87 protein-coding genes, 8 tRNA genes, 1 rRNA gene, 2 pseudogenes and 1 other annotated feature are annotated in these 87,483 nt (G+C 48.2%); of the genes and pseudogenes, 19 read left to right on the forward strand and 79 right to left on the reverse strand.

The genetic code is table 11. From position 1 onward, the window contains the following. The 23 genes from DIJ65_RS10090 to acpS form a co-directional block, all read right to left on the reverse strand. Window positions 1-202: ribosomal RNA gene (locus DIJ65_RS10090) — 16S ribosomal RNA — on the reverse strand; the annotation flags it as partial. A 232-nt stretch (window positions 203-434) separates the two neighbouring features. Continuing rightward, window positions 435-508: transfer RNA gene (locus DIJ65_RS10095), tRNA-Gly, on the reverse strand. Window positions 509-538: 30 nt separating this feature from the next. Next, window positions 539-615 (reverse strand) — tRNA-Arg (locus DIJ65_RS10100). Between the two features lie 15 nt (window positions 616-630). Beyond that, a tRNA-Leu gene (locus DIJ65_RS10105) sits at window positions 631-716 on the reverse strand. A 115-nt stretch (window positions 717-831) separates the two neighbouring features. After that, window positions 832-906, reverse strand: a tRNA-Gln gene (locus DIJ65_RS10110). A gap of 8 nt (window positions 907-914) precedes the next feature. Beyond that, window positions 915-990, reverse strand: a tRNA-Asp gene (locus tag DIJ65_RS10115). 3 nt (window positions 991-993) lie between these two features. After that, a tRNA-Met gene (locus tag DIJ65_RS10120) sits at window positions 994-1,070 on the reverse strand. Between the two features lie 340 nt (window positions 1,071-1,410). Further along, window positions 1,411-1,485 (reverse strand) — tRNA-Glu (locus DIJ65_RS10125). A 4-nt stretch (window positions 1,486-1,489) separates the two neighbouring features. After that, window positions 1,490-1,564 (reverse strand) — tRNA-Asn (locus tag DIJ65_RS10130). A 241-nt stretch (window positions 1,565-1,805) separates the two neighbouring features. Further along, entirely contained in the window at window positions 1,806-2,258 is a 453-nt protein-coding gene (locus DIJ65_RS10135; RefSeq protein ID WP_117301875.1) for a SprT family protein, read from the reverse strand. Window positions 2,259-2,321: 63 nt separating this feature from the next. Continuing rightward, complete coding sequence (locus tag DIJ65_RS10140) at window positions 2,322-4,478, reverse strand: Tex family protein (RefSeq protein ID WP_117301877.1); 2,157 nt, start codon at window positions 4,476-4,478, stop codon at window positions 2,322-2,324. 190 nt (window positions 4,479-4,668) lie between these two features. Continuing rightward, window positions 4,669-5,268, reverse strand: a complete 600-nt coding sequence (locus tag DIJ65_RS10145) for a PP2C family serine/threonine-protein phosphatase (RefSeq protein ID WP_071152222.1) — start codon at window positions 5,266-5,268, stop codon at window positions 4,669-4,671. Further along, window positions 5,268-6,050: an RNA polymerase sigma factor SigB gene (gene sigB / locus DIJ65_RS10150; protein ID WP_084243024.1), complete on the reverse strand. Its 783-nt coding sequence runs from the start codon at window positions 6,048-6,050 to the stop codon at window positions 5,268-5,270. The genes DIJ65_RS10145 and sigB overlap by 1 nt, the downstream gene beginning before the upstream one ends. Further along, window positions 6,028-6,498, reverse strand: a complete 471-nt coding sequence (gene rsbW, locus DIJ65_RS10155) for an anti-sigma B factor RsbW (RefSeq protein WP_071152221.1) — start codon at window positions 6,496-6,498, stop codon at window positions 6,028-6,030. Before rsbW ends, sigB begins: the two co-directional genes overlap by 23 nt. A gap of 1 nt (window position 6,499) precedes the next feature. Next, window positions 6,500-6,829: an anti-sigma factor antagonist gene (locus DIJ65_RS10160; protein ID WP_071152220.1), complete on the reverse strand. Its 330-nt coding sequence runs from the start codon at window positions 6,827-6,829 to the stop codon at window positions 6,500-6,502. A gap of 91 nt (window positions 6,830-6,920) precedes the next feature. Further along, the gene (locus tag DIJ65_RS10165) at window positions 6,921-7,922 is read right to left on the reverse strand and encodes a PP2C family protein-serine/threonine phosphatase (RefSeq protein WP_071152219.1); all 1,002 of its coding nucleotides are present in this window, start codon (window positions 7,920-7,922) and stop codon (window positions 6,921-6,923) included. A 12-nt stretch (window positions 7,923-7,934) separates the two neighbouring features. Then, window positions 7,935-8,336, reverse strand: coding sequence for an anti-sigma regulatory factor (locus DIJ65_RS10170; RefSeq protein ID WP_071152218.1), 402 nt, complete (start codon window positions 8,334-8,336; stop codon window positions 7,935-7,937). 2 nt (window positions 8,337-8,338) lie between these two features. Continuing rightward, the gene (locus tag DIJ65_RS10175) at window positions 8,339-8,701 is read right to left on the reverse strand and encodes an STAS domain-containing protein (protein WP_071152217.1); all 363 of its coding nucleotides are present in this window, start codon (window positions 8,699-8,701) and stop codon (window positions 8,339-8,341) included. Then, a complete protein-coding gene (locus DIJ65_RS10180) occupies window positions 8,698-9,528 on the reverse strand; it encodes an RsbT co-antagonist protein RsbRA (protein ID WP_071152216.1) in 831 nt (276 codons plus the stop codon). Before DIJ65_RS10180 ends, DIJ65_RS10175 begins: the two co-directional genes overlap by 4 nt. 207 nt (window positions 9,529-9,735) lie before the next feature. Continuing rightward, window positions 9,736-10,086, reverse strand: coding sequence for a type II toxin-antitoxin system PemK/MazF family toxin (locus DIJ65_RS10185; protein WP_033543552.1), 351 nt, complete (start codon window positions 10,084-10,086; stop codon window positions 9,736-9,738). A gap of 4 nt (window positions 10,087-10,090) precedes the next feature. Beyond that, entirely contained in the window at window positions 10,091-10,375 is a 285-nt protein-coding gene (locus DIJ65_RS10190; protein WP_071152215.1) for a transcriptional regulator, read from the reverse strand. A gap of 101 nt (window positions 10,376-10,476) precedes the next feature. After that, window positions 10,477-11,586 carry an alanine racemase gene (gene alr / locus DIJ65_RS10195; protein WP_071152214.1) on the reverse strand — a complete coding sequence of 370 codons (1,110 nt, stop codon included), beginning with the start codon at window positions 11,584-11,586 and terminating at the stop codon, window positions 10,477-10,479. Beyond that, window positions 11,549-11,956, reverse strand: coding sequence for a holo-ACP synthase (gene acpS / locus DIJ65_RS10200; RefSeq protein ID WP_071152213.1), 408 nt, complete (start codon window positions 11,954-11,956; stop codon window positions 11,549-11,551). Before acpS ends, alr begins: the two co-directional genes overlap by 38 nt. A 68-nt stretch (window positions 11,957-12,024) precedes the next feature. Here acpS and DIJ65_RS10205 point away from each other — a divergent pair, with 68 nt between their 5' ends. Then, entirely contained in the window at window positions 12,025-12,633 is a 609-nt protein-coding gene (locus DIJ65_RS10205) for a rhomboid family intramembrane serine protease (RefSeq protein ID WP_071152212.1), read from the forward strand. A 19-nt stretch (window positions 12,634-12,652) separates the two neighbouring features. Here the strand turns inward: DIJ65_RS10205 and DIJ65_RS10210 are convergent, their stop codons facing one another. The 7 genes from DIJ65_RS10210 to DIJ65_RS10240 form a co-directional block, all read right to left on the reverse strand. Beyond that, window positions 12,653-14,185, reverse strand: coding sequence for a PH domain-containing protein (locus DIJ65_RS10210; protein ID WP_071152211.1), 1,533 nt, complete (start codon window positions 14,183-14,185; stop codon window positions 12,653-12,655). Then, window positions 14,178-14,657, reverse strand: a complete 480-nt coding sequence (locus DIJ65_RS10215; protein ID WP_071152210.1) for a PH domain-containing protein — start codon at window positions 14,655-14,657, stop codon at window positions 14,178-14,180. The genes DIJ65_RS10210 and DIJ65_RS10215 overlap by 8 nt, the downstream gene beginning before the upstream one ends. Before the next feature lie 190 nt (window positions 14,658-14,847). Beyond that, window positions 14,848-16,371 carry a degradosome RNA helicase CshA gene (locus tag DIJ65_RS10220; protein ID WP_117301879.1) on the reverse strand — a complete coding sequence of 508 codons (1,524 nt, stop codon included), beginning with the start codon at window positions 16,369-16,371 and terminating at the stop codon, window positions 14,848-14,850. Between the two features lie 333 nt (window positions 16,372-16,704). Then, window positions 16,705-17,403, reverse strand: a complete 699-nt coding sequence (locus DIJ65_RS10225; protein ID WP_071152209.1) for an alpha/beta hydrolase — start codon at window positions 17,401-17,403, stop codon at window positions 16,705-16,707. 18 nt (window positions 17,404-17,421) lie between these two features. Further along, the gene (locus tag DIJ65_RS10230) at window positions 17,422-18,780 is read right to left on the reverse strand and encodes a UDP-N-acetylmuramoyl-tripeptide--D-alanyl-D-alanine ligase (RefSeq protein WP_117301881.1); all 1,359 of its coding nucleotides are present in this window, start codon (window positions 18,778-18,780) and stop codon (window positions 17,422-17,424) included. A gap of 13 nt (window positions 18,781-18,793) precedes the next feature. Then, a complete protein-coding gene (locus tag DIJ65_RS10235) occupies window positions 18,794-19,864 on the reverse strand; it encodes a D-alanine--D-alanine ligase (protein WP_117301883.1) in 1,071 nt (356 codons plus the stop codon). A 158-nt stretch (window positions 19,865-20,022) separates the two neighbouring features. Next, window positions 20,023-20,793 (reverse strand): hypothetical protein, encoded by a 771-nt coding sequence (locus tag DIJ65_RS10240; RefSeq protein WP_117301884.1) that lies wholly within the window; start codon window positions 20,791-20,793, stop codon window positions 20,023-20,025. A 158-nt stretch (window positions 20,794-20,951) separates the two neighbouring features. Here DIJ65_RS10240 and DIJ65_RS10245 point away from each other — a divergent pair, with 158 nt between their 5' ends. After that, the gene (locus DIJ65_RS10245) at window positions 20,952-22,139 is read left to right on the forward strand and encodes an FtsW/RodA/SpoVE family cell cycle protein (RefSeq protein WP_117301886.1); all 1,188 of its coding nucleotides are present in this window, start codon (window positions 20,952-20,954) and stop codon (window positions 22,137-22,139) included. A gap of 132 nt (window positions 22,140-22,271) precedes the next feature. On the opposite strand, the gene DIJ65_RS16565 is transcribed toward DIJ65_RS10245, so the two are convergent. Then, a complete protein-coding gene (locus DIJ65_RS16565; protein WP_260678696.1) occupies window positions 22,272-22,406 on the reverse strand; it encodes an Lmo0850 family protein in 135 nt (44 codons plus the stop codon). Between the two features lie 228 nt (window positions 22,407-22,634). On the opposite strand from DIJ65_RS16565, the gene DIJ65_RS10250 reads away from it, so the two are divergent. From DIJ65_RS10250 to DIJ65_RS10265, 4 genes are all read left to right on the forward strand, one after another. Then, window positions 22,635-22,958: a metal-sensitive transcriptional regulator gene (locus DIJ65_RS10250; protein ID WP_117301888.1), complete on the forward strand. Its 324-nt coding sequence runs from the start codon at window positions 22,635-22,637 to the stop codon at window positions 22,956-22,958. Between the two features lie 16 nt (window positions 22,959-22,974). Beyond that, on the forward strand, window positions 22,975-23,196 hold the full coding sequence (gene copZ / locus DIJ65_RS10255; protein ID WP_117301890.1) for a copper chaperone CopZ: 222 nt from the start codon (window positions 22,975-22,977) through the stop codon (window positions 23,194-23,196). A 66-nt stretch (window positions 23,197-23,262) separates the two neighbouring features. Next, on the forward strand, window positions 23,263-25,650 hold the full coding sequence (locus DIJ65_RS10260; protein WP_117301892.1) for a heavy metal translocating P-type ATPase: 2,388 nt from the start codon (window positions 23,263-23,265) through the stop codon (window positions 25,648-25,650). 230 nt (window positions 25,651-25,880) lie between these two features. Then, window positions 25,881-27,062 carry an MFS transporter gene (locus DIJ65_RS10265; protein WP_117301894.1) on the forward strand — a complete coding sequence of 394 codons (1,182 nt, stop codon included), beginning with the start codon at window positions 25,881-25,883 and terminating at the stop codon, window positions 27,060-27,062. 21 nt (window positions 27,063-27,083) lie between these two features. Here DIJ65_RS10265 and DIJ65_RS10270 read toward each other — a convergent pair whose 3' ends face one another. Both DIJ65_RS10270 and DIJ65_RS10275 read right to left on the reverse strand, forming a co-directional pair. After that, window positions 27,084-27,941: an SDR family oxidoreductase gene (locus tag DIJ65_RS10270; RefSeq protein WP_117301896.1), complete on the reverse strand. Its 858-nt coding sequence runs from the start codon at window positions 27,939-27,941 to the stop codon at window positions 27,084-27,086. A 99-nt stretch (window positions 27,942-28,040) separates the two neighbouring features. After that, complete coding sequence (locus DIJ65_RS10275) at window positions 28,041-29,339, reverse strand: MFS transporter (RefSeq protein ID WP_117301898.1); 1,299 nt, start codon at window positions 29,337-29,339, stop codon at window positions 28,041-28,043. A 119-nt stretch (window positions 29,340-29,458) separates the two neighbouring features. Here DIJ65_RS10275 and DIJ65_RS10280 point away from each other — a divergent pair, with 119 nt between their 5' ends. Next, the gene (locus tag DIJ65_RS10280) at window positions 29,459-30,685 is read left to right on the forward strand and encodes a helix-turn-helix domain-containing protein (protein ID WP_117301900.1); all 1,227 of its coding nucleotides are present in this window, start codon (window positions 29,459-29,461) and stop codon (window positions 30,683-30,685) included. A gap of 121 nt (window positions 30,686-30,806) precedes the next feature. On the opposite strand, the gene DIJ65_RS10285 is transcribed toward DIJ65_RS10280, so the two are convergent. Continuing rightward, window positions 30,807-31,925, reverse strand: a complete 1,119-nt coding sequence (locus DIJ65_RS10285) for an NAD(P)/FAD-dependent oxidoreductase (RefSeq protein ID WP_117301902.1) — start codon at window positions 31,923-31,925, stop codon at window positions 30,807-30,809. Between the two features lie 151 nt (window positions 31,926-32,076). Here DIJ65_RS10285 and DIJ65_RS10290 point away from each other — a divergent pair, with 151 nt between their 5' ends. The 5 genes from DIJ65_RS10290 (at window position 32,077) to cls (ending at window position 37,693) form a co-directional block, all read left to right on the forward strand. Next, window positions 32,077-32,916, forward strand: coding sequence for an MBL fold metallo-hydrolase (locus DIJ65_RS10290; RefSeq protein ID WP_117301904.1), 840 nt, complete (start codon window positions 32,077-32,079; stop codon window positions 32,914-32,916). A gap of 232 nt (window positions 32,917-33,148) precedes the next feature. Next, a complete protein-coding gene (locus DIJ65_RS10295; RefSeq protein WP_117301906.1) occupies window positions 33,149-34,411 on the forward strand; it encodes a glycosyltransferase in 1,263 nt (420 codons plus the stop codon). Beyond that, on the forward strand, window positions 34,356-35,075 hold the full coding sequence (locus DIJ65_RS10300) for an HAD-IIB family hydrolase (protein WP_117301908.1): 720 nt from the start codon (window positions 34,356-34,358) through the stop codon (window positions 35,073-35,075). The genes DIJ65_RS10295 and DIJ65_RS10300 overlap by 56 nt, the downstream gene beginning before the upstream one ends. A gap of 193 nt (window positions 35,076-35,268) precedes the next feature. Then, window positions 35,269-36,099 carry a squalene/phytoene synthase family protein gene (locus DIJ65_RS10305; RefSeq protein WP_117301910.1) on the forward strand — a complete coding sequence of 277 codons (831 nt, stop codon included), beginning with the start codon at window positions 35,269-35,271 and terminating at the stop codon, window positions 36,097-36,099. A gap of 139 nt (window positions 36,100-36,238) precedes the next feature. Continuing rightward, window positions 36,239-37,693, forward strand: a complete 1,455-nt coding sequence (gene cls, locus DIJ65_RS10310) for a cardiolipin synthase (RefSeq protein WP_117301912.1) — start codon at window positions 36,239-36,241, stop codon at window positions 37,691-37,693. A 277-nt stretch (window positions 37,694-37,970) separates the two neighbouring features. On the opposite strand, the gene DIJ65_RS10315 is transcribed toward cls, so the two are convergent. Beyond that, window positions 37,971-38,810 carry a M15 family metallopeptidase gene (locus DIJ65_RS10315; protein WP_117301914.1) on the reverse strand — a complete coding sequence of 280 codons (840 nt, stop codon included), beginning with the start codon at window positions 38,808-38,810 and terminating at the stop codon, window positions 37,971-37,973. Window positions 38,811-38,931: 121 nt separating this feature from the next. Here DIJ65_RS10315 and DIJ65_RS10320 point away from each other — a divergent pair, with 121 nt between their 5' ends. Then, window positions 38,932-40,083: a 3-phenylpropionate MFS transporter gene (locus DIJ65_RS10320; RefSeq protein ID WP_117301916.1), complete on the forward strand. Its 1,152-nt coding sequence runs from the start codon at window positions 38,932-38,934 to the stop codon at window positions 40,081-40,083. A gap of 279 nt (window positions 40,084-40,362) precedes the next feature. On the opposite strand, the gene DIJ65_RS10325 is transcribed toward DIJ65_RS10320, so the two are convergent. From DIJ65_RS10325 to DIJ65_RS10340, 4 genes are all read right to left on the reverse strand, one after another. Next, a complete protein-coding gene (locus DIJ65_RS10325; RefSeq protein ID WP_071152464.1) occupies window positions 40,363-40,608 on the reverse strand; it encodes a hypothetical protein in 246 nt (81 codons plus the stop codon). 53 nt (window positions 40,609-40,661) lie between these two features. Beyond that, window positions 40,662-41,489, reverse strand: a complete 828-nt coding sequence (gene yidC / locus DIJ65_RS10330) for a membrane protein insertase YidC (protein WP_117301918.1) — start codon at window positions 41,487-41,489, stop codon at window positions 40,662-40,664. Window positions 41,490-41,910: 421 nt separating this feature from the next. Then, window positions 41,911-42,696: a helix-turn-helix domain-containing protein gene (locus DIJ65_RS10335; protein ID WP_071152463.1), complete on the reverse strand. Its 786-nt coding sequence runs from the start codon at window positions 42,694-42,696 to the stop codon at window positions 41,911-41,913. Between the two features lie 283 nt (window positions 42,697-42,979). Continuing rightward, on the reverse strand, window positions 42,980-43,885 hold the full coding sequence (locus tag DIJ65_RS10340; protein ID WP_071152462.1) for a diacylglycerol/lipid kinase family protein: 906 nt from the start codon (window positions 43,883-43,885) through the stop codon (window positions 42,980-42,982). Between the two features lie 189 nt (window positions 43,886-44,074). On the opposite strand from DIJ65_RS10340, the gene DIJ65_RS10345 reads away from it, so the two are divergent. Continuing rightward, window positions 44,075-45,202: an MFS transporter gene (locus DIJ65_RS10345; RefSeq protein WP_117301920.1), complete on the forward strand. Its 1,128-nt coding sequence runs from the start codon at window positions 44,075-44,077 to the stop codon at window positions 45,200-45,202. Window positions 45,203-45,237: 35 nt separating this feature from the next. Here DIJ65_RS10345 and DIJ65_RS10350 read toward each other — a convergent pair whose 3' ends face one another. Both DIJ65_RS10350 and DIJ65_RS10355 read right to left on the reverse strand, forming a co-directional pair. Further along, entirely contained in the window at window positions 45,238-45,639 is a 402-nt protein-coding gene (locus DIJ65_RS10350) for a hypothetical protein (RefSeq protein WP_117301922.1), read from the reverse strand. Window positions 45,640-45,725: 86 nt separating this feature from the next. After that, on the reverse strand, window positions 45,726-46,172 hold the full coding sequence (locus DIJ65_RS10355; protein WP_117301924.1) for a GNAT family N-acetyltransferase: 447 nt from the start codon (window positions 46,170-46,172) through the stop codon (window positions 45,726-45,728). A 94-nt stretch (window positions 46,173-46,266) separates the two neighbouring features. On the opposite strand from DIJ65_RS10355, the gene DIJ65_RS10360 reads away from it, so the two are divergent. Beyond that, window positions 46,267-46,758, forward strand: coding sequence for a GNAT family N-acetyltransferase (locus DIJ65_RS10360; protein WP_117301926.1), 492 nt, complete (start codon window positions 46,267-46,269; stop codon window positions 46,756-46,758). A gap of 262 nt (window positions 46,759-47,020) precedes the next feature. Here the strand turns inward: DIJ65_RS10360 and DIJ65_RS10365 are convergent, their stop codons facing one another. From DIJ65_RS10365 to mntR, 6 genes are all read right to left on the reverse strand, one after another. After that, a complete protein-coding gene (locus DIJ65_RS10365; protein WP_185959540.1) occupies window positions 47,021-47,659 on the reverse strand; it encodes a DUF4064 domain-containing protein in 639 nt (212 codons plus the stop codon). Between the two features lie 494 nt (window positions 47,660-48,153). Then, the gene (locus DIJ65_RS10370; protein ID WP_117301930.1) at window positions 48,154-48,435 is read right to left on the reverse strand and encodes a GNAT family N-acetyltransferase; all 282 of its coding nucleotides are present in this window, start codon (window positions 48,433-48,435) and stop codon (window positions 48,154-48,156) included. 16 nt (window positions 48,436-48,451) lie between these two features. Beyond that, window positions 48,452-49,423 (reverse strand): ring-cleaving dioxygenase, encoded by a 972-nt coding sequence (locus DIJ65_RS10375; protein WP_117301932.1) that lies wholly within the window; start codon window positions 49,421-49,423, stop codon window positions 48,452-48,454. A gap of 172 nt (window positions 49,424-49,595) precedes the next feature. Further along, window positions 49,596-50,480 (reverse strand): DUF1002 domain-containing protein, encoded by an 885-nt coding sequence (locus DIJ65_RS10380; RefSeq protein ID WP_117301934.1) that lies wholly within the window; start codon window positions 50,478-50,480, stop codon window positions 49,596-49,598. Window positions 50,481-50,533: 53 nt separating this feature from the next. Further along, window positions 50,534-51,397 carry a CvfB family protein gene (locus DIJ65_RS10385; protein WP_117301936.1) on the reverse strand — a complete coding sequence of 288 codons (864 nt, stop codon included), beginning with the start codon at window positions 51,395-51,397 and terminating at the stop codon, window positions 50,534-50,536. Window positions 51,398-51,417: 20 nt separating this feature from the next. Beyond that, window positions 51,418-51,840 carry a transcriptional regulator MntR gene (mntR, locus tag DIJ65_RS10390; protein WP_117301938.1) on the reverse strand — a complete coding sequence of 141 codons (423 nt, stop codon included), beginning with the start codon at window positions 51,838-51,840 and terminating at the stop codon, window positions 51,418-51,420. Between the two features lie 164 nt (window positions 51,841-52,004). Between mntR and DIJ65_RS10395 the strand changes: the two genes are divergently transcribed. Next, window positions 52,005-52,160, forward strand: coding sequence for a lmo0937 family membrane protein (locus DIJ65_RS10395; RefSeq protein WP_117301940.1), 156 nt, complete (start codon window positions 52,005-52,007; stop codon window positions 52,158-52,160). 90 nt (window positions 52,161-52,250) lie between these two features. Here DIJ65_RS10395 and DIJ65_RS10400 read toward each other — a convergent pair whose 3' ends face one another. Genes DIJ65_RS10400 through DIJ65_RS10410 form a run of 3 tightly spaced genes read right to left on the reverse strand, consistent with a single transcriptional unit; the run spans window position 52,251 to window position 55,813 of the window. Beyond that, entirely contained in the window at window positions 52,251-53,369 is a 1,119-nt protein-coding gene (locus tag DIJ65_RS10400; protein ID WP_117301942.1) for a GNAT family N-acetyltransferase, read from the reverse strand. 25 nt (window positions 53,370-53,394) lie between these two features. Next, window positions 53,395-55,485 (reverse strand): heavy metal translocating P-type ATPase, encoded by a 2,091-nt coding sequence (locus DIJ65_RS10405; protein WP_117301944.1) that lies wholly within the window; start codon window positions 55,483-55,485, stop codon window positions 53,395-53,397. Continuing rightward, window positions 55,457-55,813: an ArsR/SmtB family transcription factor gene (locus DIJ65_RS10410; RefSeq protein WP_117301946.1), complete on the reverse strand. Its 357-nt coding sequence runs from the start codon at window positions 55,811-55,813 to the stop codon at window positions 55,457-55,459. Before DIJ65_RS10410 ends, DIJ65_RS10405 begins: the two co-directional genes overlap by 29 nt. A gap of 176 nt (window positions 55,814-55,989) precedes the next feature. Here DIJ65_RS10410 and DIJ65_RS10415 point away from each other — a divergent pair, with 176 nt between their 5' ends. After that, window positions 55,990-56,409, forward strand: coding sequence for a universal stress protein (locus tag DIJ65_RS10415; protein WP_117301948.1), 420 nt, complete (start codon window positions 55,990-55,992; stop codon window positions 56,407-56,409). 48 nt (window positions 56,410-56,457) lie between these two features. Here the strand turns inward: DIJ65_RS10415 and DIJ65_RS10420 are convergent, their stop codons facing one another. The 5 genes from DIJ65_RS10420 to murB form a co-directional block, all read right to left on the reverse strand. Further along, complete coding sequence (locus DIJ65_RS10420; protein ID WP_230321378.1) at window positions 56,458-56,793, reverse strand: fluoride efflux transporter FluC; 336 nt, start codon at window positions 56,791-56,793, stop codon at window positions 56,458-56,460. Then, entirely contained in the window at window positions 56,790-57,134 is a 345-nt protein-coding gene (locus DIJ65_RS10425; protein ID WP_230321382.1) for a fluoride efflux transporter FluC, read from the reverse strand. The genes DIJ65_RS10420 and DIJ65_RS10425 overlap by 4 nt, the downstream gene beginning before the upstream one ends. A gap of 123 nt (window positions 57,135-57,257) precedes the next feature. Further along, window positions 57,258-59,624, reverse strand: a complete 2,367-nt coding sequence (locus DIJ65_RS10430) for a penicillin acylase family protein (RefSeq protein WP_117301952.1) — start codon at window positions 59,622-59,624, stop codon at window positions 57,258-57,260. A gap of 176 nt (window positions 59,625-59,800) precedes the next feature. Further along, complete coding sequence (locus DIJ65_RS10435) at window positions 59,801-61,279, reverse strand: potassium/proton antiporter (RefSeq protein WP_117301954.1); 1,479 nt, start codon at window positions 61,277-61,279, stop codon at window positions 59,801-59,803. Between the two features lie 92 nt (window positions 61,280-61,371). Beyond that, window positions 61,372-62,289, reverse strand: a complete 918-nt coding sequence (murB, locus tag DIJ65_RS10440) for a UDP-N-acetylmuramate dehydrogenase (RefSeq protein WP_071151856.1) — start codon at window positions 62,287-62,289, stop codon at window positions 61,372-61,374. Window positions 62,290-62,494: 205 nt separating this feature from the next. Between murB and DIJ65_RS10445 the strand changes: the two genes are divergently transcribed. After that, a complete protein-coding gene (locus DIJ65_RS10445) occupies window positions 62,495-63,019 on the forward strand; it encodes a YceI family protein (RefSeq protein ID WP_071151857.1) in 525 nt (174 codons plus the stop codon). Window positions 63,020-63,133: 114 nt separating this feature from the next. On the opposite strand, the gene DIJ65_RS10450 is transcribed toward DIJ65_RS10445, so the two are convergent. From DIJ65_RS10450 to DIJ65_RS10465, 4 genes are all read right to left on the reverse strand, one after another. Next, complete coding sequence (locus DIJ65_RS10450; RefSeq protein WP_313903017.1) at window positions 63,134-64,681, reverse strand: FAD-dependent oxidoreductase; 1,548 nt, start codon at window positions 64,679-64,681, stop codon at window positions 63,134-63,136. A 112-nt stretch (window positions 64,682-64,793) separates the two neighbouring features. Further along, a complete protein-coding gene (locus tag DIJ65_RS10455) occupies window positions 64,794-65,423 on the reverse strand; it encodes an FMN-dependent NADH-azoreductase (protein WP_071151858.1) in 630 nt (209 codons plus the stop codon). 103 nt (window positions 65,424-65,526) lie between these two features. Next, a complete protein-coding gene (locus DIJ65_RS10460; RefSeq protein ID WP_071151859.1) occupies window positions 65,527-66,240 on the reverse strand; it encodes a DsbA family oxidoreductase in 714 nt (237 codons plus the stop codon). A gap of 372 nt (window positions 66,241-66,612) precedes the next feature. Further along, entirely contained in the window at window positions 66,613-67,539 is a 927-nt protein-coding gene (locus DIJ65_RS10465; protein ID WP_071151860.1) for a manganese-dependent inorganic pyrophosphatase, read from the reverse strand. Between the two features lie 366 nt (window positions 67,540-67,905). On the opposite strand from DIJ65_RS10465, the gene DIJ65_RS10470 reads away from it, so the two are divergent. Then, a complete protein-coding gene (locus DIJ65_RS10470) occupies window positions 67,906-68,718 on the forward strand; it encodes a GNAT family N-acetyltransferase (protein WP_230321379.1) in 813 nt (270 codons plus the stop codon). Window positions 68,719-68,871: 153 nt separating this feature from the next. Here the strand turns inward: DIJ65_RS10470 and DIJ65_RS10475 are convergent, their stop codons facing one another. From DIJ65_RS10475 to DIJ65_RS10565, 20 genes and pseudogenes are all read right to left on the reverse strand, one after another. After that, on the reverse strand, window positions 68,872-70,167 hold the full coding sequence (locus tag DIJ65_RS10475) for an arsenic transporter (protein WP_117301958.1): 1,296 nt from the start codon (window positions 70,165-70,167) through the stop codon (window positions 68,872-68,874). 15 nt (window positions 70,168-70,182) lie between these two features. Further along, window positions 70,183-70,512, reverse strand: a complete 330-nt coding sequence (locus tag DIJ65_RS10480; RefSeq protein ID WP_117301960.1) for an ArsR/SmtB family transcription factor — start codon at window positions 70,510-70,512, stop codon at window positions 70,183-70,185. 141 nt (window positions 70,513-70,653) lie between these two features. Continuing rightward, a complete protein-coding gene (locus tag DIJ65_RS10485; RefSeq protein WP_117301962.1) occupies window positions 70,654-71,181 on the reverse strand; it encodes a type 1 glutamine amidotransferase domain-containing protein in 528 nt (175 codons plus the stop codon). A gap of 69 nt (window positions 71,182-71,250) precedes the next feature. After that, window positions 71,251-71,841, reverse strand: a complete 591-nt coding sequence (locus tag DIJ65_RS10490) for a DNA-3-methyladenine glycosylase (protein ID WP_117301964.1) — start codon at window positions 71,839-71,841, stop codon at window positions 71,251-71,253. A 21-nt stretch (window positions 71,842-71,862) separates the two neighbouring features. Beyond that, entirely contained in the window at window positions 71,863-72,633 is a 771-nt protein-coding gene (gene trpA, locus DIJ65_RS10495; protein ID WP_117301966.1) for a tryptophan synthase subunit alpha, read from the reverse strand. After that, window positions 72,630-73,832, reverse strand: coding sequence for a tryptophan synthase subunit beta (trpB, locus tag DIJ65_RS10500; protein WP_230321384.1), 1,203 nt, complete (start codon window positions 73,830-73,832; stop codon window positions 72,630-72,632). The genes trpA and trpB overlap by 4 nt, the downstream gene beginning before the upstream one ends. A 30-nt stretch (window positions 73,833-73,862) precedes the next feature. Beyond that, window positions 73,863-74,435 (reverse strand): annotated as a pseudogene (locus DIJ65_RS16570) (phosphoribosylanthranilate isomerase); the annotation flags it as partial. Beyond that, window positions 74,432-75,208, reverse strand: coding sequence for an indole-3-glycerol phosphate synthase TrpC (gene trpC / locus DIJ65_RS10505; RefSeq protein WP_117301970.1), 777 nt, complete (start codon window positions 75,206-75,208; stop codon window positions 74,432-74,434). The gene trpC and the pseudogene DIJ65_RS16570, both read right to left, overlap by 4 nt. After that, entirely contained in the window at window positions 75,205-76,197 is a 993-nt protein-coding gene (gene trpD / locus DIJ65_RS10510; RefSeq protein ID WP_117301972.1) for an anthranilate phosphoribosyltransferase, read from the reverse strand. Before trpD ends, trpC begins: the two co-directional genes overlap by 4 nt. A 61-nt stretch (window positions 76,198-76,258) precedes the next feature. Continuing rightward, window positions 76,259-76,493 (reverse strand) — a binding site (T-box leader). A 111-nt stretch (window positions 76,494-76,604) separates the two neighbouring features. Next, window positions 76,605-77,753 carry an acyl-CoA dehydrogenase family protein gene (locus DIJ65_RS10515; RefSeq protein WP_117301974.1) on the reverse strand — a complete coding sequence of 383 codons (1,149 nt, stop codon included), beginning with the start codon at window positions 77,751-77,753 and terminating at the stop codon, window positions 76,605-76,607. Window positions 77,754-77,819: 66 nt separating this feature from the next. Then, window positions 77,820-78,590 (reverse strand): 3-hydroxyacyl-CoA dehydrogenase, encoded by a 771-nt coding sequence (locus DIJ65_RS10520; RefSeq protein ID WP_117301976.1) that lies wholly within the window; start codon window positions 78,588-78,590, stop codon window positions 77,820-77,822. Window positions 78,591-78,609: 19 nt separating this feature from the next. Beyond that, a complete protein-coding gene (locus DIJ65_RS10525) occupies window positions 78,610-79,758 on the reverse strand; it encodes a thiolase family protein (RefSeq protein ID WP_117301977.1) in 1,149 nt (382 codons plus the stop codon). 182 nt (window positions 79,759-79,940) lie between these two features. Beyond that, the gene (locus tag DIJ65_RS10530) at window positions 79,941-80,849 is read right to left on the reverse strand and encodes a glycine betaine ABC transporter substrate-binding protein (protein WP_117301978.1); all 909 of its coding nucleotides are present in this window, start codon (window positions 80,847-80,849) and stop codon (window positions 79,941-79,943) included. A gap of 14 nt (window positions 80,850-80,863) precedes the next feature. Further along, window positions 80,864-81,502, reverse strand: a complete 639-nt coding sequence (locus tag DIJ65_RS10535; RefSeq protein ID WP_117301980.1) for an ABC transporter permease — start codon at window positions 81,500-81,502, stop codon at window positions 80,864-80,866. Continuing rightward, a complete protein-coding gene (locus tag DIJ65_RS10540) occupies window positions 81,499-82,467 on the reverse strand; it encodes an ABC transporter ATP-binding protein (protein WP_117301982.1) in 969 nt (322 codons plus the stop codon). Before DIJ65_RS10540 ends, DIJ65_RS10535 begins: the two co-directional genes overlap by 4 nt. 221 nt (window positions 82,468-82,688) lie before the next feature. Beyond that, window positions 82,689-83,528, reverse strand: a complete 840-nt coding sequence (locus DIJ65_RS10545) for a GNAT family N-acetyltransferase (RefSeq protein WP_117301983.1) — start codon at window positions 83,526-83,528, stop codon at window positions 82,689-82,691. 170 nt (window positions 83,529-83,698) lie between these two features. Next, on the reverse strand, window positions 83,699-84,928 hold the full coding sequence (locus tag DIJ65_RS10550) for an MFS transporter (protein WP_117301985.1): 1,230 nt from the start codon (window positions 84,926-84,928) through the stop codon (window positions 83,699-83,701). 175 nt (window positions 84,929-85,103) lie between these two features. Further along, complete coding sequence (zupT, locus tag DIJ65_RS10555) at window positions 85,104-85,913, reverse strand: zinc transporter ZupT (protein WP_117301987.1); 810 nt, start codon at window positions 85,911-85,913, stop codon at window positions 85,104-85,106. A gap of 450 nt (window positions 85,914-86,363) precedes the next feature. Beyond that, window positions 86,364-87,017 carry a uracil-DNA glycosylase gene (locus tag DIJ65_RS10560; RefSeq protein WP_117301989.1) on the reverse strand — a complete coding sequence of 218 codons (654 nt, stop codon included), beginning with the start codon at window positions 87,015-87,017 and terminating at the stop codon, window positions 86,364-86,366. A 282-nt stretch (window positions 87,018-87,299) separates the two neighbouring features. Further along, a pseudogene (locus tag DIJ65_RS10565) lies at window positions 87,300-87,483 on the reverse strand (IS110 family transposase); the annotation flags it as partial.

The raw sequence follows: 87,483 nt of genomic DNA on the forward strand, positions 1-87,483 counted from the left end.
GCAGCCTCAGGAGAGGCCGCAAACTATTCGGTATTAGCACCGGTTTCCCGGAGTTATCCCGATCTGCAGGGCAGGTTGCCCACGTGTTACTCACCCGTCCGCCGCTGAACCAGTGGAGCAAGCTCCAAAGGTTCCGCTCGACTTGCATGTATTAGGCATGCCGCCAGCGTTCGTCCTGAGCCAGGATCAAACTCTCCATTATAGAGTAGTGTTGATTGCTCAATACTGCTGGCGCATCGCCGTCCGAAGACAAGCGATTCGCTTTGATCTGCACGAATGCTGATCAGTAAGTTAAGTCACGAACCCAAGAAGTTCGAAGGCGGTGCTCCGATCGCCCGAAGGCGACCATCGCAAAAGCCGTTCTCGCGCCAAGGCGCTCGTGACGTCTTTCGTTGACGTTTTGCTGTTCAGTTTTCAAGGTTCAAAATAAATTATGGAGCGGGTGGGGGGAATCGAACCCCCATCATCAGCTTGGAAGGCTGAGGTTTTACCACTAAACTACACCCGCATTAAAATGTATATTATATAGAAGAAATTATGGCGCGCCCGAGAGGACTCGAACCTCTAACCGCTTGATTCGTAGTCAAGTACTCTATCCAATTGAGCTACGGGCGCAATCGGAATACGTTATGGTGCGGCCGAGAAGAGTCGAACTTCCACGGGATTTCTCCCACTAGGCCCTCAACCTAGCGCGTCTGCCATTCCGCCACGACCGCATTGTTTTATTTTAGGGACAAGATATATTATAACCTTTTGCTTTCTGTAAGTCAATGACATTAACTAACTTAATTTCAGCTGTTTAATTAACAATCTGTTCCATCGGGATTAAAATGGCTGGGGTACCTGGATTCGAACCAGGGCATGACGGGATCAAAACCCGTTGCCTTACCGCTTGGCTATACCCCAATAAAAAATGGCGGTCCCGACCGGGATCGAACCGGCGATCTCCTGCGTGACAGGCAGGCATGTTAACCGCTACACCACGGGACCATTTGGTTGCGGGGGCAGGATTTGAACCTGCGACCTCCGGGTTATGAGCCCGACGAGCTACCGAACTGCTCTACCCCGCGATAATAATATATACGAAGATTTTTTATACTCATTGCTTATCGCTGATGACACCTGCATCGCCTTCGGCTGCTTCGGTGTTACTTCGCCGTCTTCGTACGGCTCGTTGCTCTACCCCGCGACAATAATATTTAAAAAATTTTCTTTTAAAGCCCGCATCTGCTTCGGCTTCGCCTGTATCGATGCTACTTCGCCATCTTCGTATGGCTCGTTGCTTCGGTGTTACTTCGCACGCTTCTTACGGCGTCTAACCAGTATAACACTGTCTTCTGCTTAATGCTTGAAGAAATTAAAAATATTATTCAAAGATAGTAAGTTATGTAAAAACAATTTCAAAAATGATGGTGACCCCTACGGGATTCGAACCCGTGTTACCGCCGTGAAAGGGCGGTGTCTTAACCGCTTGACCAAGGGGCCGATATGGCTCCGAAGGTAGGACTCGAACCTACGACCATCGCATTAACAGTGCGGTGCTCTACCACTGAGCTACTTCGGAATAGTACTTCAAGTACTTGTCGACTTTTTCTATTATAAAGAGCTGCCGAAGAATCGTCAACTACTTTTTGATAAATACTTCTTTATTTCATTCTCCGGAAATTTTTAGTCTTAGAACCCAAAAAAGGAGCCTCAAAATTGAGGCTCCTCTCTGCGATCCACGATTATTGTTCAGCGAATATTTTTCGGCAGTTTCCAGATAGCCGCACCCCGAAAATTATTCACGCAGGAGTGACGGGCATTTATTTTATGGCGAGTTTGCCGGCACATCTTCCGCAACGATATTTCTCTGTGTTCATCCGGATCTTTCGAATGTAGTCGGTTTGGCAGGAAACGCATTGATAAATATACCGCTTTGCCGTCTGGCGGTTTTTCTTCGGCTCAATGAGTGAACAGAAGCGCGGGGAATTTGTTTCCTTTAAAAGGTTTCGGAAATCTGCATCGCGATGTTTATACCCTTTGCCTTCCAAATGAAGGTGGTAGTGGCAGAGTTCGTGCTTAATGATGCCTTCTAATTCCTGATAGCCGAATTTTTGGTATGAACCGGGATTGATTTCAATATTATGCGAGCGCAGCATATATCGTCCTCCGGTGGTCCGCAGCCGGGAATTGAAAAGACCTTTATGTTTGAACGGGTTTTTGAATATCGTTTCAGAGATTTCCTTTATTAGTTCCGTCAGTTCGTAATCTGTCATACGGATTCTCCTGTTTCATTATGATAGAAAATGGCCGTCCCGAATTGCAGAACGGCCATTAAGTTAAATCTGTTCTTTCGGCTGAAGCATCGTCAACGCGATCCGCCCTTTGTCTTTTTCCACTTTCTCGACCCAGGCCGTCACGATATCTCCGACAGCCACTACTTCAAGGGGGTGTTTCACAAACCCTTTTTTCAGTTTGGAAATATGGACCAGACCGTCCTGTTTGACGCCAATGTCGACGAACGCACCGAAATCGACGACGTTTCGGACGGTTCCTTGCAGTTCCATCCCCGGCAACAAGTCTTCCATTTTCAAAATGTCACTTTTCAATAAAGGCTGTGGAAACTCATCTCGCGGGTCACGGGAAGGTTTTTTCAACGCATCCAGAATATCCTGCAATGTGATTTCACCGACTTCCAGCTGGCCAGCAAGTTCTTTGATATTCAGAGCGTCGAGTTTTTCGGCTGTTTCCGGCTTTCCGACATCCTTCTTATCTGCACCGACCATATCCAGCAATTTCTCGGCTACTGCGTAGCTTTCCGGGTGAATGCCGGTGGCGTCCAATGGATTCTTTCCTTCCGGAATGCGCAGGAAGCCAATCGCCTGTTCATAGGTTTTCGCGCCTAAGCGCGGAATTTTCTTCAATTGAACCCGTGAAGTGAAACGCCCGTTTTCATCGCGTACTTTGATGACATTTTCAGCTACCGTCTTACTCAGACCTGCAACATACTGCAGCAAGGAAGACGAAGCGGAATTGACATTGACACCCACCTGGTTGACCGCTGTTTCCACAACGAATGTAAGCTGATCTGCCAGTTTTTTCTGGGAGACGTCGTGCTGGTACTGTCCCACCCCAACTGCTTTTGGATCGATTTTCACCAATTCCGAAAGTGGATCCTGCAGGCGACGGGCAATTGATGCTGCACTCCGTTCTTCTACCATAAGGTCGGGAAATTCCGCTCTCGCGACATCCGAGGCTGAGTAAACACTGGCGCCGGCCTCGTTGACAATGACATAGGAGACTCCCTGGGCACTTTCAGAGATGAAATCCGCCACAAATTGTTCCGTTTCGCGTGAAGCGGTTCCGTTGCCGATTGCCATGATTTCAATCGGGTATTTATCAGTCAGGCGTTTCATCGTCTTTTTCGAGCCTGCCTGGTCATTTTTCGGTGCATGGGGATAAATCACGGCAACTTCAAGCAGCTTACCGGTTTCGTCAATGACGGCCAGTTTGCAGCCGGTGCGGTAAGCCGGATCCACACCCAACACCATTTTGTTTTTCATTGGTGGCTGCAGCAAAAGGTTTCGCAGGTTTTCGGAAAAAATATGGATTGCCTGCGTTTCGCCTTTTTCACTGAGTTCGTTTCTGATTTCCCGCTCCACGGAAGGCTGAATCAGGCGCTTGTAGCTGTCTTCGATCGCATTTTCCAAATACGGATTTGAACCACCTGAAGCAGTGATCCATTTTCTTTTCATCAAGGTGATGATGCGGTCGCCAGGTGGAATGATCGTGACTTTCAGAACATTTTCCTTTTCTCCCCGGTTAATGGCCAAAATGCGGTGTGGCACAATTTTTTGTATCGCTTCTTCATATTCATAGTACATTTCGAAAACTTGTTTATCGTCGTCATGGCCTTTTTTCACAGAAGTGGCAATAATGCCGTCTTTCCTTGTCATATATCGGATTTTTTCACGAATGTCGGCATCGTCGGCAAAGGTCTCAGCCAGTATATCCTGTGCACCCTGCAACGCTTCTTCGGCATCGGCCACATTTTCGCTTATGAATTCCGATGCCTTTTTCATCACATCGCTGCTATTACCTTCATACAGCCAATCGGCTAAAGGCTGCAGTCCTTTTTCTTTCGCAATAATGGCTTTCGTGCGGCGCTTCTGTTTGAAGGGCCGGTATAGGTCTTCGATTCGCTGAAGCACAGTGGCTCCCTGAATTTCCTTTTCCAGTTCCGGAGTCAATTTTTCCTGCTCGTTAATTGAGCGGATGATTTCTATTTTACGTTGTTCGAGATTCTGGATATAAGCATAACGGTCATCAATCGATTTGATTTGCACTTCATCAAGAGACCCCGTCGCTTCTTTGCGGTAACGCGCGATAAACGGCACTGTATTGCCATCTTCGATTAAGGCTATGACCTGTGCCACCTGATTTGGGCGCACCCCTGTCTCTTTTGCGATCAGGCTTTGGATTTGCTGTGATTCCATCAAAACACTCTCCTTTAGTTCCAATCCATTTTACCACATTCAGAAAAGCGACGGCGAAAGATGGCCTATGCATTTGAGTCCATCTTTTGCGACGAAGCAGCGCAGCGATACACGGACAGGGACAGAGCAGCCCTTCCCCCGCACAGCCTATAATAGCTATACTTTTTTAACCATAAAAAAAGAAGCCATCTCATTTGAGAAGGCTTCCAGTTATGAATGTCGCATCATCACCTGTTTGAATGGTAGTGAGGATATCATAATATAGTTGTTCAGGCACTCCCGAGCGCCGCATGAGCGCTTTCGGATTGCGCAACTCTACACCATCCGAGTGGATGAGGAATAGATCATCTTCCACATAAGTATAGAGTTGGGTATGCAATTTCTGAGGCCGGCCGGACAGATAGCCCATTACCGGCAGCGGGTAGATCATTTCATCGCTCGCTTTTCGGTAAAGGTAAAATCTTATGTTTCCGACACAGCTGTATTCAAGAGTTTTGCTCCTGAAATCCACTTTGAAGATGGCAACTGCCGCGCCTCTCTTCTGTACCATCAAACCATTGAAACGATTCATCAGACTGTCTATCGATTCGTGATGATGTTCTCTTAAAATTTGCGGAATGACCTGTGACGATTCTCTTGCCACAGGCCCACTTCCGAGACCATCGGCTACCGAGCAAATAAAGTAATCATCCGTCAACACTGTGTGATAACTGTCTCCGGATTCGAAATTGCCTTTTTTTGCTTCGTTGAAGATACAAGCGTCGATATATTGGTGACGGATTTTTTCCACTACGAAACTCCACCCGCCGCTAATATGGCTTCCTGCAACTTTTTGATGGCCTTACGCTGAAGGCGGGATACGTGCATTTGGGAAATACCCAGTTTGTCTCCCGTTTCTTTTTGGCTCAGCTGCTCTATGTAAGTGTATTGGATGATCTGCTTTTCACGTTCGGAAAGCACATTCATCGCATTTGCCACCAACATGCGCTGATCCGCTTTTTCATAACCGTCGTCCTCTTGTCCAACTACGTCAAATAAAGTCACGGTGCTTCCGTCTGAATCGGCCTCCAAAGAATGATCCATGGACAGGGCCTGATAGCTCTTGCCCATCTCCATTGCTTCAAGTACATCGTCCTCTTCTACATCAAGGTATTCAGCGATTTCCCAGACTTGTGGAGAACGCTGGAGCTCGCTCGTCAAAACTTCTACCGTCGCTTTGATCCGCGGTCCCAATTCCTTGATTCGGCGAGGCACATGGATGGCCCAGGTCTTATCACGCAGGAACCGTTTGATTTCACCGATGATTGTCGGCACAGCAAACGCCTCAAAACTGCGTCCAAATGAAGGGTCATAACGTCTGATGGCACCCAACAGCCCAAGCATGCCCACCTGTGCAATGTCTTCGTGGTAAGATTTGCCGTTGGAATACTTCCGGGCAATGGACTCCACGAGACGTTTGTAATTATTTACCAGATGTGTTTGGGCTTCTTCATCTTCATTTTTTTGATAAGCCTCAATCCATTCCAATACCTGCTCTTTGGTAGGCTGATTAGGATGAGATCGTTTCGACATCCTCTTCCACCTGCTCTCCTCCAACATACTTTGTCATGAAGACCGTTACGCCTTCCTGATGATGGACTTTTACTTCATCCATTAATGTTTCGATCAAATAGAGGCCAAGTCCTCCTTCACGAAGAAATTCTCCTTCAGCCTGATCATGGTATGGACCCACTTTCGCCTTCGTTTCTTCAAAATTGAAGCTTTGTCCATGGTCAGCAACCATTATTTCAATTTTATCACCATAAAGAGCGCAGCCGATTACGACTTCGCCGTCTTCCTGATCGCTGTAAGCATGCTGAACTGCATTGGTTACAGCTTCACTGGAAGCAATTTTCAAGTCTTCGATATCGTCATAAGTAAAACCGATTCGGCTTGCCAATCCGGATATTGTCAGGCGTGCAACGCCGACGTATTGGGATTTGGCAGGGACACGCATTTCCACATAATCAAAAGGGCGCATGTTAACTACCACCTTTTCCAGCTGATTCGATATCCATGATATCACCAAGACCAGTAATATCGAACAGTCGTTTTAAACGGGCAGACAGACCACTCAATTTCAAATGCCCACCCTGGGAATTAACTGATTTATAAAAAGCAACAAATACACCAAGCCCGGTACTGTCCATATAATTCACTTCAGAAAGATCGAGCTCAGCATTCAAAGATTCTATGTTTTGATAAGGTTCCAATTTCTCCCGAAGAACCGGCGCAGTATGTGCATCAATTTCCCCGCCAACTTGTCCTTTAAGGACTCCATCCGATTCTTGTAAATCAACTTGAATATTCATCTTTTGACACCCCGTTTTTCTATAATTAGCATAAATTAAAAAAGCCACTGTACGCTTGTTTACCACAACACAATGGCAGCTAAACATACAATCAGACTTTTTTGTAAATCACCAATGTAAAGTCATCGCTCAACTCTGCATTCTGCATACGGACCAATTCATCGTAGACATACTGGACAATCACCTGGGCCGGTTCACCTTTTTTCCGCAGGATTAATTCATTGATTACTTCGCGGTCAATGAAGCCATCCGCGGTACGACCTTCCGTAACTCCGTCCGTCATCATAACGACCATATCATCTTTTTCCAATTTCACTTCTTTTTCTTCATAAGTTGCCATCGGGGAAACTCCAAGAAGCAGCCCTTTTACAGTGAGCTCTTCAAATTCTCCGGTTTCCGCGCGATACAGCATCGCCGGTTCATGGCCAGCGGAGCCATAAGTAAGAATACTGGTTTCAGCTTCATATCTCCCGTAGAACATCGAAACAAACATCGAATCATCGACGCTTTTTTCGACGATCCGGTTGATGGTGTTTAATACTTCCCGCGGGAAAGCCATCGAATCGTTCATACTGTCCATTCCGAATTTAACCATGGACATGCACAGGGCCGCCGGGAGACCTTTGCCGATTACATCGGCTACGGCTATTCCAGCGTGTCCTTTTTTGTCACTGATGAAATAGATATAGTCCCCGTTCATTTTGCGCAAGGGCACAGAAAGCAGGCCGATATCCAATCCGTCGAGTGTCGGCAACGTTGTCTTCAATAAAGTCTCCTGCACATTTGCCGCCAGATCCATTTCCATCCGCAGTTCTTCCTGGCGCTGCAATAAACTTTGACGTTCCTGCAAAGCCAGGCCATAGTTGATCATCATTTCAATCAGGAAGTCGAAAGAATGCCAGACCGTTTCCGGCATGTCTTCATATAATTCCTGCATTGCCGCTTTATGCATGCTGATGACATCTTCCGGGGAAGTATTTTCAGAAATAAGCTGGCGGCTGAAATTTTGGCCGACATACAGATTCTGTTCCGATTGCCGCTGCATGTACTGGTTCAGTATTTCTTTATACTGACTTCCGATTTTTTGAACCATAAAGAATTCCCCCTATCGAAGCCACTTGGTAGCTCTAATGTCTGTCCCTTCACCTAGGGTGGTTTCTATCTTAAAGTCATCCATCAATCTTTTGACTCCGGGCAGGCCTGCGCCAAGTCCGCCAGAAGTGGAGAAGCCATCTTCCATAACTTTTCGGACATCCGGAATTCCAGGACCATTGTCTGCGGCGATTATTAATATGCCATTGATGCCATTCTCTGTCAGACGCTGAATCTCAATCTTTCCCTGTCCAGCATATAAATAGATATTGCGGGCAAGCTCGCTGATTGCCGTCGTAATACGAGCCTGGTCTACTGTACCGAAACCCAATTCTTTTGCCACATTACGGCCTAATTGTCTGGCGGCTACAATATCCCATTCTGTCTGAATTTCCACTGAGGATTGGTTGCTCATTTTTAAGCCTCCAATTCCAATTGAAGTTTATCCAAACCATTTTCCAAATCCAATGCTGTCATGACGTCTTCGAGTCGAATCCCTAATTCGATCAAAGTGATAGCAACGGCCGGTTGAATACCCGTAATAACAACTCGTGCTCCCATTAGGCTTGACATGCTGATGACGTCTCCCAGAACTTTTGCGATGAAAGAATCGATAAAATCAATTGACGTTAAATCGATTACTACGCCCCGGGCACTTGTTTCATGCAATTTAGTCAATAAATCTTCCTGGAACTGTATGGCAGTCTGATCATCCAATTCCCATTGGATGGAAACAATCAATGTATCTCTAAGTTTTAATATCGGTATACGCACATTCATTCTTCATCAACCTCCACAATTTTTCGATTTGTCCAAGCAAGTGCCTGTTCAACGCCGCGCTGCAAGGTGCTCGTTGTGGTGAACTCATTCAGATTAATGCCCAAAGTAACGATGGTTTGGGCAATTTCCGGCCGGATGCCGACAAGCATGCATTTCGCTCCAACCAACCGGACAGCATCTGCAGCCTGAATAATGTGATGGGCGACCATTGTGTCGACCACTGGAACACCGGTGATATCGAGCAATACGACTTCTGCGCGATGTTTTACTACACCCTCCAGAAGATTTTCCATGATTAGACGTGCCCGCTCGGTATCAATGGTTCCTACAAGCGGCATAACCGAAACTTTATCAAAAACCGGAATCAATGAAGCGGAAAGTTCCTGCAATGCAATTTTTTGCAGGCTTACAGTGCGTTCCCAAATTTTCGAGTATGTATCGATGGTGGTGTCGCGGATGGGTGTGATCCATTTATTGAATTCTTCAGCAAAAGCACGCAGATTTTCCTGATTGATCACTTCATCTCTTTCCATGCCGTTAAAGACGATTTCGCCAAAATGATTTATCGCTTTCGTGACAAATGTAATTGACCAGCCATAGCGCACAACTTTTTCGGAAAAATCATTCAGGCGGCTTTCATAAGCCTCGTGGCTTTCCAATAAGTTCGAGGTCATCAATTCCGCGAACTCTTTACTTGTCTGATCCAGCAATTCCGCAGGCATAACTTCAAAAGAACGTTCACCCTTCTCGTTACGCATCTTCTCTTGCCAATTGGTAATAATTTCTGTCATATTTTCTTGAATATATCTGACCATTTGCTTATTCATTACTTAAAGAATCCTCCTTGGGCTCTTACAACTCTCTTTTATCTTCCCTGTTGCAGCTTGAAGTGACTATTTAAAGTACCATATCTTTTATTGTATCGGAAATATGCATTTTGCACATCTTTTTTGTGTCTCGTCCCTTTTTTTGGAAGTTATATTGCAAAAACATCCGAAGAAAGGCTTCTTCGGATGTTTCAGGTGTATGTATACTTAGAACTTTACGAGTCCGACGCTGATTTCGAGAGCCTCATCCACTTTTTCCATTAGAGCTTCATCAAGTTGGGTGATTTTATCCGTCAGCCGGGATTTATCAATCGTCCGCAATTGTTCCAGCAAGATAACCGAGTCCCGTTCAAAGCCATATTTTTTGGCGTCGATTTCGACATGGGTCGGAAGCTTGGCTTTCTGGATTTGAGCCGTAATTGCCGCAATGATGACAGTTGGACTGAACCGGTTTCCTATATCATTTTGAATTACCAGCACCGGTCGGGTTCCACCTTGCTCAGACCCGACCACTGGTGATAACTCCGCAAAAAAAACGTCACCGCGTTTTACAATCAAGTTGTCACCCTCCGCTTACGAGTCGCACGGTCATATGCTCCGCTTCGTACTCAGCATGAGAACATTCACAGGAAATCGACAGATTGATCTGTGACATCTCCACGTAGCCCTTGATCATTGCTTCCCGAATATGATTTGAGTCATACATGTTTTTCATGACACGCTGAGTGGAGACGTAAATATATTCTCCGTCTTCCTGAACCCGTTCATCTGAATGTGTAGTAAGTTCTGAAATCAATTGTTTCGGCAGCTTGACAACTACCTCTTTCGTCTTGGCTCTCTCGTACACAGCTGACACCTCCGGAATACCGTTGTTCTCTCTGTTGTTTTTTCTATATCTTCAATCTTAACATTCTGGATGACGTATGGAAAGACAATTCTCGAAGTTCCTCACCCGCCGGTGTATTCTTTCGGAACACGATTCGTCAGAATACAGGGGATTTCATACGGAATTGTCCCCAGCTTTTCCGCCCAGTCTTCTATCAGGATGGTGTCGCCTTTTTGTGAACCAAGCAATTGCACTTTTTCTCCCACAGGAAACCTTTCCGTCAGCCGGATCATGCACTGGTCCATGCATATACGGCCAACAATCGGCATCCGCTCGCCCTGCACCAGCACTTCCTGTCCCTGAAGGCCGCGAATCAGACCATCCGCATAGCCGATCGGCAAAGTCGCAATCCACTCATCTTTTTCGCACATATACGTCGCGCCGTAACTTAACGTTTCGCCTTTCTTCACTTTCTTGACATGGACGATTTCCGTTTCCAGGCTCATGGCCTGCTGCAATTTGAATGGCATTTCTTTTTTCACATAAGCTGAAGGCGTTATTCCATAAATCGAGATACCGGTTCGCACTGCGTCAAAAGACAATTCCGGGTGGAGAATCGCAGCCGCACTGTTTGATACATGGAAAAGCAAATCCTTGCCCCGCCATTTTTTTCTGATTGTATTGATCTCTTTGACCTGCTTCAGGAATAGAGGGTTTTCCGCTTCATCAGCGGTAGCAAAATGGGTGTAAAGGCCTTCGACCGAAAATGGATGCTGTCCGACAAATCCGAACACCGCTTCAGCTTCTTCCGGCTGAAAACCAATCCGCCGCATGCCGGTATCGAACTTCATATGGATTTTCAAAGAACCCACTTCTCTTTCCAACTCTTCAGCAGCCGCTTCCAACCATTCCATCGAGTAGGCAGTCAGGTTGATATTGTGTTTGATCGCCACTTCAATAAACCGCACCGGTGATGCTCCCATAACCAAAAGTTCGGCCTCAACACCATTTTCCCGCAGATGGATTGCTTCATCCGGCGTCGCCACGGCCAACATCGATGCGCCACTCCTCAGTGCCTGGCGTACAATTTGCAGCACCCCATGACCATAGGCATCTGCTTTCACCACTGCAATCAGCTTTGCGCCTTCCACCCTTTTCTTTAAAAGTTTTATGTTATGGTCAATTGCCGATAAATCAACAATCGCCTTTGTCGGTCTGTAATTTGTCTCCATCGTCCTCCACCGCCTGCATCTTTGATTGTAAAAGGATCTGTGCCGCAGCATATTCCTTAGTGTGTGTTATGGAGATCAGTCCATCTTCTGTCCCCCGGAAAAATACGGAAGGTTTGCCGTTTAGATCTTTTCTGATTTCAATATCATGAAATGCGCACATTTTCCCGATTCCAGTTCCTTTCGCTTTGCCAAAAGCTTCTTTTGCAGCAAAACGGCCAGCAAGGAACTCTGTTTTTCTGTTGGCGGATAAAAGCTCATATTCCACCAATTCGTTGTCGGTCAATACACGTTCGCGAAATTTCGCGGACCTGCCGTCAAGCCGCCGGATCCGGCCAAGCTCAACAATGTCCAAGCCGATTCCCGTAATCATAGAGGTTTCTCCTTTCAATCATAAACAGGAAAAAGGTATAATAGTCAGTATGAAACAGAGGTGACGAAATGTTTATTCGCAGAGAAAGTTTTTCCGAGTATTTACGCTTATATCCTGTCGTATCCACATTGATCGCTATTAATGTTTTGATACATATTTTATCATGGATTCCATTGCTCGGCGCGTATATCTTCAATTATGGCGTCGGCTACAATTTACTGATTGCCGAAGGCGAGTGGTGGCGTTTCATTACGCCGATGTTCCTGCATGCCGGCATCATGCACCTGTTGTTCAATATGTTCTCCTTGTTCCTGTTCGGGCCCGAACTTGAACGTTTGGTCGGCAAAGTGCGCTTTATCACAGTTTATGCATTGGCCGGAATATTTGCGACCATCGCAACTTATTTCCTTCAGCCGCTGGATTACCTGCATGTCGGTGCCAGTGGGGCAATCTTCGGTGTGTTCGGTGCTTACGGTGCATTATTGTATTACGGCGGGCGCGCATTGCCGCAATTAAAACAGATCATTCTACCAATACTCGCCATCAGCGTCGTCTTAACTTTCCTGACGCCGAACATCAACGTTACGGCGCATATCGCAGGGCTGATCACCGGCTTCCTGGTCGGACTCGGCTTCTTTCACCCGAAACGCATTGTCAGCTGGAAAAACAGAAGATAAGGAAAAAGGTCAGCCGGATTTACTCCGGCTGACCTTTTTGTTTGGCTGTAACTGGTGCTGGGTGATACCAGTCGAGAATGCGGCTGGCATCTTCTTTTTCCATATAATTGATGCGGGCAGAGTATCCGAGCATACCTGATTTAATCGTTGCCTCTATTGAGGCCAGATCTCTTCGCCGCTGGAAATAAGTCTGCAGCACATTAACTGCCTGCACGCGTTTTTTCCAGACGTAGAAAGTATGCTTGCTGAACCCTCTGAATTCCATGGTCAGCTGACGTCCGATGAGCGCATAGCCCGTGGTCCGGTGCTGCCAGACACCTATCGCGATAACCGGCGGCACAATCAGCAGTGACAACAGTCCATAAGGAAAGAAGTAATAACTCAGGACACCGATCAACGGCAGCATCCAAAGGAAGTCAAGGCGGTAGTAAAAATGGACGCTTCTTTTCGGAGCTTTTACCAGTTCCGGCTGAAATTCCATTTCCGGGAACAATTCCTCCAGAACCGGAAGCATGCGATCGTTCTTGACCAATGGAAACAAGCGGATTTTCTCATCTTTCCCACCCATCGAACCGCCTGCGCTTTCAACTGTCACTACGCCGTAGCCGAATAATTCCCGCAGCGGATTCCGGGAAACTTTCACTCCCTGGATCCGTTTGAATGGTACCGAGACTTTTTTCTTCTCGAGGAGCCCTCTGGTGATGTAAATATGGTCTTTATCCACCTGGATGGTGAACTGGTAATTCGCAAGGAGCGTCAAGATCACAGAAATAATCCATGCAATCAGAAGACCGGCGAACACCGCGAGCGCAACAATGAGATAACCGAAACGCAGGAACAGTATGACTTCTTCGTAGATGGTTTCATAGGGGATCAGATCGCTGAACTGGGATAAGAAAACAGCCACAGCCGATATGACGACACCTATCCCGCCCGAAGTCGTCGCCAGGATCAACAATTCCTTCATCGACATGCGGTACAGTGTTTTCAGTTCCTTTTTCTCAGGAACTGCATTTTCATCAACTTGCTCATGTTGGACTTCCAACGGTCCCATGACCGGTATCGCACGGTGTTTCGCGTTTTCTATTTCGGTCTCGATGCGGTCTGCGTCCACTCTTTTGATCGCCGTCAATTCCGCTTCCGCTTCACCGGCTTTGCCGGAGCCGGCAGTTTCAACGCGCACCTTTACAAGGTTGAGCGGACGGTGGAAAATTCCTTCAGTGTAATTAAGACTTTGAATTCGCTCAAAAGGTATGTATCTCTTCTTTTTTATAAAAAGACCATACTCAATGCGCAACTCGCCGTCTTCAAACCAGTAGACAAACCTTTTCCACTTGATGATCCCGACAACCAATGAAAACAACACTACGACCAGACCGATCAGTAAGGGCAAAAGGCCGGTCCACCCTTGGCTGAACATAGCGCCGACGCCGCCGTCCCTGAAAATATTGACACCGAAAATCACGATAAACGGAATGATCAACTCTTTCAGGCTTTTCATGAAATTTATAAAAGCGGATACGGGATGCAGTTTATAGCGCATATCAGACATCGTCTTCCGCCACCCTTGCCAATGCCGAAATCATGCCTCTCAGTTCATCTGCTTCAGAAGTGATTAATGCAGGTATGGTATGAGTGGTCGCTGCAGTCGATATGGAAATTTCAGCCAGGTCATAACGACGTAAAATCGGTCCCTGTTCCGTATCGACGTGCTGCACCCGGACCATGGGAACCAATGTACGGGTCACAATAAAGAGGCCGTACTGCAGCTCGATTTCCTGTTCTCTTACCTCATAGCGCCAGCGCTGCCAACGAATTTTCGGAAACAGGTAAATCAGTAAAAATGCGAATAACAAGAGCGCCCCCGCATAGACGGCATACAGCCATACGGGCCATCCAAAGAAATAGGTGAGTGCAGCTACGCCCCCCACCAGCAAAGTGAGGACAAAAGTTTCAATCATTCCGTAGAGCCTCCATACTGTTAACCCTTTTCTTGAGATTTTGTTTTTCGGCTGATCATTCATATCCGTCTCCCCATTCCGTTGTTCTTACTCTCAGTGTTTCATATTCTACTATACGATTCAATAGCCGGAATGTTCCGGCAGCCCAGTATTTTATAAAGAAAAGCAGATAGTCGGGGTAGCCCATATTTACTCCCATAAAAAAATAGCCCGCCGGCAGTTTCCTGCCGGCGGGCTATTTGGTCAAGTCTTATTAAGATTCGTGACGGCGAGTGCGTCCTGGACGCCCTCCACCGCTTGCTCCGCTGCCGCTTTCGCGACGACGGGTTGCGCCTGAGCTTGCACCCTTGCTTGCTGGACGGCCTGAGCCTGAAGAACGGTTGCCTTTATAACCGCCGCCTCCACTGCTGCGTCCGCCGCTTCCGCCTTTACCTTTATATCCGCCGCCTCCGCGTGATGGCAATGGACGCTCTTCGGAAATTGAGACTGGAACGTCTTCCGGTTCTTTCGTCATCGTTTTAAGAGCTGCTGCAATCAAATCGACCGCATCATGCTGATCAAGCATTTGCGCCGCGAATTCGCGATAGTCGCCAAGATTGTTTTTCTCTGTCATTTCAAGCAATTGTTCCATTGCGACACGTTTTTGGCCAAGTACGGCTTCATCAGCAGTCGGTGGAGTCAGTGCTTCCATTTTTTTCTTTGTAGTACGTTCAACGATAGCCAAGTAGCTCATTTCACGTGGTGTTACAAACGTGACTGCGACTCCTTTTTTACCTGCGCGGCCAGTACGGCCGATGCGGTGAACATAGCTTTCCGGATCCTGAGGAATATCAAAGTTGTAAACATGTGATACGCCTGAGATATCAAGACCACGAGCAGCTACATCTGTTGCAACCAAAATATCGACTTTGCCTGCTTTAAATTGCTTCAAAACTGACATACGTTTTGCCTGGCTCAAGTCACCATGAATTCCTTCAGCTACATAGCCGCGGATATTCAAAGCTTTCGCCAATTCGTCAACCCGGCGTTTTGTGCGTCCGAAAATGATTGCCAGTTCCGGCTGCTGCACATTCAAAAGACGTGAAAGAACATCGAATTTTTCGCGTTCAACAGACTTAACATAGAATTGCTCAATGTTTTCAACAGTCATTTCTTTTGATTTGATTTTAACGATTTCAGGAGTCTTCATGAATTTCTCTGCAATTTTGCGGATAGCATCCGGCATAGTTGCTGAGAACAACAATGTCTGGCGAGTATCTGGTACGCTCGACATAATTGTCTGGATGTCTTCGATGAAGCCCATGTTCAACATTTCGTCGGCTTCGTCAAGGATCAACGTGTTGACGTTGTCCAATTTAAGCGTACGGCGGTTGATATGATCCAAAAGACGTCCTGGTGTTCCAACGATGATTTGTGGGCGGTTTTTAAGCGCACGGATTTGACGGCTGATTTCCTGGCCTCCGTAAACTGAAAGAATGCGCACATTTTTATCCTGGCCCAGTCTGTACAATTCTTCTGAAACCTGAATTGCCAATTCGCGGGTTGGCGCGATGATCAATCCTTGTACGTTGCCGTCTTTAGTGTCGATTTTTTCAATCAACGGAATACCGAATGCAGTTGTTTTACCAGTTCCCGTTTGGGCTTGTCCGATAATGTCCTTGCCTTCCATACCTAGACGGATTGTACCTTCTTGAATCGGTGTTGCTTCTTCAAACCCCATACGTTTTACGGACTTTAAAGTTGTTTCGCTGATATTTAACTCTGAAAATTTTACCAAATTTTTTCAATCTCCTTTTGTCTTCATCTTATTTACAAATGGTGTACATTTTAGATGAAATAGCGACAAGGTCGAGCCTTTATGAGGAAGTTTCACGTCGAAAATCATACTCTGTAGTTTTAAGTTCAGAGGGATGTGTGAACAGAAAAAGCTCGGGCGTTGCCGAGCGGTCTGATCGGCGGGTTTTGATGCCCTATAAGTAGAACAAACCGTTTTGCTCAAAAAAATACTCTTCACAGGGAAGAGTGCTTCAAAAATGTATCCATTGCTCTAGATAGAATAACATGCTTCAGAACTACTTGCAATCAATACGCAAAGGTTCCATTAATCAGTTTATTCATCTCCATCAGCCATAAAAGCCAGGACATGCGTGAACCAATCATCACAGTCATCGCTGTAGCAGATCAGATGCGGACCGTTGTCGGAATGATAAATTTCCTTTTCTATCGAACCGAGTTGATTGTAAATATGGTCTGCGGCCGTGACCGGCACAATGCTGTCTTTTTTCCCCTGAACAATGTAGACAGGGAGCGTCAACTTATCATAATAAGGTTCGACCATTTTGACCACACGCAAAAATTCAATAGCCGAACTGATTGGTGTATTTAATAATTTGTATTCGTACAAATGGAACAGAGGATTTTGCGCAAGCCGCCTCTTTACTGCATCCGTCGCGGCATTCCGGACTTCCTCCAGCATCTGCCCGGCGCTGATGTATTTGACGGCAGCGCTCAACAGCACCAATTTCTCGATTTTATAACGCATCGCCAGATACATGGCAATCAGGCCGCCCATGGAAAAGCCGACGATGATTACACGGTCCACCTGCTTTTTCAATTCCTTCAATGCAAGCTCGGCGGCCATCATCCACGACTCCGCGGACTTGTTCTTCAAGTCCAGGCTTTCGCCGTGACCTGGCAGCGTAGGGATTTTGACCAGCCAATCCGTTTTTTCTTCTATATAATCCGCAAACGGCTGCACTTCGAAAGGACCTCCGGTAAAGCCGTGGATCATTAAAACTCCAGTTTTCAAAGTGCTACCTTCTTTCAATCAGTTCTCGATAAAAGGTTCGATGATGTTCTCAAGCGCCATTCCGCGGGAACCCTTCACCAGAATGACGGATTTTGCAGAAATCGATGTCTCAAGAAAATCAATGATCGGACGATAATCATCTCTGCTCCAGATCAGTTTCCCTTCATACGTTTCCTGAAGTTTTGTATAAAGCCATTCCATTTTTGGACCATACAGGCAAACACCGTTGATCTCCGAATTGATGGATTGTGCGATTTCCTCATGATAAGCGCGTTCCTGTTCGCCAAGTTCCAGCATGTCACCAAGAACAACCCATTTATCTTCTTTCATCGTTGTCTCACGGATAAAGTTCAAAGCTGCCTTCATGGAAGAAGGTGCCGCATTATAGGCATCGTTGATGAACATTGCCCCACCTTTTGCATGGACCATCTGCATCCGCATGTCAGTCAGGGCAGCTTCTTTCAAAGATTTCCGGATTTCTTCCTCCGTCAACCCGGCTTCAAGTGCAATCAATATTGCCGGCAGGGTATTTTTCACCTGGTGGTCACCGAGCACAGGAATCGTGAACGTCGCATCTATGATGCCGCTGACCATGAATGTGCTGCCATTCTCCGTGGCGCGGATATCGGTCACGGTCATTTCGTTATTATCGTCGAAACCGAAAGAAACCGCCTGCGGGAAGTCTTCGACATAAGGTTTCAGCAACGGCTCGTCGCCGTCATAGAACAATTTCCCGTAGGTTTCAAGGCCCGCGGTAATTTCGAACTTCGCCCGGGCAATCCCTTCACGGGAGCCGAGGTCCTGCATGTGCGCTTCACCGATATTGGTGATGACTGCATAATCCGGACGTGCCAATTCCGACAGAAATTCGATTTGGCCATATCCGCTCATGCCCATTTCCAGCACAGCAAATTTCGTATCTTCATCCAGGGAAAGAATAGTCAGCGGCATGCCCAATTCATTGTTGAAATTGCCCTGTGTTTTTTGCACCTTGAAATAAGGCTTCAAGACACTGGCCACCAGATCTTTGGTGGAAGTCTTGCCATTTGAACCTGTAATGCCGATAACCGTTGTCGCCAGTTCATCACGGTATGCGCGCGCCATTTGCTGCAGCGCCTTTTGGCAATCGTCCACCATCAGAATCGGCAGGTCATCCGGAGGCGATGGCTCATCCCGCTGCCACAAGGCGGCCGCCGCTCCCGCTTCGATCGCGTGGCGAACGTACAAATGGCCATTAACTTTTTCACCTCGGAAAGGCACAAAAAGGTCACCCTTCTGAAGCGTGCGGGTATTGATGGAAACTCCAGTGATTTCAATATCTTTTAAATTCGTTTTTACATTCAGCCATTTGGCTACTTGCTCAATCGTTTTTTTCATCCCTTTTCTCCACTCAATCCATTTTTACTTGCAATAATTGTTTATCCTCGTAGCGTTCAGTGGCAAGGTCAATCAGTTTTTCAATCAGTTCCGGATAAGCCACCCCTGTATTTTCCCATAATAACGGAAACATGCTGTAAGGTGTGAAACCAGGCAGCGTATTCACTTCATTGATCAGGATTTCGTTGTCCGCCGTTACAAAAAAGTCGGCGCGGACCAATCCGGAGCAATCGAGAACTTTAAACGCTTTTTTCGCTGATTCCACCAGCTCCGCATAAACTGTGTCCGTCAGTTCAGCCGGAATAATCATAGCCGTATTGCCATCTTTATACTTCGCCTGATAATCGTAGAATGCTTTCAAGGGTTTGATCTCGCCTGCCACCGAACATTCCGGCGAGTCATTGCCGAGCACGCCGATTTCAATTTCACGGGCATTGACTCCTTGCTCGACCACGATTTTGCGGTCAAATTTCAAAGCCTCATTCACTGCGGCGATCAGTTCATCTTCGTTTTCAGCCTTATTGATGCCGACGCTGGACCCCAGGTTTGCGGGTTTGACGAATACCGGCCATTGTAACTCGGAGGCGATTTTGCGCACCAATTCCGACTGCCGGTTCTTCCAATCTCTTCTTATAAAATACACATAAGGTGTTTGGTTCAATCCGGCAATCTTAAATAATTGCTTCATGACGACTTTGTCCATACCGGCCGACGAAGCCAATACACCATTCCCGACATACGGAAGGTTCATGACTTCCAGCAATCCCTGTACAGTGCCATCTTCCCCGTTCGGTCCGTGAAGCAACGGAATGATGACATCGAGGCCATTTTCCTGCTCTGCAGGAAGAAAACCGGAAATATCATTGGGTGCGGAGTTTCCTTGTCCAAGCTGCAATTGTTCAATGCTGCCGGCAGGGCCCTCAAGAGACGCGCCTTTCCGCCATTCCCCCTCCTGGGTGATATAAACCGGATATACTTCATATTTATCAAAATTCAAGGCTTTCGTAACTGCCTGTGCTGTTGAAAGGGAAACTTCATGCTCTGCGGATTTCCCGCCATATAACAAACCGATTCTTTTTTTCATCCCAATAACCTCATTTCGTTTTCCAATATGCTTTAGTTTATCACGAACCCGATTAGACGAAAAATCTTTTCCTGCAGGGAAAGGTAAATCACTCCTTATTCCAATTGAAAAAGCTGCCGGTTTTTCCGGCAGCCCGAGAGCGTTAAGCCTTATTCTCTTCATTTCCACTGCTTTAGTTTGCGGTCATAGATTATCTTCCGCACCACTTCCTGTTTGGTGTATTCCTCTACGCCTGACCCAAAATCGTCCATAAAGGTGATTTCTTCGACCTGGCGGATATGCAATTCAATGGTATTCTTCGTCTTTTCCGGATCGGCAAGTGAAATGAGGATGCCTTCCCGATAATAATCCTTCATTGATTTCAGGATTTCATCCGGCAGCTCGGGTATCATATCCTTCGCTTTGCGGCGCCAAAAATTCTGCCCATTGTCCACCCGGCGGATCTGCTGGACAAAATAATTCCCGACCAGTTCGTTCAGCCGCTCCAGCTTACGAAAATATATCTTGGTTGTCTGCTCATCTCCGCTCGACAAATAGACAAACTCATTCAACAGGGTTGAATAGAAAGGAAACTTCACCGTCTCTTTCTTATGACCTATGTACAATAATTCCGCCTGTTCCTGCGGAGTCAGGGAATTCACTTGTTTTTCACTGCGAAAATCGATCCAGCAGAATTCTTCTTCCTTTGCGGCACGCGATTTGCGCAGCTCCGGAAATTCCTCCTGTGAAGCGAATTCCATCTGGGTATGCATATTATAGGAAGCATCTTCATAGGAATGCTTCAGCAGCAACAGATTCTTGGGCATCTTCATAGCATCCATAAACTGGGCGAAGGTCAGGCCGCTGAACAAGGCGAATTGATCAGCATCATTCAAATAGATGTATAAATGCTGAACATAATGTTCCGGGGTATTCACTTTCTTCACCATTTCCTTCACTCCATTCTTTCCCTATTATACGGGCTTCAATATTAAATACGAAACATCCGCTCTCATTTGGCGTCATTACTTTAGTAACACGCATAAAATTCGCGAATACGTTATAATGTAAACCGACTCTCAATAATAAAAAGTACAGGTGAACGCACATGCAGACAAATAAAAGCTTTGCCGACCGGATTGACTGGTCGCTCGCTTTCATATTATTCCTCTTTTTCATCGTCAGTCTGATTGCGATTTCTTCCGCGCAGACTTCCGGCCAATACAATGTCAATTTCGTGCCGAGACAAGGCCTGTTCTACATCGTTTCCATCGGCATGATCGGTGTGTTGATGTATTTCGATCCGGAACAATACAAGAAAATGGCCTATTATCTGTATGGTTTCGGGATACTCACCCTGATCCTTCTGATGATTGCACCTGCAGGCCCCGGCCAGATCGGTGAACCTGTCAACGGCGCGAAGGCCTGGTTCCATACGCCGGTGGTCAATATTCAGCCTGCTGAGTTTATGAAAACCTTCTATATATTGGCACTCGCGAAAATGATTTCATCCCATCACGAAAAATTTGCATTAAAAACGGTGAAGACCGATTTGGTGCTTCTGGGGAAAATCGGCTTTTTGCTGTTCATCCCGTTGATGTTCATCCTCCAACAGCCGGATTTGGGAACCGCTCTCGTATTTATCGCCATTACGCTGGCAATCATCGTCGTTTCCGGAATCTCGTGGAAAATAATTCTTCCGAGTTTCGGCAGTGTGGCAGTCATCGGCGCCACGCTTCTATGGATGACAATCAATATGCAGGAATTCCTGACCAACACATTCGGCATCCAGCGTTATGCATTCGCCCGTATCTACACCTGGCTTGATCCTTATTCCTATGCAGACGGCGATGGCTATAACCTGATTGCCGCGATGAATGCCATCGGTTCCGGCGAAGTTTTCGGCAAAGGCTATCAGGGCCGCGAAGTGTACGTGCCCGAAAATCATACAGATTTCATCTTCACCGTCATTTCTGAGGATTTCGGATTTATCGGAGCCAGCGTGGTCATCATTCTTTTCTTCATGCTGATTTACCATTTGACGAAAATCACGCTGCAGTTAAAAGACACATTCAGCACTTATGTTTGCGCAGGCATTATCGCCATGGTGACATTCCACGTATTCCAGAACATCGGGATGACGATCCAGCTCCTGCCGATCACCGGCATTCCGCTGCCGTTCATCAGTTACGGCGGAAGTTCACTGATCGGGAATATGCTGGCAATCGGCATCGTCTTCAGTATGAAGTTCCATCACAAAACGTATATGTTCGGCAACGATAAAGAAGACCAATAAAAACTCCGACGCAGATGGCGTCGGAGTTTTTATATTAGATAAGACAATAGAACTTTTTGAATCGGAATAACTGTTTCCTTGCCCAGCCCTCCGGGACGCTTCGGTGCTGAAGAGGCGTTTACGTTTTTAAAATTACGATTGTGTTTGAGGGTGCTGCGGCAATGCGAGTGCTTTCAATAGTTCTGTCCGAGATTTTGTGATTTTTGCCTGGATTCCCAGTTTCGATAAATTTGAAACGATGTTACGAACTTCTACTTCCTTCGCCATCCATATCACCTCTCCATATTCCTTCATTTATAGTAACGTATGTAAATCCTAAATGGATTCATCAAATTAGCTAAATAGTTGACATTTCTGTGTCTATGCATATAATACCATCTTTTCAAGCTTTTAAACTTTTCATTTTCATTACAAAGTTGCAATATTGTTAATCCCTTGACTCGCATACCCAGCAGGGGTATATTGAGAATATCAAAAGACATGGAGGATTAATCTATGAGCGAATTATTGAATGATGCTCCCGTTACCGGCCCAGCCTGCAGAAAAAGCCATCACCCCCCTATAGTTAAACGCGATCTTACGAATCGTCTGAGCCGGGTGGAGGGCCAAATCCGCGGCATCAAAGGGATGGTGGAAAAAGATGTCTATTGTGATGATATCATCACGCAGCTGGCTGCTACCCAGTCTGCGCTGAATGGCGTTACAAAATTATTGCTCGAAGGCCATCTGAAAGGCTGTGTCGTAGAGCGGCTGTCAGATGGCGACGAAGAAATTCTCGATGAATTGCTTGTCACGATCCAAAAAATGATGCGAAAATAATAAGGAGGAATTTAACATGACAAAAACGATTAACCTGCAAGTTAGCGGCATGAGCTGCCAGCATTGCGTAAAAGCTGTAACTGAAAGTGTAATGGAACTGGATGGCGTGGAAAAAGTCGATGTATCCCTTGAAAATGGTTCTGTCGATGTTTCCTACTCGAATCCATCACTTGAAGCCGGTAAAATTGCGGAAACGATTGAAGACCAGGGCTACGATGTAGTATCCACAAATTCATAACTGCGGAAACGCAGTTATTTTTTTAAGGGGATATATACCCCTATACGGTATAAGGAGTGACTCGCAATGCCCGTTAAACAAACCGAATTGGCCATAACAGGAATGACCTGTGCCGCTTGTGCAAACCGTGTCGAAAAAGGACTGAAAAAAATGCCCGGGGTCACCGAAGCAACGGTCAATTTCGCCACCGAAAAAGCTTCCGTCGTTTATGACGGGGAACAGGCTTCCCTGAAAGAAATGGAACACAAAGTCGAACAGCTCGGTTACGGTGTGCGTCAGGAGGAAGTGGACTTTTCCATCCAAGGAATGACTTGCGCCAACTGCTCTGCCCGCATCGAGAAAGTATTGAACAAAATGGAAGGCGTCAACACCGCCAATATCAATCTGGCCATGGAAACAGGCCATGTCGAATACAACCCCAACACATTATCTCCCGAAGATTTTGTCAAAAAGATTCAATCAATGGGCTATGATGCCGTACTCAATCAGGAAAACGATGAGGCAGAGGATCATAAGTCACAGGAAATCCGCAAAAAAACACGGTTGTTCTGGATTTCAGCCGCGCTTTCGCTGCCTTTGCTGTGGACGATGGTCAGCCATTTTTCCTTCACTTCCTGGATGTATGTGCCGGAATTTCTGATGAATCCCTTTGTGCAATGGGCGCTGGCTACACCGGTTCAATTCTGGATCGGGGCCACCTTTTATAAAGGTGCTTATTTCGCATTAAAGAATAAGAGCGCCAATATGGATGTTCTGGTGGCACTCGGAACTTCAGCTGCCTATTTCTACAGCGTTTACCTTGTCTTTGCACATCTCGGCAGCCCCCATGCCATGGGACTGTATTTTGAGACAAGTGCTATTTTGATCACATTGATCCTGCTCGGCAAGGTTTTCGAAGCTCGCGCCAAAGGACGTTCTTCCGATGCCATCAAGAAATTGATGAAACTGCAGCCAGAGACAGCTTTGGTGGAACGCAGCGGTGAAGCCGTCGTAACACCCATTTCGGAAGTTCGTACCGGAGATATCCTGTTGATCAAACCCGGCGCTTCGATTCCGGTCGATGCGGCCGTCATCTCCGGCAACTCGGCAGTCGACGAATCAATGCTCACGGGCGAAAGCCTGCCGGTCGACAAAGAATCCGGCGACCCGGTTTATGCAGCTACCGTCAACTCCAATGGATCTTTGCGCGTTAAAGCTGAAAAAGTCGGCAAAGATACGGTATTATCGAATATCATCCGGGTTGTGGAACAGGCACAAGGTTCGAAAGCGCCGATCCAGCGGCTGGCCGATCAGATTTCCGGCATTTTCGTGCCGATTGTAGTCGGAATTGCGATCATCACTTTCATCGCCTGGTATTTCCTTGTGTCCCCCGGTGACTTTGCCGCTGCTCTCGAAAGCACCATCGCTGTCCTTGTTATTGCCTGCCCATGTGCCTTGGGGCTGGCGACACCGACTTCGATTATGGCCGGTTCGGGACGCTCAGCTGAACAGGGAGTCCTGTTCAAAACAGCCGAATCACTTGAAAACACGAAACATATTGATACCATTGTTCTCGATAAAACAGGGACCATCACAAACGGCCGTCCTGTCGTCACCGATTTTATCGGCGCGGAAGGTTTTGATATAGAAGAACTGAAAAACCTGGCCGCAAGCGCCGAGAGTCAGTCCGAGCACCCGGTGGCCCAGGCAATCGCCCAGTACGGCATCAATAATGGAACGGTCAGCCGCTTTGAAGCGGTTCCGGGCCACGGCATACGGGCTGAAGTCGATGGACGGGAAATTTTGATGGGCAACCGCAGACTGATGGATGTCCTCGAAATCGATGATACCCTGGCAGAACCCCTTGAAAGCGATGGCAAGACGGTCATGTATATGGCAGTCGACGGCAAATTCGCCGGTTTGATTGCGGTAGCTGACACCATCAAGGACAACGCCGCCGAAGCTGTAGCGGAAATGAAGAAGCTCGGCTTACACGTGGTGATGCTGACGGGTGACCAGGAGCGAACTGCCCAGGCAATCGCACGCCAGGTGGGTATCGATGATGTTGTTTCCGGAGTGCTTCCCGCAGGAAAAGCCGATGTTGTCGCGAACCTTCAAAAAGAAGGACGGAAAGTCGCGATGGCTGGAGATGGCCTGAACGACGCTCCCGCTCTTGCCACGGCCGACATCGGTATGGCAATGGGTACAGGCACAGCTATCGCCATGGAAGCATCAGACATCACGCTGATGCAGGGCGATCTGATGCGCGTGGTCGATGCCGTGCGCATGAGCCGCCTGACGGTGAAAAACATCAAGCAAAATCTTTTCTGGGCACTTGCCTATAATTCCCTCGGCATCCCGATCGCCGCTGCCGGATTGCTGGCACCGTGGCTTGCGGGCGCCGCGATGGCATTCAGTTCTGTTTCCGTCGTCATGAACTCGCTGCGGCTGCAAAGAGTTAAATTGGAGAAATAACAATCTGCCCGCTCCCATTTATTTTGAGGAGCGGGTTTTTTGTCCGGTTTTTTAGGGGTGAGGTGCGGAAATGTCCGGTTGAGGTGCGGGTTGTCTTTTTGCAACTGAAGAAACTCTGAAATCTCTTTTCCTTTACGAAAAACCTTCATCTTCATTCCTTCCATTTACCTTCGCCACGAACAGATGTAAACTGAAAGCACATATATTTTTAGAAAGCAGGAATTCATCTTATGAAGAAAACTATTTTATTGCTGATGTCGGTTCAGTTTTTCGTGTACCTGGGGTTCGGCATTATCATACCCATCCTTCCGGAAGTCATCCTGGATCAGGGATACAGCGAAATCCATGTCGGCGGACTCATTACGATATATGCTCTGTCTTCCTTTTTCACCGCTCCGCTATGGGGGAAACTTTCAGACCGCACCGGCAGGAAGAAACTGATTTTGACCGGACTGGCGGGATTCAGCCTGAGCTTTTTCCTGTTCTCGCTGTTTCTTGACAACCTGGCGCTCCTTTATATGTCGCGCATTATCGGCGGTCTTTTTTCCGGGGCCCTCTATACCGCGGTAACAGGATACGTTGCTGATATTACGACAGACGAGGAGCGCAATAAATACATGGCCTTTCTCGGGATGTCGATCGGCCTTGGCTTTATCTTCGGTCCGGCGATCGGCGGCTTGCTTGGAGCCATTTCACTGTCATTGCCGTTTACCGCATCCGCGGTCCTGACATTGTTGCTGATGGTATACGCCAGTTTTGTATTGAAAGAACCGGTAAGACAGGGTGAAGCGACGAAGCGCGCACTGCTGCCAAAAGGCGCCAGCACGCTTTGGAGTTTCCGGATCCGCTACTTGTTCCTGATGTCCTTCATGGTGACGTTTCTGCTGGCCGGCCTGGAATCGACTTTTCAGTTGTTCCAGATTGACCAGATCCAAATCACTCCGCTGCAACTCGGTTATTTGTTCATGGCCAGCGGGTTTGTGGACGCAGCGATCCAAGGCGGCGTGGTGCGCCGAATAAAAGACGGGGCTGAAACAAAATGGATCATCGGCGCCCAAATTGTCACCGCAGCCGGCTTGTTGCTGCTGCCGTTCACTTCGAGCCTGGTATTCGCCGGCGTGGCGTTGAGCATTTTCACAGCCGGCAACGCTCTTTCCCGCACTGCTCTAGTGTCCTTGACTTCGAAGGAATCCGGCGGCAAATATGGAACGGCGGCCGGGATGACCTATTCGATGGATAACATGGGACGCATCATCGGCCCGCTGTTCTTCACGTGGCTGTTGACCATGCAAGCGGGCTCGATCTATTTCCTGTCCGGCGCATTGGCAATCGCCAGCATCCTGTTGATCGTCCTTTACCGCGGATCACCGAAAACCTTACAGGAACCAAAAAAAGCAAGCACTCCGGCATGACCGGGTGCTTGCTTTTCACGTTTAATAAGGTGTTCCGCCGTTAACATGAATTACCTGCCCCGTTACATAGGATGAGTCGTCGGACGCGAGGTAAACAAAAGCAGGTGCGAGTTCATCCGGCTGGCCCGGTCGGCCGAGTGGCGTCGAACTGCCGAAACCTTCGACAACGTCTGCCGGGAATGATGCCGGGATGAGCGGCGTCCAGATTGGTCCCGGGGCGACGCCGTTGACACGGATCCCTTCCTTTGCCACTGAACCGGATAAGGCACGTGTAAATGCCAGAATGGCCCCTTTGGTCGAGGAGTAATCGATCAACGTCGGTTCACCGCGGAAAGCGGTGATGGATGTTGTGTTGATAATGGAAGCGCCGCGCTTCAGATGTTCCAGCGCAGCTTTCGTCAAATAGAACATGCCAAAAACGTTGGTCCGGAACGTCCGCTCCAGCTGTTCTGCGCTGATGTCCTTCAGCGACGTCTGCATATGCTGCTCTGCTGCATTGTTTACAAGGATATCCAATCCACCGAATTCATCCACCACTTTTTGAAGGCTTTCTTTGCAGAAGGTTTCGTCTCCGATATCACCGGCAATCAGCAGGCATTTACCACCTTCCCGCTCGATGAGACCCTTCGTTTCTTCCGCATCTTCGTGTTCATCCAAATACATGACGGCAACATCTGCGCCTTCTTTGGCGTATGCCAGCGCAACGGCGCGTCCGATGCCGCTGTCTCCCCCGGTGATCAGTGCTTTTTTGCCGGGAAGGCGCTGCGCCTTTCCGGCCAGATTTTTATCATAGCTCGGCGCGGGTTCCATTTCTTTCTCGAATCCCGGCTGGCGCTCCTGTTCCTGCCCGGGAACGATTTTCGGTCTGTCCTTATCCATTCGGAATCATCCTTTCCAGATTGTTACGTCTCTGTGGATTTTCCCTTTCTGGATATTCATAAACCTGAACAGACGCAGTAAAAGAATTGGGTCCATCTTTTACTCCTGAAGTTCCGCTTTCACTGGAAATGCATCCCTATCCAGTTCGGGATGCGCCTGTTTCAGAACGGAAGGCCGCATCGTATAGCCGGTCAACGCAATCAGGCAGATGCTGCTGCCGATGACGACATATTCGGCCGGCACCACATCATACAGCAGCCCGAATATCAAATAGCCGAGCGGCATCATTGCCATTGCCATCGATTCCAGAATGCCGAAGACACGCCCCCGGTACTCTTCTTCCACATCTTTTTGCATCATGACCCCAATCGGCGTGTTGACGAATATGTTCGTGATTCCGAACCCGAGCATCAGAACAAGGAAGTAAACGACCGCTGCCGCGTACGTAAAGTCGAACAACAGCGGCAAACCCATACCCGCTAACAGGACCGACATCGCGAGAATACCCCGTTTCGCAAATTGCAACGGGAACTTCACTTCTTTCCGCACGGAAAAGTAGACGGACGCAATCAGCATGCCCACGGCAATCATCGCTTCGATAAACCCGAAATGGGTGGCCTCGATTTTCAATTCCTGGATCGCGATAAACGGCAAACCGATCATCAGGGCAGAGAAGAAGAAGTTGATGCCAACCGCAACTGTGACAATCACCATCACTACACGGTTTGTTTTTAAATAAGCGACCCCCTCCTTCATCCCTGCTGTCATGGATTGTTTCGCTTCTCCGGCAGCTTGAGGGATCCGGTTCGTAAACAGCCTGAAATCCATTGTCGATTCAAGGATCACCGCCAGTAAATACGCAGCCACCTGGATAATAAGAAAGATGTTCATGGAAACAAAACCGAACAGGATGCCACCGACGACAGGCCCGCCGATTGCGGCGATGGCGATGGCGGACTGGTTAAAGCCCATCGCTTTCTGGATGCGTTCCGAATCAATCAGGTTCGCGATGGACGAAGAAAACGTGACGCTTGCGAACATCGAGCTGATCGAGATGAGTGCGGTTGTCGTGTAAATCGCCGGCAGTGACAAGCCGACAGCGATACTGTAGACGAGCAAACCCGCCACCGCTAACGCACTGGCAAGCTGGGCCAGAATGACAATCGCTTTCTTCGAGTAATTGTCGGCCATGAAGCCCGCAAAAGGCGCCAGCAAAGTTCGTGGCAGAATGCTGCAAATCAGGTTGATGGCAAAACTGGCAGCCGATCCGGTAAGGGCCAACACGTATAAACTGATGCCAAAGGTGTAAACTGAACTGCCGAATGTTGACACTAACTTGCTGATGGTAAACGTATACAGATGGTAAGTTGCCCGGCTGATTTTCGCTGCTCCACTCATTCCTTGTCACTCTCCACTCCGAAAAGTTTAATTTAATTAAACAAAATATATCACACTCATGCTGGCAATGCAAACTAAAGTTTAATATAATTAAACTATACTGAAAAGCAGGTGAAGTTATGGAGACGTTTGGTGAGCGTATAAAAAAATTGCGGAAAGAAAAAGGCATGACTCTGCAGGCACTTGCCGGTGAAAAACTTACAAAAGGCATGTTGAGTTTAATAGAAAACAATAAGGCTAACCCCTCTATGGAAAGCCTTGCTTATATAGCCGAGCGGCTGGGTGTCGATAAAAACGAATTATTGGAGGCGGTATCGGCAACCGAGCTCCGCGAATTATTGGAAAAAGTGGAAAAGCTTTATAAAGTGGAAATAGCGAGTAGAGAACTTTTCGAAGAGTACAGGAGAATTGTAGAAATGATTGATCCTTATTTGGAAAAACTACCATTTCGTTATGAATCGGCAAGGCTCCTTGAAATCTACAGCCGCTGCGGCTATCATTCGCAAACCGGAGATTGGCCGAGCGCACTGGCTAAAGCTGAAGAAATCTATGACGGTTTGCACATGATCAATCAAAGTGCAGAACTTCATATCCTGAAAGCCATGATGGAATTTAATGAACACCGATACCCCCAGGCTTTGGCAATGATTCAATCATCGCGAAAGATTTTTGAAGAAAGAACAGGCGTCTTGGATCCCCTGAAAAAACTGGACTTTGATTATTACGAGTCCGTCTGCTACTCCGCGGTGGGAGACTATTCAAATTCAACCAGGATCATGGAAACAGCCATCACTTATTCCAAAGAACAGCAAATTTTTTACCGCGTAAGTGATTTATACCGGTTGGCTGGATTCCAGGCAGTTTTAAATGAAGATATCGACAGCAAAAATTATTATATCGGCAAGCTCAGGTTGTTTGCCGACTTTTCAGATGATGAAGAAATCGGAGCGTTTGCAGATGCCGTGGAAGTCCACTATTTAAATACATTTGCACATGAATATGAAAAAGCCAATGCAATCATTGACCGGAACTTGAAAAAGAATGAAGAGACGACCACTTTCCTCTTCACTCTCGAAAAAGGGAAAGCCCTCTATGGTTTAGGCCAGTGGGAAGCATCCATCATGTGGCTGGAAAAGCATAAAATTTGGGAGTTCCTCCACCACCCTTACGATTTATCAATGCATTATGAAAAAGATTCCTATTTGGCGCTTGCTTACGAGAAACTTGGAAAACATGAACTCGCCATTGAGCATGCAGAAATTGCCAAAAACAATATCGAATCGATGCCGGATCTGCCTTACAAAAAATTCATCGTGGAGGTCTACAACCAAATAACTGCACAATAAAAACCCGCCAATCGGCGGGTTTTATTGTGGCATCTGGTATTCGAAATACTTCGTATAAAATTTCAGCAGCGCCGGCTTCCGTGCGTGCGATTTTACACCAATACACAATCTTTCCCTCTTCCTATAATTTCCGGAAAACCTGTTCAATGTCATAATCGCTCAGTTCGATGTCTGCCGCGCTTCCGATCGAAAGTTTAGCCAGTTGCGCTCCCAGAAACGGCCCGGCTGTCAGACCCGAAGAACCAAGCGCGTTGGCCGCGAACAGATTCGGGTATCCCGGAACGGCTCCGATGAACGGCAATGCGCTCAGCGTCGACGGCCGAAACCCGGTACTGGCGCCTGTCAACTCAGCAGAAGCCAAGCCTGGCACCACATCGAGCACTTTATCAAGGATGTGGTGAATGCCACCTGCTGTCAGTTTGGTGTCAAAACCGGCGTCGTTTTCATGGGTTGCTCCAGCAATGATACGCCCGCCTCCGAACGGCACGATGTACTGGCCGAACGGCACCATCGCCACCGGCCAGTCGCCTGTTCCTGTTCCTTCAAGCTGCAGTTCGAGAATCTGCGCTTTTTGCGGGACCACGTCCATTTCAAGACCCAGCGGCTGAAACAGTTCGGGTGCCCACGCCCCTCCCGCTGATACGATGCTGTCCGCGTAAAATTCCTGTTGCTCCGTTCCAACTCCGATTACTTTGTTGTCCTCAACAAGAAGCCTTGCATTTCCTGCAACAATTTCTGCACCCAATTTGCGGGCAGCACTGATCAGCGCATCCCGCACGGAACGGCCGTCCACCCGGGCGGCACCACTGACATACAGCGAGCCGTATCGGGTTCCCGCATGTGGAAACAAAGCTTTGGTTTGTTCAGCGTCCAGCCTTTCGATGGTCCCCATCTCAGGTGCATCCTCGTTCCGCTCCCGAGCCTTTGCCTCCATTTTATCCAGTTTGCTGTCTTCATGAATGCTGACGATGCCCACCTGTTTATAGCCTGTTTCGGTCTCCCCTAGATTTTCCAATTCCTTAATCAGATCCGGATAGTATTTCGCGCCGCTTTTTGCAAGGTGATACCACGCTTTATTGCGCCGCTGGGAAATCCATGGACAGACGATTCCCGCCGCTGCTCCTGTAGCCTGGCCTGCGTCTGCCCGGTCGATCAGGACAACGCGTGCTCCCGCCTTTGCCGCTTCGTAAGCAGTTGCTGCTCCGAGTATCCCTCCACCGATTATGATTAACGATTTCATCTCTTCACCTTTTCTCTGTTCTGTTTGGTTTTCATTTTATAGTACAACTGCAGGAGACTCAACTTCATTCGGCAGCGGCTTACCTGATTCAATTTCCGGGTATGCGGGTAAAGCATAAATAGCAATGATATGAAGACAGGAGGAATTTGAAATGGAAAAAAGTAAAAGCACGGAAGCCATCCTGCCGATGACTTCCCTTAAAAGCGGTGCCGGGGTTGAGGTTGCACCGGATGTATATTGCTACACGAACCAGATTGTCAATCTTTTGTTCATCGGAGACCCGACAGTAAGCAATGACTATATTCTTGTCGACGCCGGCATGCCGCATTCCGCCAAAAAGATTCTGCAGGAAGCCGAGAACCGCTTTGGCCCGGACCATAATTTGAAGGCTATCATTCTGACACACGGCCATTTTGATCACGTTGGCAGCATAGTGGAAATCCTCGAGAAATATCCGGTGCCTGTTTATGCGCATCCTTTGGAATTTTCTTATTTAAAAGGCATCACCGATTACCCGCAAGCCGATTCTTCGGTCGAAGGTGGACTGGTCGCCAAAATTTCCAAAGCATTTCCCGTGGAATCCATCGATATTTCACAACACCTCAAAGAGCTGCCGGCTGACGGTTCGGTTCCGGGCATGCCTGGCTGGCAGTGGATCCATACACCCGGCCATTCGGACGGACATGTTTCGTTGTTCAGAAAAGCCGGGAAACTGCTGATTGCCGGAGACGCGTTTGTAACCGTTAAACAGGACTCTCTCTATAAAGTCCTTACCCAGAAAAAAGAAGTATGCGGACCTCCCGTCTACCTGACCACTGACTGGCGCGCAGCCTGGGAATCTGTAGTGAAATTGGCTGCCCTGCAGCCGTCAATCGCTGTGACCGGCCACGGAAAACCAATCTACGGCTCGGAATTAGCGGAAGGACTCATCGATCTGGCGAAAAATTTCCAGGAAAAAGCCGTTCCTTCCCACGGGAAATTTTTGGAATAAACAAGCCGCAGCTCCACTTGAAGAAAGCACCCAAAACGTCTTCACCTTTTTATATGCACAACTTTCAAACGCCAGCACCCACTGGCGTTTTTCTTGCTGGCTCTCCTAAGTATTTGCAAATATATTAATTTTCAGATTAAATGTTTATAGTCTCAAATGTTGGGGTATACAATTTACATAGTCCCAAATTTTTTAATAATCGTTTTATGAAAATAGAATGGAGATGAACTCGATGATTAAGAAAGTGCTGTTTGTTTCGGATCATGGAGATCCCTTGGCAAAGTTGGGCGGCAAGCAAGCCGGTGGCCAGAATAATTATGTAAAACAATTGGCACTTGCTCTGGAAAACAAAGGGGTGCAGGTCGATGTCGTCACTCACTGGTGCGAAGATTCTGCCCCGCAGATCGAAACCTTCGGCAAAGCCTGCCGTGTTATCCGGATCGAAGCCGGATACAAAGGATTCGTTTCAAAAAATGAAATGCATTCGATGCTTTCCGCTTTTTATAAAGAGATGAAAGAGAAATTGCCGCTTCACACCTATGACATTGTCCATACGCATTATTGGCTGTCGGGATTAATCGGCATGAAGCTGAAAGAAGAGTTCAATCTGCCTTTCGTTCATACCTCACATTCTCTTGGATGGGCAAAAGAAGAAGCAACAGGAATTGAAGATGACACGCGTACGCAAGCTGAAACAGCGATTCTGCAAAAAGCCGATCAGGTGTTGGCCACAACCAACAGCGAAAAGTATTTGATCAGGCAGCAAGTCGACTCTCCTTCTCCCATCAATGTAATCCCCATCGGTGTTGACGAGGCATTTAAAGTGCGCGGCAGCCGGACCCATATTCGCAAAAAGCTCGGCTATTCCAGCCCACTATTCGTCTTCGCCGGAAGACTGGAAGAAACCAAAGGCATTTTCACATTGCTCAATGCTTTTAAATTGCTTTCCGAAAAAACGACAGAGACATACCGGCCGCGATTGGTGCTTGCCGGCGGTGAACCGGATGCAATCGACCCGGTGACCAATCTGCCAAAAAACCATAAAATACGAAAAGCCTTGCGCGGCATTGAAGAACACGTGGATTTTCTCGGACCTAAATCACAGGAAGAATTGGCGCTTCTTTTCAATTCTGCGACTGCGACAATCGTACCCAGTTTCTATGAATCATTCGGCATGGTTGCAGCAGAAGCCCAGGCCTGCGGAAGCCCTGTCATTGCATCCAATGTCGGCGGGCTTAAAAATGTCGTACAGGACGGCGTAACCGGACTGCTGGTGGAAACGAAGAATGCTGTGGATCTTGCGGTGGCGATGGAAGTAATCTCGATCAACTCGCTTCTCGCCCAACGCCTCAGCCGCCAGGCCGTGGAATTGGCCAAGAAAGATTTCCATTGGCCTTCGATTTCTGAAAAAGTATTGAAAATGTATGAGGTGGTAAACAATGAACGAAGCAACCCATTTGTTGGCAACCGATTTGGATGGAACGCTGGTCGGTGACAGAAAAGGATTGGACAGGCTTCTCGGGTTTTACGAGAGCCAGGAATATGACGTCTCCCTGATCTATATCACCGGTCGCCATCACCAGTCAGCTATGTCATTGATCGAACAGGAGAACCTCCCGATTCCAGAAGTATTGATTACAGATGTGGGCACAGAAATCCACCTTGGTCCTGCGCTCGAAAAAGACAGCGCCTGGGAACACAGGATGCTGAAGCATTGGCAGCCCGAGGCGATTGACAAACTTGCCGCTTCTTTTAAAGGATTGAAAAAGCAGGATCTTCCCGTCAGCAACCGCTGCTCTTTTTACGCGGAAGACAGCGATACAGTCCTTGCATTTGAGCAGCGGCTGGCTTCAGCCGGCATTCCGCATAAGCTGATTTTCAGCGGCGGACGTGATCTCGACATCCTCCCTGCAGAAAGCGGCAAGGGAGCGGCACTCCAGTACATCCTGGATAAATTCAACGCTCATGAAGCAAAGATGCTCGTGGCGGGGGATTCAGGAAACGACAAGGAAATGCTGACACTGGGTTTCCCTTCTGTAATAGTTGGAAATGCTCAACCCGAATTGCTCCAAAGTCCTGAAAGCCCGATGATTTTCAGAGCTTCGAAAGTTTGCGCGGGAGGCATCCAGGAAGCCTGGAACTATTTCCATCCGGAATAAGCATCCCTCTCCAAACTTGAATTTTGGAGAGGGATTTTTGTATTCCCTTTTGCCGCAATCGTATTATCGTTTGTTTTTTCGCTCAGATGGTTTATATTTAATGGGACGGCAATTTCATTCAAGTGTATGGACTGCGCCAGGAAAATATACATAAACGCGCCGGATATATCCATTTAATAAGGAGGAATTTGAGATGAGTAAAGTTGCGAATCTGCAAAAAGAGTCAATGGTCATGCTGAAAGAAACGAGCCGCACTTTTTTCATTCCCATCAGCTTTTTGGAACCTGTCCTAAAAAAGACTGTAGGCTCAGCTTATCTTTGCATGCGCGCAATTGACGAACTCGAAGATCATCCTGAATTGGAGGATGAAGTGAAAAGCCGGTTGTTAAGAGAAACCAGCAGAATGCTTCATCTGCCGTTCGACCGGGAAGCCTATGAAGCGATGCTCAAACCATACGAGCAGATGCTTCCCGAAGTAAGTCTTCGACTTGCTGACTGGATCAGCGTCTGCCCTCCTGAAATCGCACCGAAAGTTCTGGAATCCACAGCGGAAATGGCTGAAGGGATGGCAAAGTGGGTAGACCGTAAATTCGTCATCCGGACCCGTGAGGACCTCGATGACTATACGTATTATGTTGCGGGACTTGTCGGAACAATGCTGTCGGATTTATGGAAATGGCATGACAATACCGACACAGACCCTGAACTGGCCATCGGTTTCGGACGTGGACTGCAGGCCGTTAATATGCTCCGAAACCTGGACGAGGATCGTGAACGGGGAGTCAGTTTCGTGCCCGACGGCTGGACCCGTGACGACATGTTCAATTACGCCACCGAAAACCTGGCGCAGGCCGATTTATATGTGAAATCGATCCACAACAAGAGAATTCTCATGTTCTGCAAAGTCCCTCTTGCGCTCGCCCACAGCACATTAAAAGCGCTGAAATCGGGCAGGGAAAAAATGAGCCGTACTGAAGTGGAAGGCATTGTGGAGCAATTGAAGAAACAGGAACAAGTCAATTAAGCCGGTAAGCCCGTTTCTTTTGAAGCGGGCTTTTACTTAATGCATTTTAGCCGGCTTGTTTCTTCCAGTTTCTTCTTTTAAAGAATAAATAAGTTTATACTGTAAATAACATCTGTATTTACATAAAAGGGGAAGTAAAATGACCTTAACCATCATCAGTTTTTTAGCCGTCGCAACTTTCATACTCAATATCTTTTTGGCTGCAGCACTGGTTTTTCTTGAACGCCGTGACGCTTCTTCGACCTGGGCCTGGCTTTTGGTCCTGTTTTTCATCCCAATTGCAGGATTCTTCATCTATCTGCTGCTCGGCAGAAAGCTCAGAAAAAAAACCCTCTTTAAATGGGAAGGCCGCACACGGGTCGGAATCGAAAAACTGATTGCCCATCAGATGAATGAATTGCATGATGATACGTTTTATTACCGAAATGACAATACGAAGGAGTACAAAGACCTGATCTATCTTCACCTTCGGAACAATGGTGCGGTCCTGACACAAAATAATGATGTAAAAATTTTTAATGATGGCCGCGATAAGTTCGAAGCCTTATTGGAGGATATCAAAGGCGCCAAACACCATATCCACGTCCAATATTACATTTTCCGGCTTGACCAGCTGGGGACACGGCTTATGGACGCCCTGCTTGAAAAAGCGAAACAGGGTGTAAAAGTAAGGCTTCTTTACGACGATATGGGATCCCGAACTTTGAGCAAAAGGCATTTCAAAGAGTTTAACAGGCACGGCGGCGAGGTTGAAACGTTCTTCCCGTCCAAACTGCCGCTCATAAATCCGCGGCTGAATTACCGCAACCACAGAAAAATCGTCGTCATTGATGGCTGCATCGGCTACCTCGGTGGCTTTAACGTCGGAGATGAGTATATCGGACTCAGCAGGAAATTCGGTTATTGGCGCGACACCCATCTCCGTCTTGAAGGCGGTGCGCTGCATCCGCTGCAAACCCGCTTCATCCGTGACTGGAATCAGGCCTCCACCCGGCAGGATATCGAGTATGATGAGATTTATTTCCCAGCCATGGCGGAAAAAGGCACAACTTCCATGCAAATCGTCTCCAGCGGTCCGGATGAAGAATGGGAACAGATAAAAGACGGATATATGAAACTCATCAATATGGCCGATGAGTATATCTATATCCAGACACCCTACTTTATCCCCGATGCAAGCTTTTATGATGCCATCCGCGTGGCCGCTCTGTCGGGCATTGATGTGCGTGTCATGATTCCGAATAAACCCGACCATCCTTTTGTCTACTGGGCGACTTACTCGTATGCCGGACAGTTGCTGCGGGCGGGTGCACGGGTATTCATATACGACAATGGCTTCCTTCACACAAAAATGATTCTCGTCGATGGCAAGGCCTCAACAGTCGGCACCGCCAACATTGATGTGCGGAGCTTTAAATTGAACTTTGAAGTGAACGCTTTTATTTATGATAAAGAGATTTCCGGCGAGCTCGCCCGGCAATTCCACCAGGACATGGAATTGTCGACGGAACTGACGATGGAAGCCTATTATGAAAGAACCAAAATGATCAAAACAAAAGAATCGATTGCCCGCCTGCTGGCACCGATCTTATAAGTGAAGCGGCAGCGAAGCGATGCAACGCACTTTCATGTCTCGAAGCTAGCGATAGCGATGCAGAGACAGGAGCAATAAGGTTTTAGACGGAACAGCGAAGTGGCGTTTTTCGCCGCATAACTGGACCGCCTTATGACCCGAAGAGTTGGGCCGTTGAAGTCTGGACAAGAATATATCCACTCCAAAGAACCTTTGAGATATCCTTTCTGCATCAAAAGGCACCGGGGAGTAAGCAGTGCTTACTCCCAGGTGCCTTTTGTCTTTCAAATAGTCTCTGTTATTGTTCCAGGTATTCTTCCAATGTGAGGCCCGCTTCGAAAATTTCCGTTGCCACTTGTTTTCCGACATACCGGAAATGCCAGGATTCATGCATATAACCCGTCAACTGTTCTTTGCCTTCCGGGTAGCGCAGGATATAGCCATAGCGATGCGCGTTATCAGCTACCCATTTGCCGGCCTCCGTGTCACCAAAACTTGCTGCAGCCCAGTGCTGCTCCTGCCCGGTTTCGCCAATATCAAAGGCCAAGCCGGTCTGGTGCTCTGAAAAGCCGGGACGGGCACTGTAGCGATCAGCCTTTTCCTGACCGTCTTTTGCCACATACCCTTCATACAATTCTTTCTGGCGTGTAAAGTCGCGGAAAGTACTGAAGGCAATCAAATCGATTCCCGCCTCCAACGCATCTGCCCGCATCTCATCAAAAGCGCTTTTCGCTTCCGGATTTACGCCAGGAGCATAATCAGATGGCAGCGGATTTTGTTTGTTCACCAGCAAAATGCCATCAACAATCGCCGGTTCTTCCGGCAACTCGATGGATTCCGGGTAGACAGTCGCATCTTTGACTTCTTCTTCCGCCACTTCTTCATCCGGTTCCGGTGTTACCGGCAGGTTGTCTTTGGCATCTTCCGCTTCTTCTTCCGGAATGACAACATCTTCTTCCTGCACTTCTTCAATTCGCTCTTCCGCATCATTCCCCGTCAACGCATCAAGGCTCCGCTCCATATCCCAATCATGCAGATACATCCACACGGTGATGGACGCTGCAATCAGCAAAGCACCGATGATCAGGATCCATTTTATATAAGGTTTCTTGTTATTCATTGAATGGCGAGATTGCATAGTTCTCCTTCTTTCTCTCAAAGTCTTTATTATTCTAACACCTTTATGATTGAAATTCTCCCTATATCATCGAACTTTCGATATACTTGAAATGACTTTTTAGAGATTCGAGGTAACAATGATGAACAACCAAAAATGGCTGTCACTTAATTTTTTTGCTTTCTTCTTTACCTGGGGAGTTTTTCTTCCTTATTGGACCGGCTGGCTGACAAACGATAAAGGACTCAGCGTTTCGGCGGCCAGCATCATCATGGGTGCCGGCATGATAGCCCGTTCCTTGTCGACTTTGCTGTTCTTTCCTCTGCTCACGCGCCTGTTTTCACTTGGCCGCCTCATGCAGATACTTGCCATTGCTTCACTCTTCATCATGGCACTGTATATACCGGCAAATTCCTATACGCTGTTATTCGCCATTACGTTCCTCTTCAGCTTTATCTATCCGAACCTGCTGCCTGCGATAGAAAGCGGTGCAACCGTACTGATGCAGACAGACCGCATCCATTACGGCAAAAGCCGCTCCTTCGGCTCACTCGGCTATACCGTCGCATTGCTGATTGTCGGCATCGTGACCGCTCTTTGGCAGGAGCAGGCCATCCTGTGGGTCATGATGGCGGGCCTGCTGTTTATGGCTATCACGCAGTCGGCAGTTTCACCCGCACCTTTGTCAATAAAGCCGGAACCCAAAAACAAAGCCAGCAAAGATGCTGTCCGGCAACTGCTGAAATCGAAAGCGTTCCTGACGGTGCTGTCGGTTTCAATTCTCCTGCAGGGCGCGCATGCCGCTTATTATAATTACGGCTTCATCTACTTGCAGGATATCGGCGTCAACAGTTTTTACATCGGCATCATTCTGAATGTCGCCATCATTTTTGAAATCGTCTTTTTTGCCAAAGCGGATACGTGGTTCGACAGGTGGAGCGTTTCTTCCATGTTCCTGTTGGCAGGCATCGGCTCCACGGTGCGCTGGATTCTGATTTTCCTGTTTCCGACTGTCTGGGTCTTCATCTTTTCGCAGGTGCTGCATGCTTTATCATTCGGCGTCGCCCATTTCGCCTTTATCCGTTATATTTTCAAAAAACTTGATCCACTCCATATTCCGGCGGCCCAGGGCATGTATGCCGCCATCGCCATGAGCCTGAGTGTCGCGCTGCTGACCTTCATCGGCGGATTCCTTTACGAAATTTCGCCCGGCCTGTCGTTCCTTGGCATGATTACGTTCTCATTCCCGGCGGTTGTATTGGTTTTGCTAACCAGAAAGAAATTTTCCTATTAGTTTTTCAGTCCACCCCCATAAGCGTAGATTGCCCGTCGAATAAATGGACATCAACGCAACAAGGAGATGGACAAAAATGAAACGAATTTCACAAAGCGATCTTCTCACTTTGATGGATCGATTGGATCTTTTGTTAAATGAGCGCGAACAGGACAAGCGGCAATCACCAAACACTGCAGCTTCGGCATAGGAAGACTTCAAGGAAAAATAATATAGTATGAAAAAAACAGCGCAATCCCTTAAAAAGGATTGCGCTGTTTTTAATTGGAAATATGTTATTTAGAAAAGAATCGTTCCAAGCACCACGAAAAACAGGATGCCGAAGATAACGGCCATGGCCAACATCCATTTTGCTTCCCTGTCCATGCCCTGGGCTTTCATCTGGCGATACCTGAAAGTATTGGTCATTACGAACAGCACTGTCATGAAGAGCACCGCGATATCCATATAACCCAGAATCAGGAAAACGACAGCCAGCACGCTGAGTGTTGCAATCCCGATGCCTTGAAGCACTTTTAAACTCATTTGCTTTACTCCCCCTAAAAAGAAAGCCGGCATCGGATGCCGGCGAGCTTCTATTATTTTTTCTTTTCCAAATCCACTTTTTCTTGTTCTTTCTCTTCTTCACCTTCTTCATCTTCCACTGCTTCCAATGCGATTTCCGGATGATTGGAATAGAATTTCCGGCCGATGAACGTCTGGATAATCAGCAGAATACCACCGACAGTCCAGTAAACCGGCAGGGCCGCCATTGAAGTGAATGAAATGAACATGATCATGATCGGTGAAATGTAAATGAACATTTTCATCTGTTTCTGTTGCTGTTCAGGCATCGTCCAAAGTGATACTTTGGCCTGATAGAAGTATACGGCACCGGCTATCAGCGTCATGGCAATATCCGGTTCGCCCAGGTTAAACCACAGGAATTCGTGCGATCGCACTTCCGGCGAGTAAAGAATGGCAAAATACAAGCCCATGACGATCGGCATTTGGATAACTACCGGCAGACATCCCATATTCAATGGATTGACTTCATATTTTTTGTAAAGCCCCATCATTTGCTGTTGAAGCTTCATCTGTTCTTCTTTGTCTTTCGTCTCTTTCAGGCGTTTCTGGATGTCTTCCATTTCCGGACGCATTTTATCCATTTTGACTTTCATCCCCTGCTGGCGTTTATACGTGCGCAGCATGAATGGCATCAGCACCAACCGGATTACGACTGTGATGGCCACAATGGCAAGGCCGTAACTGCCGCCAAAGAGGTTCCCGAGGTAGTCGAGGGAGAAATCGAATGGTGCGACAAAAAAGCTATAGAAAAAGCCTTCTTTATTTTCAATAGCCGCACAGCCACTCAGGAAAAGCACCGCAACTGTAAGCATCGACATTAATATTAATTTCTTTTTCAAATTAGTCACCTTCACCTTTTTAAACTATTAAGAAGTATACCGCATACGGAGAGCATATTTCAAACTACGAAAAGATGCCGTCCAATTTTCACCACTGGATTTGACAGGATTGTGGCTGTGAGAAAAGCGAAAGCGACCGCTAAGCTCTCAAAGGCATAAGACAATCTGGCGAAGTGGCGCTCTTTGGCACGCAGCCAGAGTGGCTTATAACCCGAAGAGCTGGGCCGCTGGAGCCTGGACACCGAAAAGCGACAGCGCCCGTTAAGCCCCGATAAGCGCTGGAGGGTTTACCAGGCATGGCGTCCTTTTGCCATGAATGGTAAATCCGAAGCGACTCGAGGGGCTGGGCCGCTGGAGCCTGGACACCAGAAATTCACCAGCCTGCAAAAAGCCCATAAAAAAAAGGGAGAATTTCTTCTCCCTACTTAGCGTTCGGCAATGTATATCTGAAATAAGGAATATGCTGGCTGTCGCGGAATTGCTTCGGCGTCACCGTCGTATATTTCTTGAAAATGCGGGTGAAATAGCTTTGGTTGCAGAAATGGAATTGTTTGGAAATTTCAGAGATCCCTTTATCTGAATGGCGAAGGTAATGCTGCGACTCTTCAACCCGGCGCACATTGAGGTATTCGACCAAAGTGATGCCTGCATGTTCACGGAAAATCCGTGACAGATGGCTTGTTGAAATGTGGAAATGCTTGGCAACGTCTTCAACAGACAAATCGCGTTCCACTTCATCGTTAATGAACATAACGACTTTGTTTACTGTCTGATGGCCGAACGACGGCTGTTTGCGCTCTGAAATAACGGAAATGAAGAATTCGATCAGTTCGTCCGCAACGTACAGAAACTCTGAATCGTTCATGCGATTATCCACAAGTTCGATGCAGGCATTATTGAAAGCGAAAGCTTTTTTCGGCGGCACACGCATTTCAAAAAGTTTTCGTGCCATCACTGATGAAAGAACTATGTAATAATTCCGGATTGCGCGGATTGTATCTTTTCCGGCATGCAATGAAATCATGTCGATCAACGCACGAAGTGTCTCTTTCGCTTTTTCTTTTTCCAAATGGTGTATTTCATAGATTAATTGAGTTTCGGTTTCAAAAAACTTTTCCAGGCCATCGTATTGGTTGAGGTTTTCGCTCTCTGCCATAAAAATCTTGGAAATCGTCTCCTGAATTGTTGGTACAGCAATTATATTCATCTTTTCCCCGTCTTTCTTTTTACAAGTTTTTGCATTCACTGTATTAACTATATACTGAAACAATAAATAAGGACACAGTTTTGCTTAATAATATATAAATTTTTAAGCAATATGATCTACTACCTATGTCCCATCCGCAAATTTATCAGGAAATATATTCCCAAAATATATACTAAAGATACCGCAATTATCGTAAAAAATCTCGCTTTTCTTCTAAAAGTAACATACTTTTAATATAACTGAAACCTGCTATGCCTCCTGCAATATAACACAATTCATTATTTTACTCTTCTAATTCCTCTTTTTCCGGTGGAATAAGTGCCCGGATATGGCGTGGCAGAACTTCGATTTTGAAAGGCGTGACACACCCTTCATCTCCATCAATATTACAAAGCAGCGGCTCTTTGGTTCTTATCACAACTTTTGTGGTGTGGATTGCTTCGACTGCGGGATCATCCTCCAGTTTCCCCCTCCACAATGCTCCCGCCATACGGACGAATCCGGCAAGCTTGGCGTGTTCCACGATATAAAGATGGAGAAGCCCATCATCCGTCAACGCCTCGGGTGCCAGTTTTTCAAAGCCACCCACCGAGTTGGTCAAAGCCACGAGGACCAGTTTTGCATCCCCTTCCCAAACCCCATAGTCATGCTCAACTTCGAAATGCGTTTCTTCTTCTGAAGTGATCGCTTTGATCCCTTCTATGAAATAGGCGAGCGCGCCAAGTCGTGTCTTTTGTTCTGGTGTAACGGACGAAGTGGATTCCGCAACGTCACCGATCGCCAATATATTCATGAAATACAGATCGCCGACTTTGGCAATGTCCACGGCTTTCTCTCTGCCCACCTTCAAAGCTTCAATCGCTTCTTCGGGATCCAGGGAAATTCCGAGGGCACGGGCAAAATCATTGACGGTCCCAAGCGGGATCAAAGAAAACAAAGGTTTATGAGACTGCTCCGCAAGACCCGAAACCGCTTCATTGATTGTGCCGTCTCCGCCCATCGCCACAACAAAGTCGTATTTCTGCTCACAGGCTTCCTGTGCAAAGTTGGTGGCGTCCCTTTGTTTTTCCGTCTCTTTAGTATCGACAATATATCCCATTTCTTTAAGTGTTTTTTCAACATTTTCTTTGTAATCGGCTGCTTTTTCTTTTCCTGCAGATGGATTCAATATGAACATAGCCTTTTTCATCTTTTTCCCTCCAGATGGTATAATGTATTAATTGAATTACTAACTTTTATAGCGGTATTCCGCAAACCAGCGCCGAAGCGACTTATATGAATTTCGGCCTTATATCAGCTTCATTATTTCTATTTACCCTTTTATCAGCCTGTCTTAATCCATTAATTTTTCATTACTTCCAGGGAATGAGGAACACCAATGCAAGTTTTCATCTACATTATCATTTTCTTTGCTTTTTTCGATCTTTTTGCCCAATTGCCGATCATCAGTCCATTTGCAATCGAGCTCCAGGCAACACCTTTTTTGACCGGCCTCGCTGTCGGTATGTATTCGCTTTCCAATACATTCGGAAATATAGTTTCCGGTATTTTCTCTGATAGAAAAGGGCCTTTCGCGATTCTGGTTGCCGGATTGCTGCTGACAGCTTCTTTTCTCTTTACATACACGCTTGCAGAGGGGCCTTACAGCCTTCTTGCCATCCGGTTCCTGCACGGATTGGCAGCGGGGCTGATCATCCCTGCCGCATTCACCTACCTGGCTAACCGGACGGACCGGAGCCGCCGGGGAAAAGGTGCCGCTGTTTCGGGTGCTTTTGTCGGACTGGCCGCCATCATCGGACCTGCATATGGAGCAATCCTTTCCAGCCGGTCAAGCGTCCCGGAAACCATGACGGTGACGGGTCTTATGCTCCTCGTCCTTGGCCTTTTATCTTTTTTCCTGTTAAATCGCCAGGTTATAAAGAAAGAAAAGCTTCCCCCCGAACCGCTTACTGTCGGCATGATCCTTCTGAATTCGGGGTTATTGCGGGCCTTCATGGGGGCCTTTTTCCTGATGTTTTCGCAAGGTGTACTCGCTTATATGCTTCCTCTGAAAGTTTCCGGACTGGAGTTACCCGCCCAAATGAGCGGACTGTTGCTGAGCGTATTTGGTATTGCAGCCATTCTGGTATTCCTGCTTCCGGTGAACCGTATGTTTGATAGCGTAAAACCCATCTATACATTAATAGCCGGATTCCTTATCATGGGCAGTTCGCTCTTCCTGCTAAGTGCCGTTTCCGCCGCTTTCATGCTTTACTTCAGCATGATCACCTACGGCATCGGCTTCGCACTCTTGTTCCCTTCCATCAATTCCTTGCTGATTGATTCTACAACAGCGCGTTCGCGGGGCAAGGCCTATGGCTATTTTTATGCATTTTTTTCAATCGGTGTTGTGGCAGGTTCTTCTTTTACAGGGGCGTTGGCCCTGAGTGCTGACCGGGGATTTGTCACCAGCGGCGTGTTGCTGGTAAGTGCCGCTGCAGTTAACCTGGCCACTATCCGAAAATGAGACCAAAAATAAAAGGTGGTCAATGGACCACCCTGTCAGATATTATCGGTATTTATTCTAGGTTCTGGCGTTACGGATTCGGTATCTTCCTTTTTTTCCTCGTTTGTATCATTCGGCGATAATTTCTTTTTGTCTTCTTTCTGCTGTTTTTCTTTCTGCTCTTCTTCCTGCTGTTCTTCTTCGTTGTAATATTGCACCGATGTCATTGCGCCTTCTGAAACCATTTTGTTTTCCCGTGGTTCATCCGGTTTAGATCCATCATGCGCTGTTTTCTTATCGTCTTCGAGGTTTTGAGATTCCATATATGAATTCACCTTCTCTTTCGCATTATTAAAAGCCAACGTCGCTTTTTCACGATTTTCCGGGTTTTTGAAATAAGTGTAGGCTCCTACAGCCAAACCTGCCAACAGCAGGCCTTTGCCTTTCCCTTTTGCCATCCGATCCACTCCTCTGCGATTTAATGTCTTCTATAATATATACCCTTTTCCACCTGATTTAATCTCTTTCGCATAGCATTCCATAATCAGGCTTTGTCCAGCTTCATATCCAGATGGGGGATGCCGTCTTCGTCATAAACATCCGATATCGGATCGAAGCCGAATGACTGATAGAATTCCTTCAAATAGAGCTGTCCCTGCAGGCGGATTTCTTCGGACCGCCATTCTGTGAAAATAAAATCGATGCTTCGGCGGATAAGCTCTCTGGCAAGTCCCCGGCCCCTGGCATCCGGGCTTACGATTACCCGGCCGATGGATGGCACCCCGTATTTAACTTCACCTGGAAGGAGTCTCGCATAAGCCAATATTTTGCCGTTTTCCCTGTAAGCCAAATGAACCGATTCCTGGTCCAGGTTGTCGAGTTCGGGATACGGACAATTCTGTTCAACCACAAAAACATCCACCCGCAGCTTCAGCATTTCATAAAGTTCCGCAGCAGTGAGTTCTTCGAATCTATATAGTTTCCACGTCAAATGCATTCCCTCCTTTAGTCTCTATTATTCCACATCAGTGGCTATTCATGGGGAATTTTGATATGATGACGAAAAGAATTTCAGAGGTGATTGCATGATTCGTACAGGTACTGCCCAAGATATAACGGCTGTTCAGGAAATTGCCCAGATCAGCTGGACTGACACTTACCAAGACATTATCCCTGTGAATATACAACAGAATTTCCTAGATAAATCCTATTCCGTCCCAATGATGGAAATGCGCTTGAAAAAGACAATCCTGCTTTTGGCGGAACATGAAGGGCAACCCGTCGGCTTTGCCAACTTTACAAAACTCGACGACGACGGCGATGCAGAATTGATCGCCCTGTATATGAAACCCGAGCACCAACGCAACGGCTACGGCAAAAAACTGCTAGACAGCGGATTGGCTTATCTTTTGGATGGCTCGAACCTGTTTGTTTATGTGGAGAGTGAAAATCTTAAAGGCCGCAGTTTTTATGAAGCGAACGGTTTTGAATTTGTGGAAGAGTTCGAGGAATTATTCGAAGGCCATCCATTGCAGACAGCCAAATACGTGTATAATTTGAAAGCACCCGCTCTGTGAGCGGGTGCTTTTTTTATTGTCCAGACTTCAACGGCCAACTCCTCGGACTTAAGCTGTCCTTCCTATGCGGCAAAGAACGCCGCTTCGGAAGTTCATCTTATGCCTTTCGGAGCTGAACGGCCGTTTCCGCTTTTCGGTGTTGTCCAGACTTCAACGGCCAACTCCTCGGACTTAAGCTGCCCTTCCTATGCGGCAAAGAACGCCGCTTCGGAAGTTCATCTTATGCCTTTCGGAGCTGAACGGGTACCGTCGCTTTTCTTGTTTATAACGGACGATACGGTGAATCTTCATCGCGTCGTCTGTCTTCACGGCGGATTGTATCATCCGAGCCATGAACTTCATCTTCACGATAAACTGAATCATCTGTTCTGCGGACTTTGTCATCGCGGTAGACTGTGTCATCCGTTCTATGGACATCGTCCTGGCGATAACCTGAATCGTCTTTTCGATACCGGTCTTCTTCACGCATAGGCGGCTTGCGCACGAAACACATGATTGCTGCAATATAGAAGAGAATCGATGTCAGTGATAACACACCTGCCATTAAGCCGGCCAGAATAAAGAAGATTCCTGCAAGTTGCGCACTGCGGGTTTTCTTCAAGTTAATCAGAGCGACAATCGCAAAAATAGTGCTGAGCACCAACAAAGCGACAATTGCCCAGCCAAATATACCGACACTGTCCATTACAAATTCCATAACCATCTGGGCTTCTTCAGGACTTCCCTCAAAAGCTGGATCATTCATCATTTCCTGCTGGAACTGTTCAAACTCCGAGGTTCCTTCCAAATTGTCGATACTAGTAATCAACCACGCCAATAAAATGATTCCAATAACATTAAATACAATACCGATGATGCCCAGGACCCTTTCCCCTGTTCTGCTGATGATGCCGTCATTCATATTTCCTGCCTCCTTCTTATTCTGCACCCATATCATTTAATATGGTCTGCAGAAAAAAATAGTCTCATAAAAGTAGTTTCCCTAAAAAAAAAATCATAAAACATGTTTATTACGCTGGGACCCGGGTATTTATTTACTAACAAACAAAATTACAAACTTTTGAGAGGGGTTCTAAAAAATGGAAAAAAACTTAGAGTTCAGTCAATCAGATTTCGTGTTCGGTGTAAGTGGAGCTTCAATTTTAACTGGTATCGTTTTCCTTATGACATTCCTATAAGAAATTGGAGGTAGTTATGAAAAACTACATAACAGAACATTAGAAAAAGCAATCCAAACCATAATGATGGCGGATTGCTTTTTTGTGTTTCTGTGTCCAGACTCCAGTGGCCCAGCTCTTCGGGTCATAAACCAATCCAGCTACGTGGCAAAGAACGCCACTCTGCTGGCCTGTCTTATGCCTTTCAGAGCTTAACGGGCACTGTCGCTTTTCTAAATCAGACCTTTACATCTTCATATTCGTTCGAGTCATCAAAAACGGATGCGACATACGCACAAACGGGCTCTATTTTATAATCATTTTCGCGGGCATATTGCGCCGCCCGATCCACCAGTTTTCTGGCCAGGCCCTGACGGCGCATCTCTTCCTTAACATAGGTATGTTCCACGAGCATCACATCGGCCAATTGGGTCCAGGTGATTTCCCCGATGACCGTGCCGTTCTCTTCATTGCGGAAAGCAAATTCTTCCTGTCCAAGCTCTATAAGTTTAAAGTCCATCTTTCAACCTCCTCAATTATTGCTTATTGATATTCAACGGGCGCAGTGATGCTTCTATTTCAGCTCGTTTCGGTTCCAAAAATGGCGGCAAGGCCAATTTCTCCCCTAAGCTTTCAAGTGGTTCATCTGTCGCGAAACCCGGTTCATCCGTGGATAATTCAAAAAGAATGCCGTTCGGATCGCGGAAATAGATGGCTTTAAAATAATACCGGTCCACTTCTCCGGAAGTCATGAATCCATTTTCACGAAGGTAATGATTCCACCTGCTGTAGTCTTCGAAAGTCTTGACGCGGAATGCGACGTGGTGCACACTTCCGCGTCCCGGGCGTTCCGGCGGAAGATCCGGACGTTCCTCTACATGTACTTCGCCGGCCGGACCACCTTTTCCTGTCGAATAGACAAAAATATCTTCCATTCCTTCGATCTCGGAGGGATAGCTGCCAATAAATTCAAAGCCCATAATCTCAGTTAAGACCGCGGCAGTCCGGTCTTTTTTACGGACCGTCAGTTGCACATTGCCTAAACCGACAATCGCATTTTCTTCCGGAATCCCGGCTTTGGTCCAAGGAATACCATATTCAATGCCGGTTCCATCATCAACAGTCAGCATCAGGCGGGAGCCCTCAAAGTCCTCGAAAGCCAACGTCCGGCGATCGAATCGCGTACGGATTTCACCGTGCGGCACCTGAAACTCATCAAAACGTTCGAGCCAATACTGCAAAGCTTCCTCGCTCCTTACCCGAAATGATGTATTGCTGATGCTTGAAACGCCCGGATACGTCCGGCCTGCCATTGGAATATCGAAATATGTCATGTCAGTTCCCGGTGTCCCGACAGCATCTGCATAGAATAAATGATAGGATGACGTCGAATCCTGGTTGACGCTTTTCTTCACAAGCCGCATGCCAAGGATTCGTGTAAAGAAATCATGGTTTTTATCCGCATTGGCGCTTATCGCGGACACGTGGTGAATGCCTTCCAATTTCATAATCAAAATGCCTCCCTTGATTATCTTTAATTCGAGATATTAAGTAAATAATAACATCCCACAGTAGCCACAGCAAGGAAATGGCTTAAGCTAAGGAATCGGTATCTAAACGGAAATTTTTTAATCCAATAAGAAAAGCGGACAGCCAAGGCTGCCCGCTTTTCTTATTGGATTAATTGAATATCGAACGGATGCTGTTCGCCAGGTTTCTGAAAAACTCCCTGACATTTGCCCAGAAGCCTTCATCGTTGACGATGTCGGTGAGTTTATCTTCAATCGTTTTGCTTAAATCCTCCAGCTGGGTCGACCATTGTGAAAAGTCGATGTCCAATTGGCGGATGCGATCCATTAAATCGACCAACAGTTGGCGATCTTCGGGACTCAACTCGATTTGCAGTTTCGATAATTGGTCTTCGACAATCTGTTCCACGTCTTCGCGTGATGCAGGGTTTTGTTCAGCAATCTGCTTTTTGATCTCAGTCAGCAATTCACTGACTTTTGCTTCATCCACATCTTCTGCAAGTTCTGTTGCCACTTCCAATTCATCGTTTGCAACGTCAGTGCGTTCCGGGTCCAGCTGTCCGCCGTTCACTTCGTAAGCTTTGTAAATGCCTACCAGTGCTGAATGGCCTGTTACCGGTTTCGGTGCAGCCACTTCAACTGTCGCATTTTCAATTCCTGCAGTCAGCATAGCATTAGCGTACATTTCCGTCGTTACTTGCGTGATGTTATCCGGTGTCACAATCTGGATTACGAGGCCTTCACCTTCATCTGTCCGTGTGATTTTCGCAGAAGAGAACATCCGCGCACGTGCATCACCGTCTTTGATGTAAGTGACAAGATCGTCACCGGTCACTTCGATTTCTTCCACTTCAGCTTCTTCTTCAACACTCAGGCTGTCTGCGACACTGGCCTTTTCATCTTCAGAGAGGTTTCCTCCGTAAACTACGATCGGCACACCATATTTTTCATTGATTCCTACATTCGCTGCTGCCCATGAAGGTGTCAGCGTGGAGACAACCAGAATCATCGCTATAATTGTGATCAATTTTTTCATTTTTATAGCCCCTTTCTATAGAAATAATACGAATCCGCTTCAGAAAGGTTGCATCAATGCTGCTGAAGTTTGGTCCAGCCTTCTTCCTGTACAATACGGCGGTCTTTGTATAATCTTCCCAGTGCCCGTTTGAAGGCGGCTTTGCTCATCCCAAACATTTCCTGAATTTCTTCAGGAGAGGATTTATCGCTGAACGGCATTTGGCCGCCTGATTCAGTCAAATAACGCATGATTGTTTCTGCATCATCCGATAAGCGTTCCTGTTTGCGCGGCAGAAGTGAACCGTTCAAGGACCCGTCATCTTTGACTCCGATGATGCGGACTGTTTTTTCTTCCCCAAGACGCGGTTCTTCTTCACGCTCTGTCTCGTGGACGAAGATTCTGTACATTTCGGGTACGGAAATCATGAATGTTCCAATCGGCAGCAGGCGATAGGCGCGTGCCTTCAGATCCTGGTTGTAGACAGAGGTCGGGGCAGGAACAAACAGTTCACTGACCTTTTCCTCTGTTGCCATACGTCCGTATAAATCGCCGTAGCGGTCTGTCCGCAAAGTCATGAAAATATGGTCGCCCTGCTTTGGCCAAAGTTCTTCAAATTGCGGCAGATCCGCCGGCAGTAAATAGACTTCGCGGGTCGTGCCGATATCCAGAACCGCTCCTTCGCGTTTCGAGATCTTCAGCACTTTGGCCCAGCCGTAGGTGCTTGGCAGAATATGTGGAATCATCGGAGTCGCCGAAACGCCGCCCTGGCGGTTGCGGTAAAGGAAAACTTCAATTTCTTCCCCGATTTCCTGCCCTTCTTCGATTTCCGATTCATTCATCAGAACTTCATCGCCGGAACCGTCCGTCAGGATCCACTGGGAACCTGACCGGTCTTTTACTTTTAATAATGCTTTTTCACCTGGATGCAATGGCATAATGAAACCTCCTGTTTCGTCTAGCTTTTCTCTTCTTCATTTTTAAGCTTTTCCAGCTTTTCCGTAAATTCCGGATTTTCTTCAAGAACCTGGACAAGGTCCGCAATGCGGTTGATCGAATTCCAGCTCAAATGATGTTCGATTCCTTCGACATCATTGTAGATGCGTTCTTCATCGACACCGATCAGGCGCAGGAATTGCTCCAGCAAATCGTGTCTTTTGACAAGCCTTTTGCCCAACTTCTGTCCTTGCGGCGTCAATACCAGGCCTCGGTAACGTTCATAAATCAGGTAGCCGTCCTTATCGAGTTTCTGCACCATCTTCGTCACCGATGAAGGCAGAACCGATAACGCTTCCGCAATATCCGAAACCCGGGCGTAGCCTTTCTGTTCTATTAATGAGTATATGATTTCAATATGGTCTTCCATACTTGGAGTCGGCAAATTTCGTTCCTCCCTAACGTGACTATCATCAGTTTACTATACCCTCTCCCGGCTAACAACTGAGCTCTACCTTATGCAGCCGCCAGATTTTTTCGGCAAAAGGTTTGCGCGGTATTTTTCAGGGGTACATATTACTATCTAAGCAGAAAGGTCGGTGAGAACACATGGCTCGTATTTTATGGATTATTCTTGTAGTTATTTTAGCAGTTTGGATTATCGGATTTTTACTTGATGTTGCCGGCGGATTAATTCACATATTATTAATCATTGCAGCAATTATTTTAATCGTAAACTTGATTTCCGGCAGGAAAGGCGTATAGAAGAAGAGACGGCGAGGGCACTCCTCACCGTCTCTTTTTTTCGCCTATTTTTCCTTGCAGTTACACCTTCCAAAGCCTGGTGCCGCTGTATTATTCGCTGATTTTCGAATAAACGCACGTATCCCGCAATTTATTGTCTGTGCGGGAGATGGTGTCATTGCGCAGGATCCCCTCAAGCTCGAAGTCCAGCCTTTCAGCAACGGCACGGCTTCTGACATTGTCAGGATCACATTTGATCTCGACGCGGTTGGCGCCGAGTTCCTCAAACGCAAAGCGCGTAATGCGATCGACCGCTTCGGTGACATAGCCTTTCCCTTCGAAACGATTGTCGACCCAATAGCCGATTTCAAACTTCCGGACTTCCCAATCGATGCGGTGAAGGCCCGATGATCCGATAAATTCTCCGGTATCCTTCAGAAAGAAATGAAGGCGGAGGTCTTTGCGCAACTGGAAATCGGCTGCTGCTTCTATGAGATTCGCTTCAATCTGCTGCAGCTCCGGCTTTTTCTGTGCAAACGGCATCCATGGCCGCAGCGATTCGATCGAATGCTTGATGGCTTCATAGCTGTGGACCGCGTCTTCGCGGCGGGGGGCGCGGATCACCAGTCGCTCCGATTCGAATTCTTCCGGAAAATCGAGCAGCACCGGATTGAACGGAGGCTCTTTCGGTTCCGCTATGGTGTCTTCCCATAACACCGGTGTTGTGACGCCCTGCTGCCAGTCTTCGCGAGTCATCCCGTAAGTGACCGCATCAAAATAACGATTTTCTTTTGCCGAAAACCAGGCCTGGCGAATGTGGGCTTCTTTCACAAACCCGGTGCGTTCAAATGCTTTGCGCATCGCAAAATTATCGTGTCGGGTGTGGCCTTCCAGCCGAATTTTCTTTTCGGAAAGCGAGAAGACGAAATCCGCTGTCATCTTCAATGCCTTGGGTCCGTAACCCTTTCCACGATATGGATCGGCAATCCGCAAATCGAACAGGGGAATGTCATCCTGCAGGTCGAATATCTTCACCAGTCCGACCTGCTCGCCGTTGTCATTTTCAACCCAAAAGGTGGTTACCTGATCAGACTGGTAACCCCCTTCTTCTATCGTTTTCTGGATCAAGGCACGGACGGGATGTTCCTGTCCGTGATATGGCCAGGAATTTGTCGTCATAAAATGGATCAGCTGTTCCTGCTCTTCCATTGTCCACTCAGTTAATTTCAAAACAAATCCTCCAAGCATGCATTGCTTACTTTTGAACTTTCACCAGGCGCAGAGCATTCAGAATCACGAGCAGCGTCGCCCCCATGTCTGCGAAAATCGCAATCCATAAAGTGAGCCAGCCCGGAATAATGAGCAGCAACGCAATTATTTTCAGCCCCAAAGCAAACATTATATTTTCCTTTATTATACGCAATGTTTTGCGGCTTAGTCGAATGGTATAGGGAAGTTTTTCAAGATCGTCGGCCATCAGTGCGATATCTGCCGTTTCAAGGGCCGCATCGGTGCCGGCTCCGCCCATGGCGATGCCGACCGTGGAAGCAGCAAGTGCCGGCGCGTCATTGATGCCGTCGCCGACCATTGCGACGCGTCCATATTGGTGTTGGAGTTCGCGTACCGCAGACAGTTTATCCTGCGGCATCAAGCCTGCGCGGACATCGGTGACGCCAATTTCTCCTGCGATGGCATGGGCAGTCGCAGGGTGGTCGCCGGTAAGCATAATCGTGCTGCCGATGCCCATTTCTTTCAGTTGCCGGATGATGGCTGGGCTTTCCGTGCGGATGGCATCAGCGACGGCAATGACACCAATGAGGGCTTCTTTTGTGAAGACCGCCATCACCGATTTGCCGCTTTGCTGCAATATGCGGGCGCGTTGCGGAATGTTCATCCCGGACTCTTCCGCCCAAAGCAGGCTGCCGACATGGATTCGCTCCCCCTGGATTTCCGCATAAGCCCCTTTTCCGGTAATTGAATTAAAACCTTCGGAAGGCAGAATATGCGGCGCTTCTTTCCCGATTGCGCGGGCCAATGGATGCTGGGACATCGCTTCGGCTGACGCCGCCAGCTGTACCAGTTTCTCTCTTGTATAGCCTGACTCCGGTAAGGCGTCCGTCATTTCCGGATAACCTTTTGTCAGCGTACCGGTTTTATCAAAAGCGATTGCTTTGATGCGCCCGGTCTCTTCCAAATGGATGCCGCCTTTGATGAGGACCCCCTGCCTTGCCGCATTGCCGATTGCCGTGACAATTGCCACCGGCGTCGACACGACCAGTGCACAGGGACAGCCAACAACCAGAACAGCTAATCCCTGGTAAATCCAAAGCTGCCAATCGCCTGTTACGTAGCCCGGAACCAACGCCACGAGAAAAGCGATGGCAATGATGGCCGGTGTGTAATATTTCGCAAATTGGTCAACAAATTTCTGTGTGGGTGCTTTTTCAGCCTGCGCTTCCTCAACCAGATGGATGATTTTTGCGATTGTCGTATCTTCCACCCGCTTGGTGACGGTCACTTGGAGTGCGCCTTCCTCGTTCAGTGTTCCAGCAAATACTTCAGCGCCAGGGGTTTTGACTTCCGGAATCGACTCTCCCGTAATGGCTGCCTGGTTGACTGCAGACTCTCCGCTCAGAACGACGCCGTCCATGGCAATTTTCTGTCCCGGTTTAACGATCAGCACGTCGCCGACCCGGACTTCTTCCGTATCCATCTCGAGCAGCTCACCATTTCGCTGGATCAATGCGCGCGCCGGCGCCAGATCCATCAAACCGCGGATTGACTGGCGCGCCTTGTTCATGGAAAAGGATTCCAAGGCTTCAGAGATTGCGAATAGAAACACGACCACTGCGCCTTCACGCCATTCACCGATGATTGCGGCACCGATGACCGCAATCGTCATCAATGTTTTCATGTCAAATTCAAGACGGCTGAGGTTCATCAGTCCGGTGCGGAACATGTGATAGCCCCCGACGAGCATTGAACTGCCGAACAGCCCGATTGCCCATGGATTGCCTTCAGTCGTCTGGAAGGAAAGGATGACTCCGGCAATCAGCAACAGAAAGGATATGGCGGTTTCAATTGTCTGGCGCCGTTTATAAAAAGGAGTATGCACGACTTGCGATTTTTCCGGATAAATCCGGATATGGTCGAATGCTCCCGCCTTTTCCAGGGCCTCGATGGATACATTGCCGTCCACCGTCAGCTTGGAAGCGCCGAAATTCAAATCGACCCACTCGATATCAGGCAGGCTGCGTATATTCTTTTCGAACTTCGCCGCACAACTTGTGCAGGAGAGGTTTTCAAGCCGGTAGGTTTTAACCAATTTCCTCACCTTCTTTCGCATGCTCGTGCGCAAGGGTCACAAGCTGGTGGACGTGTTTGTCCGACAGCGAATAAAATATCTGCTTTCCTTTGCGCTCCGACTTTGCCAATTTGCGTTCGCGCAGATAACGGAGGTGATGGGAAGCAGTGGCAGTGGACCCCTCAATAACTGCGGCAATATCACAGACACACATTTCGTCTTCTATTGTTAAAGCATAAGCAATTTTCAAACGCGTTTCATCGGCCAATGCTTTGAACAGAGTTGCCACATCTGACAAATCCGTCATCTGGTTTTGGACATTCTTAACTTTTTCGGGATGATCTTGCGACACTTCACAAATCACTTTCATACAGGCACCTCTTCCGATTACTCAAACCATGGTTTGAATGTTTTCTTCAGTGTAACTGTTTCCTATTTCATAGTCAAACGACCGTTTGATTGTTTGAGAACTGATTGAAAAAAGGAATTTTCGGGTCCCCTGTCGAATAATCATTCTAAGGTTTTAAAGGCAAAGGAGGAATTGGGATGTATCAGAAGATATTGTTGGCCGCTGATGGATCTGAACACTCGAAAAGAGCTGCGGCTGAAGCTTTAAAGATGGCCAAGATGTTTCGCGACTCCGTCGTGACCTTGCTGTATGTTGTGGATTATGAAAAAGCCCGGACAGAAGTGCTCCACGACAAGCAAAGTGAGCAGATGCACTCCCACCGCCGGAAACTGCTGCTGCCGCTCGAAGAAATTTTCAGCGCTGCCGGCATTCCTTTTGAAGTCAAAACGCTGCACGGCACTCCCGGCCCGACCATCATCCGGCACGCCAATGAAAACAGCTACGACATCGTCTTCATCGGCAGCCGGGGACTCAACGGTTTTCAGGAAATGGTGCTCGGCAGTGTCAGCCATAAAGTGGCGAAACGCGTGCTGGCCCCCGTTATTATTGTGAAATGAAAAAGGCTGGAAAAGGGATGTTGTCTCCTTTTCCAGCCTTTTTATCATTCAGAAAATCGTATAAGCCAGTACGAACAGGCCAAGTCCAACGACCAGGTTGGCCGCCAGATAAGAAATGCCGGCCAGCCAATTGCCGTCCTCGAAATCTTTCACCGCATCCAGCGCCATCGTCGAGAACGTGGTGAATGCACCAAGAAACCCGGTCAGCCAGAACACGGACAAATTGCCGCTGCCGACAAAAGCGCCCAGGACGAACGAGCCGAGAATATTGACCAGCAAAGTGGCGATTTTCGGCTGCCGCCAACGGACCTCCACAAACAGGTAAAACAAATAGCGGGCCATGGCGCCAAGGAATCCGCCTAACGCAATCTCAATCAGACTCATTCCTTCACCCCTTTCCGGCCAAGCCATAATCCGGCAGCCGCCGCAATCACTGCCGCGGCTGTCATCGACAGCCCATAAACAGCGCCGGCAACGACCGAAGATTCCAGCTCCCGGAACCAATCATTTGAGAAGGCTGAAAAGGTCGTGAAGGAACCCAACACCCCCGTCGAAATAAACAGACGCATTTCCGCTGATTTTTCGCTGAGCTTCATCACAGCGAAGCCGATCAGGAAACTGCCGATGATGTTGACAGCCCAAAGGCTGTAAGTTCCCGGCACCGCTGCGTATATCCAGGCACGAAGCAACGAGCCGGCCATCCCGCCGAAGCCTACCGCTAACATTCTTTTCACATGAAAAACCCCATATCTTTTTTAAAAATAAGTTTAAAATAAATTCAGTAGGCGATATTCCGCAAAACAGCGCCGAAGCGGAATGTCTAACTTCACTTATCTAACAATTATAACTTACTCGGCTTTGAGTGTTAAGGTCGACCCTTCCGCCGAACCGTCGATTGGTGTTTCGTGATAATTGCCCTCGGCCCATTTATCGACCTGGTTATGGAAGAAATCCGACTTCATGTGGCCGCTGAGTCCCGGTCCGACGATGTGATGGGCACTCGACAAATCGGAAAGATCAGCGACAAAGCGCCAGGCCGCCCCGTGGTCGACATTGCCTTCATCATCAAACGCCGCTGCCTGCACCGTGATATTCGAACCACCGAGCGGCTGCGGATCCGGATTCAGGATGCTTTCGAATATGGCGGATGCTCCGGCAAGCGGATGCGGGAACGTCAGCTGATGATGCTCGCCCCATTGCCAGTCCCCATGGTCGTCTCCATATTCTTCTTCCACTTCCGAAAGACTCGTTGCAAGCGCATCTGTCAGCCATTTTCCGGCACCGCCGTATTCACTGACCCAGGCGCCATCGTTGCCGGCAAAAGAATCACGCAGCATCGCATCGGTAAGGTGATTTTTTCCGGGCATCAATTCATAAACATCCTCCGGGAAGCTGTCCGCAAGCAAGGTGTGCGGCAGCTGTTTCATCCATTTATGGAACACGAGCGGGGCCGGCTGGTCGGCATGGTCGACTCCATCCCAATCGGCAAGCATCGTGAGCACCTCTTCGTACTCATCACTTTCTGTGCTCACTGCACGGATCATATCTTCCAAAAATTCTTCGGCATACAGGTTTTTCTGATCCATCTGCAGTTGCATCATATCTTCCGGCATCAAGTTGTCGGAGGCTTCCAGCACTTCCGCAATGCGCTCATAGCGATAAGGCTGCGCCCAAAAATCAGTGATATGGTGCTCATAGGAATCATCGACAATTTCATTGTTTGCTGTGGCAATAAACCCGCTTTCCGGATTCACGACCGTCGGCAGTTCGTCAAACGGCACATAGCCTTCCCATCCGTACTCCGCTGAATCTCCCGGAACCGGCAATTGGCCATCCCCTGTTTTGCGGATGGGGATGCGGCCATTTGCTTTATAGGCGATGGTGCCATCGGTGGCAGCAAACACAAAGTTTTGGGCGGGAGCCTGAAAATCTTCCAGTGCAGTTTCAAACTCTTCCCAATCGGCGGCTTTATTGAATGCGAGAACCGCCTGCAGTTCAAGAGTCGGCTCGAGTGCAGTCCACTGCATCGAAAACAGCGCACCCGGTTCTTCTTCTTCGTAAAGCAGATCGGAAATGATCGGGCCATGGCGCGTCACAATCACTTCAAAATCAATAGTTTCACCGTCTTTCACCCGGATTGGCTCTTTCCGGACTTCCGCCTGCTCCCATTCGCCTTCGTAGCGGAATTGGGTCGGGTCATCCGGATTCGGCGTTTCAATATAGAGATCCTGCACGTCCGGACCGACATTCGTCACGCCCCAGGCCACCTTTTCGTTGTGGCCGAGAATAATGCCCGGCACTCCCGCGAAAATAACACCACTCACGTTCTGCTCCGGAGAGCTCAGGTGCATCTGGTACCAGATCGAAGGCGTGCTCAATCCCAGGTGCGGATCATCCGCAAGCAGCGGCATGCCGCTTTCCGTTTTGTCACCGGACACGACCCAGTTATTGCTGCCGTTGAATTCGTTCGGCACAAGTGAAGCATCAAATGCACCCGCGACTTTTACCTGGTTGCTGATATTGGCTTCAATAATTGCGGGGGCACCTTCCGGGTATTCGATGAACAATTCCCTTGCTTTGTCTTCCGGAAATTCACCGAGCGCCCAGTGGCGAACGGCAAGTGATGACCAATTGCCGCCCAGGTCATAGGCCATGAATTTGCCGATGGCCAGTGAATCGACCGGCGTCCATTCCTCCGGCTCGTAGCCGAGCAGGCTGAACTCGTAACTCAGCGTGTCATTTTCCTTTGCTTCCCCGATAAAAGCATTCACCCCTTCGGCGAACCACTCCAGCACCTGCTTCGACTCTGCATCGTAACCTTCCCATGATTTTTCAGCCGCATCGCGCAGGCTGAACGTGCGGAAGAATTTATCCGTATCAACGGCGGCTTCCCCGACTGCTTCAGCAAGCCGGCCGCTTGCCTGTCGACGTGACAAGTCCATCTGGAACAGACGGTCCTGTGCGACCACATACCCCTGGGCACGGTAAAGATCGGCATCGGACTGCGCTTCGATATGAGGCACCCCGATGTCATCCCGTATAACCGTTACGTCTTTATCCAGTATGGCCATATCCAATTCTCCGCTGATGACCGGTTTCGATTTTCCTATGTAAGCGTTCACATAAATAAGTCCAATAATGCCAATGGCCAGCAGGACCCCCAGAGTTCCCAACACCCACTTGAGCCAGTTTCTTCTTTTCGGCTTCTTATCCATTTTACTTTCTCCCCCTTTTCAACATCTTATTTTATTCGACTCCAATCCTGGGAATTCCTTCTATATCTTTCGAGACTCTTCTCGGCATAGGCTTGTCCAATGCGCCGAAGCATTCTATTTATGCTGATTCTCCAATTCAACTTATATATATAAAAACTAGCCCGCAATTTTGCGGGCTAGTTTACGATGTCCTCTTCGCCGAGAACCATCTTCACTTTTGAAACTTGTTTTTTCTCCGTCAGGACATAGAGCACATCTCCGACCTTGAGTTTAGTTGTCCCGGTCGGCATGACGAGCCTGCCCGAACGGATGATTGCGCTGATCAAGGTCTGTTTCGGCAGGCCGATCGTCTGCACCAGCTGGCCGGCGAAAGGTGATTTGCTCGTCAATTCAACTTCGAGCATTTCCGCATTCGCTTTATCCATCGACACCAATTCCAGTGAATGGATGCGCTTTGGCGATGGCTTGCCGTTGAGCTTCAGCCTGTTGGCAACAAACGGAATTGTGGAACCCTGCAGCAACGCCGAGGTCAACACGATAAAGAAGACGACATTAAAGAACAGGAAGCTGTTGTCCAGGCCGGCAAGCATCGGGAACGTCGCAAGGACGATCGGTACGGCACCGCGCAGTCCCGCCCACGACATGAACAGCTTTTCATTCAATGAATAATCGAAAAAGATCGTCGAGGCGAAAACCGCAATCGGACGAGCGATAAAGATCAATACCAGCGACAGGATCAGGCCTTTCCAGATCAGGTCCCATTCAGCCAACTGGCTCGGGAAAACGAGAAGGCCGAGAATGACGAACATCAGAATCTGCATGAGCCACGCAAGCCCTTCATTGAAACTGATGATTGAGTAGCTGTGCGTCAGGTCCCGCGTCCCGATGACAAGCGCCGCCAGGTAAACGGCCAACAGCCCGCTGCCTCCAAGAATTGCCGTCAAACTGTAGATGAAAATAGCGAAACCGACAGACAGCACTGCATAAAGTCCGGAAGCATTCAATTTGATCCGGTTTATCGTCCATGAAGCGAATAACCCAAGAACAAGCCCGAGAACCGCTCCGACGCCCATCTGCAGTACAAAACTGCCGAGCATTGTAAAGACGGAGGCTTCAGGCGTGAGGATCAACTGGATAATCGCAATCGTCAGGAACATCGCCATCGGGTCGTTGGTTCCGGATTCTGCTTCCAGTGTAGAAGAAATTCTTCCTTTGATATTTTGGCCGGCAAGCACCGAGAATACAGCGGCCGCATCCGTGGATCCCACAATCGATCCCAGAAGCAGCGCTTCAAGGACTGAAATGTCTAAAACGTAATATGCAGCGAATGCTACTACCGCGGTTGTAATGAGGACCCCGAGTGTGGCCAGCACAAGAGAAGTGCCGAGCACGGGCCGTATATTTTTCCACTGGGTCTGCAAACCGCCTTCAAAGAGGATAATAATCAAAGCGAAGACGCCGACAAGCTGGGCAATCTCTGCGCTGGAGAAGTAGATGAGTCCGGTTATGTCACTGCCGAGAATCATTCCGATGACCATGAAGAGAACGAGGGAAGGGACGCCGGCGCGTGCTGAAACTTTTGTCATCAGCACACCCATCAACAGGAAAGCGCCGCTAATCAGGATGATTCCGTTAATTGTATAGTCGATCACCATCAGCTCCCAGGTTTTTTTACTATTCAATTATAGCATAATTTTAGCCTATTAAAAAAACGGGAACGCCTTTTCCAAGGATTCCCGTAGTTCTCTTACACTGTGTCGTCACCGACAATTTTCACTTCAAGTTCCAAGTCGATGCCGAATTTTTCACGTACTGCCGACTTCACCATGTTAATCGTCTGGATGTAATCATTGGCTGTGGCATTGTTTTTATTGACGATAAATCCTGCATGCTTCATCGAAACTTCCGCTCCGCCAAAACCTTTGCCCTGCAACCCGCTTTCCTGTATCAGCTTGCCGGCAAAATTGCCCGGAGGACGCTTGAATACACTGCCAGCTGAAGGAAATTCAAGTGGCTGCTTTGATTCGCGTTGATGGGTAAGGTCGGCCATTTTTGCATCAATTACGTTCTGATCGCCTCTTTCGAGATTGAATTCAGCTGAAAGGACATAATAGCCTTTCTTCGTAATGACACTTTTGCGGTAGTCCATCTCAAGTTCTTCTTTGGACAAGACGAACTTTTCCCCTTCGCGGGTCAGGACTGTCGCCTGGACAATAATGTCCTTGATCTCGCCGCCATAGGCTCCGGCATTCATCGCCATCGCCCCGCCGACCGAGCCGGGTATGCCACAGGCGAATTCAAAGCCCGTTAAGGTATGGCTGGCTGCCGCCTTTGAAACTTCCTTGATGTTTGCACCGCCCTGTGCATAAACACCAAGCCCGTCGATGCGGATCTCGTTGAGGCTTTTCAGGTTCAGGACGATTCCGCGGACACCCCCGTCACGCACTACCATATTGGAACCGTTCCCCAGCATCAACAATGGAACTTCATTTTCAAAAGCATATTTTACTGTATAAGCAGTTTCATCTTCATTCGTAGGTGCTACAAAAATATCAGCCGGTCCGCCCATTTTTGTCAATGTATGCAGATGAAGCGGTTCGTCGATTTTCACGTGGCTGTCCGCCACAAATCGGCGTAGGTCTGATAACCATCTTTCTTTCGTCATCCCAAGCAAATCCCTTCTAAACGTTTAACTTCTAATAGTATCCGATTTTATCAGTCATTTGACAAGCGTTTGCAGCCACTTACGTACAAAAGTCCAATAAAAATTTTATCTTGAATTCGAGAATATTTAATTAAAGTATATTGACATCATAGTTTTATTGTTCTATAGTTTGGCTGGACATTAAAAAAATTGGAGGAATTTAAACATGAAAAAATGGACAGTAGACGCAGCACATTCGGAAATCGGTTTCTCAGTAAAGCATATGATGGTATCAAAAGTAAAAGGCTCTTTCGCATCATACGATGCTCAAGTGGAAGGTGACGAAACGGATATTCAAAACGCATTGATCGATTTCAAAATCGACGTGGCAAGCATCAACACGAACAATGCAGACCGCGACAACCACCTGCGTTCAGCCGACTTCTTCGATGCCGAGCAGCATCCGCATATCACATTCAAAGCAAACGAAATCGCTAAAAAAGGCGATGACGAGTATGAGTTGACTGGCGACCTGACGATGAAAGGCGTTACGCGCCTGGCCACTTTTGACGTGGAATACGGCGGCAAAGGAACCAACCCATGGGGCGTGGAAGTTGTGGCTTTCAGCGGCGAAGGCAAAGTAAACCGCAAAGATTTCGGTCTTACCTGGAACCAGACGCTTGAAACAGGCGGCGTATTGGTCGGCGAAGACATCAAGATCTCGCTGGAATTGCAAGCGAATCCGGCATAAGAAAAGCGACGGCGCGAGCACTCTTCCCTATAAATCCTTTACTTTCTTATCATTAATAAAAGGAGCTGCAGATTAAACTGCAGCTCCTTTTTTGCTTTTTATTCATATAATTAATTACTCTTCAAGCCGCTTCAGCGGTTTAACGGCCGGGCCTTCCAGCACTTCGCCCGTATAGGAGAAGCGGGAACCGTGGCACGGGCAATCCCATGATCGTTCGGCGTCATTCCACTTCGTTTCGCAGCCCAGATGTGTGCAGGTGGTATCGACCAGATGGAGCTGGCCGTATTGGTCCCGGTAGCCTCCCGCAGCGCCTTTCGTGGTTTTGACGCTTGCACCTTCCCCTTTTTCGAGGGAGTCGGCTGTCTTCGTCGGCCGTTGCAATTTGCCTTTGACCAATTCTTTCGCAACAGACGCATTGTCTTTTGCAAAGCTTGCCATATCGGCCGGTTTCATCTTCGTGCGGGTCGGATCGTATAGTGATGCGTAACGGTTTTCATTGCCCAGAATCTGATCACGCAGAAGCATTCCCGCTAGCGCTCCATGAGTCATGCCCCATTTATGGAAGCCTGTCGCCACCAGAATGTTTTCGTAGCCCACGGTGCTTGTACCGATATAAGGAATTTTATCGAGCGTTGTCATATCCTGCGCCGACCAGCGATATGGTATGGTTTCCACGCCAAAATACTTGTCTCCCCATTCCGCCAGCTTTTTATAGTTTTCCATCGTATCGCCTTTATGCTTTCCGGATCCATGGTCTTCGCCGCCGATCAGCAGCAGCCGTTCCCCATTTCCATCTGTGGCATAACGCAGTGAACGGCTCGGCAGGTCGGTACTGATATACATGTGCTTCGGCATGTCGCCTTTCACTTTTGCCGCCACCACATAGGAACGTTCCACTGACATTCTGGCAAAATACATGCCGTCTGTGTCATTGAACGGGTAATGCGTTGCCACAATCACTTTGTCACAGGAAAGATGGGACATGTTTTCCGTTTGGATCACCGGATTGTTTTTGCTGAGAATTTTCAACGCACGTGTTTTTTCATAAATGGTGCCGCCGAGGCGTTCGAATTCTTTTACGAGCCCTGCCAGGAATTTTACCGGATGGAATTGCGCCTGCCCGCGCATGACGATGGCTTCTTTCACATCAAACGGCAGGTCCATTTCTTCTTTCGCCAGTCCCCCGGGTATTCCGAGCTGCCGGTATGCCTCCGCTTCCTGCTCAATCAATTTTGCACCGGCCGCCGTATTTGCGTATACGAACGCATCATGATGTTCAAAATCACAGTCAATGCCAAGTTCGACAGCCATATTTTTTATAAATTCCAGGCCTTCCATATTGGCGTCAAAATATTTTTTCGCTTCAATTTCTCCGGACATTTTAATCAATGTTGAATAAATCAGGTCGTGCTGTGCCGAAACTTTCGCAGTCGTGTAGCCTGTAACGCCATCCACTAATTTGTCCGCCTCGATCAGCGTTACCTTTTTCCCTGCTTTCGCCAATAAATAAGCACTGATGATGCCTGCAATGCCGCCACCGACCACACCCACTTCCGTCGACTCGTTTTTCTGCAGCTGCGGATAATCAGCTATCTCCTCAAACTCGCGCCAGTATGACTTTTTCGATTCCGGTATCTGTCTGTTTTCACTGTTCATCGTCATCTGATACCTCCTATTATTGTCATTTACCTCTTATGTACCCTTACCTCCGAAAAATAAGCGTAAAGAAAAACCCGGAAACGCTGGCGCGTTTCCGGGTTTTGGGAATCTCTTATTAAACTCTCGCTTTTTCAAATGATTGAGCCATTTCTTCAACGCGTTTCATGCCGTCTTCGATGATTTCCTGCGCTTTGTCAGGATACATATTGTGGCCTTCGATAATCACTTCTTCGATGTCTTCGATGCCGAAGAAATTCATGATCATACGAATATAATTGACGCTCATTTCACTTGGCGCCATTTCCGGAGTCGAGTAAACGCCTCCGCGTGCATTGAGGATAATGACTTTCTTTTCCGGCACAAGGCCTTGTGGACCTTCTTCCGTATATTTGAACGTTACACCTGCACGGTAGACATAATCGATGAATGTCTGAAGCGGCGCCGGTATTGTCTTATTCCATAACGGGAATGCGAATACGACCACATCAGCATCAAGGAAGGCGTCCATCGCTTTGTTGGCTGCAGTCAAAATGCGCTGTTCGATGTCGTTCAATTCTTCAGCCTGTGCAGACTTCTGCATAGCGTCGAAGAAATCCTGGCCGAAATATGGCATATCTTCCTTGAAGACGTCAAACGTTTTTATGTTTGCATCCGTTCCTACATTGTCCATGAATACGTCGTACATTTTACTTGAAACACCCTCTGAAGCCGGGCGGTTATTGGCTTTTACAACTAACACGTTCATTATTCCAAAACTCCTTTATATCCTAATGTTATTTATCTCAAATTAAAGACTTTATTAGTTTAATCAGTAATTGGATTGAAGTCAAACAGGCTGCTCAAAGGATTCAATCCGAGTTGCAGGAATCTCCGGTGCAGTAACTTGTCTCTTTGTTGCCAAGCGGTTTCAGAGCTGGGCGCAAGCCTTCTTCATCTGCAATCTGCTTGAGCGAATCGGCGAATGCCTCCAATGGCTGGGCACCGGAAATGGCATATTTGCGGTTGATGACGAAAAACGGAACGCCCTGCACGCCCAATTGGCCTGCTTCCGCAATATCCTGTTCGACGTCTTTCATAAAGTCGTCAGATTCCAACACGAGTTTCGCTTCGTTGCGCGGCAAGCCGACCGCCTCCGCGTTATCCAGCAATACATCATGTTTGCCGATATTTTCAGCCTTGATGAAATAACCTTTGAGCAACTGTTCAGTCAGCGCTGCATCCCGGCCCTGAGTTTCCGCCCATTTCACGAGACGGTGTGCCGCAAGCGTATTCGCCTGGACCATATTGTCAAAATCATATTCCAGGCCGACTTGTTGGGCATGCTGCGCCACGCCTTTGGACATTTCTTTTGCCTGCTCCACGGATTGCCCGAATTTCGCAGCCAAACTTTCATATACAGGAACGTTGGTATCCTCAGGAGTCGTCGGATCCAACTGATAAGCTTTAAATGTAACTTCGGCCTGATTATTAAAGCCGGTTTTTAACAGGGCCTGTTCCAGTGTGCGTTTGCCTATGTAACAAAAAGGGCACACATAGTCAGACCAGATTTCTATTTTTAACATCATAATTCACCTCGCCACTTACTATAGCAACCAAAAATCCCGTGCTCAATATTTCTGCTTATAGACAAGAAAAGCGGAGGCGCCCGTTTAGCTCTGAAAGGCATAAGACGGAATAGCGGAGCGGCGTCCTTTGCCGCATAGGAAGGACAGCTTAAGTCCGAGGAGTTGGCCGTTGAAGACTAGACACTAGACCGGCTTATGCCCCGAAGAGCTGGGCCGCCGGAGTCTGGACACCGAGAAAAGCGACGGCGCGGCTCGGTACTGGGCGAAGCAATAAGACGAAAGGTTTTCTCGCCTTATTTATTTAAATTCTTCAGTTCAACTTATATGGATTTTTATTTCCGGCCAAAAAAACTGATCCCCAAACGGGAATCAGCTCAATGCTTCGGTAATGACAGGTACAATCTGTTTTTTGCGGGAAACAATGCCCGGCAGCAGCACACGGTTGTTGATGACACTTGATTTGAACGCGCCCTCAATAATATCAGATCTTCTGCCGATGACAATCGCTTCGGAATCGTTGTTCAGGATGTCCGTCACAACGAAAACAAAAAGATCGAGATTCTTTCTGCTGATGGCCTGTGCCATCAGTGCTTCCAGGTCGTGCTGGCGCTCCAGTACTTCCGACACATCGATCGCGTTGACCTGTGCCACTTCAAAACGGTGGTCCCCTGCTTCAAACTCTTTTGCATCCAGTGAAATTAGATCTTCCAGGGTTTTATTGCTGAGATCGGCTCCTGCTTTCAACATCTCCAAACCATAGGAATCCACATTTACACCGGCAATTCCAGCCAGTTCGCGTGCCGCTCGGACATCCTGTTCCGTGCAGGTAGGCGATTTGAACAGGAGCGAATCGGAAATGATAGCGGATAACATCAACCCGGCGATATTCGCTGGAATTTCCACCCCATTTTCCTTATACAGCTTCAGCAGAATGGTTGTCGTGCAGCCGACAGGTTCAGCACGGAAAAACAATGGATCTGTCGTTTCAAAGTTGGCAATCCGGTGATGGTCAATCACTTCAATCACCTGCACCTCATCGATATCTTCCGCACTTTGCTGGCGTTCATTGTGGTCTACGAGAATCACCTGGGAAACTTCCTCCGAAACGCGTTGTACAAGGCGCGGCGCTTCAAAACCGAACTCCTTCAAAGCGAAAGTCGTTTCGTTATTCATTTCGCCAAGCCGGATGGCTTCCGCTTCCAGCCCTGTTTCATTTTTAAGATATGCATACGCAATAGCCGAACATACCGAATCCGTGTCCGGATTTTTATGGCCCAGTACAAAAACTTTTGACATTTTTATGCCTCCTGATCAATGTTGGTTTCCGTGTAATTCTACCATAACTGCCTGTGCAGCTGAACTTTCAGGTCAAAGGAATATGTTTCCCGACAGTTTTTTTGCCACTTTCGATTAAAACGCTAAAAAACTATAGTGTAACGGAAAGAATTATAGTATTATATTACTACTCCTTTATAATTACTAAAATAGGTTTTATTGTTAATTCAAATAGTAAATATGGAATAATAAACTAATAAATTTGTATATTTAAAGTCATTTTTATTGTGCATAGAATTTTTTTGTTATAAAGGGGCAAATTCGTATACTTTGCTCTAGTGCTAATGGTATAATTAATACAATTAATCCAAATATTCGTAAAGGGAAGTGAAAATATTGACTATAATTCTGGAAAAGAAATACATTCCGTTAGCAAATTACTTTTCATCTGCCACTAATACACAAATTAAGCTCAGCTTTGATGAAATCGAGCAGATAATGGGTCAACAATTGCCGAATGCCGCTTATCTGAACAGAAGCTGGTGGAAAAAGACCAAAGCACCCGCCAAGCATTTCCACGCCTGGATGGATGCCGGTTATTTTGTCAGCGAAGTGGAGACGAACCGTTATGTCGTATTTGAACGAATCGATTCTTCCAAAGGAAACAACGCGAAAGACGGCAACGCCGATGAAGATATCCTGTTGATACGCAATGCCGAACACGGCGACGCACGTTCCCTTGCCGCCCTTATGAAAACAGTGGAGGCCGAATCCGAGTTCATGCTGTATGGCAAGGGCGAGCGCACCCAATCGACACAAAAAGTGCGAAAACAGATAATCGAATGGCGCCAAAGCGGCTATTCCACAATATTTATCGCCATTTTGAACGGTGAACACGTCGGTTACCTGACAATCGTCGGAAATGCCGCCAAACGCGCGGCGCACCGCGCGGAAATCTGCATTGGAGTCCAAGCGAATGCCCGCCGCAAAGGCATTGCCACCAAGCTCCTGCAAAAAGGCGAAGAATGGGCGGCTTCCAAAAACATCAGCCGTCTGGAATTGACCGTTGTCGAAAATGACAAGCCCGGCAGAAAATTATTTGAAAAGGCCGGATATGTCTCTGAAGGCATCCGACAGGATTCCATGGTGATCAACGGCAAGTATTACGATGAAATTTATATGGCCAAGTTTTTAGATTGAGCAGATAAGTGACAGTGAGAGATGGCCTGAACTTTTCGGGGACCATCTCTTTGCGACGAAGCTGATTTGATCTATGCCCCGAAGAATTGGGCCGCTGGAGTCTGGACAACAAAAAATCGTGCCCCTTCCATAATGGAGGAAGCACGATTTTTATTAGTTCAGGATCATCAGCCACAGGTACAGGCCGGTCAGGGTAATGAATAATGTCGGAATCGTCAGGATGATCCCCACTTTGAAATAATAGCCCCAGCTGATGGTGACACCTTTTAATTTTAGGACGTGCAGCCACAATAACGTTGCAAGCGAGCCGATCGGGGTGATTTTCGGACCTAGATCGGAACCGATGACGTTTGCATAGATCAACGCATCCCGCATTACGCCCGTCGTCTCAGTTTCAGCAATGGCCAGCGCATTGATCATGACCGTCGGCATATTGTTCATCACTGAAGACAAAATGGCCGCGATAAAGCCCATGCCAATGGTTGCCGCATAGAACCCATGTCCCGCTGTCCATTCGATTGCCGTCGCGAGTACTGATGTCAGGCCAACGTTTCGCAGCCCGTACACAACAACATACATACCAATCGAGAAGAAGACGATTGCCCACGGCGCGCCCTTCAGTACCGTCATTGTCTCCACTGCATCGCTTCTCCGTGCAATCGCAAGGAAGATGACAGCAACCGCTCCGGCGATGAATGACACCGGAATCTCCAGGGATTCACTCATAAAGTACCCTACCAACAAGACCGCAAGCACCACCCAGGAGAGGCGGAACATTGCCAAATCCTTGATGGCCGATGCCGGTTTTTTCAAAGAACCTGCATCGAATTCCTTTGGAATATCCTTGCGGAAAAAAAGATACAGCACCAGCATGCTGGCAAGAATACTGAACAGGTTCGGCACGACCATATTGATCGCGTACTCTGTAAAGCCGATATCAAAGAAATCGGCCGATACGATATTTACCAGGTTGCTGATGACAAACGGCAACGATGCCGTATCCGCAATAAACCCGGAAGCCATGATGAACGGCAGGATCATTGCATCCTTGAAATTCAAAGCCCGCACCATGGCGAGAACGATCGGTGTCAGGATCAGCGCCGCTCCGTCGTTGGCAAACAATGCCGCGACAATCGCCCCGAGAATGGTCACCAGGAAAAACATTCGAAGTCCGCTGCCTTTGGCCAAACGCGCCATATGTAATGCGGCCCACTCGAAAAATCCGATTTCATCGAGGATCAGGGAAATAATGATCAGGGCCACGAACGTCAACGTCGCATTCCAGACGATGCCGGTTACATCCCAGACATCCCCGAAATCCACTACGCCAAACAATAATGCAACCGTTGCACCCGCAACCGCCGACCAGCCGATCGACAAGCCGCGCGGCTGCCATATAACAAATATTAATGTAACGATAAATATAAAACTGGCTAATGCTACTTCCACTACTTCAACATCTCCTTATTCACAAACTACTTTTTTTCCTTCGGCCATCAATGATTCCACCGTGACTTCCGGTTCAGGCAACAGGCTCAACAGGTGAATCAGCATCGGATAGAGCACATGCCGAACATTCAGTGACCAGATGGTCCAGCGCCCACGTTTTTCTTCCGTCACCAATTCAGCGGTTTTCAACTTCCGCATGTGCTGACTGACTGCGGGTTGGGTCATATCCAGCAATTCCGTAAATTCGCATATACACAGCGATTCTTTGGATAAATATTTAAGTATAAGCATCCGGTTATGGTCGCTGATCGCCTTCAGATAGGATTCCATTTCGGTATAATTCAATTCATTCACCTTCTTCCAAAAGATTCGTTACCCATTATATAAGTGATTGCTTATTTAATCAAGGAGGAATTCAGCCGCAATTCCTCGCACCATAAAAAAACCCCGGCAGCCAAAGCTGCCGGGGTTCGATTTTCAACTCTTCTATTTTGCTGAATGTTGTTCCAGTACACGCAACGACTCGCGATTGAACGCAGGAATGTCGTCCGGTTGTCGGCTTGTCACCAATTGGTTTTGGCACACTACGACTTCCTTGTCGACCACTTTCGCCCCGGCGTATTCCATGTCGGTTTGAATCGACTTGTAGCCTGTTGCGTCGCGCCCTTCCAGTGCTTTTGCTGAAATCAGCAATTGCGGTCCGTGGCAGATTGCGAAGACCGGTTTCTTGGCGTCCATGAATGTTTTCGTAAATTTTACGAAGCGTTCATCCGCACGCAATTGGTCCGGCGAGAATCCGCCAGGCAGGAAAAGAGCGTCGTAATCATCAGGGTTTGCGTCATCGATGCCTTTGTCTATCGATACGACAGCCTCACCTTTTTTACCTGTTACTTCTTTGCCCGCTTCTTTTTCAATCGTGAAAACTTCGTGACCCGCATCGTTGAATGCTTTCGATGGTTCGGTATATTCTACGTCCTCAAACATATTCGTGATAAGCGTTGCGATTTTTGCCACTATCTTTCACTCCTTTGGTTTTATACTCTCCCTTATTATTCCACCTGTCTGCGTTACTAAACATGGCATTCAGCGAAATTTTGATACATAAGGGTTTTCCTGTTCCCAAAATCGGTATGGATAGTGGACAGCTTCCTGCGAATTGCCGATGCCGACTCTCGGGCCGACTGAAACAGCGTGCACCGGATCGCCTTCCGCAATATACAAGGGCCTTTCCGTAAAATGGTGGCCGTAGTAATCCATTGAAATCCCCATCGCTTTTGTCAGCTTGCCGGGTCCGCTTGTCCATTGTTTGATCGGCAGGTGGCGACCCCGAAGCTCCGCCATCAGATCAATGCCTTCAACCGGTTCCACTGCACGGATCAGAATCGCGCTCGGCGTGTCGACCGGTCCACTGACTACATTGATGAGCGTATGGGTATGCATTTGATACGTATAAACAAGTCCGGCTTTGCCGAACATAATTTCCGTCCGTTTGGTGCGGCGGTTGCCGAAACTGTGCGCCGCACGGTCTTCCGCTCCCATGTAGGCTTCGGTTTCCACAATGCGGCCGGCTACGATCCCGTCCGGCATTTCGTGGACCAGCAGTTGCCCAAGCAGGTTTCGCGACAAATCCAAAGTGGGCCCTTCAAAAAAATCAGCTGTTACTGGTTTGAACATCTTGCATCCCTCCGGCAACCATTATACCGGGTTGCTGTGGGTCACTGCATCGATCAGGGGTTCAATATCCTCGATTTTATTGTCATGAAACGCTTTTACGATCGCCGAACCTACGATGAAGCCATCGACATCATCGCGAAGCAGATCGATGTGTTCCGTTTTGGAAATACCAAATCCTGCGTAAACAGGCACCGGGCTTTTGGAGCGGACTGTTTTCATGAATTCTTTCACTTCTTCCGTCAGCTCGTCACGGACGCCGGTAATGCCGGTTACGGTAACAGCATAGACAAATCCTTCTGCTGCATCCAAAATATCATGCAGCCGATTTTCCGTAGTGGTGAGCGTGACCAGTTGAATCAGCGTGATTTCCGCCTGTTTCAGATACGGTGCCACCAGCTGCTGATGCTCAAATGGCAGATCTGGAATAATGACCGCTGAAACACCGGCATCCCGGCAGGATTCCGCAAATCGCTCAGCACCGTAACGGAGGACCGGATTTAAATAAGTCATAACAATCAAAGGAATTTTCAACTCGAAATCCCAGCTCTTCATTTCCAATAAAACTTTATCAAGTGTCACGCCTTCGTTCAGCGCACGGTTCCCTGCTTCTTCGATTACTGGGCCATCAGCCACCGGATCCGAAAAAGGAATGCCGATTTCGATCGCCGTTACACCTGTGCCCTGCAAATATTCAACCTGGTCGCGAAGCCGGTCCAATCCGCCGTCACCCGCCATAATATAGGCGACGAATGCTTTGCCGCCGTCGTCCTTCAAAGTCTGTAAGCGTTTCATGCCAGTCCCTCCAATTTTTCCGCATAGGTCGCCATGTCCTTGTCGCCACGGCCGGATACACAAATGATCAATATTTCTTCCGGCCCCATGCCGGCTGCCGCCTTTTCCGCCTCTGCCACGGCATGTGCCGATTCGAGCGCCGGAATGATGCCTTCGAGTCTCGATAAACTGATGACCGAAGCCAGCGCTTCTTCGTCCGTTACCGCGTTGTACTCGACCCGCCCGATATCTTCCAGGTGAACATGTTCCGGACCGACGCCCGGGTAGTCCAGCCCCGCCGAAATCGAATGCGCTTCCTGCACCTGCCCGTTTTCATCCTGCAGCAGTTTCATAAAGGCTCCGTGAAGTACACCTTCCGTCCCTTTGGTAAGTGTTGCAGCGTGCCTGTTCGTTTCCACTCCTTCGCCTGCTGCCTCCACGCCAATTAATCGCACGGATTCATCATTCACGAACGGGTGGAACATGCCGATAGCATTCGACCCTCCGCCGACACAAGCCAGAATCACATCAGGCAAGCGGCCTTCCTTTTCGAGAATTTGCTTGCGCGTTTCTTTCCCAATCACACTCTGGAAATCCCGCACCATGGTCGGGAACGGATGCGGTCCAAGTGCTGAACCGATGAGGTAATGGGTATCGCCGACATTTGAAACCCAGTAGCGTAGGGCTTCATTCACTGCGTCTTTCAACGTGGCACTGCCTTTTGTGACACTTTCCACTTTCGCGCCGAGCAGTTTCATCCGGAATACATTCAATTGCTGCCGTCTGATATCTTCCTCACCCATGAAAATGACGCATTCGAGATCCAGCAGCGCACAGATCGTCGCTGTCGCTACGCCGTGCTGACCGGCTCCCGTTTCCGCGACGATTTTCCTTTTGCCCATGCGGATCGCCAGCAATGCCTGGCCGATCGCGTTATTGATTTTGTGGGCGCCGGTATGGTTCAAGTCTTCGCGTTTCAGATAAACTCTCGGTCCGCCCCACGCTTCCGTGAGCCTTGCCGCAAAAGTGAGTGGCTGCTCGCGGCCGACATATTCTTTCAGGTAACTATGATAAGATGCCTGGAATTCCGGATCATATTTCGCCTCCGCATACGCCTCTTCCAATTCTTTCACTGCACGCATCAACGTTTCGGGTACAAATTGCCCGCCGAAACGCCCGAAAAAGCCGTTATCTTTTTCTGTTCCCTTAGTTTGCTGCATCGAATCACCCTTTACAGTTTTTATGAATTCTTTTATCTTGTCCGTCTCTTTTTTTCCATCCCTTTCAACGCCGCTGGAGACGTCCACCATAAATGGCGCGGTACTCTCGATCGCCCCACGCACATTGCCGGCATCAAGTCCGCCGGCCACAATCAGCCGTCCGGGTTCGATTGCAGCATGTTCCAGCAAGGTCCAATCGAATGTCCGGCCGCTGCCGCCGCGGTATTCAATACCCGGCGCATCAACGAGCACATAATCCGCAATCGACTGCTCCAGTTTTCCGACATCCTTTTGATTGCGGACTGAAAATGCCTGAATCACTTTGACCGGGATGCTGCGAATCAAGTCGCCCGTTTCATCTCCGTGCAATTGCACCATCGTCAGCGGTACTTTTTCAATGGCTTCCAGAATTTCCGCCAGGTCAGCATTGACAAAAACACCGATCCTCTCAACCGATTCCGGCAGTTCCGCCGCCAACCGGGCAGCCTGTTCAACGGAAACTTTTCGCCGGCTCGGGGCAAATACGAATCCGACCGCATCAGCTCCCGCTGCCGCCTTTACGTGTTCCGTTTCCTGCAATCCGCAAATTTTCACTTTCGTCATTTCCGCACCTCCGGTGAAGTGACCGCCGCAATCCAGGCTCCGGCATCTTGTGAGCGCATCAACGCTTCGCCGACCAGTACGCCGTTTGCTCCTTTGCTGAATGCAAACGAGGCATCGCCTTCGGAAACGATTCCACTCTCGCTGATCAGCAATGAATGGCTGTCCTCCGGGAAATGTTTGGCTATGTGCGCTGTCTGTTGGAGTGACACTTCAAATGTTTTCAAATTGCGGTTATTGACTCCGATCAATTCTGCTCCCAAATCCACTGCAATTTGGAGCTCTGCACGGTCGTGCACTTCAACAAGCACTTCGAGCCCTGCAGCCTGCGCGTAAGCAAACAATTCTTCAAGCTCACCTTGTTCCAGTGCCGCTACGATCAGCAGAATGATGGTTGCACCGGCATTTTTCGCACGGTCAATCTGGACACTGTCGACGATAAAGTCTTTGCACAGCACCGGCACCGACACAAGTCGCGCCACCTTCTCCAGGTCAGCCATCGACCCTTTGAAATACAATTCATCCGTCAACACGGAAATTGCAGCCGCTCCTGCCTGTTCGTAGATTTTCGCCTGCTCGGCAACGTCAACATCCAGCCGGATATCACCTTTCGACGGGGAAGCCCGTTTGATTTCCGCGATGACTCCGCGGCCCTGTCTCAGCCGGTCCGCCAATCGTGATTTTTCCGCAAAACCATTGGGCGAAGCCGGTTCGATGCTTTTATAGTCTTGTATTTCCCTGCGTTTTGCTGCAATGATTTCATCCAATATGTTCATACCAACACCCCCACGGCCCGGCGGTGCGCTTCGAATACGCGCCCCGTTTCACCTGATACAATAGACTTTCTCGCAACATGGACACCTTCTGCGATTGTACCGGCACGGCCCGCTGCGAAAAGCGCGGCACCGGCGTTCAATGCGACAGTGTCCAGGTATGCACTCTCTTTGCCTTCCAGTACTTCCATAAAAATCGCGGCATTGCGTTTAGCGTCTCCACCTCTGATTGCATCAATCGGTGCCAGTTTCAGGCCAGCTTGTTCCGGATGAAACTGAATCGTCTCTTTGCCATTTTCGTTAAACAGCAATAATTCGTTGGTGCCGGCAAGAGAAAGTTCATCCATGCCGCCGGCTCCATGTACCATCACACCGCGTTTTCTGCCAAGCCGGATGAGCGCATCGGCCATCGGCTCCAGCATATCCCGGCGGTATACCCCCGTCATCTGCACTTCGATTGGCAATGGGTTGGCGAGCGGGCCGACCAAATTGAAGATTGTCGGCGTCGCAATGCTCTTCCGCACGTCCCGCAATTTTCCAAGGGCCGGGTGGATTGTCGGGGCGAATAAAAAGGCGATTCCTGTCTTGTCGAGCAATTCCGGAATGGTGGCCAGATTCGCCGTTGTCCCAATTCCGAGCTCTTCCAGCACATCGGCGCTCCCGGTTTTGCTTGAAACGCTGCGATTGCCATGTTTGGCAACTTTCATGCCGCAACCCGCCAGGACAAAAGCCGTCAGCGTGCTGATGTTAAAGCTGAAGGAACGGTCGCCTCCGGTTCCACATACATCGATCAATGTGCCGGCTGTTTCCGGCAAAGCCACCGCCTTTGATCTCATCGCTTTGACGAGGCCGACCATTTCATCTGCTGTCTCAATTTTTTCGTGCAAGTCTTCAAGAAATTTTTTGATCTCACCATCTGTCATACTGCCGTCCAATATCTCCATCGATTTGCTGTACATTCTATGCTCACTTAAATTCTCTGCTCGTCTCATTTTCATCTCTCCTCAACTCGTTTGAATACAAAAAGTCCCCGCAACCGGATAGATATCCGGTTGCGGGGACGGGTTTAAAAAAACCGCGGTACCACCACGCATTAATGCATTTCTGCACTCACTCAAACAGGCTGTTCGCCCTACCCTTTAACGCAGGGTATACGTCTGCCTTACTCATTTCCATTTTCAGGCCAGCTCTCCTAAGTCCATTCGCGCAGTTTCTCCAATCAGCTTCCACCAGCCGCTGACTCTCTAAATAGATCCCACTGCCTACTCGTCTCAATCCTCGATTTTACACTCTGCTATTCTCATCTTTTCTGGGCTCTTCTCTCGAATTAGACTTGCCGCTCTTCCAACAAGTTGATGTTTACATTAAATTATTTTGTTTATTCTGTCAAGCAGAAGGTTCAAAGACCCATCCTTTTAGCAACAATCGTCTTCATGATTTCATTGGATCCGGCATAAATGGCGGCCACCGGGATGTCGCGGTAGCGGCGGGCGATTTTGTATTCTTCCATGTAGCCGTAACCACCGTGCAATTGCATGCATTCCCCTGATATTTTCTTGGCAGTGTCCGTCAGCCAAAATTTGGCCATCGACACTTTGGACACGATATCCTTGCCGGCCATGTGCTCTTCAATCAACGATTCCAGGAATGAATGTCCGATTTCCACTTCCGTCGCAATTTCAACCAGCTTGAATTGGGTATTCTGGAAAGCGCTAATCGGCTTTCCGAAAGCCTCCCTGGACTTCACGTAGTCCACTGTCATTTCCAGCATATCTTCCGAAGCCGTCTGGGCAGCCATCGCCACTACCAGCCTCTCCTGCTGGAGTTTTTCCATCAAATATGTAAAGCCCTTGTTTTCTTCGCCGATCAGGTTTGCGACCGGCACCACGCAATCTTCAAAATACAATTCGGAGGTATCCTGAGCGTGAAGCCCGACTTTATCCAGTTTGCGGCCTTTCGTAAAGCCCGGCATCCCTTCTTCGATCATCAGCAGTGAAATGCCGCGATGCTTCGACTCCACTTTGGTGTCCGTTTTCACGGCAACAACCACATGCGTCGAGTTGATGCCGTTGGTGATGAAGGTCTTTTGTCCGTTAACGATATAATTGTCGCCATCGCGGACAGCAGTCGTGGAAATATTCGCCAGATCCGATCCCGCTCCGGGTTCAGTCATGGCGATCGCGGTAATGAAGTCGCCGGAAATGCAGCCGGGCAGCCAGCGCTGTTTCTGCTCTTCGTTGCCGTAGGATTCGATATACGGCACAGTGATGTCGTTGTGCAATCCGACACCGGTAAGGCTCGCGCCCACACGTTCCATTTCTTCGCCGATGATGACGGCATAACGGAAATCGAGCTCCAACCCGCCGTACCGTTCTTCGACCTGCGGACACAGGAAGCCCATTTCCCCGAGGCGTTTCCAGAACGATTTCGGAATGAGGCGGTCCTTCTCCCATTGGTCATATTGCGGCACAGCTTCTTTTTCCAGGAATTTCCGCAACGACTTGCGGAACATTACATGTTCATCTTCTTCAAAACGATATTTGCCCATTCCTTTGTCCCCCTTATCACGCTTTAACACTCAGTGGGATACACCCCTACTGAGTGAAGCTTCTCTTTATCTTGGCTGCATGCGGATTGCCCCGTCCAGCCGAATCGTTTCCCCGTTCAGCATCGGGTTCTCGATGATGCTCTCCACCAATTGCGCATATTCTTCCGGCCTGCCGAGACGGGACGGAAACGGAACAGCGGCTTCAAGCGACGCGATTGCCGCTTCCGGCAAGCCGGCGACCATCGGGGTCTTCATAAGCCCCGGGGCAATTGCCATTACCCGGATGCCGTCTCGCGCCAATTCACGTGCAATCGGCAACGTCATCGAGACGATGCCGCCTTTTGATGCACTGTAGGCAGCCTGTCCAATCTGGCCTTCATAGGCCGCAACTGATGCAGTCGAAATGATGACACCACGCTCACCGTTTTCATTCGGTTCATTTTTCTGCATGGCCGCTGCTGCAACGCGCAATACGTTGAAACTGCCGATCAGGTTGATGCGGATCACTTTCTCAAATTGTTCAAGTGGCTGAGGTTCACCTTTTGCAACGACTTTCCCGGGTGTCCCGATGCCCGCACAATTGACGACAAGATTTACGGAGCCGAACCGCGCAATGGCAGCGGCGGTCTGCTGTTCAACTTGCGCAGCATCGGTGACATCCGTTTCCGCATACCAGACCGACTCCTCGCCCAGTTCTTCGATGAGTTCGGCTGCCCTGGCGGAATTCAAATCGAAAATCGCGGCTTTTCCACCCCTTTCCACAATGCGGCGGACGGTCGCTTCTCCGAGCCCTGACGCTCCACCGGTAATGATTGCTTTCACTTCATTTGTATTCATCCCTTCGCCTCCGGACCTTTTATAATCGTTCGATGATTGTTGCGTTTGCCATACCCATCCCTTCACAGATTGCAAGCAGTCCGTAGCGTCCGCCGCTGCGTTCCAATTCATGCAATAAAGAAACCATCAATTTCGTGCCGGTTGCACCGAGTGGATGGCCCAGCGCAATCGCTCCGCCATTGACGTTCAGTTTTTCCGGATCCGCCCCTGTGTCATGAAGCCATGCCAGCGGAACCGGTGCAAACGCTTCGTTCACTTCGTAGCGGTCCATGTCATCAATCGTAAGCCCCGCTTTTGCCAACACTTTTTTCGTCGCGGCTATCGGACCCGTCAGCATCAGCGTAGGATCTGAACCGACAACGGTGCGGGCAACGATGCGCGCTTTCGGCTTCAGCCCCAATTCATCCGCTTTTTCGCGTGACATTAATAATACTGCAGACGCCCCGTCACTCATCTGGCTGGCATTTCCTGCTGTAATGACACCGCTTTCATCAAACACCGTTTTCAATCCGCCAAGAACTTCCATGGAGGTCTCCGGCCGCGGCCCTTCGTCTTTTGCCACCAGGCGCTTTTCACCGTTTTCGCCTTCCACTTCAACAGCTACAATTTCTTTGTCGTAACGGCCGGCCTTGATGGCATCCAGCGCCCGCTTGTGGCTCCGCTCCGCAAATTCATCCAATTGCCGGCGGCTGAAGCCCCATTTTTCAGCGATGCGTTCCGCGGACAACCCCTGGTTGATGATTTCGTATTGCCCCGTCAGCTTGGGACTCGGTTTAGCCCCTTGCATATTTGAAAACATCGGCACCCGCGTCATACTTTCTACACCGCCTGCGATGACAATATCCATATCCCCCGCCAGAATTGCCTGTGCCCCGAAGTGGATGGCCTGCTGGCTCGAGCCGCATTGGCGGTCAATCGTGACACCCGGCACGTAATCCGGAAAACCGGCAATCAATGCCGAGGTCCGGGCAATGTTCCCACCCTGTTCACCCGATTGCGAGACGCATCCCAGGATGACGTCTTCCACGTCCCCCTTAGCCACACCAGACCGCTCCACCAATTCTTCCAGCACCAAAGCCGCCAGTTCATCGGGCCTTGTTTCTGAAAACGAACCTTTCCTCCGTCCAACTGCCGTTCTTACCCCTTCAACGATTACCACTTCCCGCATATCTGTCCACCCCATCATCATTTATTATAAATAAAACGAATTATTGCTCAGAATTGAATGACTATTCATTCAATTTCATTGTACTCGAATTCCTGCTCTGAAACCATATAAAAAATCCCGCAAAACAATCTGCGGGATTCGATTACAACTTTCTGTTTATGGGAGTTGAACCAATATAGTTTTTATTCTTCTATTAATCCTTTTTCAATGAGGAAATCTCTCGCCACGTCCTCCGGTTTATCCTGGTCCACATCCACCCGTGCATTCATCGCAAGCATTTCTTCTTCGCTGATCTGCCCTGCAAGTTCGTTCAGCAGATCTTCAAGTTCCGGATATTCTTCCAATGTTTCCATCCGGACTACAGGTGCTGCGTCATATTTCGGGAAAAACGAAAGATCGTCTTCTGTCGTCTCCAAGTCGAACAGCCCAATTCGACTGTCCGTCGTAAATGCCGGAATGACATCCACATCGCCGTTATTTACAGCTTCATACATAATTGCAGGGTCAAAACTGTCGGTCGCTGAAAATTCAAAAGGATAAGTCGCAACCAAATCATCGTAACCATCGCCCTGACGCTCGTAAAATGGATGCGGCGCACCGAAACTCATGTCTTCCGACTGGGAAATTTCCGCCAGTTCCGAATAAGTTTCGGCGTCATAGCCACTGTCTTTTGAATAGGCGAGCGTATAGCCATTTTCGAAGCCCAGAGGTTCGAGCCAAGTGGCATCCAGTTCTTCTTCATAACCTTCACGGACCCGCTCCAACACTTCTTCCGAAGATTGGCCCGGCTCTGATTCCTGCTTCAGCACATCTTTCAGGCCTGTGCCCGTATATTCCACGTAAAGGTCGATATCGCCCTGTTCAAGTGCCGGCGTCAAAATGGATACCTCTCCAAGTCCGTCTTCGTATTCCACAGTGTAATCAGAGTTCGCTTCTATATACTGCCCCAAAATATGAGGGAGGATATACTGCTCCGTCCACGGCTTACCACCGATGATAATCGGATCGGAGGATTCACCGCCGCCTGTTCCACCACAACCCGACAGGATTAAAGCACCTGCCGCTACAGCTCCAATAAATTCTTTTTTCATCTCAATTCCTCCTTTTAGTTTTTCAATCCTTTCGGAGTCGTCCTTTTTTCAATCCATTTCAGGATCTGGTCAAAGCCGATTGCCAATAATGCTACCGGCAATGCACCGGCAAGAACCAATGAATTATTATAGGATTGCAATCCCCGGTAGATTATGTCGCCAAGGCCGCCGGCACCCACAAAAGTCGCCAGGGTCGCAATACCGACTGTCAGCACTGTGGCCGTCCGGATGCCCGCCATGATAAATGGCAGCGCCAGCGGCAACTCGATTTGCCTGAGGATTTGGGTGCGGGTCATGCCCATGCCGCGCCCGGCTTCAATGGTCGAGCCGTCCACTCCGGTGATACCGGTATAGGTGTTTCTGAGAATCGGCAATAAAGCGTAAATAATCAGCGCAATCAAAGCGGTCGGGGAGCCGATCCCCAATATCGGCACTAAAAAACCGAAGAGGGCAAGACTCGGGATCGTTTGAAAAACAGCCGTCACGCCGATGACCGGCTCAGCGTAGCGACGGTATCGCGCAATAATGATTCCTGTCGGCAAAGCAAGCGCGATGCCGATTGCCACAGCAACAAATGATAGATATATATGTTCCATAAATGCCGTTTGGATCATATCCTGGCGGCTGACCAGCGTATCAAAAAAATTCCTCATACTTTTTCACCCTCCTGCTTCTGGAGAGCTGCCTTTACGAGATCACGGTCACTGACATAAGCGAGCGTCCTTCCCGCTTCGACAATCTGCAAGTACGGATGGCCACTTTTTTCCATTTCGGAAAAGGCGTCATCTATCGTCGCTTCTCCGGAGATTTGCAAAGCACCTTCTCTCGGAACTTCTCCAAAGACAGCCAAAAACTCTTTCAGTTTCCGCTCTCCGAACGAACGCTGCCGATTGATGCGGTCAAGGCCGATGAAACTTTTCACAAAATCATTCGCCGGATTGCTGATCAGTTCCTGCGGGGTGCCTACCTGTTCTACTTCTCCGTCGCGCATGACGACGATTGTATCGGCGATTTTCAAAGCTTCATCCATATCGTGAGTAACAAAAACAATCGTTTTCCGGATTTCCTGCTGAAGGTTCCGGAGATCATCCTGCAGCTGTTCCCGGCTGATCGGATCCAGGGCAGAGAACGGTTCATCCATGAGAATAATATTCGGGTCTCCTGCCAGCGCGCGAACTACTCCCACACGCTGCTGTTGCCCACCGCTGAGTTCCAATGGGTAACGCTCTTTATAGATTTCAGGCTCCAGTCCCACTAATTCCAGCAGTTCTTCGACTCTTCTGTCCGTCTTCTCCTTGGGCCATTCCAGCAAGCGGGGCACGAGAGAAACGTTTTCTGCTATCGTCATATGCGGAAACAGACCAATCCTTTGGATAACATAGCCAATCGAACGACGCAGCTGAACTTCCTCCAAGTCGGTAATCGGTTTTTCATCAATAAAGATATCACCGGAAGTCGGTTTTTCAAGTTTGTTGACCATCCTCATCAGGGTGGTTTTCCCACAGCCGCTCGGTCCGATTACCACTGTCAATTTATGGGTAGGAAACACCAGGGATGTGTTTTTCAGCGCTTCCGTTCCATCCGGAAACTGCTTGGTCACATGTTCAAAACGGATCATTGCCTCCGCTCCTTCCTAAAACTTTCCTACTATCATTTCATTACCCTATTTAAATTGGTAATATGTCTGCCATTTTCGATAACTTCTTCTTTATATCCCGTTATTTACCAACTGCTTGTATCTTGCGTCTATCCGATAGGACTGATGCAAAAACGGCCGCCTGACAGCAGCCGTTGGAAACGAACTCTTTTGCATGCATAATTTCAGCTGGAACCCTGATTTTATATGAATTTCAAATGCACCGGATTAGCAATTTTCTCATAGCCAATTTCGTTGTACATTTTATTCGCTGTGGGATTTTTTAAATCGGTATAGAGCATTACAAAATAATATTCCAACAGCAGTTCTTCTGTCACTTCTGCCACCAGTGTCCGGGCATAGCCTTTTCGTCTGTATTTTTCAGGGGTGAAAACGAAAGAAACGGTAATTCCGTGCTTGGAAGGACGCGCTTTCTTCATACAGGCTACGGTTTCTCCTTCCACTTCCCAGACGTAGACTTCTTTATCCTCCAGAAATTGCCCGATTTTCATCGAGGCTTCTTTATGGCTGGAGGAACCGATTCCTGTCTCTTTTTCAAAAAGGAGATACCATTCTTCCAGTAATTCGGCATCCCGTTTATTGGCGACCCGCCAGCTTCCCCGACTCTTTTCAAGACCCGGCGCCAGCGCATCGATGCGATACAGCCCTTCATCCATATGAAGTTCCACAGCCGCGCCTGTTTCGGCTGACCAGGCTTCCGCAAACCGGCCTGCTGTTTCTTTGTCGCCGATAACACCCGGCAATTCCTGGCTATCCCTTTTCAAATGCCGGGCAAGATTCGCTTCCAGTCCGGGAATTTCTTTAAAAATGATAAGTTGCAGAGGGTGCGGCGGCGTCATGAGACAAGCTGCCAGAACCTCTTTCCCCTCTTCCGCCAGGGCCAAATAATACTCTTCATATCGACCGTTGTTGATCTGCCCCAGAATCCCGAGGAACAAACTGAAGATATCTTCATTTTTATACAGCAGCGATTCAACCTTTTCACTAAACGCAACCGGATCGTCATATATTTTCCATTCCATAACCCCACACTCTTTTCTATTTTATCCATCTAATAAATATTGGCCATTCACCTTATTATTCCTGCCGATTTTTTAAGTTTACACAATATATAAGCGGAAGCGGTCTTTAGACTCAGCCAATAAACGGCCACCGGCAACTCAAGGGTTGTTGGTGGCCGTTACAGAATGCTTTAATCCAATTCCATTTGTTTTGTTTCAGTGCCCAGGAACGCAACCGCCAGCGCAGCGATGATGATCGCACTGCAGAATATCGCGAATATCACGTTGACGCCATAGCCCGCTGTCAGCATAAAGCCGACGAGTAGAGGTCCGAAAATACCCCCAATACGGCCAAATGAAGCCGCCATGCCGGTACCGGTACCTCTGATGACTGTGGGATATTGCTCGGGTGAATAGGCATATAACGCTCCCCATGCGCCAAGGTTGAAGAATGACAGGAAGGCTCCTGCCGTAATCAGCATAGCCAGGGATTCGGCGTTGCCGAAAGCAAGCGCGCTTGCCGCTGTACCAAAAAGGTAAGTGACCAAGACGAATTTCCGGCCGATTCTTTCAATGAGCCAGGCTGCCGTGAAATAGCCCGGAAGTTGCGCCAAAGTCATGAGCAGGACATATTGGAAGCTCTTTATCAGCGTAAACCCTTTCAGCACCATCACGCTCGGCAGCCACAAGAACATGCCATAATATGAGAACACGACCATAAACCAGACGATCCAAAGCATCAAAGTGGCTTTGGCGTGTTTTTTCGACCAAACATCTTTGATATTGACCGATACGGAACGCAGCACATCTTTCTTAGCTGTGAACTGCGGCGAATCCGGAAGGTTGATCCGGAGATAAAGAGCATACAGCGCCGGCAGTGCGGTGATCAATAACGCGATGCGCCAACCGTATTCGGAAGCCGGAATAACAAAATAAGAAATGATTGCCGCAAGAAGCCAGCCAGCCGCCCAAAAACTTTCCAGCAGCACGACGACCCGCCCCCGCTCTTTGGCCGGGACGCTTTCCGATACAAGGGTCGAAGCCACCGGCAATTCTCCGCCAAGTCCCATGCCGACGAAGAATCGCAGGATCATGAACGCGGCCAATGTTGTGGTGAAAGCAGATATACCACTCGCCAGTGAGAACAGCAGCAAGGTGATGATGAATATCTTTTTCCGCCCGACCCGGTCTGCATAAATCCCGAAAACGAATGCACCGACCGCCATGCCAATTGAATTGATGCTGCCAATCCATCCCATCTGACTTGTTGTCAGATCCCAGTCCTGTTGGAGTGCTGCGATGATGAAGGATAGAATCCCGACATCCATTGCATCAAACAGCCAGCCAAGGCCGGCGATCCAAAGCAGCCTGTTGCGCGATATCGGCGCAGTATTTTTTTCTTTGCCAGTAATAGTGGTCATATGCATCCTCCTTTTCCTAAGCATCCATCACGGTGTCTTTACACCTTATCACTATACGCTTAAGGCAAAAATGGCACAAGTTCTTCAATGCTCCTCTGACACAAATTCATTTTTCGCCAAACTGAAGAGCGCCCCCTCCTACTATACACAGGAAGATGGAGACGCTCTCTTTTCGTTATGTCAACAATACAAGGCTTACAGCCATTACTGCCATTCCGGCGACAAGGCCATAAATGGACAGATGCGCCTCGTCGTACCGTTTCGCTGCAGGCAACAATTCATCCAAAGAGATGAAAACCATAATGCCTGCGACCGAAGCAAAGACGATGCCGAAAAGTGTATCACTCAGGAACGGCATCAGGAACAGCCAGGCTGCAATTGCACCGACCGGTTCCGAAATTCCTGACAGAAAACTGTAAAGCAATGCTTTCTTCCGGCTGCCGGTTGCGTAATAGATCGGAACCGAAACCGCAATCCCTTCCGGAATATTGTGAATGGCAACCGCGATGGCGATGGCGATGCCCAGCGCCGGATCCTGGATGGCCGACATGAATGTGGCGATGCCTTCAGGAAAGTTATGGATACCAATCGCAATTGCTGTAAAAATCCCCATTTTCCGAAGTCTGGCATATTCATCATTGCTTGGGCCTTCATCCATATCTTCAATCGTTTTGACTTCATGCGGATTTCCGAGTTGCGGCAACACACGGTCCAAAATCGCCATGAATATCATGCCGCCGAAAAAGCCGGCAAGCGTCAGCCAATAGCCGGTTGTTTCACCGTGTGCGCCTGTCAAAGAGTCTTTAGCTTTAACAAAAATTTCAACCAGCGAAACATATATCATTACGCCTGCTGAAAAACCGAGTGAAACCGATAAAAATTTCGTATTGGTCCGGGAGGCGAAAAACGCCAGCAAACTGCCGATTCCGGTGGCCAGACCGGCAAACAGGGTAAGCGCTAATGCAAATAAGACCGTACTGTCCATACCCATGACTTCCTTCCACTACTATTGAATATGGTTATTGTACGCTAAAAGTTTCCTTCGTACAACTTTCTTCAACAAAGAAAGATATTCGATTATTCAGCTTGTTGAGAAACTGGCAACTTCTTCAATCATTATGCTTTAGGCGGATGCTTTCTGCGGAGAGCGGCCTAAGCCTCCTCGCTCGCTTCGAAAACCCTGTGCTCCTACAGCGCCTTGCGCTTCATTTTAATTCTGTTTAGATATGGGGTGTAAGTTTCTTGAAACAAACTATTTAAGATATTCCTTTATAAAGAATCGATCTGAGATATGGAGCAAAACAGCGAAGACTCCCAGGGGAGCAAGCGAAGTGCTGAGATCCACTCGGACGAAGTCCGCAGTTAGCTCAGCGCGAGCCCCCAGGAAAGCGAAGCTGTTTTGCGCAATATCGGTTTTCATTTTCTAACTCGATGATTAATCCTTCACCTTTTTCAACTTCAGAATCTCCCCCAGTTTTCGCCAATCATCTTCTTTCAACGAACGGACAGGCGGATTATAAAATACACTTGCCGGATGAAAAGTAGGGAAGACATGGTAACTCTCTTCCGATTCTTTGAACTTACCCGCTGTTTCGTCCCATATTAAAATGGGCGTTTCCAGCAGGACCCCATGCAACTCCGTCACCTTTGCCTGCTTTCCGATCAACCGTTGCAGACCGACATTCCCCAGCGTAACGATTAAAGGAGGTTGGATATCCTGTATTTCCGCATCCAGAATCGGCGCATGGGCGATAATCTCTCCTTTTGTCGGTGCACGGTTGTACTTCCGCTCCTCTGTGTCCCCATTTCGTTTCTTCTTCGTTCCCCATTTATACGGCCTGCTTCGTACAGCACTTGTAATATAGACATCGTCACGGCTCAATCCGACGCTCGCCAGTGAGAGCATCAGTTCCTTTCCTGCCCTGCCGGTAAACGGGAGGCCCGTTTCCAATTCATTTTCGCCCGGCGCTTCCCCCACCAGCATGACTGCCGGCTGCAGCGGACCACTGCCTCTTACGAAACCCTCTACCGGAAAACCTTCTATGCGCGCTATCCCCAAACTCACAAGTTCATCACTGATTTTATACACAATCGATCACCTCAAAAATAGTTTATCATAATTTAAATGTTAACTTTCCTTACATTTAAATAAATAAAATCTTGCATTTTCAGAAAAGTTTATTTATTATGTTAAGAAACCTAACATTAAATATGTTGGACCTTACAAAAAGACCTGCGGTAGTATGTCAACTGAAAAATAAATGATTATGAAGTTATCAAAGGTCGATTTTGTGGAAAAAGACCGCAAGAAACTAGACCAGTAAATAACTACCATTTACTGGTAATTAAGAAAGGCGCTCAATGACGTAATTTACGTCATCGCTTCACGCCCCTTTCCCGGCGTAAAGAGTTGCTGGCTGCGTAGTATCGCATCCACCAAGCGCACGAGTTTCCTTGCGGTCAGGACGAGTGCTCGTTTGTGCTGATGTTTCGGCACCTCACGGTATTTCTTTTGGTAAAAGGCTTCGTATTCAGGAACCTGGGTCCTGACCCGG

This window comes from Planococcus salinarum, assembly GCF_007004625.1.
Classification (GTDB): Bacteria; Bacillota; Bacilli; order Bacillales_A; family Planococcaceae; genus Planococcus; species Planococcus salinarum.

What these genes read in the sequence shown, in the direction of transcription:
- DIJ65_RS10135 (WP_117301875.1), bottom strand. Translation starts at nt 2,258, where the DNA reads ATGACAGATTACGAACTGACGGAACTAATAAAGGAAATCTCTGAAACG.
- DIJ65_RS10140 (WP_117301877.1), bottom strand. Translation starts at nt 4,478, where the DNA reads ATGGAATCACAGCAAATCCAAAGCCTGATCGCAAAAGAGACAGGGGTG.
- sigB (WP_084243024.1), bottom strand. Translation starts at nt 6,050, where the DNA reads ATGTCGAAACGATCTCATCCTAATCAGCCTACCAAAGAGCAGGTATTG.
- rsbW (WP_071152221.1), bottom strand. Translation starts at nt 6,498, where the DNA reads ATGCGCCCTTTTGATTATGTGGAAATGCGTGTCCCTGCCAAATCCCAA.
- DIJ65_RS10160 (WP_071152220.1), bottom strand. Translation starts at nt 6,829, where the DNA reads ATGAATATTCAAGTTGATTTACAAGAATCGGATGGAGTCCTTAAAGGA.
- DIJ65_RS10165 (WP_071152219.1), bottom strand. Translation starts at nt 7,922, where the DNA reads ATGGTTCAAAAAATCGGAAGTCAGTATAAAGAAATACTGAACCAGTAC.
- DIJ65_RS10170 (WP_071152218.1), bottom strand. Translation starts at nt 8,336, where the DNA reads ATGAGCAACCAATCCTCAGTGGAAATTCAGACAGAATGGGATATTGTA.
- DIJ65_RS10175 (WP_071152217.1), bottom strand. Translation starts at nt 8,701, where the DNA reads ATGAATGTGCGTATACCGATATTAAAACTTAGAGATACATTGATTGTT.
- DIJ65_RS10180 (WP_071152216.1), bottom strand. Translation starts at nt 9,528, where the DNA reads ATGAATAAGCAAATGGTCAGATATATTCAAGAAAATATGACAGAAATT.
- alr (WP_071152214.1), bottom strand. Translation starts at nt 11,586, where the DNA reads ATGGAGACAAATTACAGACCGACAAAGGCGATTGTTGATTTATCGGCA.
- acpS (WP_071152213.1), bottom strand. Translation starts at nt 11,956, where the DNA reads ATGATTACGGGAATCGGCTTGGACATTGTTGAGCTTGGCCGGATCCGG.
- DIJ65_RS10205 (WP_071152212.1), top strand. Translation starts at nt 12,025, where the DNA reads ATGTTTATTCGCAGAGAAAGTTTTTCCGAGTATTTACGCTTATATCCT.
- DIJ65_RS10210 (WP_071152211.1), bottom strand. Translation starts at nt 14,185, where the DNA reads ATGTCTGATATGCGCTATAAACTGCATCCCGTATCCGCTTTTATAAAT.
- DIJ65_RS10215 (WP_071152210.1), bottom strand. Translation starts at nt 14,657, where the DNA reads ATGAATGATCAGCCGAAAAACAAAATCTCAAGAAAAGGGTTAACAGTA.
- DIJ65_RS10230 (WP_117301881.1), bottom strand. Translation starts at nt 18,780, where the DNA reads ATGAAAAAAACGATTGAGCAAGTAGCCAAATGGCTGAATGTAAAAACG.
- DIJ65_RS10235 (WP_117301883.1), bottom strand. Translation starts at nt 19,864, where the DNA reads ATGAAAAAAAGAATCGGTTTGTTATATGGCGGGAAATCCGCAGAGCAT.
- DIJ65_RS10240 (WP_117301884.1), bottom strand. Translation starts at nt 20,793, where the DNA reads ATGGTGAAGAAAGTGAATACCCCGGAACATTATGTTCAGCATTTATAC.
- DIJ65_RS10245 (WP_117301886.1), top strand. Translation starts at nt 20,952, where the DNA reads ATGCAGACAAATAAAAGCTTTGCCGACCGGATTGACTGGTCGCTCGCT.
- DIJ65_RS16565 (WP_260678696.1), bottom strand. Translation starts at nt 22,406, where the DNA reads ATGGCGAAGGAAGTAGAAGTTCGTAACATCGTTTCAAATTTATCGAAA.
- DIJ65_RS10250 (WP_117301888.1), top strand. Translation starts at nt 22,635, where the DNA reads ATGAGCGAATTATTGAATGATGCTCCCGTTACCGGCCCAGCCTGCAGA.
- copZ (WP_117301890.1), top strand. Translation starts at nt 22,975, where the DNA reads ATGACAAAAACGATTAACCTGCAAGTTAGCGGCATGAGCTGCCAGCAT.
- DIJ65_RS10260 (WP_117301892.1), top strand. Translation starts at nt 23,263, where the DNA reads ATGCCCGTTAAACAAACCGAATTGGCCATAACAGGAATGACCTGTGCC.
- DIJ65_RS10265 (WP_117301894.1), top strand. Translation starts at nt 25,881, where the DNA reads ATGAAGAAAACTATTTTATTGCTGATGTCGGTTCAGTTTTTCGTGTAC.
- DIJ65_RS10270 (WP_117301896.1), bottom strand. Translation starts at nt 27,941, where the DNA reads ATGGATAAGGACAGACCGAAAATCGTTCCCGGGCAGGAACAGGAGCGC.
- DIJ65_RS10275 (WP_117301898.1), bottom strand. Translation starts at nt 29,339, where the DNA reads ATGAGTGGAGCAGCGAAAATCAGCCGGGCAACTTACCATCTGTATACG.
- DIJ65_RS10280 (WP_117301900.1), top strand. Translation starts at nt 29,459, where the DNA reads ATGGAGACGTTTGGTGAGCGTATAAAAAAATTGCGGAAAGAAAAAGGC.
- DIJ65_RS10285 (WP_117301902.1), bottom strand. Translation starts at nt 31,925, where the DNA reads ATGAAATCGTTAATCATAATCGGTGGAGGGATACTCGGAGCAGCAACT.
- DIJ65_RS10290 (WP_117301904.1), top strand. Translation starts at nt 32,077, where the DNA reads ATGGAAAAAAGTAAAAGCACGGAAGCCATCCTGCCGATGACTTCCCTT.
- DIJ65_RS10295 (WP_117301906.1), top strand. Translation starts at nt 33,149, where the DNA reads ATGATTAAGAAAGTGCTGTTTGTTTCGGATCATGGAGATCCCTTGGCA.
- DIJ65_RS10300 (WP_117301908.1), top strand. Translation starts at nt 34,356, where the DNA reads ATGAACGAAGCAACCCATTTGTTGGCAACCGATTTGGATGGAACGCTG.
- DIJ65_RS10305 (WP_117301910.1), top strand. Translation starts at nt 35,269, where the DNA reads ATGAGTAAAGTTGCGAATCTGCAAAAAGAGTCAATGGTCATGCTGAAA.
- cls (WP_117301912.1), top strand. Translation starts at nt 36,239, where the DNA reads ATGACCTTAACCATCATCAGTTTTTTAGCCGTCGCAACTTTCATACTC.
- DIJ65_RS10315 (WP_117301914.1), bottom strand. Translation starts at nt 38,810, where the DNA reads ATGCAATCTCGCCATTCAATGAATAACAAGAAACCTTATATAAAATGG.
- DIJ65_RS10320 (WP_117301916.1), top strand. Translation starts at nt 38,932, where the DNA reads ATGAACAACCAAAAATGGCTGTCACTTAATTTTTTTGCTTTCTTCTTT.
- DIJ65_RS10325 (WP_071152464.1), bottom strand. Translation starts at nt 40,608, where the DNA reads ATGAGTTTAAAAGTGCTTCAAGGCATCGGGATTGCAACACTCAGCGTG.
- DIJ65_RS10335 (WP_071152463.1), bottom strand. Translation starts at nt 42,696, where the DNA reads ATGAATATAATTGCTGTACCAACAATTCAGGAGACGATTTCCAAGATT.
- DIJ65_RS10340 (WP_071152462.1), bottom strand. Translation starts at nt 43,885, where the DNA reads ATGAAAAAGGCTATGTTCATATTGAATCCATCTGCAGGAAAAGAAAAA.
- DIJ65_RS10345 (WP_117301920.1), top strand. Translation starts at nt 44,075, where the DNA reads ATGCAAGTTTTCATCTACATTATCATTTTCTTTGCTTTTTTCGATCTT.
- DIJ65_RS10350 (WP_117301922.1), bottom strand. Translation starts at nt 45,639, where the DNA reads ATGGCAAAAGGGAAAGGCAAAGGCCTGCTGTTGGCAGGTTTGGCTGTA.
- DIJ65_RS10360 (WP_117301926.1), top strand. Translation starts at nt 46,267, where the DNA reads ATGATTCGTACAGGTACTGCCCAAGATATAACGGCTGTTCAGGAAATT.
- DIJ65_RS10365 (WP_185959540.1), bottom strand. Translation starts at nt 47,659, where the DNA reads ATGAATGACGGCATCATCAGCAGAACAGGGGAAAGGGTCCTGGGCATC.
- DIJ65_RS10370 (WP_117301930.1), bottom strand. Translation starts at nt 48,435, where the DNA reads ATGGACTTTAAACTTATAGAGCTTGGACAGGAAGAATTTGCTTTCCGC.
- DIJ65_RS10375 (WP_117301932.1), bottom strand. Translation starts at nt 49,423, where the DNA reads ATGAAATTGGAAGGCATTCACCACGTGTCCGCGATAAGCGCCAATGCG.
- DIJ65_RS10380 (WP_117301934.1), bottom strand. Translation starts at nt 50,480, where the DNA reads ATGAAAAAATTGATCACAATTATAGCGATGATTCTGGTTGTCTCCACG.
- DIJ65_RS10385 (WP_117301936.1), bottom strand. Translation starts at nt 51,397, where the DNA reads ATGCCATTGCATCCAGGTGAAAAAGCATTATTAAAAGTAAAAGACCGG.
- DIJ65_RS10395 (WP_117301940.1), top strand. Translation starts at nt 52,005, where the DNA reads ATGGCTCGTATTTTATGGATTATTCTTGTAGTTATTTTAGCAGTTTGG.
- DIJ65_RS10405 (WP_117301944.1), bottom strand. Translation starts at nt 55,485, where the DNA reads ATGCGAAAGAAGGTGAGGAAATTGGTTAAAACCTACCGGCTTGAAAAC.
- DIJ65_RS10410 (WP_117301946.1), bottom strand. Translation starts at nt 55,813, where the DNA reads ATGAAAGTGATTTGTGAAGTGTCGCAAGATCATCCCGAAAAAGTTAAG.
- DIJ65_RS10415 (WP_117301948.1), top strand. Translation starts at nt 55,990, where the DNA reads ATGTATCAGAAGATATTGTTGGCCGCTGATGGATCTGAACACTCGAAA.
- DIJ65_RS10420 (WP_230321378.1), bottom strand. Translation starts at nt 56,793, where the DNA reads ATGAGTCTGATTGAGATTGCGTTAGGCGGATTCCTTGGCGCCATGGCC.
- DIJ65_RS10425 (WP_230321382.1), bottom strand. Translation starts at nt 57,134, where the DNA reads ATGTTAGCGGTAGGCTTCGGCGGGATGGCCGGCTCGTTGCTTCGTGCC.
- DIJ65_RS10430 (WP_117301952.1), bottom strand. Translation starts at nt 59,624, where the DNA reads ATGGATAAGAAGCCGAAAAGAAGAAACTGGCTCAAGTGGGTGTTGGGA.
- DIJ65_RS10435 (WP_117301954.1), bottom strand. Translation starts at nt 61,279, where the DNA reads ATGGTGATCGACTATACAATTAACGGAATCATCCTGATTAGCGGCGCT.
- murB (WP_071151856.1), bottom strand. Translation starts at nt 62,289, where the DNA reads ATGACGAAAGAAAGATGGTTATCAGACCTACGCCGATTTGTGGCGGAC.
- DIJ65_RS10445 (WP_071151857.1), top strand. Translation starts at nt 62,495, where the DNA reads ATGAAAAAATGGACAGTAGACGCAGCACATTCGGAAATCGGTTTCTCA.
- DIJ65_RS10450 (WP_313903017.1), bottom strand. Translation starts at nt 64,681, where the DNA reads ATGACGATGAACAGTGAAAACAGACAGATACCGGAATCGAAAAAGTCA.
- DIJ65_RS10455 (WP_071151858.1), bottom strand. Translation starts at nt 65,423, where the DNA reads ATGAACGTGTTAGTTGTAAAAGCCAATAACCGCCCGGCTTCAGAGGGT.
- DIJ65_RS10460 (WP_071151859.1), bottom strand. Translation starts at nt 66,240, where the DNA reads ATGTTAAAAATAGAAATCTGGTCTGACTATGTGTGCCCTTTTTGTTAC.
- DIJ65_RS10465 (WP_071151860.1), bottom strand. Translation starts at nt 67,539, where the DNA reads ATGTCAAAAGTTTTTGTACTGGGCCATAAAAATCCGGACACGGATTCG.
- DIJ65_RS10490 (WP_117301964.1), bottom strand. Translation starts at nt 71,841, where the DNA reads ATGTTCAAACCAGTAACAGCTGATTTTTTTGAAGGGCCCACTTTGGAT.
- trpA (WP_117301966.1), bottom strand. Translation starts at nt 72,633, where the DNA reads ATGAAACGCTTACAGACTTTGAAGGACGACGGCGGCAAAGCATTCGTC.
- trpB (WP_230321384.1), bottom strand. Translation starts at nt 73,832, where the DNA reads ATGCAGCAAACTAAGGGAACAGAAAAAGATAACGGCTTTTTCGGGCGT.
- trpC (WP_117301970.1), bottom strand. Translation starts at nt 75,208, where the DNA reads ATGAACATATTGGATGAAATCATTGCAGCAAAACGCAGGGAAATACAA.
- trpD (WP_117301972.1), bottom strand. Translation starts at nt 76,197, where the DNA reads ATGAGACGAGCAGAGAATTTAAGTGAGCATAGAATGTACAGCAAATCG.
- DIJ65_RS10515 (WP_117301974.1), bottom strand. Translation starts at nt 77,753, where the DNA reads ATGGGCAAATATCGTTTTGAAGAAGATGAACATGTAATGTTCCGCAAG.
- DIJ65_RS10520 (WP_117301976.1), bottom strand. Translation starts at nt 78,590, where the DNA reads ATGAATACAAATGAAGTGAAAGCAATCATTACCGGTGGAGCGTCAGGG.
- DIJ65_RS10525 (WP_117301977.1), bottom strand. Translation starts at nt 79,758, where the DNA reads ATGCGGGAAGTGGTAATCGTTGAAGGGGTAAGAACGGCAGTTGGACGG.
- DIJ65_RS10530 (WP_117301978.1), bottom strand. Translation starts at nt 80,849, where the DNA reads ATGAAAAAAGAATTTATTGGAGCTGTAGCGGCAGGTGCTTTAATCCTG.
- DIJ65_RS10535 (WP_117301980.1), bottom strand. Translation starts at nt 81,502, where the DNA reads ATGAGGAATTTTTTTGATACGCTGGTCAGCCGCCAGGATATGATCCAA.
- DIJ65_RS10540 (WP_117301982.1), bottom strand. Translation starts at nt 82,467, where the DNA reads ATGATCCGTTTTGAACATGTGACCAAGCAGTTTCCGGATGGAACGGAA.
- DIJ65_RS10545 (WP_117301983.1), bottom strand. Translation starts at nt 83,528, where the DNA reads ATGGAATGGAAAATATATGACGATCCGGTTGCGTTTAGTGAAAAGGTT.
- DIJ65_RS10550 (WP_117301985.1), bottom strand. Translation starts at nt 84,928, where the DNA reads ATGACCACTATTACTGGCAAAGAAAAAAATACTGCGCCGATATCGCGC.
- zupT (WP_117301987.1), bottom strand. Translation starts at nt 85,913, where the DNA reads ATGGACAGTACGGTCTTATTTGCATTAGCGCTTACCCTGTTTGCCGGT.